The sequence below is a fragment of the Pseudomonas sp. ANT_J12 genome, from assembly GCF_008370045.1.
Taxonomy (GTDB): Bacteria; Pseudomonadota; Gammaproteobacteria; order Pseudomonadales; family Pseudomonadaceae; genus Aquipseudomonas.
In genome coordinates this window covers 1-115,343 of the sequence record NZ_VOBN01000018.1, presented here as the reverse complement: position 1 = coordinate 115,343, position 115,343 = coordinate 1, and the positions used below count along the sequence as shown (strand labels likewise).

The 115,343-nt window shown below is 60.1% G+C and carries 96 protein-coding genes, 2 tRNA genes, 4 pseudogenes and 2 riboswitches (1 of these 104 running past the window's edge); of the genes and pseudogenes, 56 read left to right on the top strand and 46 right to left on the bottom strand.

Going from position 1 to position 115,343, the window contains the following annotated elements; all coding sequences use genetic code 11:
* From FQ192_RS27050 to nfuA, 3 genes are all read left to right on the top strand, one after another.
* Positions 1 to 302, top strand: partial view of a fatty acid cis/trans isomerase gene (locus FQ192_RS27050; RefSeq protein WP_149661252.1) — the final stretch only. 1,984 nt of this gene lie to the left of the window's left edge; 302 of the gene's 2,286 nt are visible here — the last part of the coding sequence; the start codon falls outside the window, past its left edge; it ends in the stop codon at positions 300 to 302.
* Positions 303 to 478: 176 nt separating this feature from the next.
* Positions 479 to 1,513, top strand: coding sequence for an acyltransferase (locus FQ192_RS27045; protein ID WP_149661251.1), 1,035 nt, complete (start codon positions 479 to 481; stop codon positions 1,511 to 1,513).
* Positions 1,514 to 1,570: 57 nt separating this feature from the next.
* Entirely contained in the window at positions 1,571 to 2,155 is a 585-nt protein-coding gene (gene nfuA, locus FQ192_RS27040) for a Fe-S biogenesis protein NfuA (RefSeq protein ID WP_007898222.1), read from the top strand.
* A gap of 86 nt (positions 2,156 to 2,241) precedes the next feature.
* On the opposite strand, the gene cobM is transcribed toward nfuA, so the two are convergent.
* From cobM to FQ192_RS27020, 4 genes are all read right to left on the bottom strand, one after another.
* Positions 2,242 to 2,988: a precorrin-4 C(11)-methyltransferase gene (gene cobM, locus FQ192_RS27035; protein WP_149661250.1), complete on the bottom strand. Its 747-nt coding sequence runs from the start codon at positions 2,986 to 2,988 to the stop codon at positions 2,242 to 2,244.
* A 95-nt stretch (positions 2,989 to 3,083) separates the two neighbouring features.
* Complete coding sequence (locus FQ192_RS27030) at positions 3,084 to 3,497, bottom strand: cobalamin biosynthesis protein (RefSeq protein WP_149661249.1); 414 nt, start codon at positions 3,495 to 3,497, stop codon at positions 3,084 to 3,086.
* Complete coding sequence (locus FQ192_RS27025) at positions 3,494 to 4,201, bottom strand: CbtA family protein (protein WP_149661248.1); 708 nt, start codon at positions 4,199 to 4,201, stop codon at positions 3,494 to 3,496. The genes FQ192_RS27030 and FQ192_RS27025 overlap by 4 nt, the downstream gene beginning before the upstream one ends.
* Before the next feature lie 11 nt (positions 4,202 to 4,212).
* Positions 4,213 to 4,407 (bottom strand): CbtB-domain containing protein, encoded by a 195-nt coding sequence (locus FQ192_RS27020; protein ID WP_123408989.1) that lies wholly within the window; start codon positions 4,405 to 4,407, stop codon positions 4,213 to 4,215.
* Between the two features lie 119 nt (positions 4,408 to 4,526).
* Positions 4,527 to 4,756, bottom strand: a riboswitch (cobalamin riboswitch).
* A gap of 257 nt (positions 4,757 to 5,013) precedes the next feature.
* A riboswitch (cobalamin riboswitch) is annotated at positions 5,014 to 5,228 on the top strand.
* Positions 5,229 to 5,323: 95 nt separating this feature from the next.
* Here FQ192_RS27020 and cobW point away from each other — a divergent pair.
* The 5 genes from cobW to FQ192_RS26995 all read left to right on the top strand — a co-directional run bounded on the left by cobW (position 5,324) and on the right by FQ192_RS26995 (position 13,758).
* Entirely contained in the window at positions 5,324 to 6,388 is a 1,065-nt protein-coding gene (gene cobW, locus FQ192_RS27015; protein WP_149661247.1) for a cobalamin biosynthesis protein CobW, read from the top strand.
* A gap of 3 nt (positions 6,389 to 6,391) precedes the next feature.
* Positions 6,392 to 10,282 (top strand): cobaltochelatase subunit CobN, encoded by a 3,891-nt coding sequence (cobN, locus tag FQ192_RS27010; protein WP_149661246.1) that lies wholly within the window; start codon positions 6,392 to 6,394, stop codon positions 10,280 to 10,282.
* A gap of 141 nt (positions 10,283 to 10,423) precedes the next feature.
* Positions 10,424 to 11,422 carry an ATP-binding protein gene (locus FQ192_RS27005; RefSeq protein WP_149661245.1) on the top strand — a complete coding sequence of 333 codons (999 nt, stop codon included), beginning with the start codon at positions 10,424 to 10,426 and terminating at the stop codon, positions 11,420 to 11,422.
* A 26-nt stretch (positions 11,423 to 11,448) separates the two neighbouring features.
* On the top strand, positions 11,449 to 12,078 hold the full coding sequence (locus tag FQ192_RS27000; RefSeq protein WP_256672387.1) for a VWA domain-containing protein: 630 nt from the start codon (positions 11,449 to 11,451) through the stop codon (positions 12,076 to 12,078).
* Between the two features lie 36 nt (positions 12,079 to 12,114).
* Positions 12,115 to 13,758, top strand: a complete 1,644-nt coding sequence (locus FQ192_RS26995) for a phospholipase D-like domain-containing protein (RefSeq protein WP_149661243.1) — start codon at positions 12,115 to 12,117, stop codon at positions 13,756 to 13,758.
* 82 nt (positions 13,759 to 13,840) lie between these two features.
* On the opposite strand, the gene poxB is transcribed toward FQ192_RS26995, so the two are convergent.
* Positions 13,841 to 15,565 carry a ubiquinone-dependent pyruvate dehydrogenase gene (poxB, locus tag FQ192_RS26990; RefSeq protein WP_149661242.1) on the bottom strand — a complete coding sequence of 575 codons (1,725 nt, stop codon included), beginning with the start codon at positions 15,563 to 15,565 and terminating at the stop codon, positions 13,841 to 13,843.
* A 92-nt stretch (positions 15,566 to 15,657) separates the two neighbouring features.
* Positions 15,658 to 16,882: pseudogene (locus FQ192_RS26985) on the bottom strand (NADH:flavin oxidoreductase/NADH oxidase family protein).
* Positions 16,883 to 16,959: 77 nt separating this feature from the next.
* On the opposite strand from FQ192_RS26985, the gene FQ192_RS26980 reads away from it, so the two are divergent.
* Positions 16,960 to 17,370 (top strand): MerR family transcriptional regulator, encoded by a 411-nt coding sequence (locus tag FQ192_RS26980; RefSeq protein WP_149661241.1) that lies wholly within the window; start codon positions 16,960 to 16,962, stop codon positions 17,368 to 17,370.
* Positions 17,371 to 17,571: 201 nt separating this feature from the next.
* On the opposite strand, the gene FQ192_RS26970 is transcribed toward FQ192_RS26980, so the two are convergent.
* On the bottom strand, positions 17,572 to 19,110 hold the full coding sequence (locus tag FQ192_RS26970; RefSeq protein ID WP_149661239.1) for an MFS transporter: 1,539 nt from the start codon (positions 19,108 to 19,110) through the stop codon (positions 17,572 to 17,574).
* Between the two features lie 141 nt (positions 19,111 to 19,251).
* On the opposite strand from FQ192_RS26970, the gene FQ192_RS26965 reads away from it, so the two are divergent.
* The gene (locus FQ192_RS26965) at positions 19,252 to 20,121 is read left to right on the top strand and encodes a LysR family transcriptional regulator (RefSeq protein WP_149661238.1); all 870 of its coding nucleotides are present in this window, start codon (positions 19,252 to 19,254) and stop codon (positions 20,119 to 20,121) included.
* 344 nt (positions 20,122 to 20,465) lie between these two features.
* Positions 20,466 to 22,025, top strand: coding sequence for a TerC family protein (locus tag FQ192_RS26960; RefSeq protein ID WP_149661237.1), 1,560 nt, complete (start codon positions 20,466 to 20,468; stop codon positions 22,023 to 22,025).
* A 20-nt stretch (positions 22,026 to 22,045) separates the two neighbouring features.
* On the opposite strand, the gene FQ192_RS26955 is transcribed toward FQ192_RS26960, so the two are convergent.
* Positions 22,046 to 22,477, bottom strand: coding sequence for a thioredoxin family protein (locus tag FQ192_RS26955; protein WP_149661236.1), 432 nt, complete (start codon positions 22,475 to 22,477; stop codon positions 22,046 to 22,048).
* A 204-nt stretch (positions 22,478 to 22,681) separates the two neighbouring features.
* Between FQ192_RS26955 and FQ192_RS26950 the strand changes: the two genes are divergently transcribed.
* From FQ192_RS26950 to FQ192_RS26905, 9 genes are all read left to right on the top strand, one after another.
* Complete coding sequence (locus tag FQ192_RS26950) at positions 22,682 to 22,909, top strand: plasmid stabilization protein (protein ID WP_256672386.1); 228 nt, start codon at positions 22,682 to 22,684, stop codon at positions 22,907 to 22,909.
* A gap of 268 nt (positions 22,910 to 23,177) precedes the next feature.
* On the top strand, positions 23,178 to 24,026 hold the full coding sequence (locus tag FQ192_RS26945) for a transporter substrate-binding domain-containing protein (protein ID WP_149661235.1): 849 nt from the start codon (positions 23,178 to 23,180) through the stop codon (positions 24,024 to 24,026).
* 175 nt (positions 24,027 to 24,201) lie between these two features.
* Positions 24,202 to 24,864 carry an amino acid ABC transporter permease gene (locus tag FQ192_RS26940; protein WP_149661234.1) on the top strand — a complete coding sequence of 221 codons (663 nt, stop codon included), beginning with the start codon at positions 24,202 to 24,204 and terminating at the stop codon, positions 24,862 to 24,864.
* A gap of 9 nt (positions 24,865 to 24,873) precedes the next feature.
* Positions 24,874 to 25,536 (top strand): amino acid ABC transporter permease, encoded by a 663-nt coding sequence (locus FQ192_RS26935; protein ID WP_149661233.1) that lies wholly within the window; start codon positions 24,874 to 24,876, stop codon positions 25,534 to 25,536.
* Complete coding sequence (locus FQ192_RS26930) at positions 25,533 to 26,324, top strand: amino acid ABC transporter ATP-binding protein (protein ID WP_123407719.1); 792 nt, start codon at positions 25,533 to 25,535, stop codon at positions 26,322 to 26,324. The genes FQ192_RS26935 and FQ192_RS26930 overlap by 4 nt, the downstream gene beginning before the upstream one ends.
* Positions 26,325 to 26,361: 37 nt before the next feature.
* Positions 26,362 to 26,751, top strand: a complete 390-nt coding sequence (locus tag FQ192_RS26925; protein ID WP_133836284.1) for a RidA family protein — start codon at positions 26,362 to 26,364, stop codon at positions 26,749 to 26,751.
* 174 nt (positions 26,752 to 26,925) lie between these two features.
* Complete coding sequence (locus FQ192_RS26920; RefSeq protein ID WP_133836508.1) at positions 26,926 to 27,690, top strand: IclR family transcriptional regulator; 765 nt, start codon at positions 26,926 to 26,928, stop codon at positions 27,688 to 27,690.
* A gap of 39 nt (positions 27,691 to 27,729) precedes the next feature.
* Positions 27,730 to 28,935, top strand: coding sequence for an amino acid deaminase (locus tag FQ192_RS26915; protein WP_149661232.1), 1,206 nt, complete (start codon positions 27,730 to 27,732; stop codon positions 28,933 to 28,935).
* Between the two features lie 142 nt (positions 28,936 to 29,077).
* The gene (locus tag FQ192_RS26905; RefSeq protein ID WP_149661231.1) at positions 29,078 to 30,013 is read left to right on the top strand and encodes a sugar kinase; all 936 of its coding nucleotides are present in this window, start codon (positions 29,078 to 29,080) and stop codon (positions 30,011 to 30,013) included.
* A 167-nt stretch (positions 30,014 to 30,180) separates the two neighbouring features.
* Here the strand turns inward: FQ192_RS26905 and FQ192_RS26900 are convergent, their stop codons facing one another.
* Positions 30,181 to 30,480, bottom strand: a complete 300-nt coding sequence (locus FQ192_RS26900) for a peptidylprolyl isomerase (RefSeq protein WP_256672389.1) — start codon at positions 30,478 to 30,480, stop codon at positions 30,181 to 30,183.
* Between the two features lie 29 nt (positions 30,481 to 30,509).
* Entirely contained in the window at positions 30,510 to 33,047 is a 2,538-nt protein-coding gene (locus tag FQ192_RS26895; RefSeq protein WP_149661230.1) for a PAS domain S-box protein, read from the bottom strand.
* Between the two features lie 131 nt (positions 33,048 to 33,178).
* On the opposite strand from FQ192_RS26895, the gene FQ192_RS26890 reads away from it, so the two are divergent.
* Positions 33,179 to 34,288, top strand: coding sequence for a PilT/PilU family type 4a pilus ATPase (locus tag FQ192_RS26890; protein ID WP_149661229.1), 1,110 nt, complete (start codon positions 33,179 to 33,181; stop codon positions 34,286 to 34,288).
* Positions 34,289 to 34,313: 25 nt separating this feature from the next.
* Here FQ192_RS26890 and FQ192_RS26885 read toward each other — a convergent pair whose 3' ends face one another.
* From FQ192_RS26885 to FQ192_RS26840, 10 genes are all read right to left on the bottom strand, one after another.
* The gene (locus FQ192_RS26885) at positions 34,314 to 36,269 is read right to left on the bottom strand and encodes an acetoacetate--CoA ligase (protein ID WP_149661228.1); all 1,956 of its coding nucleotides are present in this window, start codon (positions 36,267 to 36,269) and stop codon (positions 34,314 to 34,316) included.
* A gap of 139 nt (positions 36,270 to 36,408) precedes the next feature.
* Entirely contained in the window at positions 36,409 to 37,182 is a 774-nt protein-coding gene (locus FQ192_RS26880) for a 3-hydroxybutyrate dehydrogenase (protein ID WP_149661227.1), read from the bottom strand.
* A 7-nt stretch (positions 37,183 to 37,189) separates the two neighbouring features.
* The gene (locus FQ192_RS26875) at positions 37,190 to 38,581 is read right to left on the bottom strand and encodes a GntP family permease (RefSeq protein WP_149661226.1); all 1,392 of its coding nucleotides are present in this window, start codon (positions 38,579 to 38,581) and stop codon (positions 37,190 to 37,192) included.
* A gap of 302 nt (positions 38,582 to 38,883) precedes the next feature.
* Positions 38,884 to 40,299, bottom strand: a complete 1,416-nt coding sequence (locus tag FQ192_RS26870; RefSeq protein ID WP_149661225.1) for a sigma-54-dependent Fis family transcriptional regulator — start codon at positions 40,297 to 40,299, stop codon at positions 38,884 to 38,886.
* A gap of 152 nt (positions 40,300 to 40,451) precedes the next feature.
* Positions 40,452 to 42,026, bottom strand: a complete 1,575-nt coding sequence (locus FQ192_RS26865) for an ABC transporter ATP-binding protein (protein ID WP_149661256.1) — start codon at positions 42,024 to 42,026, stop codon at positions 40,452 to 40,454.
* 14 nt (positions 42,027 to 42,040) lie between these two features.
* On the bottom strand, positions 42,041 to 43,063 hold the full coding sequence (locus tag FQ192_RS26860; RefSeq protein ID WP_149661224.1) for an ABC transporter permease: 1,023 nt from the start codon (positions 43,061 to 43,063) through the stop codon (positions 42,041 to 42,043).
* On the bottom strand, positions 43,063 to 44,124 hold the full coding sequence (locus FQ192_RS26855; protein ID WP_149661223.1) for a microcin C ABC transporter permease YejB: 1,062 nt from the start codon (positions 44,122 to 44,124) through the stop codon (positions 43,063 to 43,065). Before FQ192_RS26855 ends, FQ192_RS26860 begins: the two co-directional genes overlap by 1 nt.
* The gene (locus FQ192_RS26850; RefSeq protein WP_149661222.1) at positions 44,124 to 45,992 is read right to left on the bottom strand and encodes an extracellular solute-binding protein; all 1,869 of its coding nucleotides are present in this window, start codon (positions 45,990 to 45,992) and stop codon (positions 44,124 to 44,126) included. The genes FQ192_RS26855 and FQ192_RS26850 overlap by 1 nt, the downstream gene beginning before the upstream one ends.
* Before the next feature lie 136 nt (positions 45,993 to 46,128).
* Positions 46,129 to 46,410 (bottom strand): peptidylprolyl isomerase, encoded by a 282-nt coding sequence (locus tag FQ192_RS26845; RefSeq protein WP_008150918.1) that lies wholly within the window; start codon positions 46,408 to 46,410, stop codon positions 46,129 to 46,131.
* A 120-nt stretch (positions 46,411 to 46,530) separates the two neighbouring features.
* Complete coding sequence (locus tag FQ192_RS26840) at positions 46,531 to 47,412, bottom strand: triacylglycerol lipase (RefSeq protein WP_149661221.1); 882 nt, start codon at positions 47,410 to 47,412, stop codon at positions 46,531 to 46,533.
* Between the two features lie 340 nt (positions 47,413 to 47,752).
* Here FQ192_RS26840 and FQ192_RS26835 point away from each other — a divergent pair, with 340 nt between their 5' ends.
* Complete coding sequence (locus tag FQ192_RS26835) at positions 47,753 to 48,796, top strand: hypothetical protein (RefSeq protein ID WP_149661220.1); 1,044 nt, start codon at positions 47,753 to 47,755, stop codon at positions 48,794 to 48,796.
* A 51-nt stretch (positions 48,797 to 48,847) separates the two neighbouring features.
* Here the strand turns inward: FQ192_RS26835 and FQ192_RS26830 are convergent, their stop codons facing one another.
* Entirely contained in the window at positions 48,848 to 49,936 is a 1,089-nt protein-coding gene (locus tag FQ192_RS26830; RefSeq protein WP_149661219.1) for a 3-deoxy-7-phosphoheptulonate synthase, read from the bottom strand.
* A 351-nt stretch (positions 49,937 to 50,287) separates the two neighbouring features.
* A complete protein-coding gene (locus FQ192_RS34650; protein WP_256672385.1) occupies positions 50,288 to 50,416 on the bottom strand; it encodes a hypothetical protein in 129 nt (42 codons plus the stop codon).
* Positions 50,417 to 50,577: 161 nt separating this feature from the next.
* On the opposite strand from FQ192_RS34650, the gene FQ192_RS26825 reads away from it, so the two are divergent.
* The 6 genes from FQ192_RS26825 (at position 50,578) to FQ192_RS35175 (ending at position 55,544) form a co-directional block, all read left to right on the top strand.
* Positions 50,578 to 51,021 carry an N-acetyltransferase gene (locus FQ192_RS26825; protein WP_149661218.1) on the top strand — a complete coding sequence of 148 codons (444 nt, stop codon included), beginning with the start codon at positions 50,578 to 50,580 and terminating at the stop codon, positions 51,019 to 51,021.
* A gap of 126 nt (positions 51,022 to 51,147) precedes the next feature.
* Positions 51,148 to 51,789 carry a UvrY/SirA/GacA family response regulator transcription factor gene (gene uvrY, locus FQ192_RS26820; RefSeq protein WP_082356623.1) on the top strand — a complete coding sequence of 214 codons (642 nt, stop codon included), beginning with the start codon at positions 51,148 to 51,150 and terminating at the stop codon, positions 51,787 to 51,789.
* A 2-nt stretch (positions 51,790 to 51,791) separates the two neighbouring features.
* Positions 51,792 to 53,615 carry an excinuclease ABC subunit UvrC gene (gene uvrC / locus FQ192_RS26815; RefSeq protein ID WP_149661217.1) on the top strand — a complete coding sequence of 608 codons (1,824 nt, stop codon included), beginning with the start codon at positions 51,792 to 51,794 and terminating at the stop codon, positions 53,613 to 53,615.
* 32 nt (positions 53,616 to 53,647) lie between these two features.
* Complete coding sequence (gene pgsA, locus FQ192_RS26810) at positions 53,648 to 54,208, top strand: CDP-diacylglycerol--glycerol-3-phosphate 3-phosphatidyltransferase (RefSeq protein WP_149661216.1); 561 nt, start codon at positions 53,648 to 53,650, stop codon at positions 54,206 to 54,208.
* A gap of 63 nt (positions 54,209 to 54,271) precedes the next feature.
* Positions 54,272 to 54,347, top strand: a tRNA-Gly gene (locus FQ192_RS26805).
* Positions 54,348 to 54,575: 228 nt separating this feature from the next.
* The gene (locus FQ192_RS35175) at positions 54,576 to 55,544 is read left to right on the top strand and encodes an integrase arm-type DNA-binding domain-containing protein (RefSeq protein WP_149661215.1); all 969 of its coding nucleotides are present in this window, start codon (positions 54,576 to 54,578) and stop codon (positions 55,542 to 55,544) included.
* Positions 55,545 to 55,706: 162 nt separating this feature from the next.
* On the opposite strand, the pseudogene FQ192_RS35170 reads toward FQ192_RS35175, so the two are convergent.
* The 12 genes and pseudogenes from FQ192_RS35170 to tssJ form a co-directional block, all read right to left on the bottom strand.
* A pseudogene (locus FQ192_RS35170) lies at positions 55,707 to 56,015 on the bottom strand (DUF6531 domain-containing protein); the annotation flags it as partial.
* 77 nt (positions 56,016 to 56,092) lie between these two features.
* Positions 56,093 to 56,347, bottom strand: coding sequence for a hypothetical protein (locus FQ192_RS34635; protein ID WP_256672390.1), 255 nt, complete (start codon positions 56,345 to 56,347; stop codon positions 56,093 to 56,095).
* A gap of 85 nt (positions 56,348 to 56,432) precedes the next feature.
* A pseudogene (locus FQ192_RS34630) lies at positions 56,433 to 56,717 on the bottom strand (hypothetical protein); the annotation flags it as partial.
* 153 nt (positions 56,718 to 56,870) lie between these two features.
* Positions 56,871 to 57,464, bottom strand: a complete 594-nt coding sequence (locus FQ192_RS26790) for a hypothetical protein (protein ID WP_149661214.1) — start codon at positions 57,462 to 57,464, stop codon at positions 56,871 to 56,873.
* A gap of 5 nt (positions 57,465 to 57,469) precedes the next feature.
* Positions 57,470 to 62,056 (bottom strand): RHS repeat-associated core domain-containing protein, encoded by a 4,587-nt coding sequence (locus tag FQ192_RS26785; RefSeq protein WP_178129255.1) that lies wholly within the window; start codon positions 62,054 to 62,056, stop codon positions 57,470 to 57,472.
* A 41-nt stretch (positions 62,057 to 62,097) separates the two neighbouring features.
* Positions 62,098 to 62,526 carry a DcrB-related protein gene (locus tag FQ192_RS26780; RefSeq protein ID WP_178129253.1) on the bottom strand — a complete coding sequence of 143 codons (429 nt, stop codon included), beginning with the start codon at positions 62,524 to 62,526 and terminating at the stop codon, positions 62,098 to 62,100.
* 19 nt (positions 62,527 to 62,545) lie between these two features.
* Positions 62,546 to 64,483, bottom strand: coding sequence for a type VI secretion system Vgr family protein (locus tag FQ192_RS26775; RefSeq protein ID WP_149661212.1), 1,938 nt, complete (start codon positions 64,481 to 64,483; stop codon positions 62,546 to 62,548).
* Between the two features lie 27 nt (positions 64,484 to 64,510).
* Positions 64,511 to 64,768 (bottom strand): PAAR domain-containing protein, encoded by a 258-nt coding sequence (locus FQ192_RS26770; protein ID WP_149661211.1) that lies wholly within the window; start codon positions 64,766 to 64,768, stop codon positions 64,511 to 64,513.
* A 78-nt stretch (positions 64,769 to 64,846) separates the two neighbouring features.
* On the bottom strand, positions 64,847 to 65,359 hold the full coding sequence (locus FQ192_RS26765) for an Hcp family type VI secretion system effector (protein WP_149661210.1): 513 nt from the start codon (positions 65,357 to 65,359) through the stop codon (positions 64,847 to 64,849).
* A 105-nt stretch (positions 65,360 to 65,464) separates the two neighbouring features.
* The gene (gene icmH / locus FQ192_RS26760) at positions 65,465 to 66,313 is read right to left on the bottom strand and encodes a type IVB secretion system protein IcmH/DotU (protein WP_149661209.1); all 849 of its coding nucleotides are present in this window, start codon (positions 66,311 to 66,313) and stop codon (positions 65,465 to 65,467) included.
* Positions 66,306 to 67,652 (bottom strand): type VI secretion system baseplate subunit TssK, encoded by a 1,347-nt coding sequence (tssK, locus tag FQ192_RS26755; RefSeq protein ID WP_149661208.1) that lies wholly within the window; start codon positions 67,650 to 67,652, stop codon positions 66,306 to 66,308. The genes icmH and tssK overlap by 8 nt, the downstream gene beginning before the upstream one ends.
* A 37-nt stretch (positions 67,653 to 67,689) precedes the next feature.
* Complete coding sequence (gene tssJ / locus FQ192_RS26750; protein ID WP_256672381.1) at positions 67,690 to 68,532, bottom strand: type VI secretion system lipoprotein TssJ; 843 nt, start codon at positions 68,530 to 68,532, stop codon at positions 67,690 to 67,692.
* Positions 68,533 to 68,646: 114 nt separating this feature from the next.
* On the opposite strand from tssJ, the gene tssM reads away from it, so the two are divergent.
* The 3 genes from tssM to FQ192_RS34620 are packed head-to-tail and all read left to right on the top strand — an operon-like array spanning position 68,647 to position 73,570.
* Entirely contained in the window at positions 68,647 to 72,195 is a 3,549-nt protein-coding gene (tssM, locus tag FQ192_RS26745; RefSeq protein WP_306108901.1) for a type VI secretion system membrane subunit TssM, read from the top strand.
* Positions 72,196 to 72,246: 51 nt separating this feature from the next.
* A complete protein-coding gene (locus FQ192_RS34625) occupies positions 72,247 to 72,936 on the top strand; it encodes a hypothetical protein (RefSeq protein WP_256672380.1) in 690 nt (229 codons plus the stop codon).
* A gap of 13 nt (positions 72,937 to 72,949) precedes the next feature.
* The gene (locus FQ192_RS34620) at positions 72,950 to 73,570 is read left to right on the top strand and encodes a hypothetical protein (protein WP_256672379.1); all 621 of its coding nucleotides are present in this window, start codon (positions 72,950 to 72,952) and stop codon (positions 73,568 to 73,570) included.
* A gap of 247 nt (positions 73,571 to 73,817) precedes the next feature.
* Here the strand turns inward: FQ192_RS34620 and FQ192_RS26735 are convergent, their stop codons facing one another.
* The 4 genes from FQ192_RS26735 to FQ192_RS26720 form a co-directional block, all read right to left on the bottom strand.
* The gene (locus FQ192_RS26735; protein ID WP_149661207.1) at positions 73,818 to 75,659 is read right to left on the bottom strand and encodes a DAHL domain-containing protein; all 1,842 of its coding nucleotides are present in this window, start codon (positions 75,657 to 75,659) and stop codon (positions 73,818 to 73,820) included.
* 150 nt (positions 75,660 to 75,809) lie between these two features.
* Positions 75,810 to 76,241 carry a hypothetical protein gene (locus FQ192_RS26730; protein ID WP_178129251.1) on the bottom strand — a complete coding sequence of 144 codons (432 nt, stop codon included), beginning with the start codon at positions 76,239 to 76,241 and terminating at the stop codon, positions 75,810 to 75,812.
* Between the two features lie 97 nt (positions 76,242 to 76,338).
* A complete protein-coding gene (locus FQ192_RS26725; RefSeq protein ID WP_149661206.1) occupies positions 76,339 to 77,112 on the bottom strand; it encodes an L-iditol 2-dehydrogenase in 774 nt (257 codons plus the stop codon).
* Positions 77,113 to 77,149: 37 nt separating this feature from the next.
* Positions 77,150 to 78,460, bottom strand: a complete 1,311-nt coding sequence (locus tag FQ192_RS26720; protein ID WP_149661205.1) for a sugar ABC transporter substrate-binding protein — start codon at positions 78,458 to 78,460, stop codon at positions 77,150 to 77,152.
* A 244-nt stretch (positions 78,461 to 78,704) separates the two neighbouring features.
* Here FQ192_RS26720 and FQ192_RS26715 point away from each other — a divergent pair, with 244 nt between their 5' ends.
* The gene (locus FQ192_RS26715; RefSeq protein ID WP_149661204.1) at positions 78,705 to 79,595 is read left to right on the top strand and encodes an AraC family transcriptional regulator; all 891 of its coding nucleotides are present in this window, start codon (positions 78,705 to 78,707) and stop codon (positions 79,593 to 79,595) included.
* Between the two features lie 93 nt (positions 79,596 to 79,688).
* On the opposite strand, the pseudogene FQ192_RS26710 reads toward FQ192_RS26715, so the two are convergent.
* Positions 79,689 to 80,477, bottom strand: a pseudogene (locus FQ192_RS26710) (transporter substrate-binding domain-containing protein).
* Between the two features lie 57 nt (positions 80,478 to 80,534).
* Positions 80,535 to 81,506: an NAD-dependent epimerase/dehydratase family protein gene (locus FQ192_RS26705; protein ID WP_149661203.1), complete on the bottom strand. Its 972-nt coding sequence runs from the start codon at positions 81,504 to 81,506 to the stop codon at positions 80,535 to 80,537.
* A gap of 90 nt (positions 81,507 to 81,596) precedes the next feature.
* On the opposite strand from FQ192_RS26705, the gene FQ192_RS26700 reads away from it, so the two are divergent.
* Positions 81,597 to 82,487, top strand: coding sequence for a LysR family transcriptional regulator (locus FQ192_RS26700; RefSeq protein WP_149661202.1), 891 nt, complete (start codon positions 81,597 to 81,599; stop codon positions 82,485 to 82,487).
* Here the strand turns inward: FQ192_RS26700 and FQ192_RS26695 are convergent.
* Entirely contained in the window at positions 82,480 to 83,187 is a 708-nt protein-coding gene (locus tag FQ192_RS26695; RefSeq protein ID WP_149661201.1) for a cupin domain-containing protein, read from the bottom strand. The two genes, FQ192_RS26700 and FQ192_RS26695, sit on opposite strands and share 8 nt — an antisense overlap.
* 61 nt (positions 83,188 to 83,248) lie before the next feature.
* Complete coding sequence (locus FQ192_RS26690; RefSeq protein ID WP_149661200.1) at positions 83,249 to 84,094, bottom strand: GNAT family N-acetyltransferase; 846 nt, start codon at positions 84,092 to 84,094, stop codon at positions 83,249 to 83,251.
* A gap of 228 nt (positions 84,095 to 84,322) precedes the next feature.
* On the opposite strand from FQ192_RS26690, the gene FQ192_RS26685 reads away from it, so the two are divergent.
* The 13 genes from FQ192_RS26685 (at position 84,323) to FQ192_RS26625 (ending at position 100,382) form a co-directional block, all read left to right on the top strand.
* Positions 84,323 to 85,795 carry an aldehyde dehydrogenase gene (locus FQ192_RS26685; protein ID WP_149661199.1) on the top strand — a complete coding sequence of 491 codons (1,473 nt, stop codon included), beginning with the start codon at positions 84,323 to 84,325 and terminating at the stop codon, positions 85,793 to 85,795.
* A 500-nt stretch (positions 85,796 to 86,295) separates the two neighbouring features.
* Positions 86,296 to 86,964: a haloacid dehalogenase type II gene (locus FQ192_RS26680; protein ID WP_149661198.1), complete on the top strand. Its 669-nt coding sequence runs from the start codon at positions 86,296 to 86,298 to the stop codon at positions 86,962 to 86,964.
* Between the two features lie 27 nt (positions 86,965 to 86,991).
* A complete protein-coding gene (locus tag FQ192_RS26675; protein WP_149661197.1) occupies positions 86,992 to 88,266 on the top strand; it encodes an FAD-binding oxidoreductase in 1,275 nt (424 codons plus the stop codon).
* Between the two features lie 83 nt (positions 88,267 to 88,349).
* Complete coding sequence (locus tag FQ192_RS26670; RefSeq protein ID WP_149661196.1) at positions 88,350 to 89,987, top strand: ABC transporter substrate-binding protein; 1,638 nt, start codon at positions 88,350 to 88,352, stop codon at positions 89,985 to 89,987.
* A 45-nt stretch (positions 89,988 to 90,032) separates the two neighbouring features.
* Positions 90,033 to 90,989 (top strand): ABC transporter permease, encoded by a 957-nt coding sequence (locus tag FQ192_RS26665; RefSeq protein WP_149661195.1) that lies wholly within the window; start codon positions 90,033 to 90,035, stop codon positions 90,987 to 90,989.
* Positions 90,986 to 91,861, top strand: coding sequence for an ABC transporter permease (locus tag FQ192_RS26660; RefSeq protein WP_123597926.1), 876 nt, complete (start codon positions 90,986 to 90,988; stop codon positions 91,859 to 91,861). Before FQ192_RS26665 ends, FQ192_RS26660 begins: the two co-directional genes overlap by 4 nt.
* A 1-nt stretch (position 91,862) precedes the next feature.
* On the top strand, positions 91,863 to 93,704 hold the full coding sequence (locus FQ192_RS26655; protein WP_149661194.1) for an ABC transporter ATP-binding protein: 1,842 nt from the start codon (positions 91,863 to 91,865) through the stop codon (positions 93,702 to 93,704).
* Positions 93,701 to 94,009: a (2Fe-2S)-binding protein gene (locus FQ192_RS26650; RefSeq protein ID WP_149661193.1), complete on the top strand. Its 309-nt coding sequence runs from the start codon at positions 93,701 to 93,703 to the stop codon at positions 94,007 to 94,009. The genes FQ192_RS26655 and FQ192_RS26650 overlap by 4 nt, the downstream gene beginning before the upstream one ends.
* Positions 93,991 to 95,367: an NAD(P)/FAD-dependent oxidoreductase gene (locus FQ192_RS26645; RefSeq protein ID WP_149661192.1), complete on the top strand. Its 1,377-nt coding sequence runs from the start codon at positions 93,991 to 93,993 to the stop codon at positions 95,365 to 95,367. The genes FQ192_RS26650 and FQ192_RS26645 overlap by 19 nt, the downstream gene beginning before the upstream one ends.
* Positions 95,364 to 96,518 (top strand): FAD-binding oxidoreductase, encoded by a 1,155-nt coding sequence (locus FQ192_RS26640; protein ID WP_149661191.1) that lies wholly within the window; start codon positions 95,364 to 95,366, stop codon positions 96,516 to 96,518. The genes FQ192_RS26645 and FQ192_RS26640 overlap by 4 nt, the downstream gene beginning before the upstream one ends.
* Positions 96,515 to 97,672: an acetylornithine deacetylase gene (argE, locus tag FQ192_RS26635; protein ID WP_149661190.1), complete on the top strand. Its 1,158-nt coding sequence runs from the start codon at positions 96,515 to 96,517 to the stop codon at positions 97,670 to 97,672. Before FQ192_RS26640 ends, argE begins: the two co-directional genes overlap by 4 nt.
* 145 nt (positions 97,673 to 97,817) lie before the next feature.
* A complete protein-coding gene (locus tag FQ192_RS26630; protein WP_149661189.1) occupies positions 97,818 to 99,275 on the top strand; it encodes an NAD-dependent succinate-semialdehyde dehydrogenase in 1,458 nt (485 codons plus the stop codon).
* 27 nt (positions 99,276 to 99,302) lie between these two features.
* On the top strand, positions 99,303 to 100,382 hold the full coding sequence (locus FQ192_RS26625; RefSeq protein ID WP_149661188.1) for a tartrate dehydrogenase: 1,080 nt from the start codon (positions 99,303 to 99,305) through the stop codon (positions 100,380 to 100,382).
* Positions 100,383 to 100,424: 42 nt separating this feature from the next.
* Here FQ192_RS26625 and FQ192_RS26620 read toward each other — a convergent pair whose 3' ends face one another.
* Positions 100,425 to 101,351 (bottom strand): glyoxylate/hydroxypyruvate reductase A, encoded by a 927-nt coding sequence (locus tag FQ192_RS26620; RefSeq protein WP_149661187.1) that lies wholly within the window; start codon positions 101,349 to 101,351, stop codon positions 100,425 to 100,427.
* A 272-nt stretch (positions 101,352 to 101,623) separates the two neighbouring features.
* Here FQ192_RS26620 and gabT point away from each other — a divergent pair, with 272 nt between their 5' ends.
* From gabT to FQ192_RS26585, 7 genes are all read left to right on the top strand, one after another.
* Entirely contained in the window at positions 101,624 to 102,916 is a 1,293-nt protein-coding gene (gene gabT / locus FQ192_RS26615) for a 4-aminobutyrate--2-oxoglutarate transaminase (RefSeq protein WP_149661186.1), read from the top strand.
* A gap of 95 nt (positions 102,917 to 103,011) precedes the next feature.
* Positions 103,012 to 103,668 (top strand): 2-haloalkanoic acid dehalogenase, encoded by a 657-nt coding sequence (locus tag FQ192_RS26610; protein ID WP_149661185.1) that lies wholly within the window; start codon positions 103,012 to 103,014, stop codon positions 103,666 to 103,668.
* 45 nt (positions 103,669 to 103,713) lie between these two features.
* Positions 103,714 to 104,202 carry an Lrp/AsnC family transcriptional regulator gene (locus FQ192_RS26605; protein ID WP_008055821.1) on the top strand — a complete coding sequence of 163 codons (489 nt, stop codon included), beginning with the start codon at positions 103,714 to 103,716 and terminating at the stop codon, positions 104,200 to 104,202.
* Positions 104,203 to 104,573: 371 nt separating this feature from the next.
* Positions 104,574 to 105,344: a DUF4198 domain-containing protein gene (locus tag FQ192_RS26600; protein WP_256672378.1), complete on the top strand. Its 771-nt coding sequence runs from the start codon at positions 104,574 to 104,576 to the stop codon at positions 105,342 to 105,344.
* Positions 105,345 to 105,371: 27 nt separating this feature from the next.
* On the top strand, positions 105,372 to 106,577 hold the full coding sequence (locus FQ192_RS26595) for a DUF1624 domain-containing protein (protein WP_149661183.1): 1,206 nt from the start codon (positions 105,372 to 105,374) through the stop codon (positions 106,575 to 106,577).
* 66 nt (positions 106,578 to 106,643) lie between these two features.
* The gene (locus tag FQ192_RS26590) at positions 106,644 to 107,987 is read left to right on the top strand and encodes an OprD family porin (RefSeq protein WP_149661182.1); all 1,344 of its coding nucleotides are present in this window, start codon (positions 106,644 to 106,646) and stop codon (positions 107,985 to 107,987) included.
* Between the two features lie 228 nt (positions 107,988 to 108,215).
* Positions 108,216 to 108,289 (top strand) — tRNA-Cys (locus tag FQ192_RS26585).
* 639 nt (positions 108,290 to 108,928) lie between these two features.
* Here the strand turns inward: FQ192_RS26585 and FQ192_RS26580 are convergent.
* Positions 108,929 to 109,117, bottom strand: a complete 189-nt coding sequence (locus tag FQ192_RS26580; RefSeq protein ID WP_109522313.1) for a helix-turn-helix domain-containing protein — start codon at positions 109,115 to 109,117, stop codon at positions 108,929 to 108,931.
* 284 nt (positions 109,118 to 109,401) lie between these two features.
* Complete coding sequence (locus FQ192_RS26575; RefSeq protein ID WP_109522312.1) at positions 109,402 to 110,700, bottom strand: DUF669 domain-containing protein; 1,299 nt, start codon at positions 110,698 to 110,700, stop codon at positions 109,402 to 109,404.
* A gap of 520 nt (positions 110,701 to 111,220) precedes the next feature.
* Between FQ192_RS26575 and FQ192_RS26570 the strand changes: the two genes are divergently transcribed.
* Positions 111,221 to 113,533 carry a DEAD/DEAH box helicase gene (locus FQ192_RS26570; protein WP_109522326.1) on the top strand — a complete coding sequence of 771 codons (2,313 nt, stop codon included), beginning with the start codon at positions 111,221 to 111,223 and terminating at the stop codon, positions 113,531 to 113,533.
* 324 nt (positions 113,534 to 113,857) lie between these two features.
* Positions 113,858 to 114,082: a hypothetical protein gene (locus tag FQ192_RS26565; RefSeq protein ID WP_146199015.1), complete on the top strand. Its 225-nt coding sequence runs from the start codon at positions 113,858 to 113,860 to the stop codon at positions 114,080 to 114,082.
* A gap of 196 nt (positions 114,083 to 114,278) precedes the next feature.
* Here the strand turns inward: FQ192_RS26565 and FQ192_RS26560 are convergent, their stop codons facing one another.
* Positions 114,279 to 114,665, bottom strand: a complete 387-nt coding sequence (locus FQ192_RS26560; RefSeq protein ID WP_178129249.1) for an outer membrane protein assembly factor BamE — start codon at positions 114,663 to 114,665, stop codon at positions 114,279 to 114,281.
* A 152-nt stretch (positions 114,666 to 114,817) separates the two neighbouring features.
* Between FQ192_RS26560 and FQ192_RS26555 the strand changes: the two genes are divergently transcribed.
* On the top strand, positions 114,818 to 115,183 hold the full coding sequence (locus FQ192_RS26555) for a histone-like nucleoid-structuring protein, MvaT/MvaU family (RefSeq protein WP_020294765.1): 366 nt from the start codon (positions 114,818 to 114,820) through the stop codon (positions 115,181 to 115,183).
* Positions 115,184 to 115,343: the final 160 nt, after the last annotated feature.

The following is a 115,343-nucleotide window of genomic DNA, read 5'->3' as shown; positions in this document are numbered from 1 at the left end:
TCCTGCTCGGCGAGTCCCTGCGTTATCAGCCAGGGCTCGACACATTGACCATTTACCCGGGCGTGCTCAGCAGCTATCCCAACTTCATGTTCAACATCCCGGCGGATCAGGTGCCGGCGTTTGTGGATGCGATGGAGAACGCCAAGGATGCCCATCGCTTCGAGAAGATTGTCGAGCGCTGGGGGATTCGGCGCAGTCATCCGCAGTTCTGGTTCTACTTCCATGATCTGAGCCAGTACGTTCACGAAACCGACCCGGTGGAAGAGGGCGTGCTGGACATGAACCGGTACGAGAATCTTTGATCGACCTTTGAACAGCGCCCGGTGTCCCACCTGTAATGCCGCCAATCCCCTGTAGGAGCAAAGCTTGCTCGCGAAGAGGCCGTCACATTCAACATTGATGTCGACTGACACGCCGCTTTCGCGAGCAAGCTTCGCTCCTACAAGGACTATGCGGTGATTTGACGGGAGGGCGGTTGATGTTGATGTCGGTACAAGCCCTGCGCTTCATCGCGGCCTGGGCGGTGGTCGGCCACCATTTCATGCAGATTTTCTTCGACTTCCACGCCCGTGGGCCGGTGGGGCAGGCGTTTATCGACAAGGGCGCGGTGGGGGTCGATGTGTTCTTTGTCATCAGTGGGCTGGTGATTTTCCTGTCCACCGAGGGCAAATCCCTGCCGCCGGCGCGATTCCTGTTGTATCGGCTGTTTCGCATCGTCCCGGCGTATTGGCTGTATACCGCGCTGATGGCGTTGGTGGTGGTATTTGCGCGGCCGGTGTTGCCGGATCAGACGGTCGATTGGTCGCATTTCCTGCTGTCGCTGTTGTTTATTCCTACGGAGAATCCCGGCGGCTATGGGATTTATCCGACCCTCAACGTCGGCTGGACGTTGAACTACGAAATGCTGTTTTACCTGTTGTTCGGCTGGGCGTTGCTGTTCCGTCTGCACTGGCGGTTATGGATCGTCGCGGCGCTGCTGTTCGCGGTGTGCCAGGCCTGGACCGGTTATGGCTGGGTCAGCGAGTTCTACCGTTCGGACATCGTTTATGAGTTTTTGCTGGGGATTGCCCTTGGCATGGTTTATCGCCGGGGCTGGATCAAACCGGGGTTATACCTGCCGTTGCTGGGGATTGTGGGCGCGTTGTTGACCATTTATCACCTGGCCCCGGAGCCTCGATTCCTGGCCTGGGGCTTGCCAAGTGCCGTGCTGGTGATGGCGTGCATCTCGCTGGAACGCTATGTCGAGCACAACCGGATGTTCGAACTGCTCGGTAATTGTTCCTACTCGGTGTACCTGATGCATGTGCTGGTGCTGTCCGCCGGTGGATTTGTCGCACAGCGTTATGGCGTGAATCCCTACGCGATGTTCACCGTTTGCGCGGCGACCATCGGCCTGGGTTCCTGGGCAAGTTACGAATGGGTGGAAAAACGCAGCTATCGGTGGCTTAAAGCCCGGATTGACGGCGAAACGGTTGCTCAACCCGTACCGGCGCTTTCCCGACAAAAATACTAGGACTTTGTGCCGCGCGATGATTGGCGTAAACTGCGCCCAAGCCTGCGAGGAGTTTCCATGACCGCTATTACCATCACTGACGCCGCCCACGATTATCTGGCAGATCTGCTCTCCAAGCAGAACACCCCAGGCATCGGCATCCGCGTCTTCATCACCCAGCCTGGCACCCAGTACGCCGAAACCTGCATTGCCTACTGCAAGCCGGGCGAAGAAAAACCTGAAGACACCGCGTTGGGGCTCAAAAGCTTCACCGCGTACATCGATTCGTTCAGCGAAGCTTTCCTGGACGACGCGGTGGTCGACTACGCCACCGACCGCATGGGCGGCCAGCTGACCATCAAGGCACCAAACGCCAAAGTACCGATGGTCAATGCCGACAGCCCGGTCAACGAGCGCATCAACTACTACCTGCAAACCGAGATCAACCCGGGGCTCGCGAGCCACGGCGGTCAGGTCAGCCTGATCGATGTGGTCGAAGACGGCATCGCCGTCCTCAAGTTCGGTGGTGGTTGCCAGGGCTGCGGCCAGGCAGACGTCACCTTGCGCGAAGGCATCGAGCGCACCTTGCTCGAACGCATTCCCGAGCTCAAGGGTGTTCGCGACGTAACTGACCACACGCAGAAAGAAAACGCCTACTACTAAGGTGTTCGCTGCGACATAAAAAAACGGCGCCCCGTGAGCGCCGTTTTTTTATGATCGTTCCCACGCAGAGCGTGGGGACGATTATCTTACGGGCGGTACAAATGCGCATGCCCAGCACGATAAAGCGACGACTCACTAAACGCATCACTCCCCAACACACGCCCCACCAGAATCAACGCCGTACGCCGAAACCCCTTGGCTTCAACCTTCGCGGCAATGTCCTCAAGCGTCCCCACCACCCAATCCTGATCCGGCCACGTCGCCCGGTGAATCACCGCGATCGGGCAGTCCGCGCCGTAATGCGGCAGCAATTCTGCGAGGATCTTCTGCAGATGATTGACCCCCAGATGAATCGCCATGGTCGCCCCATGCTGCGCCAGGCTGCCCAGATCTTCACCGGGCGGCATCGACGTCTTGTCGGCGTAACGGGTGAGGATTACGCTTTGCGAGATATCCGGCAACGTCAGTTCGGCACCCAATAGCGCCGCGCAAGCCGCTGTCGCTGTGACGCCGGGAATGATTTCAAACGCAATATCGAGTTCACGCAGGTAGCGAATCTGCTCACCAATCGCGCCATACAAACTCGGATCGCCAGAATGCACCCGCGCCACATCCTGCCCCTTGGCGTGAGCGGTCTTGATCAATTCAATGATCTGTTCCAGGTGCAACTCGGCGCTGTTGACCACCGTTTCCGCCTGGTGGCCTTCCAGCACGGCCGCCGGCACCAGCGAACCGGCGTAGATGATTACCGGGCAGCTGCGAATCAGCCGCTGGCCTTTGACGGTGATCAGTTCCGGGTCGCCGGGACCTGCGCCAATGAAGTAGACGGTCATCATCCGTTCCTAAAATAAAGAGCTGTCAGAAAAAGGGCTTGGGCAAGGCTTCAGATGAAGATTGCTCATGATCGAGGCGGGGATTATCGGGGATTTCAGGCAGCGCAGGCCAATGCGAGCGTGGCCTGGGCGTATTTCTGTCGTGAAATCAGCAGCTTCGCCGGGGCCTGGGCCAGGTGTTCAGCCAGGGCCAGGGCGGCGCTTTCCGCGACGCCGTAACAGCCGGTGCGTTCGAACGCGATCTGCGATTGATGGCTCAGTTGCGGCTGATAACTGGCCAATTGCTCACTGCTGAAATACATCAACTCCAGCCCCAACTGCGCGGCCAGTTCGATCAGGCCAGGCTCATCACGCTTCAGGTCGATGCTGGCCAACGCCTTGATCTGCCGAAGTTCGATTTGATGCGCCTGCAGTGCCTGATCGAGCAGCGCCCGCAGCGTGCTGGCGGGACAGCCGCGCTGGCAGCCCAGGCCGACCACTAGCGTCGGCGCTGTGCGGGTGTCAGTCATGCGTGGGATTGGCCATCGCTTTTGCGGCGGAACAACCAGGCGCTGATCAGGCCCAAGGCCAGCCAGAACACCACGTTGGTCAACTGCGAAGCGATTTTGAACTGCGATTCCAGGGCTTCAGGGGCCAGCATCGAGTGCACTTCCGGTTGCGGTGCGCCAATCACATGCGGAACCGCGAGGATTGCCACGCCGAGGATCTTCATCAGCCAGTGGCGGCTGAACACGATCAGCGCGATGCCGACCGCGGTGGAGGCGGCGGTGCCAACCCACCAGATCTGCCGTTGTGCCAGGTCGGCGGCGGCCGTGCCCGGCAATTCCGGTGGCAGGCCGAGGGTCGGCGCCAGTACGAAGGTCGCGTAGCCCGCCAAGCCCCAAAGCAGGCCCTGAGCGGTTTTGGTCGGCGCGCGCAGGGTGTAGAGACCAGCGAGCATCAACGCGAATCCGACGGCGACCACCAGGTTACCGCCCGTGGTGGACAGCACGCGCTGCCAGCCGTCTTCCGGCTCCCAGGCTTCGGCGTCGTGAGTGTGAGCGGCCATGGCGCCGTCGGTGTGCTCGTGAGCAACCACGGCCGCAGGCTCGGATTTTTCATAGGTTTCCGCCTGAAGAATCAGCGGAGCAACCCAGAAACTTTGCAGCAGGGTCAACAACAGGGCGGCCAGCAACCCGGTGAAACCTGCGGTTTGCGCAATACGCTTGAACATGTCGGCAGGTCTCAATGGCACGGGAACGCGGAGCTGTGACGGGTATCGTGGGCGGCGTTGTGCACCGCTTCGATGTGCGAGAAACCGGCGAAATACACCAGGCACGCACCCAGGATCGACGCGCATACGGCGGCGGTCAGGCGTTGGCTCAGGGTTGTGGTGCTGCTGGCGGTGCTGCTGTGGTCGGTGCTGCTGATGATCGACATGGCGCTTCCCTCTGGTCTGTCAGCGGGTGAATAGAGCGCATGAAAGACCCTTGCGCACAGGGTGCGCAAAGGTTCGAACAGCGCCCGCCCACCGCGGGTTTGTTATTCAGTGATCGTAGTGGTCACTTTGTGTTGCGGGCCGGTCTCCGGGCTCACGAGGGGTCGGGGCTTGCGCCGAAACCTGCAAGAATCGCCTTCCCATGCCGAACTGCCGGCTCAGTGGATCTGATTCTTCGCTCGCTTACCGTTGCGGGGGCAGCACCGGACTGACATGACTTTAGAGTAAAGCACATGATTCACCGGTTTCCCGTTTCACCCTGTGAAGGGCACCCGTAACAAGGCGCACAGGAGAGCATGGGCGGGGGCGGGGAGTCAATTGGCAGGGGTTCTCAGTTAAAGACCGAGTCGCTGCCTTCGCGGGCAAGCCTCGCTCCTACACGAGCGCCGCCGTCCTGCTGATCGTTCCCACGCGCAGCAAAGGAATGCAGCCCGGGACGCTCCGCGTCCCCATCGAAAGCCGAACGCGGAGCGTCCGTTGAGGCATTCCCACGTAGAGCGTGGGAACGATCATCACCCCGCAGACGTTGACCCGCCCCCAACCGATGCGTAGCCTTGCGCTTTCGAGGTTCTTCGGCGTCTGCCGAAGCTAAGAAGGGAACGCGGTCGATGCCGCGGCTGCCCCCGCAACTGTGAACGGTGATGTTCGCTGCCACGCCACTGCAAACCCTGTCCAAAGGGTTCGCGGGAAGGCGCAGCGGATGCCAGGCCCCCAGGCCGGCGCACTGGAAGCCAGGAGACCTGCCTCGAAACGAATTCTCACTACAACCGGGCGGGGTGATCCGGTGGCGAAATCTTCCGCGCATTCATCGCCGCGGTTGTCGTCCCGTATGCCCGCCACCTTGCCAAAGGGCATCCGATGAAAACACTGGCCAAACTCCCCGTCACCATCGTTACCGGCTTCCTCGGCTCGGGCAAAACCACCTTGCTGCGCCACATGCTGGACAACGCCCAGGGTCGCCGCATCGCGGTGATCGTCAACGAGTTTGGCGAGCTGGGCATCGACGGCGAAATCCTCAAGCAGTGCTCCATCGGCTGCACCGAAGAAGAAGCCAACGGCCGCGTCTACGAACTGGCCAACGGCTGCCTGTGCTGCACCGTCCAGGAAGAATTCTTCCCGGTGATGCGCGAATTGGTCGCCCGTCGCGGCGACCTCGACCACATCCTGATCGAAACCTCGGGCCTGGCCCTGCCAAAACCCCTGGTGCAAGCCTTCCAGTGGCCGGAAATCCGCAGCGCCTGCACCGTTGACGCGGTCATCACCGTGGTCGACAGCCCGGCCGTCGCCGCTGGCACTTTCGCCGCGTTCCCGGATCAGGTCGACGCCCAGCGCAAACTCGACCCGAACCTGGACCACGAATCGCCCCTGCACGAACTGTTCGCCGACCAACTGGCCAGCGCTGACCTGGTCATCCTCAACAAGGCCGACCTGATCAGCCCGGAAGACCTGGCCCGCGTACGCCTGGAAGTCGCCGAAGAACTGCCGCCAGCGGTCAAAGTCATCGAAGCCAGCAGCGGCCGCGTGCCACTGGACGTGCTGATCGGCCTCGGTGCCGGCTCCGAAGAACACATCGACAGCCGTCACAGCCACCACGATCACCACCACGGTGACGGCGATGACGACCACGATCACGACGCCTTCGATTCCATCTCCATCGAACTGCCCCAAGCCGACGAAAGCCTGCTGATGGACGCGCTGACGCAACTGGTGGTCAAGCACGGCATCCTGCGCGTTAAAGGCTTCGCCGCGATCCCGAACAAACCGATGCGCCTGTTGATCCAGGGCGTGGGCACGCGTTTCGACAAGCACTTCGACCGTCAGTGGGGCGCCGATGAAGCGCGCACCACCCGTCTGGTGTTGATCGGCCAGGAATTGGACGCCGCGCAACTCGAAGCGCAACTGCGCGCCGCGCTCAGCGTTTAAGCCATGCACCTGCTCAGGACCCAGCCCGGCGGTTTCGTGTCGGATGACAACATTGCCGACCTTGGACAAACCCCCGCCGAGCTGGTGATCCTGTGCAGCGGCGATTCCAGCCTGGCGCTGCTCGCTGAAGCCGCGCAGCAATTGCCCGACGACTATCCGAGCGTGCGCCTGGCCAATCCGATGCAGGTGCAGAATCACGCGTCGGTGGATTTGTACGTCGATGAAGTGTTGCGTCACGCCAAGGTGATTCTGATCTCGCTGCACGGCGGCATCGCCTATTGGCGTTACGGTGTCGAGCGGCTGGTCGAGCTGTCCGAACGCGGCGTGCAACTGATCCTGGTGCCCGGCGATGACCGCCCGGACCCGGAACTCAGCGACTTGAGCACCGTGGACGCTGAAGGCCGTGATCGCCTCTGGCAGTTTCTGCGTCAGGGCGGCATGGGCAATGCCCTGGATTTTTTCCGTTGCCTGGCCAGTCGCTGGCTGGCCCGGGACTACGCCTGGGCCGAGCCACAAACCCTGCCGCGCACCGCGATCTACCACCCGAAAAAAAGCCCCGCAGACCTGAGCGATTGGCAAGCCGACTGGCAGGCTGATCAACCGGTGGCGGCGGTGCTGTTCTACCGCTCGCATTTGCAGGCGGCGAACACCGGTTTCATCGATATTTTCTGCCAGCGTCTGCAAGCAGCGGGTTTGAACCCGTTGCCGATTGCGGTGGCCAGTTTGAAAGAACCCGGCTGCCTGACGGTGGTCGAGGACCTGTTGGATGAAGTGCAGGCGGCGGTGATTCTGAACACCACCGGTTTCGCCCAATCCAGCCCCGAAGCGCCGCATTTGCGACCGTTTCGCCGCAACATTCCCGTCATTCAGGCGATTTGCGCCCAAGACAACGAACCCGGCTGGCGTGCCAGCGAACAGGGCCTCGGCCCACGGGACCTGGCGATGCACATCGCGCTGCCGGAACTCGACGGGCGCATCATCAGCCGACCGATCAGCTTCAAGGACCTGGCCTGGCGCAGCGAGCGCAGTCAGTCCGATGTGGTCTGCTACCGGCCGCAACCGGAGCGCATGGACTTTGTTGCCGAACTGGCGCGGCGCTGGATCGATCTGGCGCGGGTGCCCAACGGCGAAAAACGCATCGCGCTGATCCTGGCCAACTACCCGACCCGCGATGGTCGCATCGGTAACGGCGTGGGCCTCGACACCCCGGCGGCGGCGCTGAATATCCTGCGTGCGTTGCATAACGAAGGTTATCCGCTGCCCGCCGAGTTGCCGGACAGCGGCACCGCGTTGATCCAGCAGTTGCTTGGCGGCGTCAGCAACGACCTCGACACCCTCGACCAGCGCCCGTGCATGCAAAGCCTGGCGCTGGTCGATTACGACCTGATGTTCAACGCACTGCCCGAAGCCAACCGCCAAGCGGTGCTGGAGCGTTGGGGGGCGCCGCAAAACGATCCAATGTTCCGCGGCGGGCGGATGATGATCGCCGGTCTGCGCTTCGGCCTAACCTTCGTCGGCATCCAGCCGGCCCGGGGGTATCAGGTTGATCCGAGCGCGGTCTATCACGACCCCGACCTGGTGCCGCCCCACGGCTACCTGGCGTTCTACTTCTGGCTGCGCAACACCTACGGCGCCCATGGCGTGATCCACGTCGGCAAGCACGGCAACCTTGAATGGCTGCCGGGCAAGGGTGTGGGGCTGTCGGAAAATTGCTGGCCGGACGCATTGCTCGGGCCGCTGCCGAACATCTATCCGTTTATCGTCAACGACCCGGGCGAGGGCGCCCAGGCCAAGCGCCGCACCCAGGCCGTGATCATCGATCACCTGATGCCGCCCCTGACCCGCGCCGAAACCTACGGCCCGCTGCGTAACCTGGAATTGTTGGCAGACGAGTATTACGAAGCGCAACTGCTCGATCCACGTCGCGCCCGGGAATTGCAGCGCGACATCCTGCAACTGGTGCGCGAGACCCACATCGACCGCGAACTGCAACTGGACGAGAAACTCGACAGCGATGCGGATGCGGCAATCTGGTTGCCGCGCCTGGACACCTATTTGTGTGATTTGAAGGAATCGCAGATTCGCGACGGCCTGCACATCTTTGGCGAATCGCCGACCGGGCGGTTGCGCATTGATACATTGCTGGCGTTGCTGCGGATTCCCCGGGGCGATGGACGTGGGGCGCAGTCGAGTGTGTTGCGGGCGTTGGCCAAGGCGTTCGGGTTGGGGTTTGATCCGCTGGATTGTGAGTTGGCCGAGCCGTGGACGGGTGCGCGTCCTGATGAGTTGCAAGCGGTCAGTGATGAAGTGTGGCGTACGGCGGGGGATACCCGGGAGCGTCTCGAATTGTTCGCCGCCCAGCTGATCGAACAGACCTTGAATGCAGAGGGTGAGCAACTGTGGCGAGGGGGCTTGCCCCCGTTGGGTCGCGAAGCGGGCCCGCTTATCCCTGAAAAGCAGGGGACTGCTGCGCAGTCCAACGGGGGCAAGCCCCCTCGCCACAAAAGCCCGCTCCCACAGGGGCCGAGTTGGTCCGAAGTGAATGCGATACTCGACAACCTGCACGAAGTCGTCGCCCCACGCCTGGACGCCTGCGGCCCCGCCGAAATGCGCGGCTTGCTCGACGCCCTCAGCGGCCGTTTCGTCCCCGCCGGCCCCAGCGGTGCACCGAGTCGCGGGCGCCTCGACGTGCTGCCCACCGGGCGCAATTTCTATTCGGTGGATGTGCGCAACCTGCCGACCACCACGGCATGGCGCATTGGCTTCCAGTCGGCCAACCTGATACTCGAACGGCACTTGCAGGACCACGGCGACCACCTGCGTCAATTGGGCCTGTCGGTGTGGGGCACGGCGACCATGCGCACCGGCGGCGACGACATCGCCCAGGCCATGGCACTGATGGGCGTGCGCCCGGTGTGGGCCACGGGCAGTCAGCGGGTCGATGATTTCGAGATCCTGCCGGTCAGTTTGCTCGACCGACCGCGCGTGGACGTGACCTTGCGCGTGTCCGGGTTCTTCCGCGATGCGTTTGCCAACCTGATTCGCCTGTTTGACGCCGCCGTACAAGCGGTTGCCGACCTGGACGAACCGGACGATCTCAACCCACTGGCGGCCAAGGTGCGCGCCGAACGTGAGGCCTTGCTGGCCAGCGGTCAGGATGAAGACGCCGCCCGGCGTCAGGCGGGCTGGCGGATCTTCGGGGCCAAACCCGGTGCCTACGGCGCGGGCGTGCAGGGCGCCATCGACGGTCGCCTGTGGCAAAGCCGTGAGGATCTGGCCGAGGTCTACCTGAACTGGGGCGGTTACGCGTACGGCGGCTCCGACGAAGGCACCGCTGCTCGCGAACAATTCGCCCAGCGCCTGAGTCAGGTGCAAGCGGTGCTGCAGAATCAGGACAACCGCGAGCATGACTTGCTCGATTCCAACGATTACTACCAATTCCAGGGCGGTATGCTTGCCGCCGTGGAAACCCTGAGCGGCGAGGCGGCGGCCAGTTATCACGGCGATCACAGTCAACCGGATTTGCCGAAGATTCGCACCTTGAAGGAAGAGTTGAACCGGGTGATACGCTCCCGAGCGGCGAATCCGAAGTGGATTGATGGGGTCAAGCGCCATGGCTACAAGGGCGCTTTCGAACTCGCGGCGACGGTCGATAACCTGTTTGCCTTTGATGCGACGACGCAGTTGATCGACGATCACCAGTACGCGTTGCTGGCGGATGCGTATTTGCTCGATCCAGCGACCCGGGATTTTGTGCGCGAGCACAATCCCCATGCCTTGCGGGATATGGCGGAGCGGATGCTGGAAGCGCAGCAGCGCGGGATGTGGCAGGAGCCAGGCGAGTACCGCGAGGCGCTGGAGAATTTGTTGCTGGATATAGAAGAAGATTCCTGAGGACTGATCGTTCCCACGCGCAGCAAAGGAATGCAACCCGGGACGCTCCGCGTCCCAAAAGCCGAACGCGGAGCGTCCGCAGAGGCATTCCCACGCAGAGCGTGGGAACGATCACCACCGACCATGATGAGACAACCCGACATGACCGACACCCCCCATTTCCCGCTCTCCGCCGTGGTCGGCGCCGATGACTTGAAGCTCGCGCTGTACCTGACCGCCATCGACCCGAAAATCGGCGGCGTGCTGATCGAAGGCCCGCGGGGCATGGCCAAGTCGACCCTGGCCCGTGGCCTCGCGGACCTGCTAGCCAGCGGCCAGTTCGTCACCTTACCCCTGGGCGCCACCGAAGAACGCCTGGTCGGCACCCTCGACCTCGACGCCGCCCTGAGCGACGGGCGAGCGCAGTTTTCCCCCGGTGTGCTGGCCAAGGCTGACGGCGGCGTGCTCTACGTCGATGAGGTCAATCTGCTGCCCGATCATCTCGTCGACCTGCTGCTCGACGTGGCCGCCAGTGGCACCAACCTGATCGAGCGCGATGGCATTTCCCATCGGCATTCGGCCAGGTTCGTGCTGATCGGCACCATGAACCCGGAAGAGGGCGAATTGCGCCCGCAACTGCTCGACCGCTTTGGCCTGAACGTCGCCCTCAGCGGCCACACTGCGCCGACGGAACGCGGTCAGATCATCCGTCGTCGCCTGGCTTTCGACAGCGATCCCCAAGGCTTCTGCGCCGAATGGGAAAGCCAGCAACACGCGCTGCGCGAACGCTGCCAGCAGGCGCGGGTCGCATTGGCGAGCATCCCTCTGGATGACATCGCGCTGGAACAGATCACCGAGCGCTGCTTTGCCGCCGGTGTCGATGGCTTGCGTGCTGACCTGGTCTGGCTGCGCGCCGCCCGAGCTCACGCCGCCTGGCGCGGGGCCAAGGCGATCACCGAAGAAGATATCGACGCGGTCGCCGAGTTTGCCTTGCGTCATCGCCGCCGCGAGCATGCCCACCCGGCGCCGCAACAATCCCAACCCCCCGCGACCCAAAACGCCAACCCGAGCGAAGGCCAGGGCCAGTGGGGCGAAATGCCTGCCGAGGCGCTGCCGGTCGGTGCTCGACGTGAAGTGCCGAGCTGGCCAAAAAAGCCCTAGGCATTCGCCCTCGATCTGACGCGGGGGTGAATGCCAGACCCCGGGCCGGACGGCTGGACCATGGCCGGCAAGGCAAGCGCCGTGCGGCACCGCAAGGCTCGATCAACTGGCCCGGCACATTGCTCAACGGCCGCCCGCGTCAACGTGACGACCTGCTGTTTCATTTGCGCACCCGTTCGCCCCATGAATTGTGGCTGGTCATCGTCGACGCCTCGGCCTCGACCCGTCGTCATCAAGCGTTGAGCGATGCCAAGGGTTTGTTGGCGCAGTTGTTCGACGATGCCTACCGCCAGCGCGCGCGGCTGGCGTTGCTGACGGCCAGCGGCCACACGCCGAAATGGCAGGTGCAGGGTTTGAAGGCTTCCAGCGGTTTGCGTGACTGGCTCGACGGCTTGGGGGCGGGCGGCGGCACACCGTTGCTGGCGGCGCTGGGCGAGGCGGGACGTTGGCTGAGCGCGCGGCAGAAACGCTTCCCGGCGGAACAACAACGCCTGTTGCTGGTGACCGATGGGCGACTGAAAGAGTGGTCAGGCTTGCCGGTATTGGCGTGTCCGGGGTTGCTGATTGATATCGAACGCGGGCCGATTCGGCTGGGACGGGCTAAGGTGTTGGCTACGCAGTTGCAGGCGGAGTATCGGCATATCGATGACGTGTAGCGGGCTGCGATCTTTTCATCTTCACAGGAGTGAACCATGCGCGTCCTAGCCGCCAACCATCAGGATGATTTCCGCGTTAAAGCCTACGCCGGCACCAACGGCGTGCTACTGGCCATGGACCTGGCCGAACCGCGCCGCAAAGGTCTGCTCGGCTTCGCCATCGAAAAACAGGTCGGCAACAAACCGTGGCTGTTTCTGTTCAACAGCCTGACCTTCCCCGGCAAGGCCCACACCTTCCCCCAATACCACGCCACCCCCAGCGATATCGCACCGCTGCAGAAATTTCGCTGGGCCGATTACGCGGTCAATCCGGGCACGACCCTGCACTACCGCGTGCACCTGGCCTATGGCACGCCGGATGCGCCGCAACTGGGCGAATTTCTGGAACTGACGATCACCTCCGACGACGGCCATCCCACCCATCAAAGCGTGATCTTCAACCGCGCCGTGGCAGCGAGTCAGGCATTCCAGCGCAAATTCCCCGACCTCGACGCGCAGATCAGCGCCAACAAGCACATGCCCATCGAAGCCTGGCCGCTGGCGGCGCAGCAGTGGCTGGAGAACGGTTTGCTCGGGCGCTTGCTGGGGTTTATCCAGCGTGCGGTGGATGACCAATGGGCTCTGGACATTGCCATCTACGAATATCAGCTGCAGTCGATCGTCGATGAGGTCAACGCCGCCTTCGCCCGCGGGGTCAAGGTGCGGGTGCTGTATCACGCGCAGCCGGACGATGAAGACACGACGATGAACGAAGCCAGCCTGGAAAAACTCCCGGCGGCGAACAAGCGCGGGCGGGTCACGCACAACATCTTCCACGACAAGTTCATCGTCCTGAGCAAACTCGATGGCGGCGAGCATCGGCCGCAAGCCGTGCTCTGCGGCAGCACCAATTTCACCCCCAACGGCGTCTACCGCCAGGCCAACGTGGTGCATGTGCTCGACGACGCGCGGATCGGCGCCAGTTACCTGCAAACCTTCGAAGAGGTGTGGGCGAACCCGGCGGACGTCGGCGCGACGCGCACCTGGCTGACCCAAAACAACCCCGTGGACCCGACGCAGCCACTGTTCGCCGGGTTCTCACCGCGTACCGGGCAGGGGGATCTGAAAGCGTTTGTCGAGATCATCAACGCCGCGAAAAAGGACGTACTGTTCGTCACCGCGTTCGCCTTGCCGGACGACGTCCTCAACGCCTTGCTCGGCGAGCCCCACGACGACATCCTGCGCTACGGCCTGCAAAACACCGTCAGCCGCATCACCGGCTTCCACGCCGATCGCACCGCCGAATTCGCCGCCACCGCGCTGCTCAACACCGGGCTGGAAGGCTGGCTGCGGGAAAACATGAAAGGCCAGAAGGGCAACCTGCTGGTGCACACCAAAGCCATCGTCACCGACTTCACCAGCGACACACCGACCATCATCAGCGGCAGCCACAACCTCAGTGCGGCGGCCAGTAATGGCAATGATGAGAACTACCTGATCATTCGCGGCGATACCGATCTGGCAGACCGCTATGGCTTGGAGTTATTGCGGTTTTATGAACATTACCGGTTTCGCTATTTTGCGAAGAAACTGGCGCTGAAAGAGGTTTCGCCATTGGCGGCGGATGACCGTTGGAGCAATGATTATTTTGTGGAGGGGGATTTGCGGCAGTTGTCACGACTGCGATTCTCCGGCCGATAAACACCAATCCCCCATTCAACACAAACCCTTGTGGCGAGGGGGCAAGCCCCCTCGCCACGGGTTTACGCGCACGGCTTGGCAATCAACGAAACCAGTTCGTCCGCGCCAATTCAATCACCTCATCCCCACGTCCACTCATCACGGCTTTAAGCATGTACAGGCTGAACCCCTTGGCCTGCTCCAGCTTGATAGTCGGTGGCATGGCCAGTTCCTGGGTCGCGGTAATCACATCCACTAACACCGGCCCGTCATGCGCCAGCGCCCGGCGCAACGCCGGCTCCAGGTCTTCCGACTCTTCAACGCGAATCCCGAGGATGCCCATGGCGTTGGCCATCGCCGCAAAGTCCGGGTTGTGCAGGTCGGTGCCGGTATCGAGCATCCCGGCGGACTTCATTTCCATCGCGACGAAGCCCAGTGAAGCGTTGTCGTAGACGATGATTTTCACCGGCAATTTCAACTGCGCCAGGGAAATGAAATCCCCCATCAACATGCTGAAACCGCCATCTCCCGACAACGAAATCACCTGCCGATCCGGGAACGTCGCTTGGGCGCCAATGGCCTGGGGCATGGCGTTGGCCATCGAGCCGTGGTTGAACGAACCGAGCAACCGGCGCTTGCCGTTCATTTTCAGATAACGGGCAGCCCACACGGTTGGCGTGCCGACGTCGGCGGTGAAGATCGCATCGTCATCCGCCAGTTCGCTGAGCAGGCGGGTGAGGTATTGCGGGTGGATCGGGCGACCCGGCGCGGAAGGCTGGGCCAGGTCATCCAGGCCCTGGCGCGCTTTTTTGTAGTGTTCGAGGGACGACTCTAAAAAGCTCCGGTCACCGCGATAGGGCAGGCGCGGCAGCAACGCGGCGAGGGTTTCGCCGACATCGGCGGCGATGCCCAGGTCCAGGGTGGTCCGGCGGCCGAGGGCCTCGGGGTTGTGGTCGATCTGAATGATGGTGGCGTCGGTGGGGTAGAACTGCCGGTACGGGAAGTCGGTGCCGAGCAGCACCAAGGTGTCGCAGTTGAGCATCGCGTGATACCCGGAGCTGAAGCCGATCAACCCGGTCATGCCGACGTCGAACGGGTTGTCCCACTCCACGTGTTCCTTGCCGCGCAAGGCATGCACCACCGGCGCGCCGAGGGCATCGGCCAGGGCCACCACTTGATCATGAGCCCCGGCACATCCGGCGCCGCACATCAGGGTCACGGCTTTGCTTTGGCTCAGCAGTTCAACGAGTCGATCCAGATCCTGCGGTGCCGGCAGGGTGCGCGGTTTGGACAGGGCCGGCCATGGCTTGAGGTTGTCTTCGACTTCCTGCAACGCCACGTCACCGGGAATCACCACCACCGCGACGCCGCGATTGAGGATCGCGCTGCGCATCGCCCGGTGCAGCACCTGCGGCATCTGCGCCGGGTTGCTGACCAGTTCGACGAAGTGGCTGCACTCCTTGAACAGCTCTTGCGGGTGGGTTTCCTGAAAGTAGTTGAGGCCGACTTCCGACGACGGAATCTGCGCCGCAATCGCCAGCACCGGCACATGGTTGCGGTGGCAGTCGAACAGCCCGTTGATCAAGTGCAGATTGCCCGGCCCGCAACTGCCGGCGCACACCGCCAGCTCTCCGGTGACAGCTGCCTCGGCCCCGGCGGCAAACGCCGCGACCTCTTCGTGGCGCACGTGCATCCACTCGATGCTGTCCATGGTGCGCAGCGCTTCGGTCAAACCGTTGAGGCTGTCGCCGGTCAGGCCCCAGATGCGCTTGACGCCGGCCTGCTCAAGGGTGGTTGCCAGTTGCTGGGCAAGGGTGATTTTCGCCATGGGGTGCTCCAGTGATCGATGAGTTGTCCTTGGGATAGAAAAAGGGACAACTCAACGGCTGGCATGACTCCCGGGGATTTGTGAAGACTCGTTTACTTGGCCATGGCCTGTTTGTATTGGCGGGTGCGTTTGGCGATGTACAGCTGATCGCGGATCAACGCCCAAAGCGCCGAGACCTGTGGCCGGGGTTGATGGCCGCGACTCAAGCGATGCAACTGGAACTTGACCACCGCCATGGTCGCCAGCGCCGCCAGGGGTTTGCGCTTCCAGTGGATCGGCGGCAGTTGAGGATGGCTGTTCTTGCCTTCGCGCCAGTGCTTGACCAGGTGCGGCTCAACCGCCATCGCGGTGCCGATCCCGGCCATGGCGATGCCGCTGTCGAGCACGTGTTCGACGATGGCCAAGCGACGAATGACCGCCGGTCACCATCACCGGCATGCGCGCCACGCGGGCCAGTTCGCCGGCCATCTCCAGGAAGTAGGCTTCGCGGGCCAGGGTGCGGCCGTCCCGGGCTTCGCCTTGCATGGCGGGGGCTTCGTAGCTGCCGCCGGACAATTCGAGCAAGTCGATCTGCTGCTCGTTGAGCCACTGGATCACTTGCCTGGCGTCGTCCGCATCGAAGCCGCCGCGTTGGAAGTCCGCTGAGTTGAGCTTCACTGAGACGCAGAATTTTGGCGACACGGTTTTACGTACGGCACTGACCACCTCAAGCAGCAGCCGCGCGCGATTTTCCAGTGAGCCGCCCCATTGATCGGTGCGGCGATTGGTCAGTGGCGACAGGAATTGGCTGAGCAAATAACCGTGGGCCGCGTGAATCTGCACGCCAGTGAACCCGGCCTTCTCCGCGAGGGCCGCGCTGGTGGCGAAGCGTTGGATCACTTCATGGATGTCGCTTTCGGTCATCGGCTTGGGTTCGGCGAACATTTTCGAGAACGAGCCCAGGTCCAGCGCCACCGCTGACGGCGCCCAAGCCTGCTGACCCAGATTGGCCATGGTCTGGCGCCCCGGATGATTGAGCTGCACCCAGAACTGCGCGCCACCGGCCCGGCCAATCGTTGCCCACTGGCGAAAACGCTCAAGGTGTTGCTCGTCTTCCAGCGCCACGCCGCCGGGCCCGGTCATGGCGCGACGGTCGATCATCACGTTGCCGGTCAGCAACAACCCGGCTTCACCCCCGGCCCAGGCTTGATACAGACGCAACAGGGCATCGGACGGCGCCTGTCGGGTATCCGCGAGATTTTCTTCCATCGCGGCTTTGGCGATGCGATTGCCGATGGTCTGGCCGTTGGGCAAATTCAGCGTTTGAAAGGGCGACATGCTTGACTCCTCATCAGTGATGGGTGGAGGCTAAGCTTAAAGTTAACTTTAATGGCAAGCAGGCAAATGAGGTCGGGATGAAGATTGGTGAATTGGCGGAGTTAAGTGGCTTCAACCCGTCGCGTATTCGGTTCTACGAGGCCCAGGGTCTGATCCAGAAAGTCGAGCGCCGGGCCAACGGCTACCGGCATTACCCCGAACAGGTATTGCAGACGCTGTACCTGATCCAGTGCGCCCAACAGGCCGGGTTCAGCCTGGAAGAGTTGAAGCAATTGATGCCGGACACCGCCACCGGTGAATTCAAGCACGACGAACTGCTGGCGGGGCTGACGCGCAAAGTCGAGCAGATCGAAGAAATGCAGCAACACCTGGCGCAGAGCAAGGCGAAGCTGCTGGCGGTGATCGACGACATCCAGGCGAAACCCGAAGGCATGGGCTGCGACGCGAATGCCGAGCGGGTGCTGGCGTCCTTCAAGCAGCCGCGTTGATCGCCCCAGATCCCCTGTGGGAGCGGGCTTGCTCGCGAAAGCGGTGGGCCAGCCAACATCCCTGTTGAATGTGAAACCGCCTTCGCGAGCAAGCTTTGCTCCTACATGGGGATCGTCGTACACAATATCTGTGTTCACCACCGCCCCCCTGTAGGAGCGAGGCTTGCCCGCGAAGAGGCCCTGATAGTCAACGCAAGGTCATCACGGGTGAGCAACGGTCCCCGATACATGGTTTGAGGGGACTGGAATCGGATTACGCATCAACGTGCCCACCACCAACGCCCCCAGCAGCGCCAACAACCCCGCGACCAGCAGCAACAAACTGAAACCACCAACAAACGCTTGCCGGGCCAGCGGTTCGACCGCTGCGCGCGCAGTGTCCGGCAACAAACCCAACGCTGCCGTCATATCCCCGGCCACCACCCGCGAGGCGATTCCACGGGCCTGCTCTGCCCATTGCCCCGACAGGCTGTCGCGCAGCAACAGCTCGGTATGACTGGCCAGCAACGCGCCGTACACGCCGATGGCGAGCATGATCGCGCTGAAGCGCATGGTGGTGCTCATGCCCGAGGCCATGCCGGCGCGGTCGCGGGGCACGCAGGCCATGATGTTTTTCTGGGTATCACCATTGAGCAACCCGGCCCCGGCGCCGGTCACCGCAATGGCCAGGGCGAACGGCAAATAGCCGCCGCTGTTGACCGCCCAGGCGCTGAGCAGGTTGCCGCCGCCGACCAGCGTCAGGCCCGCAGCCATCAAAGTCGCGGGGGCAAAACGGCTCGCCAGCCGTGCGCCGATGCGCGGGCAGATCAGCATCGTCAACGCGAATGGCAGCATCCCCAGTCCCGAGGCGATGGCCGAGAACCCCAAACCGTTTTGCAGGTAGAACGGCAGCAGCGTCATCATCACTTGGGCGCAACCGGCGTAGGCGAACATCCCCAGCAGCGCGCCGATAAAGCGCGGGTGCTTGAACAATTGCAGGTCGACCATGGGCCGCTGCTGCAGGCGCTCGATCAGCACAAACAGCCCAAGCAACAAGGCGCCGCCGATTAACCGGGCATAGGTCATGGGAGTGTTCCAGCCGATGCGATTGGCTTCGATCAGGCCCCAGATCAGGCACAGCAAACTCGCACTGAAGGCCAGGCTGCCCCACGGGTCGAGACGCGCGGACTGGGTGTCCCGGGATTCCGGCACGTTGCGCAAGACCAACGCCATCAGCAGCGCACCTACCGGCAGGTTGAGGTAGAAAATCCAGCGCCAGCCGATGTATTCGGTGATCAAACCACCCAACGTTGGCGCGGCGGTCATCGCCACACCCATGCACGCGCCCCAGAATGCCCAGGCCTTGGCCCGTTCGACTTCGTCGTGAAAGGTGTGGCCAATCGAGGCCAGCGCCGACGTCAGCAACAATGCGGCGCCAACACCTTTGATCGCGCGGGCGATGTCGAGGAACAACGCGCTCGGCGCCGCGCCGCAACCGAGGGAAGCCAGGATGAAAAGGCCCAGGCCCCAGAGCAGGGTTTTCTGTCGGCCGAAGCGGTCGGCGATGCTCCCCGCCGGCAGCAACAGCGCGGCGAAGGCCAGCATGTAGGCGCTGACCACCCATTCGATGTCGGCAAAATTGGCGCCCAGGTCCCGGGCGATGGTCGGCAACGTGACGGCGACGATGTTGGTGTCGAGGACGATCAGCGAGCACACCCCGGAAGCGGTCAGCAGCGTCAAGCGTGGGCTGACCTTGCTCATGATCGGATTGCCTTTTGAGTAAGGGGTTTGACGTGCATGGTTTTAGCTCTCTACTGTGGGCCGTGTCGAAAGCTTATCCCGCTGGCTGCGTTGCTTTGTTAGCTGCCAGTCGGGACTTCATTACCTTTGAGCTAATGCACCATGGATATACGTCATTTCCGCTACTTCCTGGCCGTTGCCCGGCAGCGAAATTTCACCCGTGCGGCTGAGCAACTGGGCATTGCCCCGCCGACCCTGAGTCGACAGATTCAGGACATGGAAACCGAACTCGGCACGCGGCTGTTCCTGCGCCAGCAACGGGAAGTCAGCCTGACCGAGGCCGGCGCGGCGCTGGTGATCGAGGCCGAAGCCACGGTGCGCCAATTCGAGTACGCCCAACGCAACGCCCAGCGCGCCGGACGCGGTGATATCGGCCATATCGAACTGGGTTACGTGGCCTCGGCGGTGTATTCGGGGTTGCTGCAAAAACAGGTGCAGGCCTTTATTCGCGAGTGCCCGGACGTCAGCCTGAATGTGCGGGAAAGCCCAATGGCAGCGTTGCCGGGCATGGTGATCGAGGGCCGGTTCGACATCGGTTACGTGCGCTCGCCGATGACCTTGCCCGAAGGGCTGGAAGCGGTGCGGCTCGATGCGGAAGGCTTTGTGCTGGCGCTGTCGAGTGAGTCCTGGCTGTGCCGCTTGCCGCAGATCAGCCCGGCGCATCTGCAAAACGAAACGTTTATCCTGCCGGAGCAAATCAACGGTACGTTGCAGGTCGCTGCTGAGGGCGGATTCGCGCCTGTTTTAGGGCCCCAACCTGGTGGGTTGGTGGCGGTGATTGCGCTGGTGTCGCTGGGGCAGGGCGTGGCGGTGGTACCGGAATCGGTGGTCGGGCATGTGGGATTGCCGGGTGTGGTGTATCGGGAAATTGAAGGGGGCGAGGCGAGTTCGTGGTTGTCTCTGATTTATCGGCGGTTTGAGCGGTCGGCGGCGGTGGTCAGGTATATCGAGCACATGAAGAGAGGGCGTTAAAAGCGAAAAGATCGCAGCCTTCGGCAGTTCCTACGTGCCTGTGGGCGCCGCCGAAGGCTGCGCTCTTTTGATCTCTCTACAGATCTTGTAATGATTTCCCGCTGTGGGGATTGTGACTTTCACCTGTACGCTCCAAGTCCTTTTTTCCACTCAGGACCTGCATGAACACCCTCCCGGAGCCCCCCAGTCAGCCCTCCATCTCGCGCCTTCGCGCAACCCTGACGCACGTCAAACACCCGGTTTTCCGACCTCTATCTCTTTCTGCATCTACGCTCCCACGGCCCTCGCGCCGCACCTTGCCGTGCCCGGCATTCTGAATTCGCTGAAGAGATCGAGACATTTTTATGGAATGGATAGCTGACCCCACCGCCTGGCTGGGCTTGTTGACGTTGATCGTGCTGGAACTGGTGCTGGGCATCGACAACCTGGTGTTTATCGCGATCCTGGCGGACAAGCTGCCGCCGCATCAGCGCGACCGGGCGCGGATCATCGGTTTGTCCCTGGCGCTGCTGATGCGACTGGGCCTGCTGGCGAGTATTTCCTGGCTGGTGACCCTGACCCAGCCGCTGTTCGAGGTGTTCGACAAGAGCTTCTCGGGGCGTGACCTGATCATGCTGTTCGGTGGTGTGTTCCTGTTGTTCAAGGCCACCATGGAACTGCACGAACGACTCGAAGGCCATGTCGGCCAGCGCACGGGCAATGCGGCTTATGCGATGTTCTGGCCAATCGTGGCGCAGATCGTGGTGCTCGACGCGGTGTTCTCCCTGGATGCGGTGATTACCGCCGTGGGCATGGTCGACGAGCTGGCGGTGATGATGATCGCGGTGATCATCTCCATCGGCCTGATGATCGTCGCCAGCAAGCCGCTGACCCGTTTCGTCAACGAACACCCGACGGTGATCATGCTGTGCCTGGGCTTCCTGATGATGATCGGTTTCGCCCTGACTGCCGAGGGCCTGGGCTTCCACATTCCCAAGGGGTACCTGTACGCGGCCATCGGCTTCTCGATCCTGATCGAAGTGTTCAACCAGATCGCCCGCGCCCGGCGCAAGCGCTCCATGCAAGGTCTGAAGCCTATGCGTGAGCGAACGGCCCATGCGGTGATGCGTTTGCTGGGCGGTCGCACGTTGGCGGTGGAAGAAGTCGGCGAAGAGATTGCCGACCTGCTGGACAACGGTGCAGCGCCGAATGAAGTGCTGTTTGACCGCCGTGAGCGGGTGATGATCAGCGGTGTGCTGCAACTGGCCGAGCGGCCGATTCGTACCCTGATGACGGTGCGGGCTGACGTCGACCATATCGATCTGGCCGACGATGCCGAGACCATTCGTACACGCTTGATGCATTCGTCCTACTCACGCCTGCCGCTGATTCGCAATGGCGCGGTGGATGAGCCATTGGGCTTCGTGCACAAAAAGGAACTGCTCAAGGACTATCTGGCCGGCAATGAGCCCGACCTCCAAGACCTGGCGCGCACGACCATCAACTTGCTCGACAGCTACTCGATCCTCAATGCCCTGGAGCAGATGCGCAAAGCCTCGACCCACATCGCCTTTGTGGTCAATGAATTCGGCGACTTCGTCGGTGTGTTGACCATGACCGACATCCTCGAATCCATCGCCGGCGAATTGCCGGACGCCAGCGAAATCGAAGGCCCGGACGTGGTGCAAGAGCAGGGCGGGTTCATGGTCAGCGGCGCGTTGAGCCTGACGCGGGTGCGTCAGTTGACCGGCTTCAGTGCCGAACCCACCGAGGATTACCAGACCCTGGCCGGGTGGGTGATGAGCGTGCTGGATCGCCTGCCGATCATGGGTGACCGGCATGAGTTGGACGGCTGGACCATGACGGTGGTGGCGGTCGAGGAGCGGCGGGTAGTGCGGGTGTTGTTGGTGCGCAGCGGCGGGTAACGCTGCGCAGGGCGCGCCACTCAAGCCCCGATCAACGTCCGTGCCCGCGCCACCGTGCACAAGCGCCGCAAGGTTCGACGCAACCACGCCAAGTCGTGGCTCGGTTTTCGGGCCACGACTTTGGGTTTCACCTTGCCAATGTGCGCCGCGAAATCGGCGGCCAGCGTTTCCTCGGTGCCAATCCCCTTGAGCTTTTTCAGCAGCTTCCCGTCCTTGTAAAACAATACGGTCGGGGTGCCGGTCACGTTCGGATGCCGGGGCGATTCGCTGGTATTCAACATGTAAATATCTGCCCGATGCCGAAACGACTCGGCAATCGCCCGAAACACTGGCCCGGCGTATTCACACGCAGGGCAGTGCTCATTACCGAAGTACAGAATCACCGGCCGCCAGGTCTTCAGGGCTTTGCGGTAGGTCGGGGCCAAGGCCGTTTGAGGGGTGGTTGAAGTCATTGAAGTCTCCTTTTCACAACGATCAGTGAAGGCTTGTTGACGGTAAAGGAGGGGGGCGGGCGGGTCTACTGTCAGAAATTACAGGTGGGGATTTCCTACGCTGATACGGATATGTCTCGCCGGGTTGCAGGACCGGCCTGACAGGAAACGCGGAAATGCAGAAAGGTGTGAGGTGGTATTTTTCTCGTTCTTCAATCTGAAAATGTGGAGTCCAAGATCAAACCGCAAATCAGGAAGTTCGTAACAAACATCGTTGAACTGAAAAAAGCGCCAGGTGCAGGCGCCGTTGGTGGTGACCTGTTTATAGGCAGCAACGAACCGGTAAAAGAATGCGGCGCGTTGATGACGCGCCAAGAAGATCTCGAATTGATCGCGCTCTGTCATGAACGGAAGAATGATCCGACCATAAAGGTTTCAATTGAAAACCTATGAGCTGACATTTCCTGCACATGCACCGAATCAGCTCACGCAGGCCCAATGTGAACCAACTACCCGCCCACGTGTGACCCTCGGTAGCGCTCCCTCATCCGTGCGTTTGGTAACGCCTTTTCTCCTCTTTCGCACATCCCTTTGATTCAAAACACATTTCAATCTCCGCAACATAACCCCTACTGCCTATGGCACACTTTCTGCTGTCTATTCCGTTGTTACACACCTATATCCGGTATAACGGAATACACAACACTCTGGAGTGCTTGCCATGCATCGCCGACCTTCCTTGTTCAAAGCGTGTGTTTTTCTCTTTGCGGCTACGGCTGCTGCCATGGGCGTTGCCCAGGCGGCGGACAGTAAGCTCGACAGCGTGCTGGCCCGTGGCAAGTTGGTCGTGGGTACAGGCAGTACCAACGCGCCGTGGCATTTCCAGGGAGCGGACGGCAAGTTGCAGGGGTTTGATATCGATATCGGGCACATGATCGCCAAGGGTTTGTTCAACGACCCGAGCAAGGTCGAGTACGTGGTGCAGTCCTCCGATGCGCGGATTCCGAACCTGCTGACGGACAAGGTCGACATCAGTTGCCAGTTCATCACCGTCACCGCCAGCCGTGCGCAGCAGGTTGCGTTCACCCTGCCGTACTACCGCGAAGGTGTCGGCCTGCTGCTGCCGGCCAACAGCAAGTACAAGGAAATCGAAGACCTGAAAGCCGCTGGCGACAGCGTGACCGTGGCCGTGCTGCAGAACGTGTACGCCGAAGAGTTGGTGCATCAGGCGCTGCCTAAAGCCAAGGTCGATCAGTACGACAGCGTCGACCTGATGTACCAAGCCGTGAACTCCGGCCGTGCCGACACCGCTGCCACCGACCAGTCCTCGGTCAAATACCTGATGGTGCAAAACCCTGGCCGCTATCGCAGCCCGACCTACGCCTGGAGCCCGCAAACCTACGCTTGCGCGGTCAAGCGCGGCGATCAGGATTGGCTGAACTTCGTCAACACCGTGCTGCATGAAGCCATGACCGGCGTCGAGTTTCCGACCTACGCGGCATCGTTCAAGCAGTGGTTCGGCGTCGATCTGCCGACCCCAGCTATCGGTTTCCCCGTCGAATTCAAATGAAAACTGCTGCGCTCGGAAATACTGCGTTGAAAACAGACTCGAAATGCTCATTGGCTAAAGCCAACTCCGCTTTCTCGCCTGTTTTCGCCTTGTCTTTCCTTCGCTCGCGACGTTTCCATTTCTTGAGGATGAGCGGGGCGGCTATGAAGGCGCCCCGTTCAAGGTACTGCTGACCATGAACTATCAGTTGAACTTTGCCGCCGTGTGGCGCGATTTTCCCAGTTTGCTGGCGGGGCTCGGTCTGGGCCTGGAGCTGGCGCTGGTGTCGATCGCCATCGGTTGCGTGATCGGCCTGATGATGGCGTTTGCTTTGTTGTCCAAGCATCGCGCGTTGCGGGTGCTGGCGTCGGTGTACGTGACGGTGATCCGTAACACGCCGATTCTGGTGTTGATTCTGTTGATCTACTTCGCCTTGCCGAGCCTGGGGATTCGCCTGGACAAGATCCCCTCGTTCATCATCACCCTGTCGCTGTATGCCGGGGCGTACCTGACCGAAGTGTTCCGTGGCGGGCTGTTGAGCATTCCCAAAGGGCAACGCGAAGCCGGGCTGGCGATTGGCCTCGGCGAGTGGCAGGTCAAGGCCTACGTCACCGTGCCGGTGATGCTGCGCAATGTGCTGCCGGCGTTGTCGAACAACTTCATTTCGCTGTTCAAGGACACCTCCCTGGCGGCCGCGATCGCGGTGCCGGAGCTGACCTATTACGCGCGCAAGATCAATGTCGAGAGCTACCGGGTGATTGAAACCTGGATGGTGACCACAGCGCTCTATGTTGCGGCTTGTTACCTCATTGCCATGATCCTGCGTTATCTCGAGCAGCGTCTGGCGATCCGCCGATAGGAGCCTCCCATGTACGAATCCCCTAGTTGGTTGCATGAGTTGTGGGTGGCGCGGGAAGTGCTCTGGCAGGGCTTTCTGGTCACGGTGCAGTGCTCGGCCCTGGCGATTTTGCTCGGCACGCTGATCGGCATCGTCGCCGGACTGGTGCTGACCTACGGCAATGTCTGGATGCGCGCACCGTTTCGTTTCTACGTCGACCTGATCCGTGGCACGCCGGTGTTTGTGCTGGTGCTGGCCTGCTTTTATATGGCACCGGCGCTGGGCTGGCAGATCAGCGCGTTTCAGGCCGGGGCCTTGGGGCTGACGCTGTTCTGCGGCTCCCACGTCGCTGAAATCGTGCGCGGGGCACTGCAAGCCTTGCCACGCGGGCAGATGGAAGCGAGCAAGGCGATTGGCCTGACGTTTTATCAGTCCCTGGGTTACGTGTTGTTGCCCCAGGCGCTGCGGCAGATCCTGCCGACCTGGGTCAACTCGTCCACTGAGATCGTCAAGGCCTCGACCTTGCTCTCGGTGATCGGCGTCGCCGAGTTGCTGCTCAGCACGCAACAGATCATCGCCCGGACCTTCATGACCCTGGAGTTCTACCTGTTCTCCGGTTTCCTCTTTTTCGTCATCAACTACGCCATCGAATTACTCGGCCGGCACATTGAAAAGCGGGTGGCTTTGCCATGACTCAGACTTCTGTTGCACCTAACGGCCAGGCCCTGCTGGACATTCGCGGCCTGCACAAACAATACGGCAAGCTTGAAGTGCTCAAGGGCGTCGACCTGACCATGCAGCGCGGCAACGTGGTCACGCTGATCGGCTCCAGCGGCTCGGGCAAGACCACGCTGCTGCGTTGCGTGAACATGCTCGAAGAATTCCAGGGCGGGCAGATCCTGCTCGACGGCGAATCCATTGGCTATGACGAGGTCAACGGCAAACGCGTGCGCCATGCCGAAAAGGTCATTGCCCGGCATCGTGCGATGACTGGTATGGCGTTCCAGCAATTCAACCTGTTCCCGCACCTCACCGCGTTGCAGAACGTCACCCTCGGTTTGCTCAAGGTCAAGAAGCTGCACAAGGATGAAGCCGTGGCGCTGGCCGAGAAATGGCTGGAGCGCGTGGGCCTGTATGAACGGCGGGATCACTATCCCGGTCAGTTGTCCGGTGGTCAGCAACAGCGGGTGGCGATTGCCCGGGCGATTGCGATGAACCCGAGCCTGATGCTGTTCGACGAAGTCACCTCGGCCCTCGACCCGGAACTGGTCGGCGAAGTGCTGAACGTGATCAAGGGCCTGGCCGACGAAGGCATGACCATGTTGCTGGTGACCCACGAAATGCGCTTTGCCTTCGAAGTCTCGGACAAGATTGTCTTCATGAACCAGGGGCGGATCGAAGAGCAGGGGCCGCCCAAGGAATTGTTTGAACACCCGAAATCGCCACGCTTGGCGGAATTTCTCAAGAACACCCGTTTCTGATTTTTTCAGAAGAATTTTTTAAGCAGGAGAAACACTCATGAGCATTACTCGTTACGGCACCGGCAGCACCGCCGGTGGCGGCCAGCCTCGTCCTTTCGCCCGCGCCGTTGAAGCCGATGGCTGGCTGCACGTGTCCGGCCAGGTGCCGGCGCTGAATGGCGAAATCATCGTGGGCGGCATCGTCGAGCAGACCCACCAGACCATGAAAAACCTGATCGCGATCCTCGAAGAAGCCGGTTACGGCCTCGAAGACGTGGTGCGCGCCGGCGTGTGGCTGGAAGACCCGCGGGACTTCTGGAGCTTCAACAAGGTGTTCTCCGAGTACTTCAAAAGCGAACACGCCCCGGCCCGGGCCTGTGTGCAGGCGAACATGATGGTTGATTGCAAGGTTGAGATTGACTGCATTGCTTACAAGAAAAAGGCCTGAGATTGGCGGTGACTGCTTCGCGGGCAAGCCTCGCTCCTACAGGGTATGTGATCGTTCCTAGCTCCGCGTGGGAATGCCGCCAGGGACGCTCCGCGTTCCGCTTCGGATGTGACGCAGAGCGTGGGAACGATCATTAGCGTTAAACTCCCGGCACTTTGAATGGGAACCTGAAACATGACCGAAGACACCATCAAGCGCCGGGCTCGCGGTCTGGACCGGGCGTTCGATATTCTCGATTTCCTCAAGGAAATCGGCCAACCGCTGCGCCCGAACGAAATTGCCAGCGGCATCGGCAGCCCGAAATCCACGGTCTACGAACTGGTGGCCTCGCTGCTGGAACGGCGCATTCTCGAACCCGTGGGCAAGGACGGTCACGTCTACCTGGGCCGTCAGCTGTATTTCCTCGGCCAGGCGCACTTGCGCCATTTCGACCTGACCCGCGAGGCCGATCACGCCTTGCAGGAAATCGTCAGCCAGACCCACGAAACCGCGCAGATGTGCCTGCTCAACGGGCGCAAGTACACCGTGGCACTGATGAAAGAGGGCGAGCGGCATTTCCGCATTTCCTCGGACATCGGCGAAAACGCACCGATTCCCTGGACTGCGTCCGGGCGCCTGCTGCTGTCGCATTTGAGCGATCAGTCCATCATCGACCTGATCGACCACGACGACTTCATCCTGCCCAACGGCGAACGCCTGCCGCTGGAGCAGTTTCTCCAGGAAATCCGTCAGGCCGGTATCGACGGCTTTTTCTCGTTTGATAGCGTCGCCGACACCTTCACCCATTGCTTCGCCGCCCCGGTCAAAGACCCCAATGGCGTGGCCATTGCGACCCTGTGCATCGTCGCTCCACGGGCCGATGCCAAGAACAACTACAACGACTATCGCCGGGTGCTGATCGACAGCGCCAACAACCTGGCCCGGCGTATCAACGAATAACCGCGGCTGCTGGCGGCCGCGAATGTAAGGAGTTGGATCATGTCTTCTGCTGCCGTAGAAAAAGGCTTTGCGCAAACCGGCGCGCACCTGGTGCGAGACGTCAGCCTGCCGGCGCTGGTGCTGCACCGTGAAGCGCTGGAACACAACATCCGCTGGATGCAGGCGTTCGTCAGCAACAGCGGCGCAGAACTGGCGCCCCACGGCAAGACCAGCATGACCCCGGCGCTGTTTCGCCGGCAACTGGACGCCGGCGCCTGGGGCATCACCCTGGCCAGCGCCACCCAAACCCGCGCGGGTTACGCCCATGGCGTGCGCCGGGTGCTGATGGCCAACCAACTGGTGGGCACGCCGAATATGGCGCTGATCGCTGATTTGCTGGCCGACTCGACCTTCGATTTCCATTGCATGGTCGATCACCCGGACAACGTCGCCGACCTCGGCGCGTACTTCGCTTCTCGCGGCGTGCGTTTGAACGTGATGATCGAATACGGCGTGGTCGGTGGCCGTTGCGGCTGCCGCACCGAGCAGGAAGTCATCGAACTGGCCAAGGCCATCGCCGCGCAACCCGCACTGGCGTTGACCGGCATCGAAGGTTACGAAGGTGTGATTCACGGCGATCACGCCGAGACCGGCATCCGTGAATTCGCCGCGTCCCTGGTGCGCCTGGCGGTGCAGTTGCAGGACAGCGGCGCGTTCGCGATTCCAAAACCGATCATCACCGCGTCGGGCTCGGCCTGGTACGACCTGATCGCCGAATCCTTCGAAGCCCAGAACGCCGGTGGACGCTTCCTCAGCGTGCTGCGCCCCGGCAGTTACGTGGCCCACGACCACGGCATCTACAAAGAAGCGCAATGCTGCGTGCTCGACCGTCGCAGCGACCTGCACGAAGGCCTGCGCCCGGCGCTGGAAGTCTGGGCGCATGTGCAGTCGATGCCGGAACCGGGGTTTGCAGTGATCGCCCTCGGTAAACGTGACGTGGCGTATGACGCCGGTTTGCCGGTGCCATTGTTGCGTTACAAGGCGGGCGTAATTCCGGCGATTGGCGACGATGTGAGCGCCTGCAAAGTGACGGCGGTGATGGACCAGCATGCGTTCATGACCGTGGCGCCGGGCGTTGAATTGCGGGTCGGGGACATCATTTCGTTTGGCACTTCCCACCCGTGCCTGACCTTTGATAAATGGCGCACCGGGTGTCTGGTGGACGAGCAGTTGCAGGTGATTGAAACCATGGAAACCTGTTTCTAACCCCTAATTGATCGTTCCCACGCTCTGCGTGGGAATGCCTCACTGGACGCTCCGCGTCCGCTTCGGCATGTGACGCGGAGCGTCACGGGCTGCATTCCCACGCAGAGCGCGGGAACTATCAACACCAGAGAACCCTAAATCCATGAACACCATCAACACCCTGGGCCCCAACACCCCGCGCATCGCCCTGATCGGCGAGTGCATGATCGAGCTCCAGCAGCGCGCCGACGGCAGCCTGCAACAAAGCTTCGGCGGCGACACCCTGAACACCGCCGTCTACTTGTCCCGGGAACTGGGGGGCGGTGGCACGGTGGATTACGTCACGGCGCTGGGCGATGACAGCTTCAGCGATGCCATGTGCCAGAGTTGGGCCGCCGAAAACATCGGCCTGGACCTGGTCCAGCGCTTGCCTGGTCGTTTACCAGGTTTGTACTGCATCCAGACCGACGCCGCCGGCGAGCGTCGCTTCCTGTACTGGCGTAACGAAGCGGCCGTGCGCAGTTGCTTCACCACCCCGGCGGCCGCGCCGGTCCTGGCGGCGTTGCCGGATTACGACGTGCTGTATTTCAGCGGCATCACCCTGGCGGTACTCGGTGAGCAAGGTCGGGAAAAGTTGCTGGAAACCCTGATCGAAGCCCGGCAACGGGACGCGCGGATCGTCTTCGACAACAACTATCGACCACGTTTGTGGGCATCGGTGGAAGAGGCGAGGGTGGCGTATCGCAGCGTATTGCCGTACGTGGATCTGGCACTGCTAACCGTGGATGACGAACAGGCGCTGTTTCATTTTTCCGATTGCGATGCCGTGTTTGAGGCGTATGCGCAGATCGGCACGCCGGAAGTGGTGCTCAAGCGTGGCGCCGAGGCTTGCCTGATTCGTTGCGGCGGGGAGTCATTCGAAGTGCCGGCGCAAAAGGTCGAGCGCGTGGTGGACACCACGGCGGCGGGGGATTCGTTCAGCGCGGCGTATCTCGCCAGTCGGCTCAAGGGCGGAAGCCCGGTTGAAGCGGCGCAGGCGGGGCATCGGTTGGCGAGCAGAGTGATCCAAGTCCCCGGAGCGCTAATCCCCAAAGATTGAAGTGCGACCCTGTGGCGAGGGGGCTTTTGTGGCGAGGGGGCTTGCCCCCGTTGGGTGGCGAAGCCGCCCCTTGCGATTCTTCTAACAACCGCATCCACAGGTTTACGACTGCTTCGCAGCCGAACGGGGGCAAGCCCCCTCGCCACAGGGGCCCTCAAGCCACCCCATCAATCCCGATAAAACACCTGCACCAGGTGATACCCGAACTTGCTCTTGATCGGCCCATGCACCACCCGCAGCGGTTTCTTGAAAATCACCGCATCAATCACCCCGACCATCTGCCCCGGCCGCACTTCACCCAAGTCGCCGCCACGCTTGCCGGACGGGCAGGTGGAGTACTTTTTGGCCAGCACATCGAAGGCTTCGCCCTTGGCGATGCGTTGTTTGAGCTGCTCGGCTTCTTCCGAGGTTTTCACCAGAATATGGCGGGCTTGAGCTTTCATTGAGGCAGACCTTGTAACGGTGATGACAAACGGGCGCGGGATTATGCCTTAACTCACTCCGGTTGGCCGATCATCGTGCGAATCTTGTTGGCCAGCAGGTCGATGGAAAACGGTTTGGCCACCATGTCCATGCCTTCTTCGAGGAAGCCCTGGCGTTCGGCGGCTTTCTCCGCATAACCGGTCATGAACAGCACTTTGAGGTCCGGGCGATGCTGACGGGCGATTTCCGCCAGTTGCCGACCGTTCATTCCCGGTAACCCGACATCGGTCACCAGCAAGTCGACCCGCAAATCGGATTCAAGCAACGGCAGGGCGGCCCGGGCGTCTTCGGCTTCGTGGGCGTGATAGCCCAGCTCATTGAGCAAATCGAGCACCAGCATGCGCACCGCCGGATCGTCTTCCACCAGTACCACGGTTTCCCCGGCAATCGCCGAGGGCGCTTCGCCGGTGACTGGCAGCAAAGTGTCCTGAGGCGCGCCAAGGTGCAGGCGTGGCAAGTACAGGCGCACGCACGTGCCCTGGTCCGGCACGCTGTCGAGGCTGACATGCCCGCCGGATTGCTGGGCAAAACCGTAGATCATCGACAGCCCCAAACCGGTGCCCTGGCCGATGGGTTTGGTGGTGAAGAACGGATCGAACGCCTTGGCCAGCACCGACGGGGTCATGCCGGTGCCGTTGTCGCTGACGGCGATCATCAGATAGTCCCCGGCCTTGACCGACTCCAGCGGCGTAAGGTCGTTACCGTCGAGGTAGACGTTGGCGGTTTCTATCAGCAACCGGCCGCCATCGGGCATCGCGTCCCGGGCGTTGATCACCAGGTTGAGCAGGGCGTTTTCCAGTTGGCTGAGGTCGGTGCTCACCGGCCACACCTCGTCGGCCAGTTGCAGCACCAGTTCGATATGGTCGCCCTTGGTGCGGCTGAGCAGGTCTTCCAGGGAATGGATCAGCTCATTGGCGTTCAGCGGTTTGCGGTCCAGGGACTGACGCCGGGAGAACGCCAGCAGCCGGTGAGTCAGGGCCGCCGCGCGTTTGGCCGAGGACACCGCCGCTTCAGTGAAACGCCCGATCTCGGCGGCACGGCCATCGGCGATGTAGCGTTGCATCAGGTCGAGGCTGCCGATGATCCCGGTGAGCATGTTGTTGAAGTCATGGGCGATGCCGCCAGTGAGTTGGCCCACCGCTTCCATTTTCTGCGCATGGCGCAACGCATCTTCGGCACGCTCGCGCTCAAACATCTCGTTTTGCAGGCGCTGGTTGGCTTCGGCCAGTTGCTGGGTGCGGGCGATCACCCGCTCTTCGAGGGTTTCATTGAGGTTGCGCAGGGCTTCCTCAGTCTGTTTGCGCTCGGTTTCATCGATCACGAAGATGTAGAAGCCGTTGACCGCGCCGTCCGCACCGTGGCGCGGCAGGTAATTCATCAGGGCGCTGCGGATGCTGCCGTCACGGTGCGCGGCGTCGATGCTGAACGAACAGGGCTTGCCGGTCAGCGCCTCGGCGATGTAGTGGGCGCGCAAGGCGTAGGCTTCGTCGCCGAGCACTTCCTGGATGGTCCGGCCGAACAGTTCCTGGGGCGTCAGGCCGTACCAGTCGAGGTACGCGGCGTTGTTCAGGCGAAAGCGTTCTTCGCGGTCGACGTAGCTGATCAGGATCGGCATCGCGTTGATGATCAGTTGCAGCTCGGTCTGACTCTGGCGCAGGGCTTGTTCGGTGTGTTTGCGTTCGGTCAGGTCCAGGGCGGCGCCGAGAAAACGCATCGGCCGGCCATGGTGATCCTTGTAGCAGCGGCCCCGGGCAAACACCCAGCGCAGTTCGCCGTCGGGTTGCAGCAGGCGGTATTCCTCGGCGTACTCGGTGCCGTGGGTGATGCAGTGTTTGATGCTGCGCGCCACCATGCCCCGGTCTTCCGGGTGTACGCCGTGCAGGTACTCGCTGATAGGTAATTGGCTGGCCATCGTCGGGTCAACCCCGTGCAGTTGCGCAAAGTGCGCGTCGGCGATGAAGCGGTCTTCGCCGATGTCCCAGTCCCAAGTGCCGACCGCGTCGGTGGCGGCCAGGGCCAGTTGCAGGCGTTGTTCGGTTTCGTGCTGGGCCTTGAGGCTGGCGGCGGAGCGCTGTTCGAGTTCGAGGGCGATGCGTCGCCGTTCATTGGTTTCGATGGCGGTGACCAGGATCCCGGCGACCTCGGCGTTTTCATCGCGGATCGGGCTGTAGGTCAAATCCAGCCAGAAGTCGGAATCCCGTCCGTCGCGTTGTAGGGTAAAGCGCTGTTCGCTGTAGGTCCGCACCTGTCCTTGTAGGACGGCGCTGTAGATCGGGTCGGTAAAGTCTTTTAATTCAGGCCATATCTGGTGCGTGGGCTGTCCGAAAGCGTGCGGATGCTTGTGGCCGGACAGCAAGGCGAAGCCGTCGTTGTAGATCTGCGTGAGCTGTGGCCCCCACAGCAGGAGCATGGGCATCGGCGAATGAATCACGATGTCCACCGCGGTGCGCAGGCTCTGCGGCCAGGTACTGGCGGCGCCCAGGGGGCTGCGGCTCCAGTCTAGTCGGGCGATCAGGGCCTGGGCATCGCTGCCGGTCGGTGATGCGTTCATCAAGATGTCCTGCACGTCAGTCGGTGTGGCTACGTCTACTATCCTTGCAGGGCGGTAGTCGCTGGATGACCCGAGGCGTCATGCTGTCGGGTCATATTTGCTCATTGAATGCTTCGCGGGTGCTTTTTGCCATGGAAATCGATTTATTGTTGCGGCAACTGGCCAGCCAGGAGGGCTCCGATCTGTACCTTTCCACCGGTGCGCCACCCAGCGCGCGGTTCGACGGTGTGCTCAAAGCCCTGTCCGATCAGCGGTTCAAACCGGGGGAAATCGCCGCCATCGCCGAATCCATCATGGACGCCGAACAGCGGCTGGAGTTCGATCGGGATTTGGAAATGAACCTGGCCATCTCCCTGGCCGGGGTCGGGCGTTTTCGGATCAATATCTTCAAACAGCGCAACGACGTGTCGATCGTGGCGCGCAACATCAAGCTCGACATCCCGCGTTTCGAAGACCTCAACTTGCCGGCGGTGCTGCTGGAAACGGTGATGCTCAAGCAGGGCCTGATGCTGTTCGTCGGTGCCACCGGCTCGGGCAAGTCCACGTCCCTGGCGGCCCTCATCGATTACCGCAACCGCCACAGCAGTGGCCATATCATCACCATCGAAGACCCGGTGGAGTATATCCATCGGCACAAAAAGTCGATCATCAACCAGCGGGAGGTCGGCGTTGATACCCGAAGTTTTCATGCCGCGTTGAAAAACACCCTGCGCCAGGCGCCGGATGTGGTGCTGATCGGCGAAATTCGCGACCGCGAGACCATGGAGCACGCCCTGGCCTTTGCCGATACCGGCCATCTGGTCATCTCCACCTTGCATGCCCACAACGCCAACCAGGCGCTGGACCGCATCATCAACTTCTTCCCGCAAGAGCGCCGGGAACAACTGCTGCATGACCTGGGCAACAACCTCAAGGCGTTCGTGTCCCAACGGCTGGTGCGCACCCTGGATGGGCAGCGGCGGGCGGCGGTGGAGGTGATGCTGGGGACGCCGACCATTGGCGACCTGATCCGGCGCAATGAGTTTGATGAGGCGAAAGGGATCATGGAGAAGTCGGCGGAACTGGGGATGCAGACGTTTGACGGGGCGCTGTATGGGTTGGTCGTGGAGGGGGCGATCAGCGAGGATGAGGCGTTGAAGCATGCCGACTCGGTGAATAATTTGCGGTTGCGGCTGAAGCTGCACGCCGATACATCGCCCAAAACCCAGCCACCGCCCGGTGAATGGGGCCTCATGGACTAACACCAGCCCCTACGGGGGCTTGGGTTCAGTCATTGAGTTCGGGGCGATTGCGAAATTGCTCCAACGCCTCGGGATTGGCCAGTGCATCAGTGTTTTTCACGGGTTGTCCGTGCACCACATTCCTCACCGCCAACTCCACAACCTTGCCGCTGATCGTCCGAGGAATATCGCTGACCGCGACGATCTTCGCCGGCACATGCCGGGGCGTGGTGTTGGCGCGGATGACCTGGCGAATCTGCTGTTGCAGGGTTTCATCGAGCGTGACGCCGTCCGTGAGGCGCACAAACAGCACCACCCGCACGTCATCCTGCCATTGCTGGCCGATGGCGACGCTGTCCAGCACCTGCGGCACTTTCTCCACCTGGCGATAAATCTCCGCCGTGCCAATGCGCACGCCGCCGGGGTTGAGCACCGCGTCGGAGCGACCGTGAATCATCATCGCGCCGTGGTGCAGCTGTTCGGCGTAGTCGCCCTGGGCCCAGACCCCGGGAAAAAGGCTGAAATAGGATTTGCGCAGCTGTTCGCCGTCCGGGTCATGCCACAGGCCGACGGGCATCGCCGGGAAGTGGCGAGTGCAGACCAGCTCACCTTTCTCGCCGATCACCGGTTGGCCGGCGTCATTCCAGACCTCGACCGCCATGCCCAGGCTTTTGCCCATGATCTCGCCACGGCGGACCGGCGACAGCGGATTGCCATTGACGAAGCACGAAACGATATCAGTGCCGCCGGACATCGAGGCCAGGCACACGTCCGCCTTGAGGTCGCGATAGACAAAAACGTAGCTCTGCGGTGACAGCGCCGAGCCGGTGCAGAGCAGGGTTTGCAGGCTGCTCAGATCGTGACTCTGCCGAGGTTTCAACCCACTGCTTTCCAGGGTCGCGAGGAACTTGGGGCTGGTGCCGAAGACGTTGATGCGCTCGTCGTCGATCAGGTCGATCAAGCGCTCCGGGCCGGGGTGGAACGGTGAGCCGTCGTACAACACCACGGCACTGCCGACCGCCAGGGCCGAGACCAGCCAGTTCCACATCATCCAGCCGCAGGTGGTGTAGTAGAACAAGCGGCTGCCGGGGCCGAGATCGCCATGCAGCCCATGCTCCTTGGCGTGTTGCAACAACACGCCGCCGGTGCTGTGGATGATGCATTTGGGCACGCCGGTGGTGCCGCTGGAGTAGAGGATGTACAGCGGATGGGCGAACGGCACGGGAACAAAATCCGGTTCGCCGCCGATGTCGTAAAAATCGTCCCAGAGCGTGACGTTGGCCTGGGTGTGGAATTCGTCGATGTGCGTATGGGGTCGGGCGTAAGGCACGACGATCAACTGCTCCAGGGTGGGCAACCGTGCGAGGATCTCGTTGACCTTGGCGCGCTGGTCGATCTCCTTGCCGGCGTAGCGATAACCGGCGCAGGTAATCAGCACTTTGGGTTCGATCTGGCCGAAACGGTCGATCACCCCTTGGGTGCCGAAGTCCGGCGAGGAACAGGACCAGATCGCCCCGAGGCTGGTGGTCGCGAGCATCGCCACCAGGGTTTGCCAGGTGTTGGGCATGCACGCCGCCACCCGGTCACCCACGCCGACTCCGGCGGCTTTCAAGCTGTTCTGGAGGCCGGCGACATGGCTGGCCAGTTCGGCCCAGGTCAGTTGTTCACGCTGACCGTTTTCAGCCACGGCGACCACTGCCACGGCATCGTCGCGACGGCGCAGCAGGTGCTCGGCAAAGTTCAGGGTCGCGCCGGGGAACCACTCGGCACTGGGCATGTGCGGGCCTTCGCGCAGCACGGCGTCGGGCTGGTCGTGGAAGCGGATATCGAAGCAATCGACGATCGCCTGCCAGAAGGCTTCCCGCTGATCGATGGACCATTGGTGCAGGGTAGGGTAGTCGTCGATCTTGAGGTGATGGCGCTGATTGACGAAGCGCCGAAAGGCCTCCATGCGGGTCTTGCCGATGCGCTGGGCGCTGGGTTGCCAGAGGATGTCGGACATGGCTTGCCTCTCTTTTAGTCAGATCGTTCCCACGCTCTGCGTGGGAATGCAGCCCGGGACGCTCCGCGTCCCAAAATCGGACGCAGGGCGTCCATTGAGGCATTCCCACGCAGAGCGTGGGAACGATCCGGGTGGCGGATTACTGGGCCAACCACCCACCATCAATATTCCACGCCGCGCCCCGCACCTGGCTGCCGGCCTCGCTGCACAAGAACAGCACCAGTTCTCCCAGTTGCGGCGGGGTCACGAATTCCAGGGACGGCTGCTTCTCGGCCAACAAATCATGCTGCGCCTGCTGCGGGTCAATCCCGGTGGCGGCGCGATCGTCAATCTGCTTCTGCACCAGCGGCGTCAACACCCAGCCCGGGCAAATGGCGTTGCAGGTCACCTGGGTGGTCGCAGTTTCCAGACCGACTACCTTGGTCAAGCCGATCACTCCATGCTTGGCCGCCACATAAGCGGCTTTGCCTACCGACCCCACCTGGCCATGAACCGAGGCGACGTTGATGATCCGCCCCCAATTCTTTGCACGCATACGCGGCAGGCACAGCCGGGTGCTGTGAAACACCGAGGACAAATTGATCGCGATAATCGAATCCCAGCGCTCCAGCGGAAAGTCTTCCACCGCCGCCACATGCTGGATCCCGGCGTTGTTCACCAGAATGTCGACGCCGCCGAACTCGCGCTCGGCGTAGGCGATCATCTCGGCGATGTCCTCGGGTTTGCTGACGTCCGCCGGGTGATGCCCGACCTTGCCGCCAAATTGCTGGACTTCGGCAATCACCTTCGCGGCATCGCCGAAGCCGTTGAGCACCACGTTGGCGCCGGCCTTGGCCAGGCTCAGGGCGATGCCCAGGCCGATGCCGCTGGTGGAGCCGGTGACCAATGCGGTCTTGCCAGTCAGATTCGTCATGAATACCTCACACAATGCCAGTGGCGTAGAAAGTGCCGATCACCACAAAAACCGCCAGGGTCTTGATCAGCGTAATACAGAAAATGTCTTTGTAGGCTTCGCGGTGGGTCAGGCCGGTGACCGCGAGCAGGGTAATCACTGCGCCGTTGTGCGGCAGGGTGTCCATGCCGCCGCTGGCCATCGCCGCCACCCGGTGCAGCACTTCCAGCGGAATGTTTGCGGCGTGGGCGGCGGCGATGAAGTCATTGGCCATCGCCGCGAGGGCGATGCTCATGCCGCCCGAGGCGGAACCGGTGATACCGGCCAGCAGCGTCACGGTAATCGCTTCGTTGACCAGCGGGTTGGGGATGCTTTTCAGCCAGTCGGCCAGCACCAGGAAGCCCGGCAACGAGGCGATCACCGCACCAAACCCGTATTCCGACGCGGTGTTCATCGCCGCCAGCAATGCGCCGCTGACCGCACTTTTGCTGCCTTCAGCGAGTTTGGTGCGAATCGCCTGGAAGCCAAACACCAGCACCATGATGATGCCGACCAGCAGCGCCGCCTGTACCGCCCAGATCGCCGTGAGTTTGGCGATTTCGGTGGTCACCGGCGTGGCCATGCCTGGCAGCGCGAGGCTGTGGGTCTTGCCGTACCACTGCGGGATCCACTGGGTGAACAGCAGGTTCATGACGCCCACCGCCAGCAGTGGCGACAGGGCGATCCACGGGTTCGGCAGCTTGATGTCTTCGGCGGTTTCCGGCTCGTTGCGCAGCTCGGTGCCGTAACCTTCACCGGCGCGCTGAGCCTTGTTGCGTTGGCGCTGGAGGAACAGCATGCCGGTGCAGAATACGAAAATCGTCCCGATCAAACCCAGCCACGGCGCCGCCCAGGCGGTGGTGTTGAAGAAGGTGCTGGGGATGATGTTCTGGATTTGCGGGGTGCCGGGCAGGGCGTCCATGGTGAAGGAAAACGCGCCGAGGGCGATGGTCGCCGGGATCAGGCGTTTTGGGATATTGCTCTGGCGGAACATCTCGGCGGCAAACGGATACACCGCGAACACCACCACAAACAGCGACACGCCGCCGTAGGTCAGCAACGCGCAGACCAGCACGATCACCAGCATCGCCTGGCGGGTGCCGAGCAGTTTGATCGCGGCCGCCACAATGGAGCGCGAAAAGCCCGACAACTCAATCAGCTTGCCGAACACCGCACCGAGCAGGAACACCGGGAAATACAGTTTGATGAAGCCGACCATTTTCTCCATGAACACCCCGGTAAACGCAGGGGCGACGGCGGAAGGGTCGGTGAGCAGGACGGCGCCGAGGGCGGCAATCGGGGCAAAGAGGATAACGCTGTAGCCACGGTAAGCAGCCAGCATCAACAGCGCGAGGGCTGCCAAGGCAATGATCACACTCATGGGTGTGTCTCTCCTGAATTGTTATTTTTGTAAGGTGGATCTTTTGTGGAGGAGGGCTTTAGCGGGAATCGTGCCAGGTGGTTAAGGTGTTGAAATATAAGGGGATATTGGTTTTACCTGGTGATGTTTTCAGACTTTTGTCTCTGTTTTGAGATGTATGGTGATCTGGCGGGCGCTTTCGCGGGCAAGCCTCGCTCCTACAAGTGCGAGGTGTAGGCATAATCCGCGAACGCCACAAAGCCCTGTAGGAGCAAGGCTTGCCCGCGATGGCGTACTTTCTACCAACAGAGATCAATGTCTCGTTATTGAGACTCTGCAATCCCCAACGCCACCATCTTCTTGTACAACGTCGACCGCCCAAGCCCCAACCGCGCCGCCGCTTCAATCACCTTGCCGCCACAGTGCGCGAGCGCCGATTCAATCAACTGCCGATCAAACCGCTCCCGAGCCTCACTGAACGTCTCATGGCCGACGGATTCAATCGCCTGCGCCGCCACCCGCGTCACCGGGGTCAATGTGCCAATCGCCGCCCGAATATCCGTCGCAGTCAACATCAAGTCATCGCTAAGCAACGCCGCGCGTTCCAACACATTGCGCAGTTCGCGGATGTTCCCCGGCCAGGCGTGTTGGCCCAGCAGGTCCAGTGCCTCGCGGTTCAACTCGTGCTGACTGCGCAGCTCTTCGAGAATCGCTTCGCTCAGGGCCGGGATGTCGTCGAGGCGGTCACGCAACGGCGGGACCTGGATGGGCAGCACGTTGAGGCGGTAATACAGATCGGCACGAAACTCGCCGCGCTTGATCGCTGCTTCCAGATCCGTGGAGGTCGCGGCAATCACCCGCACATCGCTCTGGATCACTTCGTTGGAGCCCACCGGCTCGAACTCTTTTTCCTGCAACACCCGCAGCAACTTGCTTTGCAGGGGCAAGGGCATGTCGCCGATCTCATCGAGGAACAGGGTGCCGCCCTGGGCGATCTGTAACTTGCCGACCCGGCCCTTGCGGTCCGCGCCGGTAAACGCGCCGGGGGCGGTGCCGAAGAACTCGGCTTCCAGCAATGCCTCGGGAATTGCCGCGCTGTTGATGCTGACAAACGCCTTGTGCGCCCGGGGCGATGCCCCGTGGATGGCTTGGGCCAGCAACTCCTTGCCGGTGCCGGTTTCGCCGAGCAGCAACACCGGCGACTCGGCGCTGGCACTGCGCCGGGCACGGCGTTTGACTTCCAGGCTGGCGGCGCTGGTGCCGATGAAATGGGCGAAGTTGTACTTGGTTTGCCGCGCCCGTAGCAGCGAGCGGGTGGAAGCCAGTTCTTCCTGCATGCTCAGGTAGCGCTTGAGCATCGGCGACAGGCTGCGTAATTCGTCGAACAGCGCAAAGCCGATGGCGCCGATCACCGCGCCGGCATCGTCGTGAATCGGCAGGCGCATCACCACCAGCGGTTCCTTGGGTGTGTCCTGCATGTCCAGCAGGATCGGGCGGCCGGTGCGCACCACGTCACGCAGCAAACTGCCGGGGATCACGCTTTCACAGGCTTTGCCGATTGCGACCTCTGCCGATTCCAGGCCGAAGCGCCGGGCGTAGCGTTCGTTCATCCAGACGATATTGGCGTCGCGATCGACAATCACCGTGCCTTCGCTCGATTGCTCGATGATCTCGAACAGCGAGCGGATCGCCAGCAGGCGCACGCGCTGGTAGTCCTTGAGGCTTTCGGTGGTGTTCATGTTTGTCATGTCCGGAATGTGTGTTGTTTGTCAGGGCCTCTTCGCGGGCAAGCCTCGCTCCTACAGGGGAGGTGGCGTTCACGGGTGGCGCGTTTACCTCGTACCTGTAGGAGCGAGGCTTGCCCGCGAAGGCCGCGCCGCAGTTTCGAGATTCAGCCCGGATGCGCCGCCGCCAACAGCTCTTTGGTATACGGATGCTGCGGTGAATCGAACACGTCATGGCTGGCACCGCTTTCCACAACCTTGCCGTCCTTGATCACGATCATGTCATGGGCCAAAGCGCGCACCACCGCCAGGTCATGGCTGATAAACAGATAGGTCAGGCCATGCTTTTTCTGCAGGTCGCGCAGCAGGGCGACCACCTGCTTTTGCACGGTGCGGTCCAGGGCCGAGGTCGGTTCGTCCAGCAGGATCAGCGCTGGCTTGAGCACCAGCGCCCGGGCGATGGCAATGCGTTGCCGCTGACCACCGGAAAACTCGTGGGGATATCGATCACGGCTTTGCGGGTCGAGGCCAACTTCTTCCAGGGCCCGAATCACTTCGGCCTTACATTGCTCGGCGGTCAACTGGCTATGCACTTCCAGGCCTTCGCTGATGATCTGCGCCACCGACATCCGCGGGCTCAAACTGCCAAACGGGTCCTGGAACACCACCTGCATTTTCTTGCGCCACGGTCGCAGCTGCTTTTGCGTCAAGCCGTCCAGTGCCTCGCCCTGAAAGCGAATGCTGCCTTCGGAGTCGAGCAAACGCAGGATCGCCTGGCCGAGGGTGGACTTGCCCGAGCCGGACTCGCCCACAATGCCCAGGGTCTTGCCACGCTGGATGTTGAGGCTGATGCCATCCACTGCGTGCAACCAGGTCTTGCGCTGGAACAGACCGCCGCCGAGAGCGAATTTGACCCGCAGGTTGTCGACCTCCAGCACGTTCTCGCGTTCGTCCCGGGGCAGGGCTTCGCCTTCCGGTTCGGCGTTCAGCAACACGCAGCTGTAAGGGTGCTTCGGTTCGTTAAACAACGTCTCGCAAGGGGCTTGCTCGACGATTTCCCCGGCCTTCATCACGCACACGCGCTGGGCGATGCTGCGCACCAGATTCAGGTCGTGGCTGATCAGCAACAGCGACATGCCGAGCCGTTGTTGCAGGGATTTGAGCAGCAGCAGGATTTTGCGTTGCACCGTCACATCCAGGGCGGTGGTCGGCTCATCGGCAATCAGCAACTCGGGCTCGCAGGCCAGGGCCATCGCGATCATCACCCGTTGCCGCTGGCCTCCGGACAGTTGATGTGGATACGCTTTGAGGCGTTCCTTGGGGTGCTTGATGCCGACCAGTTCCAGCAATTCGAGAATCCGCGCCTGCGCCGCTTTGCCGGCCAGGCCTTTGTGCACCAGCAGGGTTTCGCCGATCTGCTTTTCGATGCTGTGCAGCGGGTTCAGCGAGGTCATCGGCTCCTGGAAAATCATCGCGATCCGGTCGCCGCGCAGCTTGCGCAGGGCCTTGGTATCGGCGCCGACCAGTTCCTGGCCGCGATAGCGAATACTGCCGGTCGTTTCAGTGCCGATTTCCGGCAGCAATTGCAGGATCGAATGGGCCGTCACCGATTTGCCCGAACCCGACTCGCCCACCAGTGCCAGGCATTCGCCGGGGCGGATATCCAGGCACAGGTTGCGCACCACGGTCTGGCCACTGAAGGTCACGCTCAGGTCACGGATTTCGATCAGGTTGTCGCTCATGTCATCGGTCCGCTTCATGATCTGGGGTCAAAGGCATCACGCAACGCCTCGCCAATGAACACCAGCAAAGAAAGAATCAGCGCCAGGGTGAAAAACGCCGTCAACCCCAGCCACGGTGCTTGCAGATTCTGCTTGCCCTGGCCGATCAGCTCGCCCAGTGAGGCGCTGCCGGCCGGCATGCCGAAGCCGAGGAAGTCCAGGGCCGTGAGGGTCGAGATCGCGCCGGTCAGAATGAACGGCAAGTAACTCAAGGTCGCGTTCATCGCATTGGGCAGGATGTGCCGCACGATCACTTTGCGGTCGGTCAGGCCCAGCGCCCGGGCGGCTTTGACATATTCCAGGTTGCGCCCGCGCAGGAATTCGGCGCGCACCACGTCCACCAGGGCCAGCCAGGAAAACAGCGCCATGATCCCCAGTAGCCACCAGAAATTGGGCTCGACGAACCCCGACAGGATGATCAGCAGGTACAGCACCGGCAGCCCCGACCAGACTTCCAGCAAACGTTGCCCCAACAAATCGACCCAGCCGCCGTAATAACCTTGCAGCGCACCGGCGGCGATGCCGATCAGCGCACTGACAAAGGTCAGCATCAGGGCAAACAGAATCGACACCCGGGCGCCGAAAATCACCCGGGCCAGCACATCCCGCGCCTGGTCGTCAGTGCCCAGCCAGTTGACCTTCGACGGTGGGCTCGGCGCCGGTTTGTTCAGGTCGTAATTGGGCGTGTCATCGCTGAACGGGATCGGCGGGAACAGCAGCCAGCCGCCATCCTGCTTGATCAGCTTCTGCACATAGTCGCTGCGGTAGTCGGCCTGGAACGGCAGTTGCCCGCCGAATTCCTGCTCGGTGTGGCGCTTGAACGCCGGGAAATACAACGAGCCCTGGTAACTGACGATCAGCGGCTTGTCGTTGGCGATCAGTTCGCCACCGAGGGTCAGCAAAAACAAGCCGATAAACAGCCACAGCGACCACCATCCCCGGCGGTTTTTCTTGAAGCGTTCGAAACGACGACGGCCCAAGGGCGAGAGCTTGAACATCAGGCGTTCCTCGCGGCGAAGTCGATACGCGGGTCGACCAGGGTGTAGCACAGGTCGCCGACCAGTTTTATCAAGAGGCCGAACAGGGTGAAGATGAACAGCGAACCGAAGACCACCGGATAGTCCCGTGATACGGCAGCTTCGTAGCTCATGCGGCCCAGGCCATCGAGGGAGAAAATCACCTCGATCAGCAACGAACCGGCAAAAAACACGCTGATGAAGGCCTGGGGGATCCCCGATACCACCAGCAGCATGGCGTTGCGAAACACGTGGCCGTACAGCACCCGGCGCTCGCTCAAGCCTTTGGCGCGGGCAGTCACCACGTATTGGCGCGTGATTTCATTGAGGAAGGAGTTCTTGGTCAGGATCGTCAGCGTGGCGAAGCCGCCGATCACCAGCGCGGTAACCGGCAACACCAGGTGCCAGAAGTAATCGGCGATCTTGCCCACGGTGGACAGCGACTCGAAGTTGTCCGAGACCAGGCCGCGCACCGGGAACCAGTTCAGCGATGTGCCGCCGGCAAACACCACGATCAGGAACATGGCGAACAGGAACGCCGGCATGGCGTAGCCGATGATGATGGCGGTGCTGCTCCAGATATCGAAGTGGCTGCCGTGATGCACCGCTTTGCGGATGCCCAAGGGGATCGACACCAGGTAAGTGATCAGCGTCGCCCAGAGCCCGAGGGAAATGGTCACTGGCATTTTTTCCAGGATCAGGTCGGTCACCGTGGCGCCGCGGAAGAAACTCTTGCCAAAATCCAGTCGCGCGTAGCTTTTGAGCATCAGCCACAGGCGTTCCGGGGCCGGCTTGTCGAAACCGTATTGTTTTTCGATCTCTTTGATCAGTTGCGGGTCGAGGCCACGGCTGGCTCGGGAGCTGTTGTGCATCGTCTCGCTGGAACCGCCGCCGACCTGGGCGCCGCCGATGCCTTGCAGGTGCGCGATAGCCTGTTCCACCGGACCACCGGGCGCGGCCTGGACGATCACGAAGTTGACCAGAAGAATGATCACCAGCGTCGGGATGATCAGCAGCAAACGCCGCACTATGTACGCCCACATCAGCGCGGCCCTCCGGATTTGCCGCGCTTGATCAGTTCGGCGGTCATCTGTTCGTTGGTCAGCGGGGTGGAACTCACTTCCCACCAGCTCTCGATAGCTTCGTCATTGCTCGCTTGCACGCTGGGAATGCCGAAGCGATTCCACCACACCGTCGAACTGCCGGGCGGGTAATAGTTGGGAATCCAGTAGTAATTCCATTGCAGCACCCGATCCAGGGCGTGGGCATAGTGCAACATGTCGGCCTGGGTGTTGGCGCGGATCAGGCCGCTGATCAACGTATCCACCGCCGGGTTCTTCAGCACCATGTAATTGTTGGCGCCGGGATCGTTGGCGGAGGCCGAGCCGAAGTAGTTGACCAGTTCGCCGCCGGGGGAGGTGGTCACCGGGTAGCCGGTGATGATCATGTCGTAGTCCCTGGACATCAGGCGGTTGACGTATTGGGACGAGTCGATGCGACGGATGTTGAGGTCGATACCGATCTGTTTCAGCGTGCGCTTGTAAGGCAGCAGCAACCGGTCGATACCGTTCTGGCTGGTGAGGAAGGTAAAGCTCAGCGGCTCGCCCTGGGCATTCACCAACTGATCGCCATCGGGTTTCCAGCCGGCCTGTTCGAGCAGCTCCAGGGCCTGCAATTGCTTGTCGCGGATCACGCCGCTGCCATCGGTCTTGGGCGCTTCGAAGACCTGGGTGAACACTTCATCGGGAATCTGCCTGCGCAAGGGCTCGAGAATCGCCAGCTCAGCGGCATCCGGGAGCTTGCGCGCCGCCAGGTCGGTGTTGGAAAAGAAGCTCTGCTGGCGGATGTAAAGGCCGCGCATCATCTGCCGGTTGCTCCATTCGAAATCCCAGAGCATGGCCAGGGCCTGGCGCACACGGCGGTCCTGGAATATCGGGTTTTGCAGGTTGAAGACGAATCCCTGGGCTGTTTGCGGTGCGTCGGTGGCCAGGTGGGCCTTGCGCAGGCGACCGTCGCTCAGGGCAGGACCTTCGTAGCCGATGGAATAACCGGTGGCGGAGAACTCGCGGTTGTAGTCGTAGGCGCCGCCGCGCAGCACCTGGCGGGCGACGTCGGTGTCGCCGAAGTACTCGATGCTGAAATGGTCGAAGTTATAGAGGCCGCGGCTGACCGGCAGGTCCTTGCCCCACCAGTCGGCGTTGCGCTCGAAGGTAATGCTGCGCCCGGAGTCGACCTTGCTGACCCGATACGGGCCACTGCCCAGCGGGGGTTCGTAACCGCCGCCGCTGGCGAAATCGCGGGTCTTCCACCAATGCTCGGGGAATACCGGCAAGGTTGCGATGTCCAGGGGCAGGGTGCGGTTTTCGTTGCTTTTGAAGTCGAACCGGACGGTCAGCGGTGACTCGACTTCAACGCCTTTGACGTCGGCGAACTGGGTGCGGTAGCGCAGGCTGCCCTGGGTCATCAGCAGATCGAAGGTGTAGCGCACATCTTCGGCAGTGATGGGCTGGCCATCGGCGAAGCGTGCCTTGGGGTTCAGGTAGAAACGCAGGGACAGACCGTCCTCGGAACGCTCCATCTTCTGCGCCACCAGACCGTACACCGTATAGGGCTCATCCTGCGAACGCTGGGCCAGGGGTGAGTAGAGCAGGCCATCGATCTGGTTCACGCCGATGCCCTTGTCGATGTAGGGCAGCACATGGTCGAAGTGACCGATCTCAATGGCCGAACGGCGCATCGTGCCGCCCTTGGGTGCTTGCGGGTTGGTGTAGGCGAAATGACTGAAGCCCGGGGGATATTTCGCCGGTTCGCCATACACGGTCAACGCGTGTTGCGGTGCTGCATTCACACCAGCGGCACTCAGCAGCAGGGCCACGGCAGTGAATATCAAAGTGGGGAAAGCCAGTCGCATTGTCAGCCTTAGAGCCGGGTGATCGATAACCACAATTTGTACGCTAGCAGCGCGTCACTCGCCAGTCGAAACACGTAACCAAAACACAACGGCCCACCAAAAGGCGGGCCGTTGCGCAGAAAACACAGGCGTCAGATCAATCCTGGCGGCTGGTCACTTCCAGCAGGTGATAACCGAACTGGGTTTTGACCGGGCCTTGCACCACGTTGATCGGTGCGCTGAAGACCACGGTGTCGAATTCCTTGACCATCTGGCCTGGACCGAACGAACCCAGGTCACCGCCCTGGCGGCTGGACGGGCAAGTGGAGTTAGCCTTGGCAACTTCGGCGAAATCAGCGCCGCCTTCAATCTGGGCCTTGAGTTCGTTGCACTTGGCTTCGCTGGCAACAAGGATGTGACGGGCAGTGGCTTTAGCCATGGGAAAATTCTCCTTTCAATGTTCAGTAAAGTGCTGAGCCTACCGGATTCAGTGGCCTATTTCTTCTCAAAGTTCCATCTGAAGCCGGTCGGGCATTGGGGCATTAATATAAGGAAGGGTTTACAGGCCGGCATTTCTCAAGCGCTCGGCGTGCTGCACGTACAGCTCGATCGGGTTGACACCTTTGCGACCTCGTCCGGCTGTCTGACCTAGGCTGTCCATGTGATCCATTGGATAGTCGGAGCGGATCACTTTGCCCAAGTGAGAGCTGTAGCGTCCGACCAGTCCGTCGTTTTGTCCGGCCTCGGTGATGAAGTACTCGGAAAACGCCCGGCAAAAAGCGTGTGCCGGATCGAAACCACTGAGCCCTTCATCAAGGATGCTGCCTTGCAGGGTGCCGCTCCAGGAGTAATACCGCACGCCGTTGACCAACTCTCGACCCTTGCCGCCCCAGGTTTTCGGCAGCCCCTGTGGGTACTTGTCGTTGAAGGCACCCACGCCTTCGGTGGTCAGTGCGTTAAGCGCGGCGATTGCGTTTTGAGGCAACTGCTGGTTACCGCTCAGCAACGACAGGAAGTCTGCAAACGCGGTGGCGACTTTTCTCGCCACATGCTCCGGCAAGCGTCCTGGCGTAAGGGCCTTGCGCAGAAAGTCAGCCAGTTCCGAGCCGTGATTCGGGCCGCTGACGGACGTCACCGAGGCTACCCGCTCCGGAGCGATGGCGGCGGCGTAACATGCGGCCAGTGCGCCCTGGCTGTGACCGATCAGGTTGACCTGGCTTGCGCCGGTCCCTTCCAGTACCCGTTCGATCTGTGCCAAAAGCTGGTCGCCGCGCACTTCGTTGCTATGGGTAGCTGACAGGTGGGGAACGAAGACTCTGGCGCCATAGCTTCTCAGTGCCTGCTTGACGTCATGGAACAGTTCGAACTGACCGATGCGATCGAAACCGAAGAGCCCATGTACCAGCAGGATTGGATGCTGAGTTGTTGCATTCCGTTGCATGTTCGTACCTTTTTCGCGGAAGTTCGTAGATGTGGCAGGGGCTCCACTCTAAAACACTCCCGTAGCCGGGCGATGTATGAAAAATCCGCTGTGCTCGAAGGAAAGCGGTATAGGAAAGGTATGAAAATTCGGAACAGGACGAAGCCTACGTCGGAACATTTCGACATCTTTTTAAGCAGCCAAGAGAAATTCTCATCAACGGCCTACTAGGTAATCAGCATTTGCCCCGGTCCTCTGACGTGATCGCCTGACATCGCCGAACGCAGCGATGGGTTTCAATAGGCTTCGTTCGACGCCGGCCTGCGGGTCGGTTCATATGTCCAAGGACTGGAGTAAATGAATGAGCCTATTTGAAGTAGAAGCAGCGAAACTGGCGTTGTCTGCCCCGCAGTTGGTGCAGGCCGACAATGCCGTTCTCGACCCTTCGAGCAAAAAAGCGGTCGTCAATGTCTTGCCTTATTCAGGCATGGCGAGCGGAGACAGGCTGGTGTTGCACTGGTCCGGGATTGACGCCGAGGGGTTGGTCTATCGGCACGAGGTCATGCACTTTGTCAGCCAGAGGCAGGTTGGCAAGGACGTTGTGTTTGTCGTCGCCAGTCCTCATATCGTTGCGCTGGATGGCGGTTACCTGGAGATCTACTACACGCTCACCAGCCGTTGTTTGCCCGAGCCCGTGCAGTCCCGACGTTTGCAATTGAATGTTGGTGATACATCTTCCGGAGTGTTGCCGTTGTTCGTGAATGATGCCGTGGGCGGCAAGCTTGATCCGGCCCGGGTGGGTGAGGGCGCACGCATCACGATTCGACCTTACGCCCGGATGGCGGCCGGCGATCGGGTAGTGCTGTTCTGGGAAGGTGCTACAGCGGAAACGAGCTTCAACGACAGGTTGAGTATCGAATCCTTCGCGGTGGGGCACGAAGTATCGTTCTGGGTAAATCCGGAGTTCATCGTCTCAGGCCTCGGATCGTCGGTGATCCTGCGTTACTGCATTGAACAGCATGGGCAGGCGCCGCTTTATTCGGACCCGATGCCGTTGTCCATCGGGCCTCTGGAACGAGCGCCGCTGTTGGCCCCCATCGTCCTGGAGGCCGATGAAGGCTGGCTGGATCTGCAGGACTCGATCGATGGCGTCACTGTCGTGATTGATGGTGCACGAACCGAGGAAGGCGAACTGGTGTACCTGAAGTGTGACGGCACTGAATTCAGTCATCGGGACGAGCGTGAAATCTCCCAGGAGATGGCCGGTGAACCACTGGTGTTCATTGTTCCTTACCGGTTCTGGAGAGAGCATCAAGGCTCGACGGTTCGGGTCGGTTATTCGGTCGAACGGCTCGATGATGTGAGCCAGCAATCAGAAGTGGTACTGGTTCAGGTGCAGGAGTAAGTCGTTCGCGACTTTCCAGTCTTCGCTTGAAGACTGGAAGGAAGCCATGAGTCATGCCGGTTGACGTGCGTGGTGCTGTGTCCGCAGACGGTCGGCAGCCTGGCGCAGCAAGTGTTCCGTGCCAGTCCAGCCGAGGCAGCCGTCTGTTATCGATACCCCGTATTGCAAGGACGAACCCAGCGCTTGGCAGCCTTCGAAGAGATGACTTTCAATCATCATGCCAATTAGCGAGCGATCACCTTGCAGGCGTTGTTCGAGCACATCGTTGAATACGGCGGGTTGGCGCAACGGGTCTTTACCGCTGTTGGCGTGACTGCAATCGACCATGATCCGCGCGGGGATCTTAAGCCTGCTCAAGTCGTGGTTGATCCGGGAAACGCTATCGCGGTCGTAGTTGGGCCCGTGATGTCCTCCGCGCAATACCAGGTGGGTATCCGGATTGCCGGGGGTTTGAATGATTGCGGGATGCCCCTGACTATCGACACCGAAATGTCGGTGGGGATGAGCTGCCGAGCGCATGGCGTCACTGGCGACCGTGACGCCGCCATCTGTGCCGTTCTTGAACCCTACTGGCATGCTCAGGCCACTGGCCATTTCCCGGTGGATCTGCGATTCGGTGGTGCGCGCACCGATGGCGACCCAACTGAGCAAGTCGTCGAAGTATCCGGCCGCCATCGGTTGCAGCAGTTCGGTAGCAATCGGCAAGCCGAGGCGGAGCATTTCACGCATCAGCTCCCGGGACAGGGTCAGGCCACCGGCCATGTCATCGCTGCCATCCAGTTGCGGGTCGTAGGCCAGGCCTTTCCAGCCGATGGTGGTGCGGGGTTTTTCGACGTAGGCGCGCATCACCAGGAGCATTTCATCGCTGACTTCAGCGGCCAGGCGAGCAAGGTTGCCGGCATATTCGAGTGCTGACTTCGGATCATGGAGGGAGCAGGGACCGACGATAACCAACAGGCGGGAGTCTTCACCGTTGAGGATCGATCGGACCGCGTGGCGGTGGGCGGCGACTTGCTGGGTCAGGGCATTGTTGAGCGGCAGTTGCTGTTTGAGTTGCAACGAGCTGGGCAGGCGCAGGCTCAGCGCTTCATTGGCCGGGCTCAAGGTGGACAGTGGCAAGGCAGAGACGGACGAGTTCATATTCGGGCTTCCTGGGCTGGCAGCGGGTTCGTTCCCGCGTACTCGGCCCTACTGGGGTGTTCGACAATTGGCCGGATTGGCTGCGTGTGTGTGCTTGCCACCTGTGGGTGACCGATCGGAGGCGGCAGGCTGTCCCGAGCGGAGGCTGGTAAATCGCCAGGCGGTAAAGCTGTCGTGACGGTAATAAGTGGCGTAGTTCATGTCGTGAATCCTCAAGTTGTCTGGGGTGTTGCTAAAAATGTAGGTAGCTGATGGCAGGACGCTGAAAAAACAAAACCCCCGGTCGGGGAGCCGACCGGGGGTTGAGAATTCTCTGGTGGCGACCCGTTTAAAGTGGGCGCCGTGTGGGTATCAGGCGCGCCAGTGGCTAAACCAATACCCAAAATAAAAGCTGACCGGAGCACAAACGTCATTCACCCGGGCAGCCGCCACCGAGCGCAGGGCGCTGACGGTAAGAAGCTGAGAAGGGGTGTTGAACATGGTCTGTCTCCGATGAATGCGCCGAGCTTACTAGAGGGCGGTAGGCGGATTCAATCAGAAAATGCTATCGGGCACCGGCGGCGTTTTCTATCGCTTGAGTGCCGGGAGGGTTGTGACACACTCGATGCTTCGCTACATGCAGTCATCATCGCGGGGCTTGAATGATTTACCAATTACGTCCGGCGACATCCCGGGATCTGGATTTCGCTCGGGGCCTGACCTGTCAAAACATGTTGCCTTACTACATCCAGTACGAACTGCCCTGGCTGGATGAGGCCTTTGATGTGGCGTGGGCGGGAAGAGAAAACTGGTTGATTGTGCGGGGCGACGTTTCGCTGGGTTATGTCAGCCTGAGCCGTGATGCCAGGGCCTTGTACATCCGCGAACTGCACATATCCGACGCCTTCCGGGGGCAGGGAGCCGGTTCCTGGGCGATCGATCAGGTATTGGCAATGGTCCGGACGGAACGACGGCCGGCCTTGCGCTTGACGGTCTTTAGAAATAATCCGGCGCAGGCGCTGTATCGGCGAATGGGGCTGGAGGTGGTCGGCGAGGATGAGTGTTTCCTGAGAATGCAGGGTGAAGTCGATGCCCCTCGTCGCTGAAACACACAGAGGGCAAGCCTCAAAAGATGAATTGAAACTTTTTATATGATGCTTGCCGCTAGGTCTGCCAGTCGCTTTTTGCTAAGGTGTCGGCAACCCAATACGACCATATCGCGAGGTGTCTGCTTGATTAGGGTGCTAGTAGTCGATGACCATGATCTCGTTCGTACAGGCATTACACGAATGCTGGCTGACATCGATGGCCTGCAAGTAGTCGGCCAGGCCGAGTCAGGGGAGGAATCCCTGCTCAAGGCGCGTGAGTTGAAACCTGATGTGGTACTGATGGACGTCAAGATGCCCGGGATCGGCGGTCTTGAGGCCACGCGAAAACTGCTGCGCAGTCATCCGGACATCAAAGTCGTCGCGGTCACTGTGTGCGAGGAGGATCCGTTTCCTACACGGCTGTTGCAGGCCGGGGCGGCGGGTTATCTGACCAAGGGCGCAGGCTTGCCGGAAATGGTCCAGGCCATTCGCCTGGTATTTGCCGGGCAACGCTACATCAGCCCGCAGATCGCCCAGCAATTGGCAATCAAGTCGTTCCAGCCGACCAACGATTCGCCTTTCGACGCGTTGTCGGAGCGGGAGATCCAGATCGCCTTGATGATTGTCGGCTGCCAGAAGGTCCAGATCATTTCCGACAAACTCTGCCTGTCGCCGAAAACCGTGAATACCTACCGTTACCGCATTTTCGAAAAGCTTTCGATCAGCAGCGACGTTGAACTGACGCTGTTGGCGGTTCGTCACGGCATGGTCGATGCCAATCTCTGAAAATGAATGAAGTCTTCGATCCGAGTGCATTTCTGTCGACGGTGAGTGGGCGCCCTGGCGTCTATCGCATGTTCGACAGCGACGCGCGCCTGCTTTACGTCGGCAAGGCCAAGAATCTCAAGAAACGCCTGGCGAGCTATTTCCGCAAAACCGGCCTGGCACCCAAGACGGCTGCGCTGGTGGGTCGTATCGCTCAGGTCGAAACCACGATCACATCCAACGAAACCGAAGCCCTGTTGCTTGAGCAGACGCTGATCAAGGAATGGCGTCCGCCCTACAACATCCTGCTGCGCGACGACAAATCCTACCCGTATGTCTTCCTCTCCGACGGCCAGTTCCCTCGGCTGAGCATCCACCGTGGCGCGAAAAAGGCCAAGGGCAAGTATTTCGGTCCCTATCCCAGTGCCGGCGCCATCCGTGAAAGCTTGAGCCTGCTGCAAAAAACCTTCTTCGTTCGTCAGTGCGAAGACAGCTACTACAAGAACCGCACGCGACCTTGCCTGCAATACCAGATCAAACGCTGCAAGGCGCCGTGTGTCGGGCTCGTGGAGCCGCAAGTGTATGCCGAGGACGTTCGTCACTCGGTGATGTTCCTTGAAGGGCGCAGCAATGCACTGACGGACGAGCTGTCTGCTGGAATGGAGGAGGCGGCAATCAACCTCGAATTTGAGCGCGCAGCCGAATTGCGCGATCAAATTTCATTGCTGCGTCGGGTCCAGGACCAGCAAAGCATGGAAGGCGGGACGGGCGACATCGATGTGATCGCCGCGTTCATCAATCCGGGCGGTGCCTGTGTTCATTTGATCAGCGTGCGTGGCGGTCGGGTGCTGGGCAGCAAGAACTTCTTCCCGCAAGTGGGGATTGAAGAGGACGTTTCCGAAGTCATGGCGGCGTTTCTGGGCCAGTACTACATCAGCAGTCCTGAACGGGATTTGCCGAGCGAGTTGATCGTCAACGTGGTTCACGATGATTTCCCGGTCCTGATCTCGGCCATCGACGAGCTGCGCGGTCGCGAATTGTCCATCAGTCACCGGGTTCGCGGTACGCGTGCGCGCTGGCAACAGTTGGCCGTCACCAATGCCGAGCAGGCGTTGAGTGCGCGACTGGCCAATCGTCAGCACGTCGCGGCCCGTTTCGACGCACTGGCCGAGGTCCTGAACCTGGATGAACCACCGCAGCGCCTGGAGTGCTATGACATCAGTCACTCCAGCGGTGAAGCCACCGTGGCATCCTGCGTGGTGTTCGGTCCGGAAGGCCCGATCAAGTCCGACTACCGTCGTTACAACATCGAAGGCGTGACGCCGGGCGATGACTATGCTGCGATGCACCAGGCCCTGACCCGGCGCTTCAGCAAGCTGAAGGACGGCGAGGGCAAGCTTCCGGACATCCTGCTGGTGGACGGCGGTAAAGGTCAGCTGTCCATGGCCCGCGACGTGCTCAATGAACTGGCAGTGCCCGACCTGATTCTGTTGGGCGTGGCCAAGGGCGCGACGCGCAAGGCCGGTTTTGAAACCTTGTACCTGAATGACGCTGCACACGAATTCACATTGCGCGGTGATTCCCCCGCGCTGCATTTGATCCAGCAGATTCGCGACGAAGCCCACCGTTTTGCCATCACCGGGCACCGGGCACGGCGGGGCAAAACCCGCCGCACCTCCACGCTTGAAGGCGTTGCAGGTGTCGGGCCGACACGTCGGCGCGATTTGTTGAAACATTTTGGTGGATTGCAGGAGCTGTCTCGTGCCAGCATCGAAGAGATCGCCAAAGCACCCGGGATCAGTAAAAAGCTCGCAGAGTCGATTTATGCAAATCTGCACAGCGAGTAGAATGCCAACTCACCTCGTAGCCAGTTGTGCCGATGAATATCCCTAATCTGATTACCGTTCTACGCGTCCTGCTCATCCCTATCTTCATTTTGCTGTTTTACCTGCCTTACCAATGGAGCTACCTGGCCTCCAGTTCGGTCTTCGCGTTCGCCGCCGCCACTGACTGGCTCGACGGATACCTGGCCCGCCGCCTGGAACAAAGCACACCATTCGGGGCTTTCCTCGATCCGGTGGCCGACAAATTGATGGTAGCCGTCGCGCTGGTGTTGCTGGTGCAAGAACACGGCAACCTGTGGCTTACGCTGCCGGCTGCGGTCATTATCGGTCGCGAGATTGTCGTCTCGGCGCTGCGAGAGTGGATGGCCGAACTCGGCGCCCGCGCCCACGTCGCAGTGTCGAACCTGGGCAAATGGAAAACCGCCGCGCAAATGCTCGCGTTGGTCATCCTGCTGGCCAACCCGTCGGACTTCTCGTTCTGGGTGCTGTTCGGCTACGCTTTGTTGCTGGTATCTGCAGGCCTGACATTGTGGTCCATGGTCCAGTATCTACGGGCTGCCTGGCCGCATCTGAAGACCGACGTTGAAAAGAAATAAAACTTTTTTGAATCAAAGGGTTGACGGGGCTTCTGGATTCTATAGAATGCGCCACACCAAGACGCGGGAATAGCTCAGTTGGTAGAGCACGACCTTGCCAAGGTCGGGGTCGCGAGTTCGAGTCTCGTTTCCCGCTCCAAATATTGATCCACAGATGTCCACTGGGCGCTGGGGGTTAGCGAAATAGACGCTTCGGCGTCTTTTTTCGTTCCAGTGCGATCCGCCGAAACCCGGCCCCAGCCACGTTTTTTAAGTACATTGTTGAGTACATAGAATCCGGGTAGCAGGCATAGTGGTTTTTGGGTGGAACGTCCCGGTCCGGCATCGATATACATCTCCTCGACCCTACGAGACGGGAGATGTACTCATGGCCTTGACCGATACCGCCGTTCGCCAGGCGAAACCTTCCGGTAAAAATTACACCCTCAAAGGCTCGGGCGGGCTTGCGCTGTTCGTGGGCCCCAAGGGTGCCAAGCAATGGCACTTCCGCTTCTACTGGCTGGGTAAGCAATCGCGCATTTCACTGGGTGTTTACCCGGCAGTCAGCCTTAAAGAAGCGCGCACGGCGCGGGACGAGGCGCGTGCGCTGGTCGCTCAGGGCGTCGATCCACGTTCAAATCGACGCGAAGCCCGACTGGCAGCCAGTGCCTCGACGGAAAACTCTTTTCGTAGCGTTTATACAGACTGGCGCGCGTTCAGGGGCTTGAGCCTGAAGGTCGGGCGTCAGAGCACCTTGTCGCAGATAGATCGTCACTTCAACAAAGACATCCTGCCTTGGTTGGGTGATCTGCCGATCGTCCAGATTACGCGCCAGCATGTGCTGGAAGTGCTGCGCAAGATTGAACGGCGCAAAGCCATGACCACCGCAGAAAAATGCCGCACCTGGCTCAACCAGTTGTTTCGCTATGCCATGGTTGAGAAGGGGGTTGGCGCCGTCTGCGCGCACCGATTGAGGGCGTTGTGCGGGAACTTCGAAGCGTTGCCATTGATACTGCAGAGTCGCGCCACTGGGCAGGGTGTGGCTGTCGAGGTAGCCATTCGCCGTGTAGGTGAAGCTACGCAAGACCTGGCCGGTGGTATCGAGCACGTCCTGCAGCTGGCCGCTTTGGGTGTAGCGATAGCTGGCAAGTACTTCGGTGTGTTCGATATGCGGATTATCGCCAAGCTTGATGTAGAGTCGGGCCACTTGGCTGACCCGTTTCGGGTGCTGCGTGTCATAGCTCAGCCGAACGGTGGTTTTGCTCAAATCGTCGCACATGTAGTGCGGTCGGCCCGCTTGATCGTAGAGCAAGCCCAAGGTGTTGAGATTACGGTCACCCAGCTTGATCAAGCGTGAGCGTTTCGGGTTGTGCGGGTCGGTCTGGAAGACTTGGTAGAGGCCGGTGTAGATGTCCTCGACCACGGTCTGCCCGTCTTCCAGTTGAAAGAACGCCAGTCCGTCCAGCACGCTGACGAAGGCATCACCTGCCTTTAGCCGACCCAGTTCCAGGCGGGTGCCTTCTTCGTCGACATAGATCCACAATTCGCCACCCTCGGGATGAGGCACGCGCAGGATTTCCACTTCATAGGGCACGCTCCAGCCCATGCCGAACAGGCCGTCGCGGCGCAGGTCGTTGCTGTCGTAACCTCTGGCCCATTCGATGGGAAGCAGGCCCGGCAAGGTGAAGTCGAGGTCTTCGGGGCCTCCAAGAATTTTGCCGCCGGTTGAGACAAACACAGGGTTACCCTTGCATCTCCCAATGCGCCACCACGGTTTGGGGCTACCTTTCGGTCGCGGCCGAAGCTTGATTTTGCGCGAAATCAACATGCTGGCCAACATGCCGGTGAATTGCGCGATCTTGCTTTTGCCATTGCGGATATCCCGCACGGTCAGTGGCTCGCCACCTATGCGAACGTTAGGAGAAAAATTGGCATCGCTGTCGATGGCAGCATCGCAAGTAGTCTTGTCGCGCGCTCGAAATCGCTAATGACCCGGCCATTGAGGTTGAGTTGATGCAGGTGACCGCTGCCGTAATACAGGTGGTTGAGTTGGCGCTGGTCGGGCAGGGTTAGGGGTTCCAGGTTGCCGAGGGCGTCGTAAGCGTATTGCAACTGACCGGCATCGCTGCTTTCGCTGAGCATCTGACGCGAGGGCGTCATAGCGGAATTTCAGTTGCTGCTGTTCGCCGTTGCGATGGCTGAAGCTGATCGCCAGCAGGTTGTCAGCGGGATCATAGGCATAGTCGGTAACCCCATCGTCAGTCGTTTTACGCAGCAACCGGCCCACCGCATCGCGGGCGAAGCGATGTTTGATCGGAGCGTCTGACTCGCTCGGCGGCGGGCCGTCCTCGTAAGTGTTACGCGGTTCCGGCGCAGGCGTGGGGTGAGCGTCAGTCCCAGTAATATCGTCCACGGCGTTGTAGTGATAGACGCGGTAGCTGCCGTCCAGATCGACCTGGACGGAGAGGCGATCCAGCACATCCCACTCAAACCGGTAGGCTTCGTCGTTCTCATTGCTCAGCTGTTGCAAACGCCCATAAGCGTCATAGCTAAACGCACTTATGTCCTAGCGCATCAATACGCTGCTGGATCCTCCAACTGGGGGCGTGGTGATCACTCGCCTACTGAATGCGACAGAGTTTGGGTTCACAGCATGATGCGAAGGTGATTTTCCAAAGAGATATTAATTCCTTCGAGTTATAAAGTAAGTCATTGCTGTGTTTGTTAAATAATTTCCGTTTTTGCCATCATATTTTTCTACTGCGTCAGGCCAGGAAAAAAATCTTTTCTCGGGTTTATCATGAATTTGGCCGTTATTCATGTTTACTAAATGAACTTTTAATGCGTGCTTCTTAAATAGACGCCAGACAGTTTTTACAAAAATATCAGTTTCTGGGTCGGTTTCCGGATCGTACGATGCTGCGAGTCTCCCATTTCGAAGGCAATTCTTCGCATAACCCGCCTCATATGAACGATGGAATTGAATGAGCCCTTTTCCGATTGTCCCTCCGATAAAGCCAGAACCACTTTGGTGTGGGATCACCATGGTTTTCTTGTAGTCCCTGGATGAAAGTATCATTTCATTTAGGATCGCGGCATTGGAACCGGCCCAGCCCTTGCATTGTGATAAGGTGTCGTGGAATGGCGGGCTAGGCGTGCTCCATACAAAGTCGTCGATAAAAGTTATCTGTGGAATTTCACTTTTTAGCAGTATGGAAAAATTCTTTTCATCGTTTTCTGTCATAAATGTTTCAATTGTCATGGTTTTGTTTGGCATGCTCTTCACCTTATATTCACTACGCCCGGCTTCATATTTGCCGTGTTTAATGCGCCGGGTGGCGGGGTAATTCCTTTGGGTACAGTAATGACAATGGCGGTTGGGTCCTGTTTTGTTATTCTGATCGCATTATCCCATTCTCGCCGACTCATTCCATTAATAGAGCCTTTGTCTACTGTCTGCACATACACTGTACGGAGCTTGGCATCTTTAAAGGTCATGTCTGTATAAGAAGCACCTTTTCTAATATTGGGTATCAATGGCCTAAGGTATGTTTCTGGTTGCTCTATACGTGTTACTGAATGTCTACCGCCTGCTGTATGAGTGGCGCTTGGATTATCGCGCATGAAGTTATTTCTAATTCCGTCCATGTGGTTCTTTGTGGCGCTATTGCCGCGCCGACATAAACCGAGGGGGTCGATCCAACCAATTGCATTTGGGTTGTACTGATAAAAGTTCAACCCACCTATCAACCCAATCGGATCTGGCTGCGTAAACCTCCCTACATCTGCATCATAAAACCTGAAAGTGTTGTAGTGCAGCCCGGTTTCGCGGTCAAGGTACTGCCCCTGAAAGCGCAGGTTCTGCTCGCGCCTGATCCGTTGATCGTGCCACTCATCCCGACTCTTGCCCCAGCCCTCGTACTCGCTGTGCCAAACGCTGAGCCCGGCCTCGTCGGTGAGCTGTTCCGGCAACCCGGCAAGGTTGGTGTGGAAGTAGAGGATTTCCTCGTTGCCCGGTTTGCCGTCGATCCTCGCCAGCGGCTCGTAGCTGTCGGGATCGGCATACACGTACACACTGCCAAACCCGTGCTCCACCTCCTGCAACAGTCGCAGCCCCTGCCACACAAACTGCACATCGCTCTGCGCCTGTTCGTTGTCATTGCGGTACACCCGTTTGCCGATGCGCCGCCCCAATGGGTCGTAGCGATACTCGCTGCGCAAACGTTGCCAACCCTGATCCTGCTCTACGCAGATCAGCCGCTGTTCGGCGTCGTAGCGAAAGCGTTGCACCGTATGGCTGCCGATGCGTTTTTCGCTCAGGCGTCCGAAGCGGTCATAGCGATAGCGTTTGTCCTCGAAGATATGCACGCGGTTGTGCTTGATGTAGCCACCCATGCGGCCAGTGGAAAGCAGGTTTGCGGCGGCGTCGTAGTTGTAGGTCTCGCGGTGCAGCTCGGGGTTGTGCGGATTACTTTGGCGGTGGTCGCGCAGGCGTTCGGTGGCGTCGTAGGTGTAATGTTCTTTGCCTTCGACACTTTTGCCGTGGCTCTGGCCGAGAAATCGCCCGAGCAGGCTGTCATCCGGCAGCGGTTGGCGTGGATCGCTGCCGCCCCGGCGCTGGGTCTGGGTCAGGCGCTCGATGATCAGGTTGTCGCTGGCGTCGTACTGGTAGTTTTTTTGCAGCAGCGTCAGTTCTTCGCGGGCGGCGTTGCGGTAGTGCAGGGCTTTCTGGCTGAGGCGGCCGCAGCGGTCGTAGCGGGTGCGGGTCAGTAGACTGCCCTGGGTGCGCAGGACTTCGTCGTGCAGTTGATCGCGTTCGAAGTCGCAGATCACTCGGCCATTGAGGTTGAGTTGATGCAGGTGACCGCTGCCGTAGTACAGATGGTTGAGCTGGCGCTGGTCGGGCAGGGTTAGGGTTTCCAGGTTGCCGAGGGCGTCGTAAGCGTAGTTCAGTTCACCGGCATCGCTGCTTTCGCTGAGTAGTTGACCGAGGGCGTCATAGCGAAATTTCAGCTGCTGCTGTTCGCCGTTGTGAGCCTTAAAAGTGATCGCCAACAGGTTGTCCGCAGCATCGTAGGCATAGTCGGTGATGCCATCGTCAGTGGTTTTGCGTAGCAAGCGGCCCACCGCATCGCGGGTGAAGCGATGCTTGATCGGGGCGTCTGACTCGCTCGGTGGCGGGCCGTCCTCGTAAGTGTTGCGCGGTTCCGCCGCTGGCGTGGGATGAGCATCGGTGCCGGTGATATCGTCCACCGCGTTGTAGTGGTAAACGCGGTAGCTGCCGTCCAGATCGGTCTGGGCGCTCAAGCGATCCAGCACATCCCACTCAAACCGGTAGGCTTCGTCGTTCTCATTACTCAACTGCTGCAAACGCCCATAAGCGTCATAGCTGAAGCGCACCTTATACCCCAGCGCATCAATCCGTTGCTGGATCCGTCCGCTCGGATCGTAGCGGTACTGCGTCCGCAGGTTGGCCGGGTCGATGTAGTCAGTGAGCTGGCCGGCGAGGTTCCTCTGGTAGCGGTCGATACGTCCGTCCGGGCGCTCGCTTTCGATCAGGTGGCCACGTGCATCGTAACGGTACTGAGTGGTCTCGCCACGCGCATTGGTGCTGGCGCACAAATAGCCACGTTCGTCATAGCGGTAATGGTTTTCCGAGTTGGAACAATCCCGATACAGCAGCAGTTGCCCATAGCGGTTCCAGGCCAGGGTCTTGTGCTTGTCGTGGGCGTCGATGATTTCCACTACCTGGCCCTGGGGGTCATAGCGGTAGCGCGTGGTGTGCCCCAGCGGGTCTTTTTCGCTGAGCAGGTTGCCGTGTTCGTCGTAGCTGAACGTGCGGGTGTGGCCGCCACGGTCGGTGATGCTCAGCGGCAGCGCCCAGTGTTCGGTGTAGACGATGTGCTCGCAGCGGCCGAGGGGGTCACGGGTTTCAATCAGGCGGCCGATGTCATCGTAGACGTAGTGCCACTCGCCGCCTTGTGGGTCGGTGGTCTTGAGCAGTTGCCCGGCCAGCAGGTCGCTGTGCCAGCATTGGCCCAGGGGATCAATGTGGTGGTTGACCTCGTACAACGCGCCCCAGTAGTAGCGTTCCGCACGGCCGAGGCTGTCGACGACGCGGGTTTCGCCCTTGGCCAGGTCGTATTCGAAGCGATAGTCCTCGCCATCGCTGCCCCAGTGGCGGGTGACGCGCCATTCGTGGTCGGGTTGCGGCTCCAGCAAGGGTGGGAGGTTATAGGACGTGCCGTCGGCGCGGACGGATTGCGGGCCTTGCTCGGGGACTTCAAAGGACGTCCAGGTATAGTGACGCGTGGCCCCAGTGGGCAGCGTGTGGCTGCTCATGTAACGCTCGGGTGTGTAGGTGAAACGCCGCAGCACCTGGCCGCTGGTATCGAGCACTGCGCTCAGGTCGCCCTGGCTGTCATAGCGGTAGTGCACCAGAGGTTCGGTGCGTTCCAGATGCCCGGGGCCTTCGTCACTGAAGTACAGGCGCTCAACCTGCTCCACCCGGCGTGGGTGCAGGTCGTTGTAGCGCAGGCGCACGGTGACGCGGCTGCTTGTGTCAAGCAGATGCAGCAACCGGCCCCGGTCGTCATAGTGCAAATTGAGGGTATTGAGATTGCGGTCACCCAGGCGCACGAGCCGCGAGCGCTGCGGGGTGTGGGGATCGGTTTCAAAGACCTGATACAGACCTTCATGGATATCCTCGACCACCGTCAAGTCATCGCTTATCGCAAAAAAAGCAAGGCCATCGAGGGTGCTGACAAAGCGATTGCCGGGCTTGAGTTGACCCAGTTCCAGGCGTTCGCCCTCGGCGTTGATGTGCACCCACAGGTCGCCACCGTCCGGGTGGGGTACGCGTACGATCTCAACTTCGTAGAACACACTCCAGCCGACGCCGAATAGCCCGTTGTCGCGCCGGTCATTGCTGTTGTAGCGGCGTGCCCACACGATGGGCAGGAGGCCGGGGAGGGTGAAGTCCAGGTCTTCCGGGCCGTCTTGAAACTTGCCGCCGGTGGACACCGCTACCGGGTTACCCACCGAGCAGCTTTTGGGCCCGAACTTTCGCGCGATTAGGATGCCGGCGATGATGCCCACAACCATGCCGATTTTGTTTTTCCCTCCTTGGATGGGCCGCACCACCAACGGTTCACCGCCGATACGAACATCCGGTGACACGTCGGTATCCGGGCCGACGGTGGCCTCGCACGTAGTGCGATCACCGCTACGGACGGCAGGCTGGCTGTTGATGAAGACTTCCGAGGAGCCCTCGGCCAAGTACTGCGTGGGCATGGGCAGGTGGCGCATGCACACCACCTGGTCCAGTTCGGCGGGCCGGGTTCCGCTGGCAGGCGCGGCCACCATGGGCGGGTTAATAATGCCGTCGATGGTTTGGTAGATCGCGACGACAGGGTTGAGTCCAGCGACCACGCCAAAAATGGTGTCCATTACACTGGGCTTGGCCGAGGGCTCGTCGGGCTCGTCGGTTTGTATGCCGGCGGCACGGGCCGCCAGTTCGCCATTGATGCGAGTGTCAACGGAACCGCTTGCGATGTTGCCCTGGGGCGTGGGGGGAATCAGCGCGTTGAAAAATCCACTGCACGCATCGCTGAAATGCTCCCCGATGGATTTGTCACCGGCAGGAACCAAACTCGTCGCCGTCACCAGCAACCCGGCGCCTACGCCGATCGCCACTGCGCCTACCGCTGCGATGCCTGCCGCTGCCAGCACGTAAGGCGCTGCCGCGATCACGGCGGCAGTGACGGCGGCATACACTACCGCTTCCGCTACAGTGGCGAGGATTTCAGCCCATACGGAGGTGTGCAGAATGGGATCGCCCACACGGGCGGCGTGTACGGTGTCTGCCACGAATCATCTTCCTTGCGATCAGGTCATTCGAGAAGAACGGTTCAGGCGAACCGAAGTGACTGTTTGAGGGTTTCCCAATGGTCGAAATCTGCTTCAGTGAGCGCGCTGCCCTTGCTGTAAGTCAGCGCCAGTAGTCGAGGCTCGCCAGGCAACTCACAGGACAGTTGGTACTGGCAGGACAGCGCGTTGCCTTGTGTGAACTCGGTTTGCACTTCCATCGCGACGATGTTGCGGTCGACGCCTACCCGCACCTCTGCGGGCTTGGTGCATTTGAAGGCAGTGACTTTCTTACGTAGCTCGGTGAGCTGGTGGGTATAGGTCTCGGCCAACGTTTTCTGTGGGTCCATGGGGCCGCGTGCCAGCACCAGGGTGGTGCCGCGTGCCTTGAACACCAGCATGTTGACGCTGTTGTCGTCAGGCATTTCATTGCCCAGCCCGATGATCAGATCGTGGGTGATGTATTCGCGCATTGAAGCCGTCCTTATGGGGTTATTCATGATTGAAGTAGCCGTCTACATCGCCCTGGATGTCCGCGCCACTGACGCCGTTCGCGCTGGTGCCGCAAGCCTTTCCACTCATGTTCAAATCGAGTTTTCCTGACAAGGTGTTGACCTTGCCGGCGTTCATTCCGGTGATGTTGAAGTTCTCGCAGGTGATGTTCAGGTCGCCGTTTTCGTTGAGCTCTATGACGGTCTTGCCGCATTCGAGGCGCAGCTGTTTGCCCACGCCGATGTAGTACTCGCCAGCGACGTGATCATTCTTGCCGCCGCCCACTTTCAAGGTGTCATTGGCCTTCACCACCCGCATGCGGGTGCGGCCGACGGTGATGGTTTCGTCTTGGCCGACCTGGCTGCTTCGGTCCGCGCCAATCGATTGGGTCTGGTTGTTTTTGACCACGGTGTTCTGGTCTTTCTGGGCATGGATGAATACTTCCTCCTGGCCCCGTTCATCCTCAAAGCGCAGCTCGTTGAAGCCTTCGCCCTTGTGGGTGCGGCTTTTGATGGTCATGCGCGTTTTGTGTTTGGGAAGCTCATACGGCGGCAGGTTGGTCTCGCGGTAAGTGCGGCCCGTGGCGATAGGCTGGTCGGGGTCGCCGTCGAGGTAGCTGATGATCAGTTCCTGGCCCACGCGGGGTATCGCCATCGCGCCCCAGGTCGCGCCGGCCCAGCCCTGAGCCACACGAATCCAGCACGAACTCTGATCGTTGTTTTTATCAGCGCGATCCCACGGGAACTGCATCTTGACCCGGCCCCATTCGTCGCAATAGATCTCCTCACCGGGCGGGCCGACCACCGTGGCGATCTGCGGGCCGTCGATGCAGGGTTTGTCGCGCAGCGGGGCTTTCCAGTCGGAGGTCCAGCGGATGGCGCTGGCTTTCAACGTGTAAGAGGTGCCGAGGCCGCTACCAAACGACTCTTCCTGCAGGCTGGTGTGCTGCTTGCCTTCGTGGCTGATGGCGATGGTGCGCCAACGGTCATTGAAGTCTTCGCGCGGGTGCTCGCACAGATCAAAGGCCAGCCCCGGTTGCAGGCGCGCATCGTCGCCTTCCAGATGGGCCAGCTTGGCGTCGTTGCGCAGGGCGGCCAGGCGGGTTTTGGTGAAGGGTTTGCCGGCGATATCACGCTTGTAGCGGCCGGGGTAGTCGTAGCGTTCGTAATCTTTATGTTGATTATTCAGGTCCTGGTCACCGGTGGCGGTGTGCTGCTGGTTATAGCGTGGGTGGGTGAAGGTGTAGTCGCGCTGCACCTGTACGGCGGTGCGCACTTGCTCGGTGTAGTGGAAGCGGTTCAAGGCCGGCTCTTTGGAATCACCGCCACCCATGGGCTGATAAATCACTGGGCAATCGGTGTGGGTGCCGATGGTGCCCAGGCCGCCGACGCGGTCGGTGAGGACGAGGGTGTGGCCGTCGGCGCGGTGTTCGAAGGTGTAGAGCAGGCCTTCCTCGGCGGCGAGGCGGGCGATGAAATCGAGGTCGGTTTCGCCGGCTTGTACGCAGTATTCGCGGGGTTGGTGTTCGAAGCAGATTTCGCTGCGCAGGTCGGTCAGCTTTTGCTCGGTGAGGACGCTAGTGATGATGTCGGGCACAGTCTGGCCCTGGAAGATGCGCCAGTTGGAGCGCAGGTCGAAGCGGGCCAGGGTCGGTTCGAGCACGGCGGTGTAGCGGGTGCGGCGAAAGCCGGTGTCGCCCTGCTGAAACAGACTTACCAGACCGTGGACATAACGCACCGGAGTCTCGCCGCGCCAGAGGGTGAACAGCGCAGCCAGGTCGAGCAGGCGATTGAAGTCAATGGCGGCGTTGTGGCTGACCAGCTCCAGTTCAAGCTTGAAGGGTTGAGAGAGACCTTCTTCGAGGGTGAACGAGACCACTTCGAAGGGATCGCCCTTCAAGGGCTCAAAGGTGAAACGCAGGTCGCTTTGGCGGGGCATGGAGCCTCCCAGTCGAGTGTGTGGGTGTCAGTCGATCAACCAACTGCTATCACCGTTTTCCAGTTCGCCATCGTGGTCGGTGGTGTCGCCGACGCGGGCTACAGGTTGTCCGTTGATGGTCATGGAGGGCGCGCCGCTGGTGATCACAGCACCGCAGCCGAGGGTGTCGCCGACACGGGCGACGGCGCTGCCGTTGACGTTGAAACTCGGCGATCCACTGTCCACGGTGGTCGGTCCACACAAGGGGCAATCATGGTCGTGTCCGACCAGAACGACGGCGGGCATAGCGCCTCCTGATTCAATTCAAATGAGTAAACATTCCGCCGCGCAGCGACCTGCACGGCGGAACGTCCCGGTTGCTGGTTAAGCCGGTTTACGCCAGTCATCCGAAGCTTCGGTGCCGGCTACCACATGGCTCCAGCTGACCTTGCGATAAGCCAGGCTGGTCTTGATCAACTGGCTGTAGTTGGCGTTGTCGCTGTCCTGTGCGTGAGGCAGCACGGTATGGATCTCGACGACGGTGGCGTCCTCGAGCTTGGTGGTGAAGAAGTGTTCCTGTTTGCCGTCGCCCGAGGTGCGGAACCACTTGACCTCGACGGTCGGCAGCATTTCGCCGGTGGCCAGGGCCTGGTAGAGCATGGGTGAGGCTTTGCTCAGGGCGCTGGTGAAGATCAGCGGTTTATGCACGCGCTGACCGGCCGGCTGGCCACTTTGCGGGTCAGTGGGCGTGGTGATCTGATGATCGATTTCCTGTGCAAGGATTTCGTCCTCGTGGCCTTCCACATAGACGTTGCCCACCGAATCAGAGGTGAATGCACCCTTGGTGATATGGCCCTGGTTTTGGCCGTGGATGCTGATGTACGCAGGTGTTGGCATGACATGCTCCTTGTCGCGAGTGTTTGAGCGACCCGTGGGGGCGCGGGTTATGGCCGACATAGCCATGGCTTTGCAGGTGCTCGGGATGAGCACGCTGAAAATCGGTTACAGGTTGAGAATCCGCTCCAGGGACACCAGCACTTCCTGAGTGATGGCGTTCAGGCGGATCGAGTAGATCGTGTAGGCGCAGGCCAGCACAGCGGCGGCCAATGCCCAAGGCGTCCACAACGGCCAGGCGCGTTTGATCCGGTAGTTGCGCGGCGCGACGTTGCTCAGCGGGTCGGTCAGGCGTTTGGGCGTTTCACCGCGTAGCGGGCGAAGCACGCTGTGCAGTTGGTTGATGATCTTTTGTATTTCGTCATCGCCCTTGGCCTGGTTACCGTACTTGCCCCTGAGGCCGGAGATCAGGCATTGGTACATGAACTCCAACGCGTGCTGGTATTTGGCGGCTTCAGTGCTCATGCGGGTCAGCACCGTGAAGAATTTTTCGCCACCCCAGGTTTCTTCATGAAATTGGCTAAGTAATGAGCGCGCACTCCAGGTTGAGGATTTGCCCCAGGAGGTGCTCATGACCACCTCATCCAGCAACAGACAGAGGCTGTAGGAGTAGGCCTTGAGCGTGCCGGGGTCGTAGTCGAGCTGACTGACTTCTTCCATGATCGTGGTGATCTGGTTGCTGACGCTTTGGTACAGCGCGGGCACGTCGTTGTGTCGGTCCAAACGACGCAGGCGGATGACCAGACCAATCAGCGGCGTGGCGGCATCGCACAGTGGGTTCCAGGCGAGGCCGCGCATGTCGAATTCGGGGTCTGCAAGTAGTGTTTCGGGTTTGGGCGCGGTCTGTTCCTCAACGACATCTGACCCTGTGCTGGTTGTGGCCCGTTGCAAATAGCTGAAGATCCGGTTGCTGTCGTCCGCTGGCGGCGAGGCTTCGGTGGGTAGGGACTCACTCATCTTTCTCACTCCTGATCGCCCAGAACTGCAGCTCCAGCTCCGGGAATTCGCCGGCGATATGGAAACCAAACCCGCTGCCGCTGCTCAGGCTCTCCCAGGTGGGGTGATGGCGGTCGAGTTCGAAGTAGCTGAAGCCGGCATGGAACGGCAGGTGCCGTGGCGCCACCGGCAGCGGCATCAGTGGAATGCCCGGCAATTGCAAGCTGACCAGTTGCTCCAAGCCTTCGGTGGAGCTGATCTTGATCTGCTTTGGCAGTTGCTGACGCAGGCTCTCCGCTGGCAGTTCGGCCCGCACGGCGAGGATGAATTCGGCGTTGTCCAGCAGGCGTCTGTCGTTCAACGCAGCGGTGCGTACGCCGTACTGCTGCTCGACGATCGGCAGCGACACCGCACGCGGTTGCAGCACGGTGCCCAGGGCGCGGCGCAGGGTGTGCTCCAAAAGTTGGAAGGACTCGCGCAGGTTGTCGTGCTGGTAGGCCGGATATTCCTGGGGCAGGTGACCTTCATCGGTAAAGGTCACCAGTTCGCCGCAGGCCTGGGCCAGTGCGATGTAAAGCCGTTCCGGGTGGACTTGGCGTTGGCGGGCCAGGTGCTGGAACAACGGGAACAAACGATTGAGGGTTTGCAGCAGGTTGAAGTCGGTGACATCGGCCACGCCCGACTGCCCTGGTGAGCCAATACGCTGAGCCAGGTTCTTGGCCCGCTCGCGCATCAGCCCGGCCACTTCACCCAGGTAGCGGTGCAATGCCGGCACGGCTTGCAAGGACAGGCTGGTGGGGTAGAAATGCTCGTCCATCACCAGGCTGCCATCCGGGCGCTTGTCTTTGATCCTGCCGATGGCGATGCCGGTGAAGGCGCTGCGGTCACTGCGTTCGAGCATCAGTTGCAGGTTGGGCACGGCCAAGTCCATGCCCACTTGGTCGCCGTCATCACTGTGGGTATCACGGATTTCTTCGCGCCGGACGATGTAGCGGCTGTTGCCGTAGCGGTCGGGCCAACGCACTTCGAGGGCGCCGTTGGACCGCAACGGCAGGGCCAGGTAGACGATCTGGTTGACCGCGCTGCTGTCGGCGATCTCCAGTGGGGCGGGCGGCGCCAGGTCACGGGGAATATCAAAGACACTGCCGTCGGGCATGATTCCACACGCCTTGGTAAGGGCGACCTTGCCGAAGCTCAAATATTCGCTGTTCAACTCCAGCTCGCTGAAGCCGTAGAGGGCGTCGTTCAGGCTGTGCAGGCGCTGGTGCACAGCGGCTTCGGCGGCGCGGGCCTGTTGCTGGAAGTGTTGGGGTTTGACGAACAAACCTTCATGCCAGATGACGGGGTTGCGTGAACTCATCAGTAATTACTCTGCGCAAAAGCGGCTGAAAATGACGTCATCGGGTTTCCCCTTTGAGGCTGACCTGCTCGGCGTCCAACTGGACCAGCACGGCGTACTGCCGGCCCTTGGGCTCGACGCGCAGACGCTGTTTCCACTGGCCGACGTCGGTGCTGTGGTAGTTGGCGATCACCGCGATAAATCGGGTGTCCTCGTCCAGAGGGCGCAGGTCGACGAACTTGAATTGGCCGGGCTGGAGCAGGTAGTCGTCGGCGCGGATATAGGTACTGCCCAAGGTCTTCTTCAGGTCCTCTGCCATGGCCTGGGGGCTGGCGTTGACCAGCAGCGAGTCGTCGGTCAGTTGCAAGACCTTGAAGGCGATCGGCGTGGCGACGTGCTGCAGCGCCGGGTTGCCCCATGGCGTGGTCAGGCTGACGCCTTGGGCGTCGTATTGGCCCAACAGCGTGTCTTCGAGGGGCGACATCGGCACCACAGGCTCGGGTTCCAATGTCAGCGGCGACTGGGCGGGTACGTTTTCGTAAAGGTGGTTGAGCAGGGTTTGCACTTTGTCCGTCAGTGCTTGCGGGTTGCTCGCCTGAACGTTGAGGGTGTAGGGCGCACGGCTTGCATCTTCATCCGTTGCTGTGCCGGTGCTGATCAGGCGCGGGTTAACGTGGTCGCTGGCGTGCAGGCTCAGGGAGTAACGGCTGGGCTGATCGTTGGGGCCGCCGACCGGAATCGACGGGGTCCAGATCACTTGGCCAACTTTGCCGAGCATGGTGCAGCCGCCGAGGGTGAGGCAGGCCAGCAATAAGGTGCCCAGGCGCAGGTTGCTGAGCAGGCTGACGGGGTTCTTGGGTGCAGCCGTGCAAATGTCGGCCAGAGGTTTTGGTGGTTCCACCTCATTCATCGCTCGCAGCGGGTCGCCTTGCTCCGTCAAATTCACGGGTTGGCAAAGGCGTTCGAACTCCGGGCAAGCAGCAGGTCGCGGATCGGGTAGGGGTAGGCTCGGAAAATCCCCATCTGGTGGCTGGGCCCGCAGTGGGTTTGGCGTGAGCATCAGCCGCTGAGCGAGTTGGCGATGCGCGTCTCGGCCAGCGTCGTGGTGTTGGTGGTGCCGTTGCTGATCTGGGCATGGCGGGTGCGTAATCGTTACCAGCGGCTGCAGCTTGAACGCCAACATGAGGCCGCGGTGCAAGCCGACCCTTGTCTGCCCTATGTCGAGGCGCAGGAACGGGCGCTGGACCGCAGCCTGGGCAATTTGCTGAACAACATGGAGCGCCGCCGTTCGCTCTACCAACTGCCGTGGTACCTGGTGTTGGGCGAGGAAAATGCCGGCAAAACCAGCCTGATCACCCGCTCCAACCAGAGCTTTGCCTTGTCCCATGTGACCAAGGCCAGTGTCAGGTCGAACCAGGAAGAGCAACTGGCCTACCCGGTGGATTGGTGGATCGGTGACGAGGCGGTGTTGATCGACCCGCCGGGTGAGTTCCTCAGTCACCCGGAGCCAACGGCAGATAACACCGAGTACCAGGGCGCGACCCAAGGCAAGGTCAAACCGATATTGCCCGAAGGCACTCACCCACGGCTATGGCAGCACCTGCTCGACTGGCTGGCGCGCAACCGCAGCCGTCGGGCACTCAACGGGGTTGTGTTGGTGGTCGATGTGCAGGCCTTGTTGGCGCAACGTCCCGAACAACGCAAGGCCCACGCCAACCTGCTGCGCACCCGGCTGTTTGAGTTGACACGGCAATTGGGCACGCGCTTGCCGGTGTACGTGACGCTGAGCAAGTTAGACCTGCTGGAAGGCTTCGAAGAGTTCTTCGCCCGGTTGTCGCGCAGTGGGCGCGAAGACCTGCTGGGCTTCACCTTCAGCCTGGACGCGGTGGATGACTTTGATGTCTGGTTGGCGGAACTGACGCGCCAATACCAAACCTTTGTCGTCTGCCTCAACGAGCAGATTTTCGACGGTGTCAGGACGTCATCTGGTCTGACCGAACGCGATCGCTTGCAGGCGCTGGTGCATCAGATGGCAGGCCTGCGCCCGGCACTGTTCGGCTTCCTGAGCGAAATGCTCGGCAGCGATCGTTTCACCACCCCGGCGCTGGTGCGCGGGCTGTATTTCGCCTCGGTCTTGCAGCAAGGCACCCTGAGTAATGCCTTCGTCAAAGAAGCGGGGCAGGCGTATCAACTTCCGCCACCGCCGCCGGAGGTCAAGCCTACCGGTGGCTCGGCGATCTACTTTGCCCAGCAACTGTTCCAGCGAGTGATCTACCCCGAAGCGGGCCTGGCCGGCGACAACATCAAGGTGGCCCGCAACAAGCGGCGGCTGCTGATCGCGGGGTTCAGTGTCGCGTCCTTGGGCGTTTTGGTGGTCATCGGGACTTGGCAGTTTTACTTCAACATCAACCGCGACAAAGCAGCCAGCGTCCTGGCCAAGAGTCAGGAGTTCAGTGGGCGGGACATCGATGCCAAGGTCGACACCACTGGCCGTAACCTGCTGGTACCGCTGGACCAGATCCGCGATGCGGTGCTGGTGTACGGTGACTATCGCGAGGCGTGGCCGTTGCTGTCGGATATGGGGCTGTATCAGGGGAGGGCAATTGGCCCGACGGTGGATGAGGCCTATCTGAATCTACTGTCCAAACGCTTTCTGCCGGCGATTGCCAGCGGTGTGCTGGACGCCATCAACGCCGCGCCCGCCGGCAGTAATCAGCAACTGGCGGCCTTGCGCGTTTACCGCATGCTTGAAGAACGGCAAAACCGCCGCCCGGCCATCGTCGAGGAGTGGGTTGCCAAACAGTGGCAGCGGGCCTATCCAGGGCAGGGCCAATTACAGGCCGATCTGATGGGGCACCTGGGCTACGCGCTGAAATACGCCGACGCCGATTTGCCGCACTACCGTGAGCGCATTGCCCAAGTGCAACAACAATTACGCCAGTTGCCTATGGCTGAACGGGTCTACATGAGCCTGAAACAGGATGCCCAAGAGCGTTTGCACCGCCCGCTGGACCTGCGCACCGAGGTCGGTCCGGCGTTCGACATCGTCTACAGTTCGTTGAGCACCGATCAAGAGGGGAGCGGCTTGAGGGTGGCACCGCTGCTCACCGCCAAGGGCTTCAGGGACTATTTCGAGCCTGGCACCAAGGGCATCATCGAACTGGCGATGATCGACCAATGGGTGCTCGGCGAGCGACAACGTCTGGACTACTCTGACGAAGATCGCAAAGTACTGACCCAGCGGGTCCGTGCGTTATACAGCGCCGACTACGTCGACAGCTGGCGACGTGCGCTGAATCAGTTCGCGATCACCGACTTCGACGACCTCAGCCACGGCGTGGCCGTGCTGGAGCAAATCACTGGCCCGGCCGCCCCTCTGCGGCGTCTGCTGGAAACTCTGCGCGACAATAGCGTGATCTACCCGTCGGAGCCCTTGGTCGAAGGGCAGGCACCGCTGACGTTGGACAAGGTGTCGGACGGTCAGCAACAAGCAGTTGGCATCCGGCGGGCGTTCGCCAGTCTGGCCGAGCTGATCACCGCGCGAGGCGAACAGCCGTCCTATTACGAAGAAACCCTGCGCTCGGTGAGTGCCGTCTACGACTACGCCAAAGCAGTGCACGACAATCCCGACCCCGGCAAGGCGGCGCTGAAAACCGTACTTAACCGCTTCTCCCTGGGCGGTGCCGACCCGATTGCCAACCTGCAACGTGTCGCCGTGGGCCTGCCCGAACCACTGAGCCAGCAGGTCAAAAAACTCGCCGACCAGACCTCGCAGGTACTGGTGATTGCCGCTTTGCGCGAGCTGGAAAAACGCTGGGACAGTGAAATTTATAGCTTCTATCGCGACCGCCTGGCAGGCCGTTACCCGTTCAAGGTCAGCGGCGAGGACGCCTCGCTGGAAGACTTCGAAGCCTTCTTCGGCCCGCAGGGGCGTCTGCAGCAGTTCCACGATCAATACCTGAACGTGTTCCTCAAAGACAATCTCGACGCGCTGTACTCCGACAGCCTCGGCGGCTACTTGGTACGTAGCGACGTACTGGAACAACTCAAGAAGGTCGAGCGTATCCGCGACACCTTCTTCAATCATCGCGGCCACCTGGCCGTACAACTCACCATCGAACCCTTGGCCCTGAGCGCGACCCGCCTGAGCAGCATGCTCAGCGTCGACGGCCAATTGATCCCTTACCAGCACGGCGCGCCGCAACGCACGGGAGTGGTGTGGCCCAACAGCCTGGGCAACACCAATGGCAGCCAATTGACCCTGGTGCACAGCACCGGCAACACCGCCAGCCTGAGCTATCGCGGGCCGTGGTCGTTGTTCCGGCTACTTAGTCGCGGGCATCTCAATGGCAGGACCGACACCAGTGTGGACCTGACCTTTGCCGTCGCCGATGGGTTGATGCGTTATCGGATTGGGGCGGAGAAGGCTAACAACCCGATCACCCAGCGCAGTTTTGAAGGGTTTGTGTTGCCCAGGACGTTGTTAGAGGAACGTCGATCAAAGAAAACCATAAATAAGGTTGAGGGTGTCGCCGCAACAGCGTTCAGCGAAGAGCGTAACTAATTCAGCGAATGCCGGACACAAAGTAACCACCAGCAAAACAGGAGCGTTTAAATGGCAATCAAGCTACAAATGTTGACTGAAGACCCACAGGAAATTGAGTTGATTGAGCGTTACTGGGCAGTCGATGAGTTAGGGCGATACCTCGAAAAAGTGAGTGATCTTGGGGGCCTGATTGAAATGGCTCAGGGCGTTTCACTGGCCAGCTTTATAAGGCAACGTTGCAACGCGTTCGATGAAAATCAGGTCTGTCCCAAGTGCGCAGAACTGATCGAAATCAGATATCGCTCCGAGGCAAAGAAGGTCCCTCCGCGATCCCCTAAACTTGGTACCCTCTGTCAGAAAGACCAGGGCGCAGTTGCGCTTGATGCTGAAAAGACGAAAGCCGCAGAGCTTGAACGGCAGTTGGCCGAATACGCCCGTAAACAGTCAGCCCGAACGGTGGACTACTCAGAGATACCGGACAATCAGGTGCTCCTGCTGTTGGCGTTAGACAGGGCTATAACGCCGAGATTGACCAATGGCGGCTTCACGATAGGTGACTGCCGAGGACTTGCGCCTCGGTACGTCGGTGATTTTGTGCTGCAATTGCGTGAGGCTGGATTGGTTCTTGATGATCCCGGTAAAGCAAGGCCGGGCACCTACTATTGGGAGGGCGATGAGATCTGGATGTTGAGGGAACAGGTGGTCTATTGTTTGGCATCCAGATGCCGCGTCAAGGAGTGCGGACGAGATCATCCGTAGCCTGTTGAATAGGGTGTACACAGATGCTGAAGGGATTTTCAACCTGTGGCTTGATTACTCAGTCGCAGATGTCATGCGCTATCTGGGTACCCAATGCGAGCTCTACAACCATGATTTGTCGGAACAAGAACTGGAGGAAATTAAAAGTACGATGCGCTCTGCATTGGAAACCTACAGCGTTTCACAACTCTGGTCGGTGGTCTGGAAGGTCGTCAGAGACGCCGCAAGTTTAGCCAATCGCGAGTACTACAACCGTCCCAAAGCGGCTGCGACCATTCCTGGGAAGATTCGGCGGAACCTTGAGAAGGTGCAGCGCGAGTCGATTGAGCTCAAGGCATGGAGCCGCCCGGAGCAGCATCCCGCAGGTACATTGGGTATGGTGTTGGGAGAAATTTTGGGTGTTGATGAAAATACCTCAGGCCATCTGGTGTCCTCCGTTGTGACCTGGTTCACCGGACAGGCATGTTCACCAACGGTCGAAGCAGAGCTTCACGAGCCTGTGCGAGAGCTGATGACCATCGCGCTGGCGCATGACATAGGGTCCACAGTTATGCTTCGGTTTGCGGAACTGATTCGTGCGGGTCATGACGTTGGTTTCGCTATTGAGGAAATTGGTGACGCGCTTCGGTCGTGACGGTGGTAGGGCAACTTCAGGGAATGAAGAGTTGGGGAGCAGGTGTCAGCCTACATACGGCCATGTCCAGCAGCATGGTCGGTTGGCCGGCGGCTCAAGCTGAACGAGCCTTCTTCAAGATGAGGAGGCGGGGTCGGCGTTTTGGTATCGATGGTCATCGTGGTCTTTGGGGGGGCGGGAGACGCCAAGCGTTCGGCGAACATTGTCCCCTCATCGGCAGAAGGCCGCACATTGAAACGGCGGTGGCTCAATCCGGCACGCTTATTCTCTCTCCCGTCGCCGGTTGTTCACTGCCCGGGTTGTCGGCCAGTTCCAGTGGAATTTCCAGGCTGAACACGGCGCCCAGGTCCGGCCCGTCGCTCTGGACATTCAGGTGTCCATTCATCTCAACCGCCGCGAGTGCGCAGCTGTGCAGGCCAAAGCCATGGCCTTCCTTGCGTGTGGTGAAACCGTGATTAAAGATGCGCGACAGGTTCTCGGCGACGATGCCTTCGCCCTGATCCTTGACGCTGAAGCGCAGTGTTGAATGCTCGGTAACACTGACGCTCAAGGTCATTTCCCGCTGCTGCTCGGTGACCGTGGACATCGCGTATTTGGCGTTGCTGATCAGGTTGATCAGGATCAACAGCAGCCGGTGTTTGTCGCCAATGATGGTCGGGACATCCTGGTAGTCCTTGATCACCGTGACATGGTGGCGGCTCAAGGCGCCGGAGTTCATGCGCAGCGCATCTTCGAACAGATTGATCACGTTCAGCGGCTCGACCACGCGGGCCGCGCCGGCGTAGGCCTGCTGGGTGGACACGATGTCCTTGATGTGATCGATGCTCTTGGTCAGTTGCTCCAGCTCTTCGACGATGTCCGATTGTTCGACCGCAATGGAATCGACCAGTTGGTTGAAATACAGGGGCAGCAGTTTGCCTTTTTCATCGTGAGTGATGAACTGTCCCAGGTCTTCGGGATGATCGTTCATCATTTTCACTGCTTTACCCAAGCCCAGTGTCTTGCTGGTCGACAGCCGGCGTGCGATCACATCGGCGGAGACGTTGACGCTGTTCAACACGTTGCCGACGTTGTGCAGCACGTTGGTGGCGATCTCCGCCATACCGGCCATTCGGGCGGCATCCACCAGTTCGCGCTCGGCCTCGATCAGCTCTCGCGTCCGTTCCTCGACCCGTTGTTCAAGTCGCTCGTTTGCCGTTTGCAGCTCGCCGTTGATTTTATTGATCACGGTATAACTGCGAATCAAGCGCGCGGTCAGGTAGACCAACAGTAAAGCCAGGATGCTGGCGCAGATGGCCAGGTAGATATGGTATTGGCGGTCCTGGGCTTCCGTGCGCCGCTGGGTTTCGTTCAGCAACTCATTGATGCTGTCCAACTGCTGGGCGACGGGGATCACATTAATTCGGTCGAGCAAGTCATTGACGATGGGTTGCTCGCGCATGATTGCGTTCACATGAGCGACGAAGGTGTTGAAAGGCGGCAGGCGTTCAGAAGGGAGCTGACTCATGTATTGGTTGAGTACGCCCAATTGGTCGTCAATTTCCTTGGCTTTATCACTGGAGGCATACAGGGCGTATTCGAGGGTGCTTAATGAGAGATTCAATATATTTGAAGAGCGGGTCAGGAATTCCAACGGTTGTTGGGCATTGATATCTTTGAGCAAGCCTTGAATGGTGTTTTCGACATCGGGCAAGGCGTCAAGGGCCGCACGCAGTACCGTGTTGTGCTGTTTAAATTGATCAACCAGCAGCGTCTTGTTTTGCACCGCGTCCAGGTAGCCCTGGCGGCGTACTTTCCATAAAGCCGCCAGCGGGCCGGAGTTGTTCAGTTTGTCCAGTTGGTCCCACCGGTTGCCGGATTCGGCGGGTGCTCCCAGCAGCAAGCTGCTATTGATGCCGATTTTTGCCCTGAGGATCTTGACCCCCCAATTGGCATCCAACTGCTTTAATTGACGAACGAAGTCGCGGGATTCGAAATAGGTCGACGTTTCATAGGAGTACGACTTGAACAGCAGGAATATCAACGCCGCAAACGTGGTGAGGGCGATGGCCGAAAAAGTGATCCATTTATAACTACTGCGAATTTGCATAATGTTCTTCCGCTCCCTGAAAGTTGAAACACAGACATCATGCAAATATCAACGTACCCGGATTCTAGTCGTACGCTGGAAAACTGCTTACAAAAACGCCACTCAATGGAGTGGCGTTTTTATTGGCGTGGAACCTGTGTGCAATGAGGTTCAGCCGGCAACTTGTTGCTGCAATTGCAGATTCCCGTCCACGTCCTTGACCAGCCCACTGGCCAGGAACAGCGGCTGCAAGCGTTTGTGCAGTTGCGGCTCGACAAACTCTTTGACGGTCGCCAGCGCCAGGCTGCCGTAAACCTCCAGCTCCACTTTGGTATACGACAGCCAGGCCTTCTTCAGCGCCATCAGCACATCGCTACCGGCGGTGGAGGCGAAGCGGCGGTTGAGCACTTGTCCTTCCAGGTTGAAGGTGTGTTGGTACTCATAACCGGTCTCGTCACCTTTGCTGTCGACGCAGCGGATGCAGGTGCATTGACCCTCGCCGAAGGCTGCGAGCAGATAAGCGTTGAAGTCCACGACAGGCTTGAGCCCCAGGCGTTTATCGACTTCGAACAGATCCCCGGTCATTTTTTCTTCAGTACTCAACGTTCATTCCCTCACAGTCATACGGTGTATTTCACAGCGCTGCACAATACGCGAAAAGACGATGCCAGGCTCAATTAGCGCCTCTCGCGGTGAGTCCTCAACTCATCCAATTGCCGCCATCCACGTTATAGGTCTGCGCCACGATGTAGTCGCTCTCGGCCGATGCCAGAAAAATCGCCATTCCCACCAAGTCTTCCGCGGTCGCCATGCGCCCAAGCGGCACTGCCTCGCCCACCCGTCTTTTCTTTTCTCCGATCGGTCGATTTTCGTATTTGGCGAACAGCGCATCGACGCCGTCCCAATGCTCGCCGTCAACCACGCCGGGGGCGATGGCATTCACATTTATCTTGTGTTTGATCAGGTCAAGGCCTGCCGATTGCGTGAGGCTGATCACCGCAGCTTTGGTCGCGCAGTAAATCGCGACCAGCGCTTCACCCCGACGACCCGCCTGGCTGGCCATGTTGATGATCTTGCCGCCATGGCCCTGGGCGATCATTTGCCGCGCGGCGGCTTGCAGGGTAAACAGCGTGCCGGCCACATTGATCGAGAACAGGCGTTCGTAGCTGTCGCGGGAGATCTCGGTGATCGGCGCGAGATCGAACAGCGCCGCGTTGTTGATCAGGATATCGAGCTTGCCGACTTTCGCGACCACCGCTGCGATGGCATCGTCTATCGAGGCCTGATTGGTAACGTCCATCTCGACCGCATAGGCCTGCGGGCCCAGCTCGGCGGCCGTGGCTTGCGCCCGTTCCAGGTTGATGTCGGCAATTGCCACGGTCGCGCCTTCGTGGATATAGGCTTGGGCGAAGGCCCGGCCGATGCCTCTGGCCGAACCGGTAATGAGGGTGCTTTTTCCTTCCAGACGTTTCATTTTTTTCATCCGTTCGTTAAGGCTGAATGTCGTGGCGTTATTTGGGATACCCGGCGCGCTTCATTTCACGCTCGGTGCTCTGCTGGGCGTTGGCCAACGCTTGCTCCACCGACATCTGCCCGGTCAGCGCCGCGGACAATTGCTTGCCGACCGAGGTGCCGATGGCCTGGAACTCGGGAATGGTCACGTACTGGATGCCGACGTAGGGCACCGGCTGCATGGACGGGTGCGCGGGGTCGGCGTTCTGCATCATTTGCAACGTGACTTTGGCGAAGGGGGCGGCCTGCAAATAGGCATCGCTGTAGGTGGACATCCGCGTACCCGGCGGCACGTTGCTGATGCCGTCCTTCTGCGCGACCAGCTGGATGTATTCCTTGGAAGTGGCCCAGGTCACAAAGGCCTTGGCGGCGTCTTTGTGTTTGGAACTGGTGGGAATCGCCAGTGACCAGGCATACAGCCAGGACGAGCCCTTGTCCGTGACTTGCGTCGGTGCTGCAACGAAGCCAACCTTGTCCGCGACATTGCTCTGGGTCTTGTCCGTGATAAAGGAGCCAGCGACGCTGGCATCGACCCACATCGCGCACTTGCCGCTGTTGAACAGCGCCAGGGTTTCGTTGAAGCCGTTGCTCGACACCCCGGGCGGGCCGAAGCGCTTGAGCGTATCGACGTAGAAATTGGCGGCGGCAGTCCACTCGGGACCGGTGAGTTGCGGTTGCCATTTCTCGTCGAACCAACGCGCGCCAAAGGCATTGGCCATGGTCGACAGCAGCGCGATGTTCTCCCCCCAACCGGCCTTGCCCCGCAGGCACATGCCGTATTGCTCTTTGTCAGGATGGTGCAGCTTGCCGGCGAACTCACCGAGCTGGGTCCAGGTCGGGTGCTCGGGCATGCTCAGCCCGGCGTCCTTGAACAGGTCGCTGCGGTAATAAGTGACGGTGCTTTCGCCATAGAACGGCAGGGCGTAGAGCGTGTCGTTGAGCGAAAGCCCCTGGCGCACCGAAGGGAAGATGTCCTCGACGTCATAGCCGGCGGGCAGGTCATTCATAGGCTCCAGCCAGTTTTTCGCGGCCCATAACGGCGTTTCGTAAGTGCCGATGGTCAGCACGTCGAACTGCCCACCTTGCGTGGCGATGTCGGTGGTCAGGCGCTGGCGCAGGACATTTTCTTCCAGCACCACCCAATTGAGCTTGATCTGCGGATGCGCGGCCTCGAAGGTTTTCGACAGCTTTTGCATGCGGATCATGTCGCTGTTGTTGACGGTGGCGATGGTGACGGTATCGGCAGCCTGGGCGAGCAGGGCGCAGGAAAAACCGGCGGACAGCAACAGCGCGTGGGGCAATAGCTTCATGGTGTTCTCCGCTCTGCGGCGTGGGCAGCAGAATCTTTTATTGTTGTAATCTGGGATGGCGCAGCGATTACACCAGCTCCCCAAGGCCCTCACAAATCAACGGCACACGCCCCACTGATACTTTTTTAACCGCACGCGCCGGCGGCAAAAAAGTATCAGTGGTCGCCGATCATTGCGCTAGGCAACCCACACGCCTTAGTGTGAATCTTGCTTGACCGACAAGAATAAGAAGGACGCGATAGTGATGAGCCAGTACGCCACCGCGGACAAACAGCCCGCGCTCGAAGTCATCCTCAACGAGCCGCAGCACAGTTTTCGCTGGTATCAGCATGACTATCCGTTCGACCTGGCGCGCTGGAATCATCATCCCGAGTTCGAAATTCACTTGATCCGCGAAGGCAGTGGTCGGCTGTTGGCGGGTGATTACATCGGCCTGTTCGAAGCCGGGCATGTGGCGCTGATCGGACCGGGCCTGCCCCACGACTGGATCAGTGATCTAGGCAAAGGCGAGGTGATCGTGGGGCGTGACGTGGTGTTGCAGTTCGATGGTCAGGCAATGATGCAATTGCGCAACCTGGTCCCGGAGCTCAATGAGCTGCAAAGCCTGTTCCGGCAAGCAGCCCGGGGGATCGAGTTCAGCGGCGGGACCCGCAAGAAGGCCGCCGAGCTTCTGGAACAGATCGGCCAGAGCCAGGGGTTTGAACGGTTGTGCCTGTTCCTGTCGTTGCTGCAACTGCTGGCCTCGGCGCCCGACAGCCAACGAAAAACCCTCGCCAGCCTGCAATATGCGCCGATGCTTGATGCCCTGACGGCCCAGCGCATGAGCATCGTGTTCGACTACATCCTCAACGACCTCGCCGACGAACTGCGCCTGTCCGTCATCGCCCAGCGCCTGGACATGAGCGAACCGGCGTTCTCCAAATTCTTCAAACGGGCGACCGGCCACACTTTCGTCGACCTGACCCGCAAACTGCGGGTCCAGCGGGCCTGTCGCTTGCTAGCGCAGAGCAGCCTCAGCGTTGCCAACATCTGCTTCGAAGTGGGTTATGCCAACCTGTCGAATTTCAATCGGCACTTCCGCCATGAAATGCAGGAGACGCCGAGTGAGTATCGGCAGCGGTTGCAGGCCGGTTAAAGAAGATCGGACGCGACCGCAACGCAAGCTTCATGACCTGTGGCGAGGGGGCTGCCCCCTCGCCACAAAAGCCCCTAAACCATAAGAGCATGATTATTGGCCAGGGTTTGCCAACCACTCGCCAACCACTTTCTGATAATTCCCAGTCACCTTGCTCAGATGCAACCACTGATCAACATACTGCTTCTACGCCACGTCATCCCGCGGCAGCAGATAAGCCTTCTCGCCATACTGGAAATACTGGCTCGGGTTCACCGCACACAACCCAGGCTTGAGTTTCTGCTGATACAGCGCCTCGGACGCATCGGTAATCATCACGTCGGCTTTCTTGTCCAGCAGCGCCTGGAACAGCGTCACATTGTCGTGCAGCAGCAACTGCGCCTTGGGCAGGAAGGCATGGACAAACGCTTCATTGGTGCCACCGGCCGGTTCAATCAGCCGCACTGCCGGCTGGTTGATCTGCTCGATGGTCTGGTAACGCGCCTGATCTTCGCAGCGCACCAACGGGACCTTGCCATCGACATCCAGCGTGCTGCTGAAGAACGCTTTTTTCTGCCGCTCCAGCGTGACCGAAATCCCGCCCATCGCGATGTCGCATTTGCCCGCGAGCAGGTCGGGCATCAGGGTCTTCCAGGTGGTTTGCTCCCATTTCACCTTGGCGCCCAGGCTGTCAGCCAGCGAGCGGGCCATCGCGATGTCGATGCCTTCGTACTCGCCGTTTTCAGCTTTGTAGGTGTAGGGCTTGTAGTCCCCGGTGGTACAGACCGTCAGCACGCCTTGCTGCATGACGCTGTCCAGGTGCGATGGGGTTTCCTGTGCCTGCACGCCCCAAGGCAGGGCGAGCAATCCACAGAAGAGCAGTGTGTGTTTTTTGTTGTTCATCGGTTCGGCGCTCACTTTCAAATCCTATGAGAGGTGCGCCGAGTATCGCTGAAAATTTCAATGGTTGGGGAGGGAAAGGCAGCCCAGACCTTGCAGGGTGGCTTCGACCGCTTGCTCCAACGGTGTGTGCGGCTCGGTCCCGAGCACCGCCAGCAAACGGCTGTTGTCCATGCGCAGCGGGGTTTGCCACAGGTAGCGCATCTCCAACAGTTCACGCAGGGTGGTCATGAACGGCGAGACCAGCCGCGCCAGCCACCACGGATAGGCGCGCAGTTTCGCCTGCCCGCCATTACGTTCGACACAGCGCGCGATGGCGCTGGCGATCTGCGTGCCATCGGCGTCCCAATGCCCGTCCATATGGAAGGTAGAGAAGGACGCCAATTGCTCCCGACGGTTGAGCAATTGCACGACGGTCTGCGCGACATCCGGTAAATACGACCACTGATGGCCAACGCCGGGATCGCTCGGCAAATTGATGCGTTTCACCGCTTGCCCAGGCTTGATCATCCCTTGGGAAAACCAACTGTTGCCGGCCTGCGGACCAAAGAAATCGCCAGCGCGCAGCACAATCGCCCGCGCGCCTTTTTGCGTTGCGGCGAGCAAGCGTTGTTCGAGCTGGACGCGGATCTGGCCTTTGCGGGTCAGTGGGTGCTGCGGTGAATCCTCGGTCAACAGCGGGAAGGCGTCCGGGCCGAAGTTGTAGACCGTGCCGGGCAACACCACCGTGGCGCCTTCCTTCAGCGCGGCGGCGATGGTGTTGTCGATCATCGGCAGCACCCATTCATTCCAGCGACGATAGCCGGGTGGATTGACCCCGTGGATCAGCACGCTGCAACCCTGCGCGGCGCGCATCACGTCCTCGCGGTTCAGCGCATCGCCACGCAGATAGAGAATGCCCTCGCGGGTTTCACTGCTTTGCGCGAGGCCGCGTTGCAGCGCCTGGACCTGCCATCCCGCGTCGCGCAACTGACGCGCCACTTCACCGCCGATGCCGCCTGTTGCACCCAATACCAGAACTTTCTGCGCCATATCACGTTCTCCACAATTGAAATCCATTTTGGCGCCAGGCGCGGAATGAAAGAAATTGCGGAATATCAACCACTATCTATACATTTATGTATGACTAAAAATATCGGTTGGGAACTCTATCGAAGCTTTCTGGCGGTGCTGACCCATGGCTCGCTGTCGGCGGCTGCGCGGGCGCTGGGCATTACCCAGCCCACGGTGGGTCGCCACGTTGCCGAACTGGAAGCCTCGTTTAAACAGACGTTATTCACGCGCTCAAGGACCGGCTTGATGCCGACCGAAGCCGCGTTGACCTTGCGCAGTTACGCCGAGGCCATGCACAGCAACGCGGCGGCGCTGGAGCGGGCAATGGCCGGGCAGGGCCAAACCACTGGCGGCACCGTGCGCATTACCGCCAGCGAAGTGATTGCCGTGGAAGTGTTGCCGCTGGCGATGGCACGACTGCGTCAGGCGCATCCGCAACTCACTATTGAACTGGTGGCCACCAACCGCGTGCAGGATTTGTTGCAACGCGAGGCCGACATCGCGGTGCGCATGACCGCACCGAAACAGGAGCAACTCATCGCTCGCAGTGTCGGTCACGTCAAGGTCGGGCTACACGCCCGGGTCGACTATCTGCAGCAGTTCGGCACGCCGGCACTGCCGGCCGATCTGGTTGGGCACACCATGATCGGCTTCGACACGGAGACACCGTTCCTGCGCGCCGCCAGCAAACAAGTGCCCGGCTGGAGCCGTGAAGGCTTTGCCCTGCGCAGCGACAGCGACCTGGCGCAACTGGCCCTGATTCGGGCGGGCGCTGGCATTGGTTTTTGCCAGTCGGCCGTGGCCAGGCGCGACGCGAATCTGGTGCAGGTATTACCCGAACACCTGACCTTCCAGCTGGACGCCTGGGTCACCATGCACGAAGACCTGCGCAACAGCCCTCGCTGCAAGGTGGTGTTTGACGCCTTGGTCCAGTGTCTGCTGGCGCATACCGCTATTTGACCGCATATACCTTGCGCACATAGCGCGAGCTTTTCCACGCGCAGGGCGCACCTTGCGGCACGAACACGCTGTCGCCGGGGTTGACTGTCACGCTTGCGCCGTCGGGCGCAAGCAACGTCACGCTGCCTTCGAGCAAGTGCATCAGTTCATTGAGCTTGTGCGCACGGCCATGACGTTCGTAAGGCGTCGAGTCCCAGACGCCGACGCGCAGATCGGTCGCCTCGTCTTCAAAGGCGTTGCGTGACCGGCATTGCGGCGTCGGGCCGATCAGGATTTGCGCTTGCGGTGCTGCCGAAGGCGAGAGCATTGCCAGTGGATCAAGCAGGGTCAGGCCTGGCGTCGGCACGGCGGTGGTCATGGCACAAAACGCCCATTGCGTAGCCGCGTGCGCTTCGATCCGCAGCGTGGTCCCGCGACCGATCACCGCGCTGGCTCCCACGCCCAGTTCCAACGTCTGGTCCGGGGTTTTCAGCTGCACATGGCCGGCGTGGACCACGAGCACTTCGGTGTGCGGAAAATCCTCGATATCCAGTACTTCGCCGGTTTCCACAAGACCTGCAGATATGCCGTCATTACCGGACCAGGCGACCCGGCGAGTCTCCATAAACGGATCGGTCGCACTCAACGGCAGCGTTTTGAACGGCGTGACAACGCGGCTGCCGTCGGCGCGCGCCAACAGCAGAACGGTAGGTTGGGACATACGAGTGACGCTCCATACAAATAAAGGTGTGGGGTGACGTGGGTTCGATCAGGCCGAGCGATCAGCCGATGGCTTGGGTGACCACGGCAAACTGGAGCACACCGTCGGCCGCTTGCGGCGGGGTGCCACGGGCCATTTGTGCGACGGTGTCGATCTGTTTGAGGCCGGCGGTTTCCAGCCAGTCGCTCAGGCCGTTGTCCGCCGGAATGTCGATGCGTACGAAGGTGTCCGGGACCTGGGCCAACAACGTTGCGATCAGGTGTTGGGCCTGCTCCAGGTTTTCTGCAACCACCGGGCCGACGCCGCGACCACGGCCGTAGGGACGCAGCATGGCGAAGGCGCGCACCTGGCCGTCACGCTCGATGACCACGGCGTGCTCGATGACATCGAACAGATCGCTGAGCACGGCGTGTCGATCCATTCCGGTGCTGGTGTTGGCCAGTTTCAGCACTCGGGCCTTATCGGCGTCACGCAGTGAGCGACAGGTTTCACCGTCAGCCAGCGGCGCAGGAGCGGGTGCTTGCGCCAGTCCTTGATGCTGCTCAATCCGCCCGAATTCCACAAAGCCCTGACTGACATACAGCGGCGCACCGGCGAGGGTCGCGTTCAATACTGGCGTGCGATTCTGGCAAGCATCCAGTGCCTGCTCCATCAACTGGCGACCGATGCCTTTGCCTTGATAGTCGTCGCTGACAATCACCAGGCCAATGGTGGCGAAATCCCCTTGAGGGCAGGTGAACGCCGTGCCGATCAGACGCTCGCCATCCAGCGCGACAAAGCCTTCGCTGATGCGCAGCACCATGGCCCAATCGTCCAGCCGATGGGGCCATTTCAGTTGCACGGACAAGGCATGGGCCGCCGGGAGATCGGCAGCAGTCATCGGGCGATAAACGTAAGGGGCGGGCATGGCGAGTCTCCGTTAGCGGCCGGTTTCCCGGCGTGATGGTGCTTGTATCCCATCTGCGTAAACGCCTGACAAGAGGGCTCGGAACATTCGGCAGATTCCGCGAGGCTGAGGCCACAAGACCACACTTACTACTTAATTGCACGGCAAGGTCGGCAGCAAATGCTTGGGCTTTTTTTCTACGATGGAAGCCTGAATCAACGACTCGCCAGCCCTATTTTGGAGTGCTCCATGGATAGCTTCGATCCTCGTCTTATCGCTGTGCGCAGCGCTCACTTTATCGGCGGCCAATACCGCGACGCTCAACCCGGACTGGAGGTCGTGCGACCGTCAGACGGTCAGGTGTATGCCGGGTTGCCGGTGGCCGATGCCAACCTGGTGGATGAAGCCGTCAACAATGCCTGGCAGGCGTTCAACCGCAGCGATTGGGCCAGCCGGCCGCCCCGGGAGCGGGCGCGGGTCATGCGCCGTTGGGCTGACCTGATCGAAGCGGATGCCGAAATCCTCGCGCCACTGGAAGCCGTCGGCTCGACCCGCCCGCATAAAGATGTGATCGCCTGGGACATTCCTTATGTCGCCGAAGGCATTCGCTTTTTTGCTGAACTGGCGGACAAGCACGGCGGCCAGGTCGCGGCAACCCAGACCGACCGATTGGGCATGCAGATCGCCGAACCCTATGGCGTGATCGCAGCCATCGCACCGTGGAATTTCCCGCTGAGCATGGCCTCCTGGAAAGTCGCCCCGGCGTTGGCCGCAGGCAATGCCGTGGTGCTCAAACCTTCGGAACTGACACCATTCTCCAGTCTGCGCTTTGCCGAACTGGCGTTGCAGGCCGGTGTTCCAGCGGGGATTTTCAACGTGGTGCAGGGCGATGGCCGCGTTACCGGCGATGCCTTGTGCCGTCATCCGCGAGTCGGCAAGGTGACCTTTACCGGGTCCACCGCGACCGGGTCGAGCATCATGTCCACGTGTGCGTTGGTGGGGCCGAAACCGGTGACGCTGGAACTCGGCGGCAAGAGTCCGCAACTGGTGTTCGCTGATGTACCGGACATCGCGAAAACCGCGCGCACCGTGGCGCTGGCCATCACCGGGAATGCCGGGCAGGTTTGCGTGTCCGGTTCGCGGCTGTTGATCCAGCGTTCGATCATGGAGCCGTTTATTGCGCAGTTGCAGGCGTACTTCGAAGCGCTGCGCCCCGGCCCGACCTGGTCGCCCGAGAGCACGCTGTCGCCGATCATTTCCCGGCTCCAGGCCAATCGCATCGACGGCATTGTCCAGCGCTCGCGCCAGGCCGGGGCCGAAGTGCTGACCGGCGGCGGATTGTTCGATGGGTTGGGCGGTGCTTACTACCAACCGACGTTGCTGGCCGGCCTCGACAACCAGAATCCGGCGGTCTGCGAAGAAATCTTCGGCCCGGTGCTGACGGTGCAGGCGTTCGATGACGAAGAGCAGGCGCTGAGCCTGGCCGCCCACGCCACCTATGGCCTGGCGGCGGGTGTGCACACCGCCGACATCAATCGCGCCTTGCGACTGGTGCGCAAGCTGGAGGCGGGGACGGTGTGGGTCAACCGTTACGGGCGCAGTAACGACTATATCCTGCCGACGGGCGGCTACAAGCGCTCGGGCATTGGCAAGGATTTGGGTCGTGAAGCCTTCGAAGCCAATTTGCGCTTCAAGAGCGTGCTGATCGATATCCTCCAATAACACCACATCCCCTGTGGCGAGGGAGCTTTCCCCCTGGGGTGCGAAGCGCCCCCAAAACCAGTCACCACATTTTTTCAGGTAATACGCATTCGCGGGTTTTGCGACCGCTTCGCAGTCGAACGGGAGCAAGCTCCCTCGCCACAGTTTATCGGTCAGCCATCTAACCGCATCTAAACGGGCGCCTTCTCAGGGAAGCGCCCGTTTTCATTCCGCCCGACGCAGTTTCTGCGGCCAATCGCGGCACAGGCCGGCCGCACCGGGCTATAAAGGTCCATAAGAGCGCACAAATACGGGGTTTGCCCAAGGCTGGAGCGGGCCGCAAAGTCTGCTGAGGGGGGTGGCTAAAACGGTGGTTTGTATCGAGCAGAGGTCGCTTTTAACGCCATCTGCTGATTTCACGGTGTTGTAATGACGGTGTGCTGCAGCGTTGCATCTGAGCCTTTCCCACGACGCGAATGCCAGTCACGCCATGACCTCAACGAACTTCAGGACCGCACTCAATGAGCTTTCTTCGCCCCAAATTCATTACGTTCGACTGCTACGGTACGCTGACCAATTTCCACATGGGCACGATGACTCGCGAGCTTTTCGCCGATCGCGTCAAACCCGAGCAGATGGATCAGTTCGTCAAGGATTTCTCGGCCTATCGCCTGGACCAGGTCATGGGCGACTGGATGCCGTACGACGAAATCCTCAAGACCGCCCTGGCCCGGACCTGCAAGCGCTGGGGCATCGCCTACCGCGACGAAGGCCAGCTGTATTACGACGCCGTGCCGACCTGGGGCCCGCACCCGGACGTCCCGGCCGGCCTGTCGAAAATCGCCGACAAAATCCCCCTGGTGATTTTCTCCAACGCCAGCGACAGCCAGATCATGTCCAACGTCGACAAACTCGGCGCGCCGTTCCACAAGGTCTTCACCGCCGAGCAGGCCCAGGCCTACAAGCCGCGTCTGGCCGCGTTCGAGTACATGCTCGACAACCTCAACTGCGGACCGGAAGACATCTTGCATGTGTCCTCCAGCTTCCGTTACGACCTGATGCCGGCCCATGACATGAAGATCAAGAACAAGGCCTTCGTCGCCCGTGGCCATGAAGTGCCGGGCAACGCGTTCTACGGCTACCAGCAGATCACCGATATCGGTGGGCTGGCTGCGTTGGTTGGTCTCTGAGTCTCTTAAGGCACAAGGGGTTAGACAATGGGCAGTGAATCCTACTGGCTCGACACCGCACCGGCCTTCACCGGTGCCCAGCTCGGCGGGTTGCCCGGGCAGGTCGACGTGGCCATCGTCGGTGGCGGTTTCACCGGTTTGGCGGCGGCTCGGGCGTTGGCCTTGAAGGGCGCCAGTGTGGTGGTGCTCGAAGCCGGGCGGGTGATCGGCGAAGCCTCGGGGCGCAACGGTGGCCAATGCAACACCGGGGTGGCCCAGGATTACGCCGGGCTCAGCGCCAGCCTCGGTGCCGACAAGGCGCGAGCTTATTACCAGGCCTATGAAAGCGCGGTGCAGAGCGTGGTGTCGCTGGTGGAACAGGAGCAGATCGCCTGCGACCTGATCCGCAACGGCAAGCTCAAATTGGCCGCCAAGCCGCTGCACTACGAAGGCCTGGCGCGCACCTGCGAATTGATTCGCAAGGAAGTCGATGCCGAGGTCGAGTTGCTGTCCGCCGAGCAGACTCGTGATGAAGTGAATTCGGCGCAGTTCCACGGTGGCTTGCTGCAACGCAACGGCGTGCAGATGCACGTCGGGCGCTTCGGTGTCGGGCTGGCCGAGGCTGCGGCGAGGCATGGCGCGCTGATCCACCAAGGCACTTCGGTGCTGGACTGGAAAGCCCAGGCGGGCGGCTATCAGGTCAACACCAGCAAGGGTTCACTGCACGCGGGGCAAGTGTTGCTGGCGACCGGCGCCTGTCAGCACGGCGGTTTGGGCTGGTATCGGCGGCGGATCGTGCCGGTGGGCAGTTTCGTCATCGCTACCGAAGTGCTCTCAAAAGAGTTGATCGATCAACTGCTGCCAGGCCGCCGCGCCTATGTCACCAGCCGCATGATCGGCAACTACTTCCGCTTGACCCCGGACAACCGCCTGCTGTTCGGCGGCCGTGCCCGGTTTGCCATGTCCGACAGCGTCAATGACGCCAAAAGCGGCAAGGTGCTGCAAGCGGCGATGGTGCAGATGTTCCCGCAGTTGGCCAACGTGAAGATCGATTACTGTTGGGGCGGACTGGTGGACATGACCTCCGACCGACTCCCCCGGGCCGGCCAGCACGGCGGCATTTATCACTCCATGGGCTACAGCGGCCATGGGGTGCAGATGTCGGTACACATGGGCCAGGTCATGGCCCAGGTGATGGCTGGCAAGGTCGAGGCCAACCCCTGGCGCGAACTCGACTGGCCGGCGATCCCCGGGCATTTCGGCAAGCCGTGGTTCCTGCCGTTCGTGGGCGCTTATTACCGCTTCCAGGACTATTTGCATTGAGTTGATGTTGTGGCGTCACCGTCGTTTGCGTTTCAACGCCCCGGACAACCGGAGCCTTCTCCTTCTCGACAGGTACAACTGATATGACTGACAACAAGATCGACTCACCCCTGATTTCCGGCCAGGACAGCCTGCGCGTGTTCGAAGGCCTCAATCGTGGCATGTCGCGCCGTCACGCCCTGCAAATGCTCGGCGTGGCGGGTGTGGCCGCTGCGGGCGCCGGCAGCCTGTTCGGCGCCGCGGGCAAGTTGTTTGCCGAAGAGGCCGCGGCACCGGGCAAAGGCAAACCGGGAGGACGAATTCGCGTCGCCGGGATGTCCAGTTCCACCGCCGACACCCTCGACCCGGCCAAAGGCGCGCTGTCCACCGACTACGTGCGCCACTTCATGTTCTACAACGGCCTGACCCGTTTCGACACGCACCTGGTGCCGCAACTGGAACTGGCTGAACGCATCGACAACACCGACGCGACGCTGTGGACCATCACCCTGCGCAAGGACGTGACCTTCCACAACGGCAAGACCCTGAGCGCTGCGGATGTGGTGTTCTCGCTGTCGCGGCACAAGGATCCGTTGACCGGCTCCAAAGTCATGCCATTGATGGAACAGTTCGCCGAGATCAAGGCCACCGGCACCAACGAAGTGCAGATCCGCCTCAGCGCACCGAACGCCGAGTTGCCGTCGATCCTCGCCGTGTCGCACCTGCTGATCGTTCCCGAAGGCACCACCGACTTCAACGCCGGTATCGGCACCGGGCCGTTCAAGGTCAAGGAATTCAAACCGGGCGTGCGCTCGATTGCCGCGCGCAACACCGGTTACTGGAAACCGGGCCTGCCGTACCTCGACGAGATCGAGTTCATCGCCATTGGTGACGAAGCGTCGCGAGTCAACGCGCTGCTGTCCGGCGACGTACACATGATCAACGAGGTCAACCCGCGTTCCACCACCCGGATCAAGGCCAGCGCCAAGCACCGGGTCGTCGATGCACCGTCGGGCAACTACACTGATTTGATCATTCGCCAGGATCAGATGCCGGGCAAAAGCGCGGAGTTCACCCAGGCCATGAAGCACCTGATGGACCGCGAACAGATCAAATCCGCCGTATTCCGTGGCTTTGCCGTGGTCGGTAACGACCATCCGATTGCCCCCGGTTCGCGTTATTACAACGCCGACCTGCCGCAAACCGTCTACGACCCGGAAAAAGCCAAGTTCCTGCTGAAGAAGGCCGGTATGGAAAGCATCAGCATGCCGCTGGTGGCTTCCCCGGCCGCCACCGGATCGGTGGACATCGCCGTGCTGTTGCAGCAATCGGCGAAACAGGCCGGGCTCAAGCTCGACGTCAACCGCTTGCCGAGCGACGGCTACTGGTCCAACCACTGGATGAAGCACCCGCTGAGCTTCGGCAACATCAACCCGCGACCGAACGCCGACGTGATGTTCTCGCAGTTCTTCCAGTCGAAGGCGCCATGGAACGAGTCCGGTTGGCAGAACGACCAGTTCGACCAGCTGCTGATGCTCGCTCGCGGTGAAACCGACGACGCCAAGCGCAGCAAGATGTACGCGGACATGCAAACCCTGGTGCATGACCACTGCGGCATCGGCGTGCCGGTGTTCATCAGCAACATCGACGGCGTCGACCAGCGCATCAAAGGCTACGGCAGCAACCCGCTGGGCGGTTTCATGGGCTACATGTTCGCCGAACAGGTCTGGCTGGATGCTTGATGGATGGTCGAGTGGTACGTCAGGGACAGTGCAGGAGGGTAGGCGATGAATAGCAACACACTGTGGTTGATCGGCCGGCGCCTGGGCGCCGCGATCGTGACTTTGTTGATCGTGTCCATGGTCGTGTTTGCGATCACGGCGGTCTTGCCGGGGGACGCGGCGCAACAATCCCTCGGGCAGTTCGCCACGCCGGAACAGGTGGCGGCACTGCGCCTGAAACTGGGGCTCGACCAGCCCGGTGTGCTGCGTTACCTGCACTGGTTGATGAGCCTGCTCAGCGGCGACATGGGGTTGTCGGTGTCCAACGCGATGCCGGTCACCGAGTTGATGGCGGGCCGGGTGCCGAACACCCTGATGCTGGCGGCCGCCACGGCGCTGGTGTCGGTGCCGGTGGCGTTGATCCTGGGCATCGGTTCGGCGATGGGCCGGGGCGGGCGCATCGACAGCTTCCTGAGCTTTTTCACCCTGGCCATGGTCGCCGTGCCGGAGTTTCTGGTGGCGACCCTGGCGGTGCTGATTTTCGCGGTGAACCTGGGCTGGTTGTCGGCGCTGTCCTACGCCAGCGACATCACCTCGCCGTGGCAATTCATGCGCACCTACGCCTTGCCGGTGATGACCCTGTGCTGCGTGATCGTCGCGCAAATGGCGCGCATGACCCGCGCCGCCGTCATCGATCAACTCGACAGCCCCTACGTGGAAATGGCCCGGCTCAAAGGCGTGAGCCCGATGCGCATCGTGCTGCGCCACGCCTTGCCCAACGCGATCGGGCCGATTGCCAACGCCATCGCCCTGAGCCTGTCGTACTTGCTGGGCGGGGTGGTGATTGTCGAGACGATCTTCAACTACCCCGGCATCGCCAGCCTGATGGTCGATGCCGTGACTAACCGCGACATGGCGCTGGTCCAGGCCTGCACCATGTTGTTTTGTACCGCGTACCTGGGGTTGGTGCTGATTGCCGACCTGTGCGCGATTCTGTCCAATCCGAGGCTGAGAAACCAATGAACAATCTCATTGTGAAATCGACGCCTGCGACCCCCGACCTGTCGGTTGGCAAGGTGTCCCATGGCCCGGCCTGGCTGGGTCTGATCGGGGCCGCGATGTGCGTGATCTGGTTGCTGGTGGCGATCTTCGGCCCGTGGCTGGCACCGCACCCGGTCGGTGAAGTGGTCTCCGACAATGTCTTCGATAGCATCAGTGCCCTTTACCCGTTTGGCACCGATTACCTTGGGCGCGACATGCTCAGCCGCGTTCTGGTCGGCGCGAAGTTCACTGTCGGCCTGGCGTTGATCGCCGCCGTGTTGGCCAGTGGTTTGGGCACCAGTTGTGCGCTGCTTTCAGTGGTGTCGCCGAAGTGGCTGGACGAAGTGATCAGTCGCTTGATGGACGCGTTTATCTCGATCCCGAGCAAGATGCTGGCGCTGATCATGGTCTCGGCCTTCGGCTCTTCGGTGACCTTGCTGATCTGCACCGCCGTGCTGAGTTTCACCCCCGGCGCCTTCCGTATCGCCCGCAGCATGGCGGTGAACATCGAAGCCCTGGAATACGTGCAAGTCGCCCGTACTCGTGGTGAACGCCGCTTGTACATCGCCTGCGTGGAAATCCTGCCGAACATGCTCAACCCGGTGCTGACCGACCTCGGCCTGCGCTTCGGTTTTATCGTGTTGCTGCTCAGCGGCATGAGCTTCCTGGGCCTGGGCGTGCAACCGCCGGACGCCGACCTCGGTTCGCTGGTGCGGGAAAACATCGGCGGCCTCAACCAGGGCGCGCCGGCCATCGTGATTCCGGCGCTGGCCATCGGCACGCTCACCATTGGTGTGAATCTGTTTATCGACAGACTGTCGTCCCGACGTAGTCGCCGTACGGGAGGTCATTGAAATGAGTGAATTGATTCGAGTTGAAGACCTGCGCGTAGTCGCCTGTGGCGAGCGTGGTGAGGTGGAAATTGTCAAGGGCGTGAGCTTCGCCCTGGAAAAAGGTGAAGTGCTGGCGTTGATCGGCGAGTCCGGCTCCGGCAAGACCACCATCGCCCTGGCACTGCTGGGCTATGCGCGGCGCGGTTGCCGGTTGTCCGGCGGCGTGGTGCAGGTGGGCGAGCACGACATGCTGGCACTCAGCGAAAAGGAATTGCAGGGCCTGCGCGGCAACCGGGTGTCGTACATCGCGCAAAGCGCGGCGGCGGCGTTCAACCCGGCGAAGAAATTGATCGATCAAGTGGTGGAGGGCGCGTTGATCCACGGCCTCGGCAGCCGTGCGGTGCTCGAAGCCAAAGCCATTGAACTGTTTCGCGACCTGGCCTTGCCGGACCCGGACCGCATTGGCCAGCGATACCCGCACCAAGTTTCCGGCGGGCAACTGCAACGGGTGATGGCGGCCATGGCGCTGATCAGCGATCCATTGCTGGTGGTGCTCGACGAACCGACCACCGCCCTTGATGTCACCACCCAGATCGACGTGCTTCGCGCCTTTAAACGCGTGGTCCGGGAGCGTGGGGCGACGGCGGTCTACGTGTCCCATGATCTCGCCGTAGTGGCGCAAATGGCCGATCAAATCGTCGTGCTCAACGGTGGCCAGATCTTCGAGCAAAGCGCCACCGCGCCGCTGCTCAAAGGCCCGGCCCACGAATACACCCGCAGCCTGCTGGCCGCCGCGCGGCCCGACACGACGATTCGCCCACCCTGCGGCGTGGCGGAAGATACGCCGTTGCTGACCATCCAGGGCCTGACCGCCGGTTATGGCAACAAGAACATGCAAGGCATGCCGGCGATCCGCGTGCTGGAAGACATCGACCTGACCGTGCGCCGGGGCCAGGCCATCGGCGTGATTGGTGAGTCGGGTTCTGGCAAATCGACTCTGGCGCGGGTGGTGGCGGGATTGCTGACCCCGGCGTTGGGCGGACTGACCTTCGATGGTCAGCCGCTGGGCGGCAGCCTTTCCGAGCGCACCGACGAACAGTTCCGCCGCATCCAGATGGTGTTCCAGAACGCCGACACCGCGCTCAACCCGATGCACAGCGTCAGCACCATTCTCAGCCGGCCGTTGAAGATGTATTTCGGCCTCAAGGGCGCTGCGTTGCGCGAGCGTATCGGCGAGTTGCTGGACCTGGTGCGCTTGCCCCGAACCATGGCCGAACGTCGGCCGAATGAACTGTCCGGCGGGCAAAAGCAACGGGTCAACCTGGCCCGTGCCTTGGCGGCCAAACCGGATCTGATCCTCTGCGATGAAGTGACCTCGGCGCTGGACACGGTGGTGGGGGCGGCGATTCTCGAACTGCTACGTGACCTGCGCCAGGAGCTGGGGGTTTCCTATCTGTTTATCAGCCACGACATCTCCACGGTGCGGGCGCTGTGCGACGACATTGTGGTGATGTACAGCGGCCACAAGATCCAGGCCGGCACTCGGCAATCGTTTGCCCAGGCACCGTTCCATCCGTACACCGATTTGTTGATTCACTCGGTGCCGGAGTTGCGTCAAGGCTGGCTGGAAAACTGCGGCACCACTTGCGGCGAACTGCCGCCAATTGGCCCTAAAGCCAATGTGCCGGAACTCTGCACTTTCCTCAGCCGTTGCCCGGTGCGGGTTGATGGCTTGTGCAATCGCACCGCGCCAAACCGCCGGATCATCGACGGTGGCAGTGAAATCCTCTGCCACCACGACAGCGCCGAACTGCTGAAAACCCAGCAGGACTTGATCACCATGAGCCAGGGAGCCTATGCATGAAGGGGCGTTTTGTGAGGCTGGCCGAGCAGGGCCGGCCGACCGTCAGCTTGAAGGTGGACGGCGCCGCCATCGAGGCGTTGCAGGGCGACACCTTGATGGTGGCGTTGCTGACCCAGGGCAACGCGTTGCGCCAATCGGAGTTCGATTCCGGCCGGCGCGCCGGGTTTTGCCTGATGGGCGCGTGCCAGGATTGCTGGGTCTGGACCCGCAGCGGCGAGCGTCTGCGCGCCTGTTCGAATGAAGTCCGCGAAGGCCTGGACATCGTCACCACACAACCGGAGGCGATATGGCCACTGCACGGATAGTCATCGTTGGCGCCGGGCCGGCGGGTATTCGCTGTGCCGAGACGTTGCTGGCGGCGGGTTTCAAACCGATTTTGATCGATGAAAATCGCCGGGATGGCGGGCAGATTTATCGTCGACAGCCGCAAGGGTTTACCCGTAATTACGCCACGCTGTATGGCACCGAAGCGCATAAGGCCCGGGACCTGCACGACAGTTTTGATCGACTGCGCGGTGCTATTGATTACCGCCCGGACACGCTGGTGTGGAACCTGACGCCGGGGCAGTTGTGCTGCGTCAAGCAGGGCAAGCACACGACGGTGGATTACGACGCGCTGATCCTCTGCACCGGCGCCACTGACCGCTTGATGCCGATTGAAGGCTGGCAGTTGGCAGGCACCTACAGCCTCGGTGGGGCGCAGATTGCGCTCAAGTCCCAGGCGGTTTCCATTGGTCATCGCGTGGTGTTTATGGGCAGCGGGCCGTTGCTGTATCTGGTCGCCAGCCAGTATGTGAAGGCCGGTGCGAACGTGGCGGGGGTGCTCGATACGTCGCCGCTGAGCAAGCACATCGGTGCCTTGCCGAAACTGTTGGCACGTCCCGGATTGTTGTTCACTGGAATGAAACTGTTGGCGCAGTTGTATCGGGCAAAGATTCCGGTGCACTCGGGTATTCAGCCCTTGCAAGTACTTGGCGACGCGAGCAGCGGCGTAAGCGCCGTGCGCGTGCGAACCGCAAAAGGTGAAACGTTGAATGTGGAATGCGATGCCGTGGCGCTGGGGTATCACCTGCGCCCGGAAACCCAACTGGCGGACCTGGCCGGTTGCCGCATGCGCTTCGACGAAGCGTCCGGCCAATGGTGGCTGGCGGTGGATGAGGAAGGCCGGACCTCGGTCAGCGGTGTCTACGCCGCCGGTGACGGTTCGAAGATTCGCGGCGCGGATGCCGCTGAACACGCCGGTCGCCTGGTGGCCATGGCGCTGCTGGAAGACCTGCACCAGCCAGTGAACGCCGGATTACGCGACGAAACACGCCAGGCGTTGGCGGTGATGGACCAGTTCCGCCTCGGCCTGGCCCAGGCCTTTCCCTGGCCTGCCGAACAAGCCAAAGCCTTGCCCGACACCGCCATCGTCTGTCGTTGCGAGATGATCAGCGCCGGTGAGTTACGTGCGGTCGTCAGCGAGAAGGGCGCCTGCGAAGTCAATCGGGCCAAGGCCTTCAGCCGGGTCGGCATGGGTCGCTGCCAGGGTCGTTATTGCTCCCAGGCCGGGGCTGAAGTGATCGCGGCAGCGGCAGGTGTCAGCGTGCAACAGGTCGGCCGTCAACGCGGACAAGCACCGGTCAAACCGCTTTCGATGCTCACCGAGGAGGTGTCGCCATGACCGTACAGAAAGCCGATGTGGTGATTGTCGGTGGCGGCCTGATGGGCTCGGCGGCGGCGTTTTTCCTGCGCAAGCGCGGGCAGTCAGTGATCCTGCTGGAGCGCGACCAGATTGGTCAGTACGCCAGCGGCGTGAACTTCGGCAACGTCCGGCGTCAGGGGCGTTATCTCGGGCAACTGGAATTGGCGAATCGCTCCTGGGCGTTGTGGAAGCGCTTGCCGGAATTGATCGACGATGACCTGGAATTCATCGCCAGCGGGCACATGCGTGTGTGTTATCGCGAAGATGAAATTGCCGAGCTTGAGGCCTATGCCGCTGCTCCCGAAGCCGCGCAATTGGACCTGAAAATTTATCGCGGCGCCGAGTTGCGCCAGCGTTTCCCGTTTCTGGGGCCGGATGTGAAGGGCGGCTCTTACGCGCCTCACGATGGCCACGCGAATCCGCGTCTGGCCGCCCCGGCATTTGCCCGCGCGGCACGGCGACTCGGCGCGCAGATCGAGGAACAGACTGAAGTGGCCGAGGTGCAGAAGGTGGGGGGCGAGTTCAGCGTCACCACCACCGACGGTCGCCAGTTCAGCGCCGCACAACTATTGATTACCGCTGGAGCCTGGGGGCAGAAGCTGTCCCAACAATTCGGCGAACCGGTGCCGCTGGACACCCACGGCCCGCAAATGGCCGTGACCGAACCGGTGCCCTACGCCTTGCCGACGGTGATCGGCGTCTACACCAAGATCCCAGAAGAAGTGATCTACTTCCGCCAGATCCCCCGGGGCAACATCGTTATCGGCGGCGGCTATCGCAGCAAACCGGACATGCTCAATCGCCGGGCCTATGTCGAGCCGCGCAGCATCCTCAACCAGATGGATCAAATGCGCCGTCTGCTGCCGGGTGTCGGCAACCTCAACATCATCCGCGTCTGGAGTGGCATCGAAGGTTATCTGCCGGATTCCTTGCCGATCATGGGCCCGAGCGGTACGGTCGATGGCTTGTTCTACGCGTTCGGCTTCTGCGGCCATGGCTTCCAACTCGGCCCCGGCGTCGGCGATGTCATGGCAGAACTGATCAGCACCGGCAGCACCAGCACTTCGATTGAGCCGTTCTCTATCCGTCGGTTCGCCCATTTAGCCGAGCAACGGAGCAAGGCCTCATGAAACCCCGTGTACTGGACATTCTCAAACGCCTGATGGCCTTCGACACCGTCTCTTCGGAGTCGAACATGGCCCTCATTGAATACGTGCGCGACCTGCTGCTGAGCAAGGGCATTGAGTCGCTGATCGTCAAGGATGAAACCGGCAAGAAAGCCAACCTGTTCGCCAGCACCGGCCCGAAAGAGCTGCCGGGGATTCTGCTATCCGGGCATACCGACGTGGTGCCGGCGGCGGGGCAGGCCTGGACTGTGCCACCGTTCCAGGCGACGGTGCAGGACGGCAAGATCTACGGGCGCGGCAGTTGCGACATGAAAGGCTTCATCGCCCTGGCCATCGACGCGATGCTCGACGCCGCCGACCATTCCCTGAGCCGACCGCTGCAACTGGCGCTATCCCATGACGAAGAGACCGGTTGTGTCGGCGTGCGCCGCTTGCTCGACGTGCTGCACCTGACGCCGGTGCGGCCGTTTTTGTGCCTGATCGGCGAACCGACCAACATGCAGTTCGTGCTCGGGCACAAGGGCAAGGGCTCGTATCGCACCTATTGCCGGGGCCTGGAGGCGCATTCGTCCTTGGCGCCGCGCTCGGTCAATGCGATCCACGTCGCCTGCGATTTCATCGCGGCGCTGCGACAGAGCCAGCAGCAACTGCAAGAGCAGGGCGCCCAGGATGCCGACTACGACGTGCCTTACAGCACCGTGCATGTCGGGCAGATTGGCGGCGGCCGGGCGCTGAACATCGTGCCGAACCTCTGCACCCTGGACTTCGAAGTGCGCAATCTGCCAGCGGACAATCTGGATCAGTTCCTGGAGCAGATGCAGGAACGCGCCGAACTGATCGTGCGCGAGGCGCGGTTGTTGTCGAGCGTGGCGGCGATCGAGATTGAAACCCTCAACGTCTATCCCGGCCTCGATACCCATCCGAGTGTTGAAGCGGTGCGTTTTCTTAAAAACTTCGCTGCACCGGATACCGGCACCGCCAAGGTGTCGTTCGGCACTGAAGGCGGTTTGTTCAAGCAACGTCTGGATGTGCCGGTGGTGGTCTGCGGACCCGGCTCGATTGAACAGGCGCACAAGCCGGACGAATTTATCGAGATCAGCCAGATGGAGGCCGGGGAGCGGTTTTTGGAAGGTTTGCTCGGTTCCCTGAAGTTGTGATCATCATTCCCACGCTGCGCGTGGGAACGATCATCTGCCGTTCCACCGCCAATTTCAGCATCCGACACTGTCCTCAAATCGCTTTCAGCATCCTGCGCCGCCACACCGCCATAGACTTGAGCATGTCTCGGATCAGGACTCGACCATGCTCAAGAATCGTTTGAAAGACCCCAGCCTGTTGGCAGAACTCGCTTATGTAGACGGGCAGTGGATCGGCGCCGACAACGCCGCAACCCTGGACGTCATCGACCCCGCCAGCGGCCAATTACTCGCCCGCGTCCCGGCCATGCAAGGCGCGCAAACCCGGCGCGCCATCGAGGCCGCCAACAAAGCCTGGCCAGCCTGGCGCGCACGTCCGGCGGCGGAACGTGCGGCGCTGCTGGAGCGTTGGTATCAGGCCATGATCGACAACCTCGACGACCTGGCGCTGATCATGACTTGTGAACAGGGCAAGCCGCTGAACGAGGCCAAAGGTGAAATCCGCTACGGTGCCGGTTTCGTCAAATGGTTCGCTGAAGAAGCCCGGCGGGTCTACGGCGAAACCATGCCGGCCCCCAGTGGCGACCGCCGATTGCTGACGCTCAAACAACCGGTGGGCGTCTGCGCCGCGATCACCCCGTGGAACTTCCCCAACGCGATGATCACCCGAAAATGCGCACCGGCATTGGCGGCGGGTTGCCCGATCATCGTCAAGCCCTCGGACCTGACGCCGCTCTCGGCCCTCGCTCTGGCAGTACTGGCGGAGCGAGTGGGTATTCCGCCCGGTGTCTTCAACGTGCTGACCGGTATGCCCGCCGGCATCGGTGAAGAGCTGACCAGCAACCCGACCGTGCGCAAGATTTCCTTCACCGGATCAACCGCTGTCGGCCGCTTGCTGATGCGCCAGAGCGCCGAGCACATCAAGCGCTTGAGCCTGGAGCTGGGTGGCAACGCGCCATTCATTGTCTTCGACGATGCAGACCTGGAGCAGGCCGTAGCCGGGATCATGCTCAGCAAATTCCGTAACGCCGGGCAAACCTGCGTCTGCGCCAACCGGATTCTGGTGCAGGACGGCATCTATGAACGCTTTGCCCAACGTTTGGTGGAGGAGGTCGGCAAGCTCAAGGTCGGCAACGGCCTCGACGCTGACGTCACCATTGGCCCGCTGATCAATCCGGCAGCGGTCAACAAAGTCGCCCGACACATCGACGATGCCCTGAGCCAGGGCGCGACACTGCTCTGTGGCGGTATTCCCGAGGGCGACAACCAGTTCGTGCAGCCCACGGTGCTCGGCGATACCCACGCCGGGATGCTGCTGGCCAACGAAGAAACCTTCGGCCCGGTCGCGCCATTGATGCGTTTTACCTCTGAGGCCGAAGCCCTCGCGCTGGCCAATGCCACGCCTTACGGTCTGGGCGCCTACTATTTCACCCAGGACCTGCGCCGCTCATGGCGTTTTGGCGAGGCGCTGGAGTTCGGCATGGTCGGCCTCAACACCGGGATCATTTCCATGGAAGTCGCGCCGTTCGGCGGTATCAAGCAATCGGGCCTGGGCCGCGAAGGCAGCAAATACGGTCTGGATGAATACCTTGAAGTCAAAGCCTTCCACATCGGCGGGCTGTAATTCACAGACACTGGGGAGGCACGATTGATGAGCAAGACATTCAGAATCGCCGCGATTGCCGGCGATGGTATTGGCAAGGAAGTGCTGCCGGAAGGCCTGCGGGTGCTGGAGCAGGCGGCGAAGAAATGGCAGCTCGATGTGCACATCGAAGTGCTCGACTGGGCGCACTGCGATTACTACCTGGAACACGGGCAGATGATGCCCGACGACTGGTTCGAACAGCTCAAGGGTTTTGATGCGATCTACTTCGGCGCCGTGGGCTGGCCGGACAAGGTGCCGGACCACATTTCCCTGTGGGGCTCGCTGCTGAAATTCCGCCGCGACTTCGATCAATACGTAAACATCCGCCCGGTGCGGCTGTTTCCGGGTGTGCCGTGCCCGTTGGCCGGACGCAAGCCGGGAGACATCGATTTCGTGGTGATTCGCGAGAACACCGAGGGCGAGTATTCATCGGTCGGCGGCAAAATGTTCGAAGGCACCGAACATGAGTTCGTGCTGCAAGAGTCGGTGTTCACCCGCCGTGGCGTCGACCGGATTCTTAAATTCGCCTTCGAACTGGCCCAGACCCGGCCGCGCAAACGGCTCACGGCAGCGACCAAATCCAACGGAATTTCCATCAGCATGCCGTACTGGGACGAGCGCACGGCGTTGATGGCGGCGAACTACCCGCAGATCACCTGGGACAAGCAGCACATCGACATTCTGTGCGCGCGGTTTGTGCTGCAACCGGATCGGTTTGATGTGGTGGTGGCGTCGAATCTGTTTGGCGACATTCTTTCCGACCTGGGGCCGGCGTGTGCCGGGACTATCGGGATTGCGCCTTCGGCCAACCTTGATCCGGAGCGGCGCTTTCCGTCGCTGTTTGAGCCGGTGCATGGCTCGGCGCCGGATATCTATGGGCAGAACATCGCCAACCCGATTGCGATGATCTGGTCCGGGGCGTTGATGCTCGACTTCCTCGGCAATGGCGACGAGCGCTATCGCGCGGCCCACGATGGAATTCTGCAAGCCATCGAACGTGTGATTGCCGATGGGCCGATCACACCGGATCTGGGCGGGAAGGGCTCGACCCAAGACGTCGGCAAAGCCATCGCCGAGCGCCTTTGAATGATCGTTCCCACGCGGAGCGTGGGAACGATCTATCTACCTCTAATAACCCTGGGTGCGGTCGATCTGGCCCACCATCGGCGCCCCCCGCTCAAACCGCCGAATATTCTCCAGCAACACCCCAAACGCACTCTCCGGCTGGGTCATCGCGGCAATATGCGGCGTCAGCAAAATCTGCGGATGCACCCAGAACGGATGATCCGCCGGCGCCGGTTCTTCCTGCAGCACATCCAGCACCGCGCCACTGAGTTGCCCACTGTCCAACGCTTGCAGCAGATCACCTTCCACCAGATGCCCGCCACGACCCATGTTGATCAGCGCCGCTCCATGAGGCAGTTGGCGGAATAATTCACGATCTAGAATCCCCTCGGTCTGTTCAGTCAGCGGCAACACGCACAACAAAATATCGCACTGACTGAGAAACGCCGGCAGTTGCTCGCGGCCGGCAAAGCAATCCACGCCCGCCACCTGATGCGCACTGCGCGCCCAACCCTTCAGCGCAAACCCCAACGGCTGCAATGTCGCCAGAATCTGCTGCGCTTGCGCACCCAGTCCCATCACACCCACCCGACGTTTGCTCGCCGGTTGCAGCAGATGCGCCTGCCAACACCGCGCCATCTGCTGCTGCCGATAACGCAGCATGTCGCGATGCAGGCTCAGCACGGCAAAACTGGCGTACTCACACATGCCACGGGTGATGCCCGGATCGAGCAAACGCACCACCGGCAAACTTTCAGGCAAACGACTGAGATCCAGTTGATCGACCCCGGCAGACAGCGCAAACAGCACCTTCAGATTCGGGAGCAAAGCCTCCAAATCATCCGGCGCCTGCCATGCAGCCAGGTATTCAATCTCGGACGGATCGCCTATGTCCGGCCAGGCGCGCCATTCGATATCCGGGGCGTGTTCGGCGAACAGCGCTTGCCACTGTTCGCCGCGCACAGGGTCAGCTTTATAAAGCAGGGCCATGGGCAATTCCTGAATGGGTAAAGGTACTTTCATCATCGCCCAACGCCAGCGCAGGATCTGTCGAAAGGGCCGGGTTAAACGGCTTGCGTCATGTTGTATCGGTGAAGCGGCGGCAGATTCGGCGGGCTGAAGGAATCTGCCGTTTGGCAGGGTGAAAACAGTCGATCCGAATTTCTCAGGGGCCAAGTTCGGCGTAGTTCGTTTCGCCCAAGCCTTAATCTGGACAGCATCGCAACCACCTCCCGGTTGCCGGACTCACGATGGGAAATGCCATGAATAGCAAAGTCGACGACACCCCTCATTTGCTCCGTCAGCGCGATCAATTCGTGCCGCGTGGCCTGGTTACCGCTCACCCGTTGGTGATCGATCGCGCCCAAGGTGCCGAGTTGTGGGACGTGGACGGCAAGCGTTACCTGGATTTTGTCGGCGGCATCGGTGTGTTGAACATCGGTCACAACCATCCCAAAGTGGTTGCGGCGGTGCAGGCGCAATTGCAGAAGGTTTCCCACGCCTGTTTCCAGGTGGTGGCCTACCAACCTTATCTGGATCTGGCCCAGCGCCTGTGCGAAATGATCGGCGGTAAAGAAGCTTATAAAGCGGCGTTTTTCACCTCCGGCGCCGAGGCCGTGGAGAACGCGGTGAAGATCGCCCGGGCGCACACCAATCGTTCGGCAGTGATTGCCTTTCGCGGTGGCTTCCACGGTCGTACCTTGCTTGGCACCACGCTGACCGGCATGAGCCAACCGTACAAGCAGAACTTCGGGCCGTTCGCGCCGGAGGTGTTTCACACGCCGTATCCGAATGCTTATCGCGGGGTTACCAGCGACATGGCGCTCAAGGCGCTGGACGAATTGCTCGCAACCCAAGTTGCGCCAGAGCGGGTCGCCGCGATCATTATCGAACCCGTGCAAGGCGACGGCGGTTTCCTTTCGGCACCTGTCGAGTTCCTCAAGGGCCTGCGCGTACTGACTGAGAAGCACGGCATTGTGCTGATTCTGGATGAAATCCAGACCGGCTTCGGCCGCACCGGCAAGTGGTTCGGTTTCCAGCACGCCGGCATCCAGCCTGACCTGGTGACGGTCGCCAAGAGCCTGGCCGGTGGCCTGCCGCTGTCGGGTGTGGTCGGCAAGGCCGGGATCATGGATGCACCGTTGCCCGGTGGCCTCGGCGGCACCTATGGCGGCAATGCGTTGTCTTGCGCGGCAGCACTGGCGGTCATCGATGCCTTCGAGGAAGAACAGCTGCTGGCGCGGGGCGAAGCCTTGGGCGAGCGTCTGCGCCAGGGACTGCTGCGCTTGCAAGCCCGTCACCCACAAATCGGCGACGTGCGCGGCACCGGGTTCATGCTCGCCATCGAGCTGATCAAGCACGACGAAGCCCGCACCCCGGACGCAGACCTGAATCAGCGGCTGATCGACGAGGCGCGCAAGGGCGGTTTGCTGGTGATCAAGTGCGGTGTGTACCGCAACGTGTTGCGCTTCCTCGCACCGCTCGTGGCCACCGAAGCACAGGTCGACGAAGCGCTGCAGATTCTCGAAGCCGCTTTGGCACGCGTCTTGAACTGAGCTCCAGTCAGCTCGTGGCGATGCTGCAAGGCATCGTCCGTGAGCGTTTATGGAGCATGGATGGATGAAATGCATCATCGGAGGCTTTGCACACCATGGGGCTGACTGATTATCGAGCGCTGCTCATCGATTGCGATGAAGTCCTGGTCGACCGCGACTCGGGGGTCTGGGCGGCGTTGCAACCGCTGCTCGACAGCCGGGGCGGGCACCCGGATAAGGAACAGGTGCTGGGCGAATACAGCGAGGTGGTGCGCGCACTGTATCCGCGCTTCGGTGAGCTAGGCTTCAGTGGACTGCTGTGTTTCGCCCATCGCCAGTTGGCCGAGCGCTGGGGCTTGAAAGCCAGTTGGGAGGAGGGCATGAGCTTCGCCCGTTCGGTGGCGAGCTGGTCGCTGTTCGAGGACGCGCCGGGGGCGATGTTGTACCTGCGCAAGTTCTATCGCCTGCTGGTGCAGGGGGATCGGGATGCCGAGGATCGCGGGTTACTCTGCGAGCGGTTGGGGATCATGGCCGACGATTTCGTCTCGCTGGCCAGCGACCCGTTGCAGGACCCGGATTGGCTGCTGGCGAACGCGCTTAAACCCGGCGAAATCCTGCAAGTGACCCGACCTTCAGCCAGTACTCAGACGAGCAGCGATGTGTGCTTGATCTGCCGTGGCCGGGCCAAACACCCGACACCGTGCGCAGCGGATTACTGCATCAACAGCATGGCGGATCTGGTGGCTCAGCATCAGCTGTCTTTACGGCGCTGATTTTGCTAGAAGATTGTCTTACAAACGGCAGTCACGAGGTACGCAATGGAAGGTTTAGTCAAACTGGACCGGATCGACATCAGCATTTTGGTCGAGCTGCAAAAGGACGGGCGCATGACCAACGTCAGCCTCGCCGATGCTGTGGGGTTGTCGGCCAGCCCTTGCCTGCAACGGGTCAAGCGGCTGGAATCGGCCGGGTATATTTCCAGCTACAAGGCGCACCTGAACCTGGCGAAAATCACCGATTCGGTGACCGTCTTCACCGAAATCACCCTGAGCGACCACAAGCGCGAAGACTTCGCCAAGTTCGAGTCCAACATTCGCCTGGTGGATGAAGTGCTCGAATGCCACTTGATCAGCGGTGGCTACGACTACCTGGTGCGCTTCATGACCCGCAGCATCCAGCACTATCAGGAAGTGATCGAAAGTCTGCTGGACAAGAACATCGGCATCTCCAAGTACTTCAGCTATATCGTGATCAAATCTCCCGTGCTCAAGGACGGCGTGCCGCTGCGCAAGCTGTTGCGGCACTGAAACCTCCCCCAATACAAACCTGTGGCGAGGGGGCTTGCCCCCGTTCGGCTGCGCAGCCGTCGCCGTTTGGAGTCGCTTCGCAACTCAACGGGGGCAAGCCCCCTCGCCACAGGGTATTGATGCACCGCGTTTGGACATTCCCCCGCTGGATCTCCGCAACCCGCCTCATCCTGGCGCAAGCCGCATAAACCGCTGTTTCCCCCCACAAAAACAGTCACCGATGGCCCTGCATGCGCTGATTTCAGAGAAAAGCGCAAAAGTCTCTGCGCTGTAATGCGTACAGAGAGAGGGGCGCGGTTTGTGAAGTCGCTGGTTTCCAGGCAGCTTTTGCGAATCGCTGAAAAACACCAATCGGAGCCAAAAAAATGCGAATGAGCAACGCAAAAGCACTGTTGGGTTACGGCGCCTTCCTGCTGGCTGGCAGCAGCGAGGCGCATCAGATCTGGTACGAACAGCCACCGGGGCAACCCTTGGCGTTGTACTACGGGGAATATGACAAGAACATACTGGAAGTCACGCCGGGCGGGATGGATCGGTTCCAGCAACTCAAGGCTTGGTCGATTGGCAACAATTCGAAACCATTGAATCTGACCTTGCAGCGCCAGGCTTTTTCGGTAGCCCATCATGCGGCGGGCGATGACTCGCTTCTCGCCCAAGATCCGCATTATCCGATCTTCGACCTGCATGAAGCCGACAAGTCCCTGAAAACGTATTGGACGCCAGCGACCCGTTGGGTCGGCGATTTGCGTGCCCGAACCCCGGAACTGACCCTGGACATCGTGCCGACCGGCCTCGTCGATGGCAACAAGGCGCAATTCCAAGTGTACTATTCGCAAAAACCGCTGGCGGGTCAGGACGTTATGCTGGAAACCGGTTCCGGTGAAGTCTTCACCCAGCGCACCGATGCGGCGGGCAAAGTCAGCTTCGAGTTGCCCTGGCAGGGCACGTATGTGGTGGCCGTCGAATACAAGGACCGCACCCCGGGTGAACGGGTCAGTCCGCAAGGCAAGACTGAGCCATACGACCTGAAGAGCTTCAGCTCGACGCTGTCGTTCTATCGGGCCCAGGGCAAGCCGCCATTGCCGCGGGCACCGTCGCAGCTGCCGGCCTCCGAAGTCGCCCGGTTGAAGAAACAGGCCTGATCCACCGCCCCCACAGGAGTCACCACTATGTCCCAATCTTCAGGATTGGCCGGGCAGGCGGGAAGTGTTTCCGCTGCGCTGGCCACCCCCGCTGTAAAAGCCAACACCCGGATGCTGGCGATCGATGCCCTGCGTGGTTTCGTCATGCTGCTGATGCTGATCGACCACGTGCGCGAAACCTTTCTGCTGCACCGTCAGGTCACCGACCCTATCGACGCCTTGAGCGTCACGCCGGACCTGTACTTCACCCGCATGCTCAGCGAAATCTGTGCCCCGGTGTTCATCTTCCTCACCGGCCTGTCGGCCTGGCTCTACAGCCAGAAACACACCGCCAGCGAAACCTCGGTGTTCCTGCTCAAACGTGGATTCTTCCTGGTGTTTCTGGAGATCACCTTCGTCTGTTTTGCCTGGAACGCCGAGTTCCCGCCCAAGACCCTGTGGCTGCAAGTGATCTGGTGCATCGGCATCTGCATGATCGTGCTCGCCGGGTTGCTGCACTTCAAACGCAGCTGGCTGATTGTGCTGGGGCTGGTCATCGTCGCCGGGCACAACCTGTTCGATAACGTCGTCGTCGGGCCGGAATCACCGTTCTATGTGCCATGGTCAATCCTGCATCAGAAGGTGTTTATCGACATCACCGAGTTCACCCGGGCGCGCACGACCTATCCGGTACTGCCGTGGATTGGTGTGATTCTGCTGGGCTGGGGGATCGGGCCGTGGTTCGGCAAGGACATGGAACCGGCCGAGCGGATTTCCCGCTTGGTCAAACTCGGCGCCGGTCTGCTGGTGGCGTTCGTGTTCATCCGTTACTTGAACGTCTACGGCGAGAAGCCGTGGGTGCAGACCGGTGATTCGTTGCGCACCTTCATGAGCTTCATGAGCGCGAAAAAGTATCCGCCGTCGCTGATGTTCCTGATGCCGACCCTTGGTCTCGGGCTGCTGTTGCTGGCGTTGTTCGAGAAGCTGCAGGATCGTTGGTCCACCGCGACACTGGCGATCTACGGTGGGGCGCCGATGTTTTTCTATTTGCTGCACCTATACGTGCTCAAAGCCATGTACCTGGTGGCTGTCGCGATTTGGGGTGCCAATCAGGGCGCGTATTACGGTTTCGACAACCTTCCCACGGTGTGGCTGTGGAGCGTGATCCTCGGCGTGTTGCTGTTCTTCCCGACGCGCTGGTTCGCCAGCCTCAAACAGCGCCGTCGCGACATCGCGATCCTCAAATACCTCTGAGTTGCCCAATGGTGTCCCCCGTTTGGCGGGACACCTTGCAGACCCCGAATGCTGTGGAGTTGCCCTGTGAAAACCCTATCGACACACACCCTGCTATTGGCATTGGGTGGGCAGTCCTTGCTCGCCCTGGCTTCGGAACAAGACAACGCCAAAGGCTTTGTCGAAGACAGCCAGTGGAGCCTGCTCAACCGTAGCGTCTACGACCGCCGCGACTATGAACACGGCGCGCTGAGCAACGGCGCACGCAATGCCTACAAACCCCGCGCCCAACGTAGCGACCTCGCCGAGGAATGGGCCTACGGCCTGATGGCCGATTTCACCTCCGGCTACACTCGTGGCACCGTGGGTTTTGGCCTCGACGCCCATGTGTATTCCGGCTGGAAACTGGACAGCGGAGGCGGGCGGGCCGGCAAGGCGCGGTTGCTCGGCGTGGACAACGACGGTCACCCCAAGGATGAATTCAGTCGCGGTGGTGCCGTGGCCAAACTGCGTTTTTCTTCCACCGAACTGCGTTACGGCGAGCAACGGGTGAAAACCCCGGTGTTCGGCTCATCCGACAGCCGCCTGCTGCCGGAAACCGCCACCGGTTGGCTGCTGACCAGCCGCGAACTGCCCGCCACCACCCTGTACGGCGGACATTTCAACGAAAGCACCGACCGCAACGCTACCAGTCATGACCAAGGATTCGTGGTCAATTATTCCAACGGCAAGCAGGGAGACAGCTTCGATCTGGTGGGGGTGCGCAACACCGCTGTCAAAGGGCTCAATGCCAGCCTGTTCAGCGCGGTCTATGCCGACACTTGGCGTCAGCATTACCTGGGTGCGGTCTACACCCAGCCGATAGCGGACGGCCAGGACCTGACCTTCGACCTCAATCTGTATCGCACCCAGGACACTGGCAAAGCCTTGTCCGGCCGGATCGACAACACCACCTGGAGTTTTCTGACGACCTACAAGGCCGGTTCCCACAGCTTCGGCCTGGGCTATCAGAAAGTCGACGGCGACACGCCCTACGACTACGTCACTCGCGGCGCGATCTACTTGAGTAACGCCGTGGCTCTGTCCGACTTCAACGCGCCGCAAGAGGCGTCCTGGCAGGCGCGCTACGACCTGAACCTGGCTGGCTACGGCATCCCCGGTCTAACCTTCGGCGCTCTGTATGTTCGCGGCAGCGGCATCGACGGCAGCCACATGGACCCGAACGGCGGTTACAAATGGCTGGGTTACGGGCAGGGCGGCAAACACTGGGAGCGCGATCTACAGGCCAAATACGTGGTGCAATCCGGCGCGGCGAAAAACCTCGCGTTCACCTTGCGCCATGCCGTGCACCGGGGGAACGCGGCCCAGGCGGAACTGGATGCCAACCAGATTCGCCTGGCGGTGGAATATCCATTGGGTGGGAAATTCTGAATCGCGAACGTGACGTAGCGTGAAACCGGGCGCGATCAACCGGGCAGAATTTTTTTTGAAATCAAGGGGTTGCCAGCCTCGGGAAATCAGTACATAATTCACGCCATCGAAAGCACTGACGGCTGAAAAAGCTCAATGTTTTCAATGAGTTAGAGAATGATTCAATTAACTCTCGAAGCTCAGCGTTTGTATGCGTTTGGTGTCGTGCTACTGACATCAGATGTTTGAGGCCGAGTAGCAAAATGGTTATGCAGTGGATTGCAAATCCACCTACGCCGGTTCGATTCCGACCTCGGCCTCCACTTTAAACGAGCTCCGTAGATCCTTGATCTACGGAGCTTTTTTATTTTCGCAGCCCTGCAAGATTTAGTCTTGAAAAGGCCATATGCGAACTTGCTTCACGGGGGAGGGATGTATATATTTCCACCTCTGCTGCATAAGCGTCAGAACGGCCAGGTTGTTACATGGCAGTATTCAGACCGCTTCACCGCGCTACCGCCCGAATGGCGAAACTGGTAGACGCATGGGACTTAAAAGCATCTGACTGTCAACACCCCGTCAGATCCTCCGCTTTTCTTCGATACACTCTCTACACCCCGCAAACACTAGGCCTCAGCCACTCCTCCGTCAGTATTCTGCTCTCCATATCCAGGCTGATATTTTAGCCTTGGTAGCTTTTTGGGAGCCGGGGCTCAAAAACGGGACATCTCTCGGCAGCTTTTGACTACGCAGCTAAGCTCTCGCCGAATTATTTTCACTTTCCCCAAAATTATTTTTATTGCCGGTTTGCAGCTCCCAAGCAACACCTTTTAGCTTTCTGCAGACGATAAAAAACCCGGTCGCTGGGCCAGGTTTTTGGGAGTGCCTCGGGCGTCATGCCAGGGCCTCAGGCGAGCGTCGTGCTCTAGGTGTATCGGGTCAATATTTGGGAGCTGGTGTCGTCACGCAGGGCAATACATCGTCTCAGAAAAACGCACTACGTCCGCACGTTTGTAAAACACTCTTCGACTGATGTGCTTATGCGCTGGAATCTTATCAATATGCTTCCCTGCATATCGCCAGAATCGCAGGGTTTCCGCAGAAACACCAAGGATCGTAGCAGCTTCTTCAGCGCGGATGTAATCACTCATACAGCTTTCCTTTTAGCGAAATTGGTCATGCAGATCAGGGGGGCTGGCCGATCTGTCAATTTACGTTAAATGTTTGGAAGGGGGTCGTCAAGGTGCGAGGATCATGAACTTATGGGTATGTCAAGAGCATACTCTTAGATGGGCATGAAAAAGCCCGGACGGGGTAGCGAGAGAGACCGTCCAGGCTTGGTGCTAAGGGAAAAAGGAGGTAAACCCTGAACACAACTAATTATAACATAGTAATTATATAAGTGTTCGTGGTTGGCTGCTTTTTGTTATCAAATTTACATTGTATTGAGATGCAGGTCGCCTATTTCGTTTTGGGCTTTGAAGCCGTTGGTGCCAGGTTTATGTTTGATGCGTGCCATTACTGTTTTGCCACTTGCCTTCATAACATCCTGGAGTGCTTTCATTTCAATGTTTGTGGCTTTCGAGATCTTCGAGATAACAGAGTTGCTGATCGTGATGGCCATCTCGCTATTACCATTTCCATAAACTCTATGCCAGAAGTGACGACCTGCGTGTTCGCCCGACATTACTTGCAGTTCCATCAGGATCGTTTCACCTCCACTCTTCGTTGGCTTAGTGTTGAATGACCTGAACTGGATCATTGCGTCATGGGTTGGCATAGCCTCTGCGGACTCTGCTTTTTTATTGACGATCTTAATGTCGCCTTGTTTCCTAAACTTTCTTTTAAGCGAGTTGATGTGAGACTTAGCGAAGATTTGGCACGAGCGCCATGCTGCCGCTTCTTGTGACTCACCAAGGCGTGGACGGTTTCTTGGGTATTGCATGTCGCGGAAGTATTCATTACCGGCATGGTCGATGTTATCTACTTCAAAAATCCGCTTTGCGATCTCATCCTGGCTTGAGGATGTGATCATTCCTCCGATGATTCGATTCAGTTCATATGACCTCCCACGAGCACCTGTTTGACCTGTTACCTTACGAGGCGCGCCTGGTTTGTATTCGACTTCTAAGCCATACATAGACTGGTGAAGCTTAAAGTCGTCGACGTCAGCTGGATTGCCAGGATTGTAAAAGCTGATTGCGTGGTCTTTACGCTCTGGATGTGCTGTATAGACGTAATAGCACTGAGACAGCGTTCTCCAGCAAGGATCAATTGCCCGAAGTAGGCGCCCATCAATGAAGTCGTCCAGGGCCTCAAGCATTGCCGCACAGATAGCGTTGTGCTCTTCGGGGAAAACTGGCCTCGAAGGTGCGATCACAATCCGAAAGCGCGGCGCGGCAAGCGTATGGCTATGGCTGGTGTACACGAAGTGCTCAAGGTTCAGATCGAGTAGGGCATCTTCCACTTCCTCCAGAGCAACCATGTCGTCGTCATAACCCATACCGAGCTTCTGGTCGATATCGAAAATGATGACTGACGAGGAGATCACGTTGGAGTCGTTGCGCGTGGGCAATCTAAACGTGGCCGGCACGAACGTCTTGGCATTCGTTTTCTCGACCAAAACTGTTGGGAGTTCAAAATGTGCCTTGAACAGGGATTTCAGGGAGTCCGTTGTTTGAGTGGTTACATAGCCTGTCGCGGCTGATTTTTGTGTCGAATACTTGATTGTCATATTGGTTGCCTTCTTTACTTTTAGGGCTCTCACCGCCACGATGTATCCAGTATTAAAAATGAGCAAACCTTCGCGCAACACTTTTCTAAAGTATTTGGGCTTCGCTAATTAGTAGAGAGCAATCGAGAGCTGAGCAGCGTGATGTATATAGGTCGAAGCGATGAGTTTCGTGCTTCTGGGCTTTCAAGTGGCAAGTTGAGCTGAGGCGTATTTACAAGAAGTCTTCCTAAGCCAAAGATGTGGCCCGTCACCCCCGGCCTGGAGCTACCCCCACTACCAGACTCTCTATTAAGAAGAAAAAAAATGAGCTACCCCCACTACTACCAGGGCAGTGCTTGGGCCGCTAAAACATTTGGTTCAGAAGGACGTTTTCTTAGGTCGTTTGATTGAGGCTATGTATAGGTAACTTATTTAATTTGCCTATTTATTTGGTTTGGCATTGATTCAGTAGTTGCTCATTTTTAATACTGGATACATCGGGGCGGTGAGAGCTCTGAAAACATCAAAGAAGGTAATTGATATGAATGCAGTTAAATCAACAGGCGCCAAGGTAGAAGCCGAGCGCAAAGTAATTATTATCGACAACAACGAACAATCCCTGGACAAGGCGCTTGAGCTTAAAGAGTACGCCAACGTTACTCGCTTAGTATCAGTCGACGGCAATGTCCTCCGCGCCGTGTCTGTCGCTTACAAGACCGCATCCGGACTCCATAGCGAAGCCCAGGGCCAGATCACTAAATGCATCTACAGCATGTCGAAGCTGTCCATCGCTCTGCTCATCGTTACAAACGACGGAAGCGACAAGGCCTTCGACAGCGCTGCCTTCGAGATCGCCCGTGATGCTTTCGTAAGCGGCAAGCTCGAAGAGAGGGCAAACGTCCTGGCCATGGCCACTGGCCGCGCACCGGAAGCTTGCTACAACCTGATCAATCGCAAGCTAGCTCTGATGAATGAGCAGATGAACGCGAAGACAAACCTTCTCACAGCTCCTGGCGAGTCGGCAGAGAGCCCCGAAGCGATCACAGCGATCATCCTGCAAGAAGGCGGCAAGTTCGCTGTGAGCCTACCTACAGGCGACGGCAAAACGTCCAAGATCAACAACCCAGTCATCCAGCACTATCTCGATGCGGGCAAAAAAGTCTTGGTGATCTCTCACCGCCGTTCGATCAACAAAAACGCGGCAAACATGGAAGGCATCGTTAGCTACGACGAGTGTGATCAACCCGACGACCTGGAAAATGCCAAGGGCTTGAAGATCGTCGTCAACTCGCTCTCGAACCTCAGGTACAGGCGCTTCATTAGAGCCGTAGATCTCGTTGTGATCGACGAAGCCTCGCAGGTCATCAGTCACGTCCTCGGTGGCGAAGTTAAAAACCGCCAGGCCGTATGGGACACCCTGAATTTTGTCGTCAAAAACACCGTTAACGTGATTTTTAGCGATGCGGACATCGACAGCCGCTGCGTGACGATGCTGGGTGAATGCAGGCTTTTCAGGAAGGCCGCTGACCACTCGAAAATTACAGTCCGTACCGGTGACATCAATCATGTCCGCGCCCTTGCCGTAGAGGCCGCGACTGGCAGAAAAGCTGATCCGGCGAATGAGATTACTGAGCTTGCGGCTACTACCGTGTTGATCGCTTGTGACGTAGTCAAAGAAGCCATGGCACTGGCTAAGGCAATCGAAAAAAATTGCGGCCCCAAGGCACTGGTGATCACTGCTGACAATGCGCGCTGGCCGGAGCAGGCGGCGTTCATTGCGAATCCCAACTCAGATTTGCATAGAGTCGTTATCTACAGCCCGGTCATCACATCTGCGCTGTCGATTACGTCAGGCCACTTCAAGTCGCACTTCGGTATTTTTCAAGGCCAGATCGTGCCGGGTGACGCCATTCAGATGCTACGCAGGGACAGGACTGCCGAAACATTCGTGGTCGGGATCAAGCAGCCGCAGTACAACAAACTGGAAGCTGTCGAACTGGCTTTCAAAAACGATGAAGCGAGGCTGGAGGAGCTCCTGGCTGGATTAACCATTGATGACGCAGCAAAGGACAAGATCCGATCCGTAGCCTTTGCAAACGTAAAGCTCAGCGAGTTTCAGTGCTTGGAGTACACGCATCGTTCTCAAGAAGCCTGGATGCGCGACAACATTAGAAACACGCTCCCAGCCAGTCTGATCGCCCGTGGCTTCAACCTCGAAGTTCTTGAGCACAACGAAGTACAGGCCGAGGCTGGCTCACGAGCTGATGGCCAGGCCAGGAAAGCAGTTAAAAACGAGATCGCAACCAAGCTCATCAATAGCGCCAAAGGCAATGAGGCGTTGATCCGAGGCGTTGTGGAGTCCGGTTCTGCAAACGAGGAAGAACACCTGCAAGCAGTCGGTGGGCAGGCTGTTGCTGTGATGAAGGTTAGCGACTTCAACAAAGCGGATGCCAGGCTCTGGGGGGGCGGTGAGGGTGAAGCAAAAATTGTGAAGTATCGGAAGCTCCATCATCACTTCCACTGCGACGAGTACGTCGAGTCGAGTGCTCCGAAAGTCCTGTCCTTGCTCAAGCCTGCGGTACAAATCATGAGCGAAACGAATGACTGGGCTGGAGATGACAGCGTGGCGCTCTTCGAGAAGCTCAACGCAATTCGCTCCGACGTCATCAGCTCCGGTATCAGAATTGGATCAGCTAAGAGTGATCAGGCCAAGAAAGCTGATATCACAAAGATATTTGCGCAGTTCGGACTTAACGTAAAACGGCGCGAACGCACCAAAGATGTTGACGGAAAAAAGAACTTCTTCTACGTGATTACCACGGATTCACTCGCTCAGATGAATCGTTACATCTGAATTCAAGCGCTATGGAAGGCGCACTAATATACCCAACTTAAATATTTTAACTACTTCGATAATTGCTGTTGAATGGCCAAAAGGTTAAATGCCTGCCGAGAGAACCTTGAGAATCTCCAGACTCTTACCGCCGTCGACTACTTCGATCTTTTCTCACCACTATTTAGATAGGACTGCCAAGAACTTGGCATCGAAGCCGTTCACTAAGCCTATCGTGGTCAAAAGCGAAATGCACCAGGATTTAGCTGACGAGTACGTCAAAGCCGTCGACGGCAAAGGTACGAGTCTTACCGGCCTATGCTCCACCACGTTCGAAGATGCCCTGTGGAACGACTCTCCTTCATCGCAATGGATGCAGCTGTTGATGGTGGCCGGTCATATGCTTATCACCTGAGCGGCGACAACATCTTGGGCTATAGGCTCGACGAAGATGACCGTCTGATCGAGATCCGTATCCAAGAGAAAGGAGTTGTTGCTCACGGCCAATGGGGTGAGAAGGAAGTGTCTCGTGTCCGCGTGTTCCTGCGCTACGGTGACGTAGTGACGTAGTGACGTAGTGACGTAGTGACGTGGTCTCTGGGCGACCTGTCGCAAGAGGACTTATTGCATGAAGTGAAGCGTCGGGGCATCCTGCGTAATGATTTCAGTCTTGCGGATAACACGGATCGGTTGTCGACGGAGTTGGTTTTAGTAGGAAGTAATTCTTAGCCAAACAAAAGAGGGCCTTGCGTAGGCCCTCTCGATCTTACATGCCGGCAGCGTTGATCAGTGGATTGCCGCTTTGGCCAGGGGTGCCGCCAGTTTTGTAGGCATTTACCACAACACCTTTTTTGTCGAATTCAACTACAGTGTTCTCAAACTTATTCGGCTGGAATGGCAGTGCGGGGATCAGGGTGTAGGTGTAAGTCCATACTTCCTTACCCATGATTTCTGCTTTCTGCGGCGGATTGCCAATTGCAGCGATCACGTCAGCCTGACGTGTTTTGCCTTTCTGGAATGAGTCAACCTGCTGCTGTGTCACATAAGTCCCAGTGCTGTAGTCCAGGCCAGATGTGACCTTTTTGGCGGCTGCACAGCCACTGAGTAGTGTCACGGAGAGAGCTGCTGCTGCGAAAACGCTTACTTTGTTCAAAAAATTAATTCCCTTTGACGATCTAGTACGCATGATGGCTAAGTGATGCCTTCGGCGGCCTGATCGTAAAGACTTTTATAACCAAAGTCACCCAGGATGGGCATGCTAGAGCTGTTCACCTATACTGGCAAAAACCTGATTTGGAGAATCAAATGTCCCGTCTTGCCGAATACCGTCAACTCGAAAAACATCTTGCCGAGCAACTAGCCGCTTTGGAAGCGATGAAAGGCGATGAAGGCCTAAAACAGGAAGTCGCTTTTGAGACCAAACTGCGCGCCTTGCTTGCTGAATACGGCTACAGCCTTCGCAACGTAATCGCACTCCTGGATCCGCAGGCCTCTCGCCGCGCACCAGCTGCCGCTGAGTCCAAGGCAGGCACCCGCAAGCCGCGCCAAGTCAAGATCTACAAGAACCCACACACTGGCGAAGTCGTAGAAACCAAAGGCGGCAACCACAAAACATTGAAAGAGTGGAAAAGCGAGTTCGGTTCCGACACCGTTGAATCCTGGCTGTCCTGAGTCAGTTTGAGTTCAAATGAGGGCCCTGCGGGGCTAATGCCAGTCAGTTAAGCTGACTGGCATTTTTCTTTCTGATCGGATACTTCGGTGATTTAAGCCGGATGGCCCGAGGATAAATACGCTCCTCTCGCCGATGCGGCAGGACATAGTGCGGGGCTGA

Excerpts from the sequence above, each read along its gene's own strand:
- FQ192_RS26625 (WP_149661188.1), top strand. The coding sequence starts at position 99,303 with ATGAGCAAGACATTCAGAATCGCCGCGATTGCCGGCGATGGTATTGGC.
- FQ192_RS26610 (WP_149661185.1), top strand. The coding sequence starts at position 103,012 with ATGGGGCTGACTGATTATCGAGCGCTGCTCATCGATTGCGATGAAGTC.
- FQ192_RS26825 (WP_149661218.1), top strand. The coding sequence starts at position 50,578 with ATGATTTACCAATTACGTCCGGCGACATCCCGGGATCTGGATTTCGCT.
- FQ192_RS26915 (WP_149661232.1), top strand. The coding sequence starts at position 27,730 with ATGTCTTCTGCTGCCGTAGAAAAAGGCTTTGCGCAAACCGGCGCGCAC.
- FQ192_RS26640 (WP_149661191.1), top strand. The coding sequence starts at position 95,364 with ATGACCGTACAGAAAGCCGATGTGGTGATTGTCGGTGGCGGCCTGATG.
- FQ192_RS26670 (WP_149661196.1), top strand. The coding sequence starts at position 88,350 with ATGACTGACAACAAGATCGACTCACCCCTGATTTCCGGCCAGGACAGC.
- FQ192_RS26980 (WP_149661241.1), top strand. The coding sequence starts at position 16,960 with ATGAAGATTGGTGAATTGGCGGAGTTAAGTGGCTTCAACCCGTCGCGT.
- FQ192_RS26675 (WP_149661197.1), top strand. The coding sequence starts at position 86,992 with ATGGGCAGTGAATCCTACTGGCTCGACACCGCACCGGCCTTCACCGGT.
- FQ192_RS26770 (WP_149661211.1), bottom strand. The coding sequence starts at position 64,768 with ATGCCCGCCGTCGTTCTGGTCGGACACGACCATGATTGCCCCTTGTGT.
- FQ192_RS26660 (WP_123597926.1), top strand. The coding sequence starts at position 90,986 with ATGAACAATCTCATTGTGAAATCGACGCCTGCGACCCCCGACCTGTCG.
- FQ192_RS26930 (WP_123407719.1), top strand. The coding sequence starts at position 25,533 with ATGACTCAGACTTCTGTTGCACCTAACGGCCAGGCCCTGCTGGACATT.
- FQ192_RS26645 (WP_149661192.1), top strand. The coding sequence starts at position 93,991 with ATGGCCACTGCACGGATAGTCATCGTTGGCGCCGGGCCGGCGGGTATT.
- FQ192_RS26955 (WP_149661236.1), bottom strand. The coding sequence starts at position 22,477 with ATGACTTCAACCACCCCTCAAACGGCCTTGGCCCCGACCTACCGCAAA.
- FQ192_RS26695 (WP_149661201.1), bottom strand. The coding sequence starts at position 83,187 with ATGTCCCAACCTACCGTTCTGCTGTTGGCGCGCGCCGACGGCAGCCGC.
- FQ192_RS26845 (WP_008150918.1), bottom strand. The coding sequence starts at position 46,410 with ATGGCTAAAGCCACTGCCCGTCACATCCTTGTTGCCAGCGAAGCCAAG.
- gabT (WP_149661186.1), top strand. The coding sequence starts at position 101,624 with ATGAATAGCAAAGTCGACGACACCCCTCATTTGCTCCGTCAGCGCGAT.
- FQ192_RS27030 (WP_149661249.1), bottom strand. The coding sequence starts at position 3,497 with ATGACTGACACCCGCACAGCGCCGACGCTAGTGGTCGGCCTGGGCTGC.
- FQ192_RS26965 (WP_149661238.1), top strand. The coding sequence starts at position 19,252 with ATGGATATACGTCATTTCCGCTACTTCCTGGCCGTTGCCCGGCAGCGA.
- cobW (WP_149661247.1), top strand. The coding sequence starts at position 5,324 with ATGAAAACACTGGCCAAACTCCCCGTCACCATCGTTACCGGCTTCCTC.
- FQ192_RS26895 (WP_149661230.1), bottom strand. The coding sequence starts at position 33,047 with ATGAACGCATCACCGACCGGCAGCGATGCCCAGGCCCTGATCGCCCGA.
- FQ192_RS26725 (WP_149661206.1), bottom strand. The coding sequence starts at position 77,112 with ATGAAACGTCTGGAAGGAAAAAGCACCCTCATTACCGGTTCGGCCAGA.
- FQ192_RS26840 (WP_149661221.1), bottom strand. The coding sequence starts at position 47,412 with ATGCAACGGAATGCAACAACTCAGCATCCAATCCTGCTGGTACATGGG.
- FQ192_RS26555 (WP_020294765.1), top strand. The coding sequence starts at position 114,818 with ATGTCCCGTCTTGCCGAATACCGTCAACTCGAAAAACATCTTGCCGAG.
- FQ192_RS26970 (WP_149661239.1), bottom strand. The coding sequence starts at position 19,110 with ATGAGCAAGGTCAGCCCACGCTTGACGCTGCTGACCGCTTCCGGGGTG.
- FQ192_RS26905 (WP_149661231.1), top strand. The coding sequence starts at position 29,078 with ATGAACACCATCAACACCCTGGGCCCCAACACCCCGCGCATCGCCCTG.
- FQ192_RS26735 (WP_149661207.1), bottom strand. The coding sequence starts at position 75,659 with ATGCAAATTCGCAGTAGTTATAAATGGATCACTTTTTCGGCCATCGCC.
- FQ192_RS26925 (WP_133836284.1), top strand. The coding sequence starts at position 26,362 with ATGAGCATTACTCGTTACGGCACCGGCAGCACCGCCGGTGGCGGCCAG.
- FQ192_RS27005 (WP_149661245.1), top strand. The coding sequence starts at position 10,424 with ATGACCGACACCCCCCATTTCCCGCTCTCCGCCGTGGTCGGCGCCGAT.
- FQ192_RS26830 (WP_149661219.1), bottom strand. The coding sequence starts at position 49,936 with ATGAACTCGTCCGTCTCTGCCTTGCCACTGTCCACCTTGAGCCCGGCC.
- FQ192_RS26600 (WP_256672378.1), top strand. The coding sequence starts at position 104,574 with ATGAGCAACGCAAAAGCACTGTTGGGTTACGGCGCCTTCCTGCTGGCT.
- FQ192_RS26715 (WP_149661204.1), top strand. The coding sequence starts at position 78,705 with ATGAGCCAGTACGCCACCGCGGACAAACAGCCCGCGCTCGAAGTCATC.
- cobN (WP_149661246.1), top strand. The coding sequence starts at position 6,392 with ATGCACCTGCTCAGGACCCAGCCCGGCGGTTTCGTGTCGGATGACAAC.
- FQ192_RS26620 (WP_149661187.1), bottom strand. The coding sequence starts at position 101,351 with ATGGCCCTGCTTTATAAAGCTGACCCTGTGCGCGGCGAACAGTGGCAA.
- FQ192_RS26580 (WP_109522313.1), bottom strand. The coding sequence starts at position 109,117 with ATGAGTGATTACATCCGCGCTGAAGAAGCTGCTACGATCCTTGGTGTT.
- tssK (WP_149661208.1), bottom strand. The coding sequence starts at position 67,652 with ATGAGTTCACGCAACCCCGTCATCTGGCATGAAGGTTTGTTCGTCAAA.
- FQ192_RS26855 (WP_149661223.1), bottom strand. The coding sequence starts at position 44,124 with ATGTGGGCGTACATAGTGCGGCGTTTGCTGCTGATCATCCCGACGCTG.
- FQ192_RS26935 (WP_149661233.1), top strand. The coding sequence starts at position 24,874 with ATGTACGAATCCCCTAGTTGGTTGCATGAGTTGTGGGTGGCGCGGGAA.
- uvrC (WP_149661217.1), top strand. The coding sequence starts at position 51,792 with ATGAATGAAGTCTTCGATCCGAGTGCATTTCTGTCGACGGTGAGTGGG.
- FQ192_RS26875 (WP_149661226.1), bottom strand. The coding sequence starts at position 38,581 with ATGAGTGTGATCATTGCCTTGGCAGCCCTCGCGCTGTTGATGCTGGCT.
- FQ192_RS27045 (WP_149661251.1), top strand. The coding sequence starts at position 479 with ATGTTGATGTCGGTACAAGCCCTGCGCTTCATCGCGGCCTGGGCGGTG.
- FQ192_RS26575 (WP_109522312.1), bottom strand. The coding sequence starts at position 110,700 with ATGACAATCAAGTATTCGACACAAAAATCAGCCGCGACAGGCTATGTA.
- FQ192_RS27020 (WP_123408989.1), bottom strand. The coding sequence starts at position 4,407 with ATGTCGATCATCAGCAGCACCGACCACAGCAGCACCGCCAGCAGCACC.
- FQ192_RS26780 (WP_178129253.1), bottom strand. The coding sequence starts at position 62,526 with ATGCGCGAATACATCACCCACGATCTGATCATCGGGCTGGGCAATGAA.
- FQ192_RS26870 (WP_149661225.1), bottom strand. The coding sequence starts at position 40,299 with ATGAACACCACCGAAAGCCTCAAGGACTACCAGCGCGTGCGCCTGCTG.
- FQ192_RS26605 (WP_008055821.1), top strand. The coding sequence starts at position 103,714 with ATGGAAGGTTTAGTCAAACTGGACCGGATCGACATCAGCATTTTGGTC.
- FQ192_RS26685 (WP_149661199.1), top strand. The coding sequence starts at position 84,323 with ATGGATAGCTTCGATCCTCGTCTTATCGCTGTGCGCAGCGCTCACTTT.
- FQ192_RS26655 (WP_149661194.1), top strand. The coding sequence starts at position 91,863 with ATGAGTGAATTGATTCGAGTTGAAGACCTGCGCGTAGTCGCCTGTGGC.
- icmH (WP_149661209.1), bottom strand. The coding sequence starts at position 66,313 with ATGAGTGAGTCCCTACCCACCGAAGCCTCGCCGCCAGCGGACGACAGC.
- FQ192_RS26570 (WP_109522326.1), top strand. The coding sequence starts at position 111,221 with ATGAATGCAGTTAAATCAACAGGCGCCAAGGTAGAAGCCGAGCGCAAA.
- nfuA (WP_007898222.1), top strand. The coding sequence starts at position 1,571 with ATGACCGCTATTACCATCACTGACGCCGCCCACGATTATCTGGCAGAT.
- pgsA (WP_149661216.1), top strand. The coding sequence starts at position 53,648 with ATGAATATCCCTAATCTGATTACCGTTCTACGCGTCCTGCTCATCCCT.
- FQ192_RS26880 (WP_149661227.1), bottom strand. The coding sequence starts at position 37,182 with ATGACGAATCTGACTGGCAAGACCGCATTGGTCACCGGCTCCACCAGC.
- FQ192_RS26960 (WP_149661237.1), top strand. The coding sequence starts at position 20,466 with ATGGAATGGATAGCTGACCCCACCGCCTGGCTGGGCTTGTTGACGTTG.
- cobM (WP_149661250.1), bottom strand. The coding sequence starts at position 2,988 with ATGACCGTCTACTTCATTGGCGCAGGTCCCGGCGACCCGGAACTGATC.
- FQ192_RS26705 (WP_149661203.1), bottom strand. The coding sequence starts at position 81,506 with ATGGCGCAGAAAGTTCTGGTATTGGGTGCAACAGGCGGCATCGGCGGT.
- poxB (WP_149661242.1), bottom strand. The coding sequence starts at position 15,565 with ATGGCGAAAATCACCCTTGCCCAGCAACTGGCAACCACCCTTGAGCAG.
- FQ192_RS26865 (WP_149661256.1), bottom strand. The coding sequence starts at position 42,026 with ATGAGCGACAACCTGATCGAAATCCGTGACCTGAGCGTGACCTTCAGT.
- FQ192_RS34635 (WP_256672390.1), bottom strand. The coding sequence starts at position 56,347 with ATGACGCCCTCGCGTCAGATGCTCAGCGAAAGCAGCGATGCCGGTCAG.
- FQ192_RS26885 (WP_149661228.1), bottom strand. The coding sequence starts at position 36,269 with ATGTCCGACATCCTCTGGCAACCCAGCGCCCAGCGCATCGGCAAGACC.
- FQ192_RS26720 (WP_149661205.1), bottom strand. The coding sequence starts at position 78,460 with ATGAAGCTATTGCCCCACGCGCTGTTGCTGTCCGCCGGTTTTTCCTGC.
- FQ192_RS26995 (WP_149661243.1), top strand. The coding sequence starts at position 12,115 with ATGCGCGTCCTAGCCGCCAACCATCAGGATGATTTCCGCGTTAAAGCC.
- FQ192_RS26940 (WP_149661234.1), top strand. The coding sequence starts at position 24,202 with ATGAACTATCAGTTGAACTTTGCCGCCGTGTGGCGCGATTTTCCCAGT.
- argE (WP_149661190.1), top strand. The coding sequence starts at position 96,515 with ATGAAACCCCGTGTACTGGACATTCTCAAACGCCTGATGGCCTTCGAC.
- FQ192_RS34650 (WP_256672385.1), bottom strand. The coding sequence starts at position 50,416 with ATGTTCAACACCCCTTCTCAGCTTCTTACCGTCAGCGCCCTGCGCTCG.
- FQ192_RS35175 (WP_149661215.1), top strand. The coding sequence starts at position 54,576 with ATGGCCTTGACCGATACCGCCGTTCGCCAGGCGAAACCTTCCGGTAAA.
- FQ192_RS26835 (WP_149661220.1), top strand. The coding sequence starts at position 47,753 with ATGAGCCTATTTGAAGTAGAAGCAGCGAAACTGGCGTTGTCTGCCCCG.
- FQ192_RS26775 (WP_149661212.1), bottom strand. The coding sequence starts at position 64,483 with ATGCCCCGCCAAAGCGACCTGCGTTTCACCTTTGAGCCCTTGAAGGGC.
- FQ192_RS26945 (WP_149661235.1), top strand. The coding sequence starts at position 23,178 with ATGCATCGCCGACCTTCCTTGTTCAAAGCGTGTGTTTTTCTCTTTGCG.
- FQ192_RS26765 (WP_149661210.1), bottom strand. The coding sequence starts at position 65,359 with ATGCCAACACCTGCGTACATCAGCATCCACGGCCAAAACCAGGGCCAT.
- FQ192_RS26650 (WP_149661193.1), top strand. The coding sequence starts at position 93,701 with ATGAAGGGGCGTTTTGTGAGGCTGGCCGAGCAGGGCCGGCCGACCGTC.
- FQ192_RS26890 (WP_149661229.1), top strand. The coding sequence starts at position 33,179 with ATGGAAATCGATTTATTGTTGCGGCAACTGGCCAGCCAGGAGGGCTCC.
- FQ192_RS26700 (WP_149661202.1), top strand. The coding sequence starts at position 81,597 with ATGACTAAAAATATCGGTTGGGAACTCTATCGAAGCTTTCTGGCGGTG.
- FQ192_RS27025 (WP_149661248.1), bottom strand. The coding sequence starts at position 4,201 with ATGTTCAAGCGTATTGCGCAAACCGCAGGTTTCACCGGGTTGCTGGCC.
- FQ192_RS26920 (WP_133836508.1), top strand. The coding sequence starts at position 26,926 with ATGACCGAAGACACCATCAAGCGCCGGGCTCGCGGTCTGGACCGGGCG.
- FQ192_RS26630 (WP_149661189.1), top strand. The coding sequence starts at position 97,818 with ATGCTCAAGAATCGTTTGAAAGACCCCAGCCTGTTGGCAGAACTCGCT.
- FQ192_RS34625 (WP_256672380.1), top strand. The coding sequence starts at position 72,247 with ATGGCAATCAAGCTACAAATGTTGACTGAAGACCCACAGGAAATTGAG.
- FQ192_RS26680 (WP_149661198.1), top strand. The coding sequence starts at position 86,296 with ATGAGCTTTCTTCGCCCCAAATTCATTACGTTCGACTGCTACGGTACG.
- FQ192_RS26850 (WP_149661222.1), bottom strand. The coding sequence starts at position 45,992 with ATGCGACTGGCTTTCCCCACTTTGATATTCACTGCCGTGGCCCTGCTG.
- FQ192_RS26690 (WP_149661200.1), bottom strand. The coding sequence starts at position 84,094 with ATGCCCGCCCCTTACGTTTATCGCCCGATGACTGCTGCCGATCTCCCG.
- FQ192_RS26595 (WP_149661183.1), top strand. The coding sequence starts at position 105,372 with ATGTCCCAATCTTCAGGATTGGCCGGGCAGGCGGGAAGTGTTTCCGCT.
- FQ192_RS26665 (WP_149661195.1), top strand. The coding sequence starts at position 90,033 with ATGAATAGCAACACACTGTGGTTGATCGGCCGGCGCCTGGGCGCCGCG.
- FQ192_RS26790 (WP_149661214.1), bottom strand. The coding sequence starts at position 57,464 with ATGCCAAACAAAACCATGACAATTGAAACATTTATGACAGAAAACGAT.
- FQ192_RS26860 (WP_149661224.1), bottom strand. The coding sequence starts at position 43,063 with ATGTTCAAGCTCTCGCCCTTGGGCCGTCGTCGTTTCGAACGCTTCAAG.